We start from the raw sequence: 93,845 nt of genomic DNA, 5'->3' as shown, positions 1-93,845 counted from the left end.
GCCCAATATGATGAAATATTTCGGCACCGAACTGAACAAGCGCCGCAACGAGCTGGTGATGGCGGCGGGCGGATCGGATGCGCTCGAATGGGAAAGCGAGGCCTCGGGCGGCGGCGGCAAGGCGCGGGCCTGGCTGCGTACCAAGGCCAATTCGATCGAGGGCGGCACCAGCGAAGTGATGCTCAACGTCGTCGCCAAGCGCATCCTCGACCTGCCCGGCGCCTGACCATTCCAATCCTACGCGCTGCGCGGACCGAAGGACGAAGACATGCCACTTTACCACACCGAAGATCAGGCGATGCTCAAGGACGCCGCCGCCGGCTTCATGAAGACCGAGGCGCCGACCACGCATTTCCGCAAGTTCCGCGACATGGACTGCAAGGACGGCTTTTCGCACGATCTGTGGAAACAATTCGCCGAGATGGGTTTCACCGGCATCCTCGTGCCCGAGGATCAGGGCGGGCTGGGCCTTGGCCATGTCGAGGCGGGAATCGTGCTCGAGGAGATTGGCCGCAACCTGTCGCCCTCGCCCTTCCTCACGACGTCGGTCGCCGGCGTCGAAGCATTGAAGGCCGCCGATGCGGCGCTGCGCGAGCGCTGGTTTCCGGGCATCCTCTCCGGTGAGACGGTGCTGGGCCTGGCGATCGACGAAGGCGCCAAGCACAATCCCGCCGCGATCGCGATGAAGGCCGAGCGCTCGGGCAACGGCTTCAGGATGACCGGCCGCAAGCAGTTCGTGATCCAGGGCGCCTCTGCCGACATGCTGATCGTCGCCGCGCGCACGGCGGGCAGCGCGGGCGAACAGGATGGCCTGACGCTGTTCGCGGTCGGCAAGGATGCGGCGGGCCTGTCTATGGAAGCGGCGCGGCTGGTCGACAGTGCGATGGCCGCGCATGTCGCCTTCGATGGCGTCGCGGTCGATGCCGATGCGGTGATCGGCGAAGTCGATCAGGGCTGGGCGGTGCTCGCGCGGCTGCTGCGCGCGGGCCGGACCGGTGCGGCGTCGGAGATGGTCGGCGTCGGCGCGGCGGCGATGGACATGACCGTCGATTATCTCAAGCAGCGCAAGCAGTTCGGCCGGCTGATCGGCGAGTTCCAGGCGCTGCAGCATCGCGCGGCGCATCTCTATTCGGAGATGGAGGTGGCGCGCGCCGCCGTGCTCAAGGCGCAGCAGATGCTCGACGAAGGCAGCAAGCACGCCGAACTGATGGTGTCGGTCGCCAAGGCCAAGGCTGGCCAGGCCGCCGGCCTTGCCGTGCGCGAGGGTGTCCAGATGCATGGCGGCATCGGCATGACCGACGAATATGACATCGGCCTCTATATGAAGCGCGACCGCGCGCTTCAGGAATTCATGGGCGACGTCAACTTCCACACCGATCAGGTCGCGCGCGCGCACGGATATTGAGCCGGCGCCCCGTCAAAGGGGGAGGATAGGAGCGAAGCGAATGGCGCTGGATCCCGAAATCTTCGACGCGCTTTGCGACGGCGTCCGCCGCTTCGTCGCCGAACGGCTCCGCCCGCGTGAGGCGGAGGTTGCGGATGTCGACGAGATTCCCGAGGATCTCGTCGCGGAGATGAAGGCGCTCGGCCTGTTCGGCATGTCGATCCCGGAGGACTATGGCGGTCTCGGCCTGTCGATGACCGAGGAATTGAAGCTCGCCTTCGAATTCGGCCGCACCAGCCCGGCGATGCGCTCCGCCTTCGGCACCAATGTCGGCATCGGCAGCCAGGGGCTGGTGATGGCGGGCACGCCCGAGCAAAAGGCCAAATGGCTGCCGCGCATCGCGACGGGCGAGATCGTGACCAGCTTCGCGCTGACCGAGCCCGACGTCGGATCCGACGGCGCGGCGGTGAAGACGCGTGCCGTGCGCGATGGCAGCGTCTATCGACTGACCGGCACCAAGCGCTTCATCACCAATGCCGACAAGGCGTCGCTCTTCACGGTGATGGCGCGAACGGGCGGGGAGGGTGCGCACGGCGTGTCGGCTTTCCTGGTGCCCGCCGACCTGCCCGGCCTGTCGATCGGAAGTCCCGAGAAGAAGATGGGGCAGCATGGCGCGCATGTCTGCGACGTGATCCTCGACGACGTCCCCGTGCCCGCCGAGAACATGCTCGGCGCCGAGGGCGACGGGTTCAAGGTCGCGATGCGCGTGCTCGATCGCGGGCGCCTGCATATCGCCGGGGTCTGTGTGGGCGTGGCCGAGCGGCTGATCGCCGACAGTGTCGCCTATGCCACGACACGCAAGCAGTTCGGCAAGCCGATCGCGGAGCATCAGCTGGTCCAGGCGATGATCGCCGATTCGAAGACCGAGGCGCTTGCCGCGCGCGCCTTCGTGCTCGACGTCGCGACGAAGAAGGATGCGGGCGAGAACACGACGATGGAGGCGGCGGCGGTCAAGCTGTTCGCATCCGAAATGGTCGGCCGCGTCGCCGATCGCGCCGTCCAGATCTTCGGCGGCGCCGGCTATATCTCGGATTATGGGATCGAGCGGCTCTACCGCGACGTCCGCCTGTTCCGCATCTACGAAGGCACCAGCCAGATTCAGCAGATCGTCATTGCCCGCGAAACCATCAAGCGCGGCGGATAAGGGGAAATCTCATGAACATCGCCAACCTGTTCAGCCTCGAGGGCAAGGTCGCGCTCGTCACCGGCGGATCGCGCAATATCGGCAAATGGATCGCCGAGGGCTTCATTGCCCAGGGTGCGAAGGTCTATATCTCGTCGCGCAAGGCCGATGCCTGTGCGGAGGCGGCCGCGGAACTCGGCCCCAATTGCATCGCGCTGCCGCACGATGTCTCGACCGTTGCCGGTTGCAAGGCGCTGGCGGCCGAATTCAACGAATGCGAGCCGCGGCTCGACATCCTCGTCAACAATGCCGGCGCGGCCTGGGGCGAGCCCTTCGAGGATTTTCCCGAGGTCGGCTGGGACAAGGTGATGGACCTCAACCTCAAATCGCCCTTCTTCCTGACCCAGGCGCTGCATGGTGCGCTCAAGGCCGCTGCGTCGCCCGACCGGCCCGCCAAGGTGATCAACATCACCTCGATCGACGGGCTGCGGCTCAATCCCTGGGAAACCTACAGCTATCACGCATCCAAGGCGGGGCTGATCTACCTTACCAAGCGCATCGCGGCGCGGCTGGTGAAGGATCATATCAACGTCACTTCGATCGCGCCCGGCGCTTTCGCGTCGGACATGAACCGCGCGGCGCGTGATCATGGCGATTCGGTCGCACAGCGGATTCCAGCGGGCCGTATCGGTGTTCCGGATGATCTTGCCGCGACCGCGGTGTTCCTGGCCAGCCGGGCCGGCGACTATGTGATCGGTGAGACGATCGCGGTCGATGGCGGCATCGTCAATGCGCAGGTGGGCGGCAGCATCGATCCTTGAGCGGGTGTCCGGTCCTGCCGGACCAACCCCCTAATCGCGCGAGATCAGGATATTCATCCGCGCGGCCGCGATCACCTTGTCGCGGTCGTCCTGCCAGGCAAAGGCTTCGACATTGGCGATGCGCGTGCCGACGCGGGTGAGCACGCCGACGGCGCGCGTCTCCTTCTCCCGGCCGCCGCGCATGAAATCGACGGTGATGTTGATCGGCTTGAAGCGCGGCTTCGCTTCGCCCTTGAGTTCGGCGTGCAATGCGCTGATCGCCGCCATTTCGAGCATGCCGGCGATCGCGCCGCCGTGCAGGAAGCCGGGCCGACCGGTGACGCTCACGCCGAACGGCATCATCAGGATCGGCGCGCCATTTTCATGCCCGTCGAGCGAAAGGCCGAGCATCTCGGCATAGGGCGGCAGCCACGTCATTTCAAAGGACCGGTGAACATATAGGTGCCGGCGACATGCGCCAGGGGATCGTCGGGATCGCCGTCATGCGCCTGCCCGCGGATGAAGGCGATGTTGCGGGTGATGCGATAGCATTGGCCGCGTCCGATCACGGCCTTGCCCGGCGTCGCGGGCCGCAGATAATCGACGCGCAGGTCGAGCGTCGCCTGTTGCTGGAAAGTGCCGCTCTTCACCCAGATCGAGATGCTCGTCGCCATGTCCATCAGCGCCACTATCGGCCCCGATGCGAGGATCCCTGTCTCGGGATCGCCGACCAGCTGCGGTGCATAGGGCAGGACCAGTTCTATCCAGTCGTCGCCATGCGCCTGATATTCGATGCCGAGCACCGCATTGTGGCCGTGCTGCCGGGCCAGCTTGAGAAACCGTGGCGGATCGAACTCCATGGCTCTCGCGTAGCGCCGACCGTCGGGCTCTGCAACGCGGACGGCCGATCGAATTTTCGCCGATGGCAGGTGACATCACGCGCGGTGGCGCTAGGATGACGTTTACGGAAGGGACAGGCGATGCGACCTGTCGCAGCGGAGAGCCGATTGACCCATCCGAGCCATCATGCCCGCACCACGCCGCTGAAGCCCGCGGTCATCTTCGGCGATACCGGCGAGGCGATCGACTATCGCACGCTGGACGCGCGTTCCAATCAGGGCGCGCATCTGTTCCGGCGGATGGGCATGAAGCAGGGGGACACCATCGCCTTCCTGTTCGACAATCATATCCGCTTCTTCGAACTCGCCTGGGCCGCACAACGCTCGGGCCTCTATTATGCCTGCATCTCGGCACGTCTGACATCGCCGGAAATCGCCTATATCGTGCGCGACAGCGGCGCGAAGCTGCTGGTCGCGTCGGAGGGCGTTGGGGATGCGCTTGTGGCGCTGCCCGATCTTTTCCCCGATCTTCCCCGCTTCCTGATCGGCACGCGCGCCCCGGGATGGCGCGACTGGATCGCCGAGGCCGGGGCCGAACCGGAAACGCCGATCGCCGACGAGGGCGCAGGCACCGACATGCTCTATTCCTCGGGCACGACCGGCCGTCCCAAGGGCATCCGCCAGGGGCCGCCGCCCGGCAGCGCGATCGACACGCCAAATGCGCTGACGATGATCGCGCAGGGGGTTTTCGGCTTCGATGCGGAGAGCATCTACCTCTCGCCGGCGCCGCTTTATCATGCCGCGCCGCTGCGCTGGAGCATGGCGGTCCACCGGCTGGGCGGGACGGTGGTGATGATGGCGCATTTCGATCCGGAGCAGGCGCTGGCCATGATCGCGCGGTATCGCATCAATATCAGCCAGTGGGTGCCCACCCATTTCATCCGCATGCTCAAACTGCCCGGGGAGGTGCGCGCCAGCCATGACGTGTCGTCGCTCCGCTCGGCGATCCATGCCGCGGCGCCATGCCCGGTCCCGGTCAAGCAGGCGATGATCGACTGGTGGGGGCCGGTGATCGACGAATATTATGCGGCGTCGGAAGCGATCGGCATGACCGCGATCCGCTCTCCGGAATGGCTGACTCACCGGGGCTCGGTCGGCAAATCGGCCTATGGCGTCGCGCATATCTGCGATGAGGACGGCAATGAGCTGCCGGTGCGCAGCGAAGGGATGGTCTATTTCGAAGGCGGGACCGAATTCACCTATCACAACGATCCGGGCAAGACCGCGGACGCGGCGAACCGGCATGGCTGGCGCACGGTGGGCGATATCGGCTGGCTGGATGAGGAGGGCTATCTCTACCTCACCGACCGCAAGAGCTTCATGATCATCTCGGGCGGCGTGAACATCTATCCGCAGGAAATCGAGAATCATCTCGTCACCCATCCCCGCGTCGCCGACGTCGCGGTGATCGGCGCGCCGTGCCCCGATATGGGCGAGCGCGTCGTGGCGATCGTCCAGCCCGTCGACCTGGCGGAGGCCGGCGAGGAACTGGCCGCCGAACTCACCACCTGGTGCCGGGACAGCCTGTCGGGGCTCAAGGTGCCGCGTCAGATCGATTTCGTCGCGGAACTGCCGCGCCATCCGACCGGCAAGCTCTACAAGCGGCTGTTGCGCGACCAATATTGGGGCAAGGCGGACAGCCGCATTGTCTGATCGATTCGTCCGGAGTCCAAACATGAACGACCGTGTCACCATCGCCATCGACCAGGGCGTCGCCGACGTCCGCCTCAGCCGTGCCGACAAGATGAATGCGCTCGATCCCGCGATGCTGGCGGGAATCGCCGCGGCGATCGAGACGCTCGGCGCGACCCCGGGGCTGCGCGCGGTGGTGCTTTCGGGCGAAGGGCGCGGCTTTTGTGCGGGGCTCGATATGGCGAGCATGGCATCGGGCGGTGCATCGAACGGCCTCGATCTCACGGCGCGCACCCATGGGCTCGCCAATCTCTTTCAGCAGGTCGCCTGGGGCTGGCGGACTTTGCCCGTGCCCGTCATCGCCGCGGTGCACGGCGTCGCCTTTGGCGGCGGATTCCAGATCATGTCGGGCGCCGATATCCGCATCGCGCATCCGGAGACGCGCCTGTCGATCATGGAGATGAAATGGGGGCTGGTGCCCGACATGGCCGGGGTGGCGCTGTGGCGGACATTGGTGCGCGACGATGTGCTGCGCGAACTGACCTACACCAATCGCGAATTTTCCGGCGAGGAAGCGGTGGGGCTGGGCTTCGTCACGCGGACCGCGGAGAATCCGCATGCCATCGCCACGGTGCTGGCGCGCGAGATCGCGGCACGCAACCCCGATGCGATCCGCGGCGCCAAGCGGCTCTACAATGCAGCGGCCGAGGGCGATGCGGCAGCGGTCCTGCTGGCGGAGAGCGAGGAGCAGGCCCGCGTGATCCGCACGCCCAATCAGGTGGAAGCGGTCAGGGCCAATTTCGAAAAGCGCGCGCCACGGTTCAACGACTGAATATGCGCCTTGCGGCCCATTCCCGGAATCAAGGCTGCGCGGGCTGAGCTCAGCCCGGTTGCCGCACCATCTGCGCCGTCAATGCCGCCAGCATGTCGTCGGGCAGCGGTTCCGATCCGTCCGGGCCGGTCAGTACGATGCTGGTGTCGCAGGTCGCGACGCAGGCGCCGTTCTGGAAAGCGGCCGAGTCGATCCGCCAGCTCCGCGTGCCGATCATGCCGACCCCGCACAGGATCTCGATATCGTCGGGGAAATGCGCTTCGGCGAGATAGTTGATCGAAATCGCTGCGATCAGCCAGCGCTCGCCCTTGCGGCGGCGGTCGAACAGGCCGAGCGAGCGATTGAAACGGACCCGGCCATTTTCGAACAGGGCCGCCATGGCGACATTGTTGACATGGCCGAGTATGTCGAGGTCCTGAAACCGCGTCTCGGTCGTACAGCTGAAGGGGTAGGCGGCCCGTTCGAGCCGCCAGCCTTCGGGCCGTGCCATCAGCGCGGCGCCATCCGGATCGCGCCGTCCAGCCTGACGTCCTCGCCGTTGAAATAGCCGCACTCGATCATGGTGAGCGCGAGCTGCGCATATTCCGCCGGACGGCCGAGCCGCTTGGGGAAGGGCACCGATGCGGCAAGCGCCTGCTGGACGTTTTCGGGCAGGCTCATCAGCAGCGGCGTTTCGAAGATGCCGGGCAGGATGGTGTTGATGCGGATGCCCTCACCCATCAGGTCGCGGGCGATCGGCAGCGTCATGCCGAGCACGCCGGCCTTGGACGCCGAATAGGCCGCCTGGCCGATCTGCCCGTCTTCGGCGGCGACGCTCGCGGTGTTCACGATCGCACCGCGTTCGCCCAGATCGTCGAGGGGATCGAGCGTCATCATGCCGGCCGCCGACTTGGCGATGCAGCGGAACGTGCCGATCAGGTTGATCTGGACGATCTTCTCGAACGCATCGAGCGGGAAATGCTTGATGCTGCCGTCTTCCTTGGAACGGCTCGCGGTCTTGATGCCGTTGGCGATGCCGGCGCAATTGACCAGGATGCGTTCCTGCCCGTGCGCCGCACGCGCCTTGACGAAGCCGGCATCGACGCTCTCTTCCAAGGTCACGTCGACCGCGCAGAACAACCCGCCAATCTCGGCCGCTACGGCCTCGCCCTTTTCGGCGTTGAGATCGAACAGTGCGACTTTCGCGCCCTTGGCGGCCAGCGCCCGTGCGGTCGCGGCGCCCAGGCCGGACGCACCGCCGGTCACCACGGCGGCAATGCCGTTTTCGATGATCATGGTCTTGTTTCCCTTGTTTTCGTTCAGAAGCGTTCGACGATGGTGACGTTGGCGAGCCCGCCGCCTTCGCACATCGTCTGCAAGCCATATTTGCCGCCATGGCGTTTCAGTGCGTTGATCAGCGTCGCCATCAGCTTGGTGCCGCTCGCGCCGAGCGGGTGGCCGAGCGCGATCGCGCCGCCATGGACGTTGATCTTCGCCGGATCGCCGCCGACATGCTGCAGCCAGGCGAGCGGGACGGGCGCGAACGCCTCGTTGACTTCGTAAAGGTCGATATCGTTGATCGACATGCCCGCGCGCTTCAGCGCCTTTTCGGTCGCGAACAGCGGTTCTTCGAGCATGATGACGGGATCGCCGCCGGTGACGGTCAGGTGATGGATCCGGCCGATCGGCGTCAAGCCGTGATCCTTCAGCGCCTGTTCGGAAACGATCAGCACCGCCGAGGATCCGTCGCAGATCTGGCTGGCATTGGCAGCCGAGATCACGCCGCCTTCCTGGAGCAGCTTGACCGATCCGATGCTTTCGAGCGTCGCGTCGTAACGAATGCCTTCGTCGCGATCATGGCGGATCGTGCCTTCGGGCGTCTCGACGTCGAGCGCGACGATCTCGCTGGCGAAGGCGCCGGCCTCGGTCGCCGCGATGGCGCGCTTGTGGCTCTCGAGCGCATAGGCATCGAGCTGATCGCGGCCGAAGCCGTATTTCTTCGCGATCATCTCCGCGCCCATGAACTGGCTGAACTGGACGCCGGGATAGCGGGTTTCCTGGCCCGGGCTCTTCGACGTGCCGAGTCCGGCCTGCGCGAAGAGTGCTGCGGTGGAACCCATCGGCACGCGCGTCATGCTTTCGACGCCGGCGGCGATCACCACGTCCTGCGTACCGCTCATCACCGCCTGGGCGGCGAATTGCATCGCCTGTTGCGACGAGCCGCACTGGCGGTCGATCGTGACGGCCGGCACGCTTTCGGGCAGTTTCGATGCGAGCACGGCGCCGCGGCCGACCTGGAATCCCTGTTCTCCGGCCTGGCTGACGCAGCCCATGATCACGTCGTCGATCGCGCGCGGGTCGATCCCCGTCCGATCGACGATGGCATTGAGCACCTGACCGGCCATGTCGGCGGGGTGCCATCCGGCGAGCTTGCCGCCACGGCGGCCTCCGGCGGTGCGAACGGCTTCGACGATATAGGCTGTGGACATCGGGGCTCTCCTGTCGGACTCGAAGGGGGTCTCGAAATCCTCTTGCCGTTTACGTCAACGTTGGCAAGGGGGCTATCGTCGACATTTATATGGAGTGATTGCGGTGACTGTTGGTGAAGCAATTGCCGCACGGCGCTCCGTCCGCGGATTTCTCGACACGCCGGTCGATCCGGCGGTCATCCGCGGGATCCTGGAAAAAGCGGCGCGCGCGCCGAGCGGCGGCAATCTCCAGCCCTGGCATATCGATGTGGTGACCGGCGGATCGATGGATCGGCTGAAAGCGCTGATGCGCGAGCGATTGGCATCGGGCGAGGGCGAGGCGCATGCCTATGACATTTATCCGCCCAAGCTGACCGCGCCCTATCGCGACCGCCGCTTCGCGGTGGGGGAGGCGATGTACGCGCATATCGGCATACCGCGTGAGGACAAGCCCGCGCGCCGGCAATGGTTTGCGCGCAATTTCCAGTTCTTCGGCGCGCCCGCCGCGATCTTCTGCACCGTCGACCGGCAGATGGGGCCGCCGCAATGGTCGGATCTGGGCATGTTCCTGCAGAGCGTGATGCTGCTCGCCGTCGAGGCCGGGCTCGCCACCTGCCCGCAGGAATGCTGGGCGGTCTATCCGGAGACGGTGACCGGGTTCCTCGGCACGCCGGTGGAACGGATGCTGTTCTGCGGGATGGCGATCGGCCATGAGGATCCGGACCAGCCGGCGAACCGGCTGGTGACCGAGCGTGCGCCGATCGGGGACTGGGCGCGCTTTCTCGACTAGGACGATTTGCGCGCCGCCGCGGTGAGCGCCGCGATCGTCCAGGCGCGCACCGCGCGGGCTTCATCGTCGTCGAGCTGCAGCACGTCCTTGAGCACCACGACCGCCTCGATGCCGATAACCAGCGCGATCGCGTGGGTCAGCATGGCTGCCGCGTCGCGATCGAGGCGATCGCGCACGGGATCGAGCGCGGCTTCGATCGACGGAGTGCGCCGATTCTGTCGCGCCGGCACTTCGCCCTCGGCCATGCTCCGCTGCAGCGAATGGACCAGCATCGCGCGCAGCGCCGGTTCGTTCGCCGCGATCATGTCGTGCAGCGCCGAGTCGACCCGCATCAGTCGCGCCACGACGTCGCCGCTCGTGTCGCCGCCGAATATCTCGTCCGGACCGGGCACGGCGACGTCGAGCGACGCTTCGAGCAGCAGTGCGTCGAGCCCCGGAAAATACCGATAGGCGGTCGCGCGCGAGACGAGCGCTTCCTCCGCAATCTCCTCGAGCGTCGGGGTCTTGCCGGTCTTCATCAGCCGGGCCGCCGCCTGCAGCAGGTCCTTGCGCGTCCGGCGCCGCTGGTTGCCGCGACTCACGCGGCGGAGGCGGGCGAAAGCTGCTGAAGGATCGCGGCGAGATCGATCCAGACATTCTCGCGCTTGATGTCGCCGCTCTCGGCGAATTCCAGCACATGGAGCAGCCGGAATGCGAGCGGCCGATCCTGCCCTTCGATCCCGAATGGGCGGCCCGGCGCACGGCCGCGCCACATCGAATCGTCGACCATGAAATTGTCGCCATAAAGCCGCCGCCGCGTCTCGACCGTGCCGTCGGACAGGTCGGCGAAAAGCGACTCGTAGAAGCCGCGGGCAGCCTCGGGCCCATGGGTCGGCCCGGTCGGCGCGCCGACAATGTCATGCTCGACATCCATGGTGAGCGTCCGAAGCACGCCCTCGACATCGTCCTGCGCTTCATAGCGGAAATGCTCGTCGAGCTTCCTGTCCATCTGTTCGTGCGTCAGTGCCATGCCACTCTCCAATCAGCGTCGATGGCGCTCATTAATGAGACTTAAATCTCATTTCAATACTATTTTCTCAATGTGTGTAGGCCAGTCTCGCGGAAAGGCGACGTTCCGCCGCGATAACCGCCCGCTCGGACGCACTCTGCGATTGACGGCGCACGCTGCGCCTCACAAGCCTGACCAACGGCAAGGGGATATTGTCCCAAGCCGCCCAGTCGCTTGCCGACCGTTCAGGGTAGCGTTTCCATCCATGTTCTTTTCGCGTTTCTTCAAGCTGGCCTCGCACGATATGGCCATCGATCTCGGGACCGTGAACACGGTGGTCTATGTTCGCGATCATGGCATCGTGCTCAACGAACCGTCGGTCGTCGCGCTCGAGACTCGCGACGGCGTCCGCAAGGTTCGCGCGGTCGGCGCCGATGCCAAGCTGATGATGGGCAAGACCCCCGCCAATATCGAGGCGATCCGCCCGTTGCGCGATGGTGTGATCGCCGACATCGACGTCGCCGAACAGATGATCAAGCATTTCATCGACAAGGCGCATGGCGGCGCGTCCCGCCTGCCGCGCCGGCCCGAAATCGCGATCTGCGTGCCATCGGGCTCGACGACGGTCGAGCGTCGCGCGATCCGCGATGCCGCGACCAATGCGGGCGCGAGCAAGATCTTCCTGATCGAGGAACCGATGGCTGCCGCGATCGGCGCCGGCCTGCCGGTGATCGAGCCGGTGGGCGTGATGGTCGTCGATATCGGCGGCGGCACGACCGAAGTCGCCGTGCTGTCGCTGCGCGGGCTCGCCTATAGCAATTCGGTGCGCGTCGGCGGCGACAAGATGGACGAGGCGATTTCGGCCTCGATCCGCCGCAAGCATAATCTGATGGTGGGCGAGGCGACCTCGGAGCGGATCAAGCTCGAGATCGGCAGCGCCGTGATGCCCGAGGGCGAAGGTCTGACGATCAGCGTCAAGGGACGCGATCTCGTCGCCGGCATTCCCAAGGAGATTCGCGTGACCGAGGCCGAGATCGCCGAGGCGATCGCGGAACCGGTCAGCCAGATCATCGGCGCGGTTCGTGCCGCGCTGGAGAACACGCCCCCCGAACTCGCCGCCGACATCGTCGATCGCGGCATCGTGATGACCGGTGGCGGCGCGCTGCTCCGTCGCATCGACGAGGCGATGGCGGTGGCGACGGGCCTGCCCGTCGCGGTTGCCGAGGAAGCGCTGATCTGCGTCGCCAAGGGCGCCGGCCGCGCGCTCGAGGATCCGGCCTATCGCGGCGTGCTGACGCCCGCCTGATCGCAAATCCTCAGAGCTTGCGCCCGATCAGTTCCTTCATGATCTCGTTGGTGCCGCCGAAAATCCGCGTCACGCGCGCGCTGCGCCAGGCGCGGGCGATCGGATATTCGTTCATATAGCCGGCACCGCCGTGGAGCTGGAGGCATTTGTCCATGATCTCCCATTGCAGCTCGGTGTGCCACAGCTTGGCGGCGGCCCCTTCCTCGGCGGTCAGTTCGCGCCGATTGTGGCGGGTGAGCGCCCAGTCGAGATGCGCCCAGCCGACCTGCAGCTTGGATTTGAGATCGGCCAGGGTGAAGCGGGTGTTCTGGAAATCGAAGACCGGCTTGCCGAACGCCTTGCGATCCTTGGTGAAGGCGACGGTCTCGTCGAAGGCCCGCTGCGCCGAAGCCTGGGCGGAAACCGCGATCGACAGCCTCTCCTGCGGTAGTTCGCTCATCAGATAGATGAAACCCTTGCCTTCCTCGCCCAGGCAATTGGTCATGGGCACGCGGACATCCTCGAAGAACAGCTCCGACGTGTCGGCGGCGTCCATGCCGATCTTGTCGAGATTGCGGCCACGCTTGAAGCCTTCGCGATCCGCCTCGACCAGGATGATCGAGACGCCCTTCCATGCCGGCTGCACCTCGGTGTCGGTCTTTGCGCAGACCAGGATCAGATCGGCATTCTGGCCGTTGGTGATATAGGTCTTCGATCCGTTGACGACATAATGATTGCCGTCCTTGCGCGCGGTGGTGCGGATGCTCTGAAGATCGGATCCGGTGCCCGGCTCGGTCATGGCGATCGCGGTGACGGCTTCGCCCGAGACCAGCTTGGGCAGCCACTGCTTCTTCTGCTCCTCGGACCCATAAGCGGTGAGATAGCCGGCAACGATGTCCGAATGCAGCGAAAAACCCAGCGTGACGCCGCCATGATAGGCGGCTTCCTCGTCGACGATGGCATTATAGCCGAAATCGAGGCCGAGCCCGCCATATTCCTCTGGCACGGTGGGGCAGAGCAGGCCGAGTTCGCCGGCCTTGGTCCAGATCGCCTTGTCGACGATGCCGGCTTCGTCCCATTTTGCCGCGTTGGGCGCCACTTCTTCCTGCATGAAACGGCGGACTGTGTCGCGGAAAGCCTCGTGATCTTCGGAATATGCGGTGCGCGCGAGGGCGTCGAGGGACATGGGCTCTTTCCTCTCAGGGGATTTGTCTGGATATTGATCGCAGCGAAGCCCAAGCTGACGTTAAGGTCAAGTGACTTTCCGTTTTCGTCAATTGCCGGCCCGTGGACAGATTTGGTTTCAATTGATACTAGATGCCGCCTGAACCCCATGCGGTGCATTTGGAGAGGATCCCTATGAAGCTTGCCAGCCTGAAATCCGGACGTGATGGCCGGCTCGTCGTCGTATCCAACGATCTCGCCTGGTACGCCGATGCGGCCCATATTGCGCCGACGCTTCAGGCGGCGCTCGACGATTGGGATCAATTGTCGGGCGATCTGGAGAATTTGGCGACCGATCTGGAACATGGCGCGATTCCGCGCGAACGCTTCCATGAACGCGAGGCCGCGTCGCCATTGCCGCGTGCCTATCAATGGGCCGACGGCTCGGCCTATGTGAACCATGTCGCGCTCGTCCGGCAGGCGCGCAACGCCGAGATGCCAGAGAGCTTCTGGCACGATCCGTTGATGTATCAGGGCGGATCGGACGGTTTCCTGGGCGCGCGCGACCCGATCCCGCTCGCCGATGAGAGCTGGGGCTGCGATATGGAGGCCGAAGTGGTGGTCGTCACCGGCGACGTACCGCTGGGCGCCAGCCGCGAGCAGGCGCTTGCCGCGATCCGGCTGATCGGGTTGACCAACGACGTCTCGCTGCGCAACCTGATTCCCGGCGAGCTCGCCAAGGGCTTCGGCTTTTTCCAGTCGAAACCCGCCAGCGCCATGTCCCCGGTGTTCGTGACGCCCGAAAGCCTCGGCGCGCGCTGGAATGACGGCAAGCTTCACGGCCCGCTGATGGTCGATCTGAACGGCAAGCCTTTCGGTCGCGCCGATGCGGGTGTCGATATGACCTTCGATTTCGGCACGCTCGTCGCGCATGCCGCGAAGACGCGCGCGCTGGGCGCCGGCACGATCATCGGTTCGGGCACGGTTTCCAACCGCGATGCGGCCGGCGGCCCCGGCAAGCCGGTGGCGCAGGGCGGGCTCGGTTATAGCTGCATCGCCGAAGTGCGCACCGTCGAGACGATCCAGTCGGGCAAGGCCGAAACGCCGTTCCTGAAGGCGGGCGATAGCGTGCGCATCTGGATGGAGGATGAGCGCCACCACCCGATCTTCGGCGTGATCGAGCAGACGGTCGGCTAGTATATTTTCTACCGTTTGTTTCGAGCGCAGGTTCGAGCTTGCCGAGAACCGCAGTCGAGAAGGCTCGTCACGGTGCTTCTCGACGGGCGCGTATCGGCAGGCTCGACGCTGCTCGAAGCGAGCGAGTGGGTTTGTGATACTTGGCGATCCCGTCCGGCTCCGGCATAGCCAGAGCAGTATTTGACCGACGGGAGCCACCAATGGCCGCTTTCACGCCCTTTCGCTGGGACGACCCCCTGCTGCTCGACGCGCAACTGACCGACGACGAGCGGATGATCCGCGACACTGCGGAACAATATGCGCAGGAAAAGCTGCTGCCACGCGTGCTCTCGGCGACGCGCGAGGAGCGGTTCGACCGCGAGATCATGAGCGAACTCGGCGAACTCGGGCTGCTCGGCGCGACGATCGACGGCTATGGCTGCGCCGGCGTCAGCCATGTCGCCTATGGGCTGATCGCCCGCGCCGTCGAGCGTGTCGATTCGGGTTATCGTTCGGCAATGAGCGTCCAGTCGTCGCTCGTCATGCATCCGATCCATGCCTATGGGTCGGAGGCGCAGCGCGAAACCTATCTGCCGCGGCTGGGCAGCGGCGAGATCGTCGGCTGCTTCGGCCTGACCGAGCCCGATGCCGGATCGGATCCGGGCAGCATGAAGACGCGCGCGGTCGCGGTCGATGGCGGCTATCGCCTGACCGGCACCAAGATGTGGATCACCAATTCGCCGATCGCGGATGTCGCGGTGGTTTGGGCGAAGCTCGACGGTGTGATCCGCGGCTTCATCCTCGAACGCGGCATGGACGGTTTTTCGACGCCGAAGATCGAAGGCAAGATGAGCCTGCGTGCCTCGATCACCGGCGAGATCGTGATGGACGACGTGTTCGTTCCCGAGGAGAATCTGCTGCCCAATGCGCGCGGTCTCGGCGGTCCGTTCGGCTGCCTCAACAAGGCGCGCTACGGCATCGCCTGGGGATCGATGGGGGCGGCGGAAGACTGTTTCCATCGCGCGCGGCAATATATGCTCGATCGCAAGCAGTTCGGCCGGCCGCTCGCCGCCAACCAGATCCCGCAATTGAAGCTGGCCAATATGGAGACCGAGATCGCGCTCGGCCTTGGTGCTGCGCTGGCGGTCGGGCGTAATATCGACGCGGGCACATGGTCGCCGGAGATGGTGAGTCTCATCAAGCGCAACAATTGCGGCAAGGCGCTCGATATCGCGCGGGTGGCGCGCGACATGCACGGCGGCAACGGCATCGCCGACGAATTCCACGTCATCCGTCATGTCGTGAACCTGGAAACGGTGAACACCTATGAAGGCACCCACGATATCCACGCGCTGATCCTCGGCCGCGCGATCACGGGGATTCAGGCGTTTAGCTGAGTGGGACGGAGATAACTCCGTTCGTGTCGAGCGAAGTCGAGACACGCCTGCGCGTACGTCCCTCGACTTCGCTCGGGACGAACGGGGTCTTTTGAACGGAGACCAATGTGACCTCACCCCTCAACGGCGTCCGCGTCCTCGATCTTTCCCGCGTGCTCGCGGGGCCCTGGGCGACGATGCAGCTTGCCGATCTCGGTGCCGAGGTGATCAAGGTCGAACGGCCGGGCGCCGGGGACGACACGCGTGGCTGGGGTCCGCCCTGGTTCGAGGACGAGGCCGGGGATCGGATCACCAGCAGCTATTATCTCGCGCCCAACCGCAACAAGAAATCGGTCACGATCGACATGGCCAATCCGGAGGGCCAGGCGCTGGTCCGCGCGCTCGCCGCCAGATCCCATATCGTCGTCGAGAATTTCAAGCTGGGCGGCCTTGCCGCTTATGGTCTCGACTGGGAATCGCTGAAGGCCGTCAATCCGGCTCTGGTCTATTGCTCGATCACCGGCTTCGGGCAGGATGGGCCGCGCGCACACGAAGCCGGCTACGACTTCATGATCCAGGGCATGAGCGGGTTGATGAGCGTCACCGGGCCGATCGGCGGCGAGCCCTATCGCGTCGGCGTTGCGCTCGTCGACGTGCTGACCGGGCTCAACGCCACGATCGCGATCCTCGCCGCGCTCCGCCATGCCGAGGCGACGGGGGAGGGGCAGCAGATCGACATGGCGTTGTTCGACGTCGCGGTCGCGTCGATGGCGAATCAGGCGACGGGCTATCTTGTGTCGGGCGAGGCGCCGGGCCGGATCGGCAACGAACATCCGTCGATCACGCCCTATCAGACCTTTCCGACGCGGGACGGCTACATCATTCTCGCGATCGGCAATGACGGGCAATTTGCGCGCTTCGTACGCGAAGCCGGCATGGCGGCGCTTGCCGACGATGTGCGATTCGTCACCAATGCGCTGCGCACGATCAACCGCCGCGCGCTCGAGCCGATCCTGGAAAATATCCTTGCCGGCCGCACCACCGCGGAATGGATGGCGGCGCTGTCGCGCTGTGCGGTACCCTGCGGCCCGATCAATTCGCTCGATGCCACTTTCGCCGATTCCCAGGCCGAGCATCGCGGGCTGAAGCTGTCGATGCCGAGTCCGCGCGGACCGATTCCCGGCGTGCGCAGTCCGCACCGTTTGTCCGCGACGCCCGGTCCGGCGCCGGAGGCGCCGCCGATGCTGGGTGAGCATAGTCGAGAAATATTGTCTGATCTGTTGGGGTTAGGTGAATCCGATCTCGATCGCCTGGCCGAATCCGGGGTGATCTGAAGCCAAATCGCAACTTCCCTCTCGCAATGTGCGTTGAAATATAATAACAAGAATTGGCAAGCATTGCTGACCCATTTTTTGGGTCTTGAGAGGAACGTCTGCGATGGCTCAAACCGAGGGGCGCCGCAATTTGCGGTCGCTTGAATTGCACGTGCCCGAGCCGAAATTTCGGCCTGGCGATTCGGTCGATTACAGCGACCTTGTGATCCCGCCCGCGGGATCGGCGCCGCGCCCGGATATCGATGCGCGGGCGGACAGTTTTCACGAACTCGCCTATTCGCTCGTCCGCGTGCTCGACGAGAAGGGCAATGCCGTCGGCCCCTGGGCGCCGAGGCTGTCGCCGGACACGATGCGCGAGATGCTGCGCAACATGGCGCTGACCCGTGCGTTCGACGAACGCATGTTCCGCGCACAGCGCCAGGGCAAAACCAGCTTCTACATGAAGTGCACGGGCGAGGAGGCTGTGGCGGTCGCCGCCGCCTATGCGCTCGATCGCGAAGACATGTGCTTCCCCGCCTATCGTCAGCAGGGCCTGCTGATCTCGCGCGGCTGGAGCCTGGTCGACATGATGAACCAGATCTATTCGAACAAGGGCGACCGGCTGAAGGGCAAGCAGCTGCCGATCATGTATTCGGTCAAGGATGCCGGCTTCTTCTCGATCTCGGGCAATCTGACGACGCAATATCCCCAGGCCGTGGGCTGGGCGATGGCGAGCGCCGCCAAGGGCGATACGCGCATCGCCGCCACCTGGTGCGGCGAGGGCTCGACCGCCGAGGGCGATTTCCATTCCGCCTGCACCTTCGCCAGCGTCTATCGCGCGCCGGTGATCCTGAACGTCGTCAACAACCAGTGGGCGATCTCGTCCTTCTCCGGTTTTGCCGGTGCCGAAGCGACGACCTTCGCGGCGCGTGCCGTGGGCTACGGCATTGCCGGATTGCGCGTCGACGGTAACGATGTGCTGGCCGTCTATGCCGCGACCGAATGGGCCGCCGAACGCGCGCGCACCAATCAGGGTCCGACGCTGATCGAGCATTTCACCTATCGTGCCGAGGGGCATTCGACCTCCGACGACCCCAGCCAATATCGTTCGGCCGACGAAAGCAGCGAATGGCCGCTGGGCGATCCGATCGCGCGGCTGAAGCAGCATCTGATCGCGTTGGGCGAATGGGACGACGAGCGTCACGCCGCGATGGATCTGGAGCTTGCCGAGACCGTCAAGGCGGCGGCGAAGGAAGCCGAGAAGAACGGCATTCTCGGGCACGGCCTCAACCACCCGTTCGAATCGATGTTCGAGGATGTGTTCGAGGAAATGCCATGGCACCTGCGCGAGCAATGCGCGCAGATGCTCGAAGAGCAGAAGGCGGCCGGACTGTGAGCGACGAGAAAGATCTTGCCGTTGCCGAAGAGGCGACGGGCACCCGCATGAACATGATCCAGGCGATCAATTCCGCCATGGACGTGATGATGGAGCGCGATCCCAATGTGATCGTGATGGGCGAGGATGTCGGCTTTTTCGGCGGCGTGTTTCGTGCAACCGCAGGGTTGCAGAAGAAATACGGCAAGACCCGCGTGTTCGATACGCCGATCACCGAATGCGGCATCATCGGCGTCGCGGTGGGCATGGGCGCCTACGGCCTTCGCCCGGTGCCGGAGATCCAGTTCGCCGACTATATCTATCCCGCGCTCGATCAGCTCGTCTCCGAAGCCGCGCGCTTGCGCTACCGTTCGGGTGGCGAGTTCACCGCGCCGATGACGGTCCGTTCGCCATTCGGCGGCGGCATCTTCGGCGGCCAGACGCACAGCCAGTCGCCCGAGGGCATCTTCACCCATGTCTCCGGCGTGAAGACGGTGATCCCGTCGACGCCCTATGACGCGAAGGGCCTGTTGATCGCGGCGATCGAGGACAATGATCCGACGATCTTCTTCGAGCCGAAGCGGATCTATAACGGCCCGTTCGACGGCCGTTATGACAAGCCGGCGCGCAACTGGTCGGCGCATCCGGCGGGCGAAGTGCCCGAGGGCTATTATCGCATCCCGCTGGGCAAGGCGAACATCGTCCGCGAGGGCGAGGCACTGACCGTCCTGTGCTACGGCACGATGGTCCATGTCGTCGAAGCGACGATCGAGAGCCTCGGCATCGATGCCGAGATCGTCGACCTGCGCACCCTGGTGCCGCTCGATATCGAGGCGATCGAGGCGTCGGTGAAGAAGACCGGCCGCTGTCTGATCGTGCACGAGGCGACGCGCACCTCCGGTTTCGGCGCCGAGCTTTCCGCGCTGGTGCAGGAACGCTGCTTCTATCATCTCGAAGCGCCGATCGAACGCGTGACCGGCTTCGACACCCCCTATCCACACAGCCTCGAATGGGCCTATTTCCCTGGTCCCGTCCGTATCACCGAGGCACTCAAGAAGATCCTGAAGGACTGATCGGCATGGCACGTTTCACGTTCAAGCTTCCCGACATCGGCGAGGGTATTTCCGAGGCCGAGATCGTCGCCTGGCACGTCAAGGTCGGCGACGTCGTCGCCGAGGACCAGCAGATTGCGGACATGATGACCGACAAGGCGACTGTGGAGATGGAATCTCCGGTCGCCGGAACCGTCGTCGAGATCGGCGGCGAGGTCGGCGACGTGATCGCGATCGGCTCCGCGCTGGTCGTGATCGAAACCGAAGGCGAAGTCGCCGAGGAAGAGGCGGTCGAGGAACGCATCGACGCCGAGACCCCCGACGCGGCGACGGTCGCCGTCGTCGAGGCCGCTGCGCCTGAGCCGGAACCGACTCCCGAACCCGCGCCTGCGCCCAAGGCCGTCGAGGTGCCTGCTGCACCTGTATCCGCTCCGGTCGCATCCGGCCGCCATGTCCTGGCGTCGCCCGCCGTTCGCGAGCGTGCGCGTGCGCTCGGCATCGATCTGGCCGAAGTGAAGGTGTCGGGCGATCGTGTCCGCCATGCCGATCTCGACGCCTATCTCACCTATAATGCCGGCCAGGGCTTCCGCCCGGCGGGCGCGGCGCGCGCCGACGAGGCGATCAAGGTCATCGGCATGCGTCGCCGCATCGCCGAGAACATGGCCGCGTCGAAGCGCAACATCCCGCACTTCACTTATGTGGAGGAGATCGACGTCACCGACCTCGAGGCGATGCGTGCGGACCTCAACGCCAATCGCGGCAATCGTCCCAAGCTGACGATGTTGCCGCTGATGATCGTCGCGATCTGCAGGGCGCTGCCCGAATTCCCGATGATCAACGCCCGCTATGATGACGAAGCGGGCGTGGTGACGCGCCATGGCGCGGTCCATCTCGGCATGGCGACGCAGACCGATGCCGGGCTGATGGTGCCGGTGATCCGCGATGCGCAGGCCAAGAATGTCTGGCAGCTGGCGAGCGAGATCATCCGCCTGGCCGATGCCGCGCGCAGCGGCAAGGCCAAGTCGGAAGAGCTTTCGGGGTCGACCCTGACGATCACGTCGCTGGGGCCGCTCGGCGGCATTGCGACGACGCCGGTGATCAATCGTCCGGAAGTCGCGATCATCGGCCCGAACCGCGTGATCGAGCGTCCCGTGATCCGGAATGGCGAGATCGCGGTGGCGAAGCTGATGAATCTTTCCATCTCGTGCGACCACCGCGTCGTCGACGGCTGGGACGCCGCAAGCTACGTGCAGGCGATCCGCAAGCTGCTCGAGACGCCGGTCCTGCTGTTCGCGGACTGATGAAGCATTTCTTGCTGAGCTACGAGCTGGCGCCCGATTATATCGAGCGCAGGCCGCTCTTTCGCGCGCCGCATCTTGCACTGGCATGGCAGGCGGTGGAGCGGGGCGAACTGCTCCTCGCCGGTGCGCTCGGCGATCCGGTCGAAGGTGCGCTGTTGCTGTTCCAGGGCGAAAGTGCCGCCGTGGCCGAGGCCTTTGCGCGTGCTGATCCCTATGTGACGAACGGCTTGGTGACCGGCTGGCGTGTCCTGCCCTGGGCGACCGTTGTCGGAGATGCGGCGGTGGATCCGGTGCGTCCCACCGAATAGGCTGGGTTGCTGTCCGGCACACGTCGTTTTGAGGCATGTGGGCGGTTTGCTCCAAACGTCCAAACAAGTGGCGTCATTCCGGCGAAGGCCGGAATCTTCTTCGACATAGAACCCTAGATTCCGGCTTGCGCCGGAATGACGCGGTGCGGTTCGCTTCGAATATTAAACCAATTGGTTGACCTTTTGGCCGCATCGTCGTAATTCAACCAAATGGTTGAACGACTCGACATGACATTCCACGCCCTGGCCGATCCCACCCGGCGCGGCATGCTCGCCAGCCTCGCGCTCGGTGAGAAATCGATCGGCGAACTGGCCGAACCCTATGCGATGAGCTTCGCAGGTGCTGCCAAGCATGTGAAGGTGCTCGAAAGCGCCGGCCTCGTCGCGCGCCGCAAGGTCGGCCGCGCGCAACTCTGCACCTTGCGCGCCGCGCCATTGGCAGAAGCCGACAAATGGCTGCGGCAATGGGAACAGTTCTGGACGTTCCGGCTTGATCGCCTGGAGGATCTGCTGCGCGACGCGCCGAAAGGAGAGGCGAAATGAGCTATGTCGACGGTTTCGTGCTCGCCGTGCCGACCGCCAATCGCGAGGCATTCCGCGCAATGGCGGCGCGGGTGGCGAAGATCTTCACCGATCATGGTGCGCTGCGCGTGGTCGAGAATTGGGGTGACGACGTCTCTGACGGGAAAGTGACCGATTTCAGGCGCGCGGTGCAGGCCCGGGAGGATGAGACCGTGGTCTTCTCATGGGTCGAATGGTCATCCAAAGAGGCGCGTGACGCGGGCAATGAGGCCATCGCTGCGGATCCCCGGCTCGTGCCGACCCCGGAAGAACAGGCGATCATGGATTCCCAGCGGATGATCTTCGGCGGCTTCGTTCCCGTCGTCGATGAGAAGGGGGACGGCAAATGAGCGGTGCCGAGCCCGTCATCCTGACCGTCCGCCATGATTATGCGGAATCGCCCGAGCGCGTGTTCGATGCCTGGCTCGATCCGGAGATCGCACCGCGCTTCCTGTTCGCGACGCCCGATGGCGAGATGATCCGGTGCGAGATCGACGCCAGGGTTGGCGGGCGCGGGTTGATCGTCGAGCGCAGGGCGGGCGGCGATGCCCATCATCGCATGAAATATGAGGTGATCGAGCGTCCGGAACGCCTCGTCTTCCTGTTTTCCGCCGATCCCGCCGAAGATGGCGGATGGACCCGCGTCACGATCGCGATCGCGCCGACCGCGTCGGGCTGCACATTGGTCCTGACTCACGAGATGGACCCGCAATGGGCCGCATATGAAGAACAGACCCGCAGCGGCTGGACGATGATCCTCGACAGCCTGGGTCGCATGATGGAGACCGAAGATGATTGATGTCGAACGGATCGCCCCGGATACGCTTCGTTTCGAACGGATGCTCGATGCGCCGGTGGAGACGGTCTGGCGCTATCTGACCGAATCCGAGCTGCGCAAGCAATGGTTCGCCGCAGGCGAACTGGAGCCGCGCGAGGGTGGAGCGGTCGAACTGATCTTCGATCACGACAATCTCTCGACCGAGGAGGTCCCCTATCCCGAGGATTATGCCAAATGGAAATGCGCGGTCGGGCACGAACGGGTGGTGAAGATCGATCCGCCACGTCTGCTGTCCTTCACCTGGGACGAAGGCAAGGAAGGTGTGGCGACGTTCGAGCTGTTCGGCGAAGGCGCGCGCACCCGGCTGGTGCTCACCCATAACGGCATCACCGGACCCGGGCCGATGGCCAGCTTCGGCGGCGGCTGGTACTCGCATCTTGCGGTGCTCGTCGGGCGCCTCAGCGGGGATCCCGTGCGCAGTTTCTGGGCGATTCACGACGAGAGCGAAGCGGCCGTCGCGCGGATGCTGGCGGTGTCCTGATCCGATGCGCACATGGCACGGTCGATGCGGCGCCGGCGTATCGACCGTTCCGGGTGCTGCGTTTGACACGATCAGGCCGTCGGCGGATGACCCTGTGACCTGAAACCGTTCAGACAGGAGAGTCGCCGGTGCGAATCGCCCTTGCCGCGCTTGCCGCCGTGGCTATGCAAACCATCATGCCCGTATCCGCCCAGACGCCCGCCGACGATCCCTATATCTGGCTGGAGGATTGGACGGGGCCGAAGGCGATGGCCTGGGTCGAGTCGGAGAATGCCCGCACGCTCAAACGGCTGCAGGCGGACCCGCGCTACAAGGCCTTTTACGGAGAGGCGCTGACGATCGCCGCCGCCAAGGATCGCATTCCTTATCCCAGCCTGCTCAACGGCCGCATATTCAATCTGTGGCGCGATGCCGAGCATCCCCAGGGCATCTGGCGGCATACCAGCGCGGCCGGCTATGCCGCCGCCGAACCGGAATGGACGACGATCCTCGATCTCGACGCCTTGTCGAAGGCCGAGGGCAGGAAATGGGTGTGGAAAGGGGCCGCCTGTCTCGACCCAGACGAGCGGCTGTGCCTGCTCAACCTGTCCGACGGCGGCGAGGATGCCGTCACCTTGCGCGAGTTCGATCTTCAGGCGGGCAAGTTCGTCGAGGGCGGCTTTGCGCTGCCGACCTCGAAGCAGAATGTGGCCTGGCTCGACAAGGACACGCTGCTGATCGCGCGCGACTGGGGCGCGGGGACGATGACGACCTCGGGCTATCCCTTCGTGCTCAAGACCTTGAAGCGCGGCCAGCCAGTGTCGGCCGCGCAGGAGATTTACCGTGGCGAGGCAGGCGACCAGGTCGGCGTCTGGCCCTTCATCCTGAGCGACGGGCAGGGCAATCGCGCGGCATTCATCCGGCGCGGTACGACATTCTTCACCAACGAGACATTTCTGCTGACGCCCCAGGGGCCGAAGAAGCTGCCGCTGCCGGGCAAGTCGAACATTCAGGGCATGGTCGACGGTCACATTCTCATCCAGACCAGCGAGGAATGGAAAACGGATGGAGTCACCGTGCCGACCGGCGCGGTGGCAATGGTGGCGCTGAAGGATATCGAAGATGGCGGTGCGCTGGCGCCCACCATCCTCTTCGCGCCCAATGCCCGCCAATCGGTTGACGGCGTGACCGCGACGAAGACGCGCGTGATCGTGGCGATCAACGACAATGTCCGCGGCCGTGCGCTGGTGTTCGCGCCCGGACCGAAGGGGTGGACCTCGACCCCGCTCACGCTTCCCGACAATGCATCGATCGGCGTGGTCGCAGCGACCGACAAGAGCGACCTCGCTTATGTGAACGTCACCGGTTTCCTCGATCCCACCACGCTCTGGTCGGTCGATGCCGCCAATCCTGCGCCGAAGCAGGTGAAGGCGCTGCCCGCCAAGTTCAACGCCGCCAATCACGTCGTCGAGCAATTCGAGGCGGTCTCGACCGACGGGACGAAGATCCCCTATTTCATCGTCCATCGGAAGGACATCCCGCTCGACGGCTCCACGCCGACGCTCATGACTGCCTATGGCGGGTTCGAGGTTGCGAACACGCCCAGCTATGGCGCGATCACCGGCAAGCTCTGGCTGGAGCGGGGCGGCAGCTATGTGCTCGCCAATATCCGAGGTGGCGGCGAGTTCGGCCCGGCCTGGCATCAGGCTGGGCTCAAGACCAGGCGCCAGATCATCTATGACGATTTCGCTGCGGTCGCGAAGGACATCTTCGCGCGCAAACTCTCGTCGCCCAGGAAATTCGGCATCTATGGCGGCTCGAACGGGGGGCTGCTGATGGGGGTGGAATTCAACCAGCATCCCGATCTGTGGAATGCGGTCGCGATCCAGGTGCCGCTGCTCGACATGATCCGCTACGAGAAGATCGCGGCCGGGGCGTCATGGGTCGACGAATATGGCAGCGTTTCGGTGCCCGCGGAAAAGGCGTTCCTCGAAAAGATCTCGCCCTATGCGAATATCAGGAAAGGTGTTGCCTATCCCGAACCCTATATCTGGACGACGACCAAGGATGACCGCGTCGGCCCGCAGCATGCCCGAAAATTCGCGGCGCGCCTCAAGGAATATGGCCTGCCCTATCTTTTCTACGAGGACACGGCGGGCGGGCATTCGGGCGATGCCGACATCGAACAGGGTGCCCGGCTGCAGGCGCTGCAGATGACCTATTTTGCCGAGAAGCTGTTCGGGCCGGCGCAGTAGACCGGCACATAATTCCACCTGTCGCTCCAGCGAAAGCTGGAGCCCATGCGGTCCGTCCAATCTCTTGGAGGTCGAAAGATCGCATAGGCTCCAGCTTTCGCTGGAGCGACAGATGGGGTGATCAGCCGCCGTTGGTGATCGGCACCAATTTGATCTCGACGCGGCGATTGGCCTGACGGCCCTCCGGCGTATCGTTGCTCGCGATCGGGCGGGTGGCGGCGAAACCCTGAGTGCCGACTCGGGCGGACTGGACGCCGCGCATCGTCAGATAGTCGGCGACGGCGCGCGCGCGATTTTGCGAGAGCGGCACGTTGATCGTGTCGTTGCCTGTCGAATCGGTGTGCCCGTACACATCGACGAAGGTCTTGCTATACTCGCGCAGCGTCGAGGCGACCTGGTCGAGCGTCCCGCGGAATTCGGGCTTCACGGTGTAGCTGTTGGTGTCGAAGGTGACGCCCGACGGCATGTTGAGGATGAGTTCGTCGCCCTGGCGGATCACCTGGACATCGGTGCCGGCGGTCTGCTGGCGCAGCTTGCGTTCCTGCTCGTCCATATAATAGCCGACGCCCGCGCCGGCGAGCGCGCCGATGCCGGCGCCCATGATCTTCTCGGTGCGGTCGCGGCGCCCGCCGACCAGGTCGCCGAGCAGATAGCCGCCCAGCGCACCGCCGATGCCGCCGATCGCGGCCTTGGAGATACGGCGTTCACCGGTCTGCGGATCGGTGGTGCAGGCGGCGGTCACCGTCACGGCGGCGAGTGCCGCAACGGTTGCGATCTTGGCAGGTAATTTCATGGGGATCCCTTTCCCTTGCTTGGCCCCCGGAGCGCGGTTCCTGCTCCAGGCCGTGCGGTCATCTGTCGGATAAACCACTCCGAGCCGCCCTTGTTCCGGATGCGCACTGAATGATGTATGACGGCGATGTTGTCGGAATGACAGAATCCCGACTATAGGGGTGTCGCACGCCATGCAGCCGCTTCCCCCCTTTCCCTGGTCCGACGTCCTGATCATCCTTGCGCTGGTCGCGCTCAACGGCGTCTTCGCGATGTCGGAGCTGGCGATCGTCTCGGCGCGCAAGCCCAGGCTGCAGGCGATGGAGAAGAAAGGAAAGACGGGCGCGCGCGCCGCGATCACCCTTGCGTCCGATCCGGGCAAGTTCCTCTCCACAGTCCAGATCGGCATCACGCTGATCGGCATCATCGCGGGCGCCTATTCGGGTGCGAGCCTGGGCGCACCGACGGCGGCGCGGCTCGAACGGCTGGGGCTGGAACAGCAAACCGCCGAAACCCTCGGCTATGCGATCGTCATTGCGATGACCACCTATGCCTCGCTGATCATCGGTGAGCTCGTTCCCAAGCAGTTCGCGCTGCGAAAGCCCGAGCCGATTGCGGCGATCATGGCGGCGCCGATGCTGTTGCTAGCGCGGGTCACGGCGCCATTGGTCTGGTTGCTCGATACGACCAGCGCGCTGATCTTCCGCCTGCTCGGCATGAATCGCGAATCGGACGATCATGTCACCGCCGAGGAACTCCACCTGATCGTCGCCGAGGCGAGCAAATCGGGCGTGATCGAGGAAAGCGAACGCGCGATCATCTCGGGCGTGGTGCGGCTGGCCGATCGGCCGGTGCGAGAGGTGATGACGCCGCGCACCGATGTCGATTGGATCGATGCCGACAGCGATGGCGATGCCATCCGCGCCCGGCTGCTGGAAACCCCGCATACGCGATTGCCGGTTGCGGAGGGTTCGGTCGACCAGATCGTCGGCATCGTCCAGTCGCGTGATATCGTCGCAGCGATGATCCGCCGCGAACCCCTCGACCTGCGCCAGCTCATGCGCAAGCCGCCATTCCTGCCCGATCAGATCGATGCGATGAATGCATTGGAAGCATTGCGTCAGGCCGAAGTGCCGATGGCGCTCGTCCATGACGAATATGGCCATTTCGAAGGGCTGGTGACGCCTGCCGATCTGTTGATCGCGATTGCCGGCGAATTCCGCTCGGACAGCGACATCGGCACCGATCCCGCGCTCGTCGAGCGTGAGGATGGGTCCTATCTCGTCTCGGGCTCGATGCCCGCCGACCAGCTTGCCGAGAAACTGTGCATCGACCTGCCCGAGGACCGCGACTATGCGACCGTCGCCGGGCTCGTTCTCGCGGTCCTCAGGCATCTGCCCAGGGTCGGCGAACATTTCGTCGAACAGGGGTGGCGCTTCGAGATCGTCGACATGGACGGGCGCAAGATCGACAAGCTGCTGGTCAGCGAGGTCGACGAGAGGGACTGAGCCTGATCCGACCGGACCAGGCTCTCGTGCCGATCAGTTCTCGCTGTCGAGCTTGCCGAACTTCGCTTCGAAGCTCTTCACGTCACCCTTGGCGAGATAGCCCGCCTGCTCGATCCACTTGTCGCGGCCGATCCGGCCCTTGAAGGTACCGAGCTGCGGATCGATCCGTGCGATATCGGCGTCGCTCCAGCCGGCGATCTGGTCGAAACGGGTGACGCCTAGTCCGGTCAACAAGGTGACGAGCTTGGGGCCGACGCCCTTGAGCTGGAGCAGATTGTCCGGTCCCGTCGACGCGGCCGGCGCCGGTTTCGGCTTGGCGGCTGCCGGCTTCTTCTCGGCAGGCGCCTTCGCAACGGCTGCGGGCGCCTTTTTGGGCGCGGCCTTCGGCGCGGGTGCTGCGACCTGCGTCTTGGCGGGTGCCTTTGCGGCTGTCTTGGGCGCAGCCGCGGGTTTTGGCGCTGGAGCCGGTTTCGGGGCAGGGGCGGCCTTTGCCGGTGCCTTGGCCGCAGCCTTCGCTGCGGGCGCGGCTGCCTTCTTGGCGGCGGCCGATTTCTTTTCCGCCGGTGCCTTCGCGACCGTGGCGGGCGGCGCGGCCTGTTTCGGTGCGGCCTTGGGTGGCGCAGATGGCTTTGGCGCCGGAGCCTTTGCGGCAAGTGCCGGAGCCGGTTCCGCCGCCTTCACCTCGGGGGCGGGTGCAGGTGCCGGCGCTGTCTCGACGGGCGGAACGTCCTTCACCAGGGCCACGGGTGCGACGGGCGCAGCCAATGGCGATGCGGGCGCGGCCTCGGGCAGCGCGGTCTTTTCGGCTGGCGCAGGTGCGGCGGGCCGTGCCGGCTCGCTGCCTGTCCGCCGGCCGAGCAGCCAGATCAACAATCCGACCGCCACGACGGCGAGAACGATCAGCAAGACGATGTTGAGGTCCATTGCGGCGACTCCCCTGTCGGCGAGCCATACCCGCCATCTGCGTTGAACCTATCAACTCGTTCCCGACTGTCCAACCCCGCGCGGACGTTCTGCGCAGGTCGAGCGTCCGGACGGTGCTCGATCCGGTCGGGATGGCCGGTCGGGGCGGCCGGTCAGAACGACATCAGATCTCGCGTTCGACCTCGCGCCAGCCAATGTCGCGCCGACAGAAGCCGGAGGGGAAATCGATCGTATCGACGGCGGCATAGGCGAGGCGCCGGGCATCGGTGACGCGCTCGCCGGACGCCGTGACATTGAGCACGCGGCCGCCATTGGCGACGATCGTGCCGTCGACTTGGGCGGTGCCGGCATGGAAGATCTTGGCGCCGTCCGCTTCGGCCGCCGCGATCCCGCCGATCGTGCCGCCCTTTTCGGGTGTGCCGGGATAGCCCTTGGCGGCCATCACCACCGTCAGCGCGTAGCCGTCGGTCATGGCGGGTTCGGCGCGGCCGGCGAGTTCGCCCGTTGCCGTCGCATGCAGCAGGTCGAGCAGATCATCCTCCAGCCGCATCATCAGTACCTGGCATTCGGGATCGCCGAAGCGCGCATTATATTCGATCAGCTTCGGCCCCTCGGCCGTCAGCATCAGGCCGGCATAGAGGACGCCGACATAGGGCATGCCCTCCGCCGCCAGCGTATCGGCGGTCGGCCGGACGATTTCGTCCATCGCCCGCGCCTCGAGCGTCGCGGTCAGGACGGCGGCGGGGCTATAGGCACCCATCCCGCCGGTATTGGGGCCGATATCGCCGTCGCCGACGCGCTTGTGATCCTGTGCGGATCCGAAGGGGAGGACGGTCTTGCCGTCGCACAGCGCGAAGAAGCTGGCTTCCTCGCCGGTCATGAACTCCTCGATCACCACTTCCGCGCCCGCCGCGCCGAAGCCGCCATCGAACATGTCGGCGATCGCCGCCTCCGCGTCGGCGCGGGTCTCGGCGATGATGACGCCCTTGCCGGCTGCCAACCCGTCGGCCTTGATCACCACGGGCAGGCCGAAGCCGTCGAGCGCGGCGATCGCCTCACCCGCGCTTGCTGTCCGTGCATAGCCCGCCGTCGGGATGCCGGCGCGCATGCAGAGATCCTTGGTGAAACCCTTGGAGCCTTCGAGTTGTGCCGCGGCCTTGCCGGGGCCGAATACGGCGATGCCGGCGGCGCGCAGGCTGTCGGCCAGCCCGTCGACCAGCGGCGCTTCGGGGCCGACCACGACCAGCCCGATCACGTTTTCGCGGCAGAAATCCGCCACCGCATTGTGATCGGCGGCATTGAGGGTTACCAGCTCGGCATGCTCGGCGATTCCCGGATTGCCGGGCGTGGCGAACAAGTGCGTGAGCGTGGGCGATTGCGCCAGCTTCCAGGCGAGCGCATGTTCGCGGCCACCCGAGCCAAGCAGCAGGACATTCATGAGCGACTTTCCCCTAGACGATTCCAACCGGCTGTTAGCCGAGGCGGTGCCGGGGGACAACGCGCCTGCATTATCGGTTTCGGAGCTGTCGGGCGCGCTCAAGCGGATGGTGGAGGACAGCTTCAGCCATGTCCGGCTGCGTGGCGAGATTTCGGGCTATAAGCGCGCGGCGTCGGGCCATGTCTATCTGACGCTCAAGGATGACCGGGCCGTCATCGACGCGGTGATCTGGAAGGGGCCGGCGGCGCAGATCCCGTTCAGGCCCGAGGACGGCATCGAAGTGATCGCGACCGGGCGGCTCACCACCTATCCGGGGCGCTCCAAATATCAGATCGTGATCGAGCGGCTCGAGCTGGCGGGCGAGGGTGCGCTGATGCTCCTCCTCGAAAAGCTCAAGGCCAAGCTTGGCGCCGAAGGGCTGTTCGATGCGGGGCGCAAGGTGCCGCTGCCCTATCTGCCGCGCGTGATCGGCGTGGTGACGTCGCCGACGGGGGCGGTGATCCGCGATATCCTCCATCGGCTGGAGGACCGGTGCCCGACACGGGTCATTGTCTGGCCGGTGATGGTACAGGGCCAGGGCGCCGCCGAACAGGTCGCCACGGCGATCCGGGGCTTTGACGGGATCGCGCCGGGCGGACCGGTGCCGCGCCCCGACCTGGTGATCGTCGCGCGCGGTGGCGGCTCGATCGAGGACCTCTGGGCTTTCAACGAGGAGGTCGTGATCCGCGCCGTCGCGGACTGTTCGATCCCGATCATCTCGGCGGTCGGCCATGAGACCGACACGACATTGTGCGATTATGCGGCGGACCTGCGGGCGCCGACGCCGACCGCCGCCGCCGAGATCGCGGTGCCGGTGCGCGCCGATCTGCTCGCCCATCTGCGCGAACAGGGCTTGCGCATGCAGCGCTGCGCCAATCGCTATCGCGAACGCGCGGGGGAACGGCTTCAGGCGCTTGTCCGGATGCTGCCCAAGCCGGCGCAATTGCTCGATCCGCAACGCCAGCGCGTCGACGACAATGCCGAGCGGCTGCGGCGCGGGCTGGGCCGTCGGCTTTCGGATGCGCGCGGCGAGCTTGCCCGTGCCGGCGGTGCGCTTCGCCCTGCCGTGCTCATGCAGCGGCTGGCCCGCGACCGCGATCGGCTGGAGCGGACCTGGCGGCTGGCGACCTCGCTCAACCCCAGCAACCTGCTCCAGCGCGGCTATGCGATGGTCGAGCAGCGCGGCGGCGACGTGGTGACCAGCGCGGCCGGTGCGCGTGCCGCGGGCGCGCTCACGCTGCGCTTTGCCGACGGCGCGGTCGACGCCCGGGTTGAGCGACCGGGCGGCAAGCCCTATGTTAAGCCTGAAACGCAACAGCCGGAGCTGTTCTAGTTTATTGTTTTGACGCGATTTCCGAGTCGTCGGATTGAGTCCATCGGACCGGAAACCGCTCCAGGAGCCAGATTATCCCAATGCTGATGTCGCATTCCGGACGCGCCGCGAAACTCCACTATATGGCCAACGCCTTTCGCGTGTTGGTGCCCGGCGATCATGTCGTGTGCGCCGTAAGCGGCGAGCGGATTCCGCTCGACTCGCTGCGCTACTGGAATGTCGCGCGGCAGGAGCCCTATGCGACGGCCGAGATTGCGGTGCGCGCCGAGCTGAACGGATGAAGCGTGCCGCGCTGGCGGCGGTCTCGCTTGCCGGCTCTGCCCTCAACAGCTGTCTGCCCATTCCCGAATCCGCCGCGGCGGCCGCACCTGCACCTGTCGTTGCGCCATCCGCCGCCGAACGCCGCACCGCGCCGCCACTTGGGCGCCGCGACTTCCTGCTCGACGGGACTCCGATCCAGGGCGGCGTCCTGCTCGGCACGGTGCCCGACGACGCTATTTCGCTCATGCTCGATGGACGCCCGGTCGATATCGCGCCCGATGGCCGCTTCCTCATTGCCTTTGGCCGCGATGCCGGCGCGTCGGCGTCGCTGGTCGCGCGGCTGGCCAATGGCGGCGAGGTGCGTCAGACGCTGACGATCGCGCCGCGTGCCTGGCGCATCGAAAATCTCAACACGCTGGCGCGTTTCTCGCGGCCGACCGCGGAGTTCGAGCGGCTGCGCGCGCCCGAACTCGCCGCGATCGAGGCCGCGCGCGCGATCGCGTCGGACAGCCAGGGCTGGCGCCAGCGCTTCCAATGGCCCGTCACCGGGCGGGTCACCGGCCTGTTCGGGGCGCAGCGAATCTATCGCGGTGAGCCGGGCGCCTATCATTCGGGCGTCGACGTCGCCAAGCCGACGGGGACGATCTTGGTCGCGCCTGCCGATGGCGTCGTCGTCCTGGCGGCGGATCACCCCTTCACGCTGGAGGGCAATCTGCTGATGATCGATCACGGCATGGGGCTCAACAGCGCCTTTCTCCATCTCTCGCGCATCGATGTGAAGCTCGGCGACCATGTCCGCAGCGGCCAGCCGCTGGGCGCGATCGGCGCAACCGGACGCGCGACCGGACCCCATATGCATTGGGGCATGAAGTGGCGCGACCAGCGCATCGATCCGTTGCTGCTCGCCGGGCCCATGCAGGACGGCGGGCGATAGCCGCTTCAAACCGACGAGCGGGCGAAGATGTCCCCCGTCGCGCAGAAAAATCCGGGTGGCGCCAAACCGCTATTTGAAATGGCTTGATTTCAATCGGATAATGCCCCGCACTGTCATAAACTGTTGCAAAATTGTGACTATCGCTACGCAACCATCGCGGTGAGGCCATCCGCCGCTTTACGTCGACGACCTGATCGGGCAATTCGCACTCAGCCGGATTGGGGGGTCTGGGACGCTGTCGCTTTCCTCCGCTGAAGCTGGCTGCGTCCCCCCAACGGTGTTGTAACCGCCTCGATATCGGGGCCTGTAGCATCCAGTGAAGGGACTGAAACCGTGAAAATTGACAGTAAACGCCGCGGGCTTCGCGCCAGCGCGGCGCCGCTCGTGCTGAGCATTGCGTTGTTCTCGGCACCGAGCTTCGCGCAGGACACTGCGCCGCAGGCCGCCGAAGAAGCTGGCGCCGAAGAAGCCGCAATCATCGTCACCGGATCGCGCATCGTGCGCCCCGACCTCGCTGCGTCGGTTCCCCTCGCGACCGTTTCGCAGGAACTGATCCAGGAATCGGGCACCGGCAACATCCAGGACGCGCTCGCCGACCTGCCGTCGGTCGGCCAGAATATCAGCCGTACCTCGTCGAACTTCTCGACCACGGGTAACGGCGTCGCCACCGTCAACCTGCGCAACCTCGGTTCGTCGCGCACGCTGGTGCTGGTCAATGGCCGCCGTTTCGTCGCCGGTCTTCCCGGCACGTCGACCGTCGACCTTAACACCATCCCGACCGACCTGATCAAGCGCGTCGACGTCGTGACCGGCGGCGCATCCGCGGTCTACGGTTCCGAAGCCATCGCCGGCGTGGTCAACTTCATCCTCGACGATCGTTTCGAGGGTTTCCGCTTCCGCGGTCAGGGTTCGATCACCGACAAGGGCGATGCGGGCCGGCAATATGTTTCGGGCACGTTCGGCCATTCGTTCGGCGACGGTCGCGGCCATGTCACCCTGTACGGTCAGTATGACCGCGACGAGGGCCTGCGCTCGCGCAACCGCAAATTCTCGGCGACCGACATTCCGAACCGCAGCTCCTTCGCAGCGCAGGGTCTGTTCAGCCTCGACGAACTGAACGTCAATCGTCCGGAGTTTGCGCCCGGCGCCAACTCGTTCACCTATGATGGCCTCAACAATCTGAAGCAGTATCAGAGCGCGAACATCGACGGCTACAACCGCAACGCCGACCGCTATCTCAGCGTCCCGGTCGAGCGTTACATGGGCAACCTGCTCGCCGACTACGAGATCACCGACGGCGTCACCGCCTATTTCGAGGGTTCGTACGTCAAGAGCAAGTCGCGTTCGAGCCTCGAGCCGCAGGCCGTTGCCGACACCGATCTGGTCTATGCCGATGGCACGCCCTTCGCGGGCATTCAGCTCAACAACCCGTTCATTCCTACGGCCATTCTCAATCGTATCAATGCGCTGAACTCGGATGGCGATGCGACGAACAATGTCGGGAACACGCTGTTCTTCCGTCGTCGTTCGAACGACATCTTCAATCGCAGCAATCGCAACGATCGTGAGACGTGGCGTGTGGTCGCCGGCCTGCGCGGTGACATCGGTTCGAAGCTGAACTGGGATGTCTACTACACCCATGGCGAGACCAAGGACTATACGCGTTCGGAAACGATCCTCGGCCCGAACTACATCAATGCGCTCAACGCGGTGCAGGGGCCGAACGGCCCGGTCTGCTCGATCAACGTCGATGCGAATCCGAACAACAACGATGCGGCCTGCGTGCCGATCAACATCTTCGGCTTCAATTCGGTCGATCCGCGCGCTGCAGCCTATGTGACCAACAACGGCCAGCTTTCGACCTATAATGCGAAGATCAAGCAGGACGTGTTCTCCGCGTCGATCTCGGGCGAGCTCTTCGACCTTCCCGGTGGCGCGCTCGGTGTCGCGGGTGGCTTCGAATATCGCCGTGAGTCGAGCACCGAGGATTTTGACGAGGCGACCAATCTCGGTCTGACCCTCGGCAACTTCCTGTCCGACACGCGCGGCAAGTACAACGTCAAGGAAGGCTTCATCGAAATCAACGCCCCGATCATCTCGGAGCGTCCCGGTTTCCACTATCTCGGCCTCGAAGGCGCGGCGCGTTATGCCGACTATTCGACGGTCGGCGGCGTGTGGAGCTGGAAGGTCGGTGGTACCTATGCACCGGTGCCGGACATCAAGTTCCGTGCAGCCTATGCGGAAGCGACCCGCGCGCCGAACATCTCGGAGCTGTTCTCGGCTCAGAGCGAGACGTTCCCCGCGGTCATCGATCCCTGCGATCAGCGTGCCGGAGAGGGCGATACCGGGGCGATCACGATCCCGCGTTCGAGCCTGCCTGCGGCTTGCCTTGCCAACCCGGCAATTGCGGCGGCATCGAACACGGCGAATGGTTTCGTCTATTCGACGGCGCAGATCCAGAACATCAACGGCTTCCTGGGCGGTAACCCCAATTTGAAGGAAGAGACTGCCAAGACGCTGACGATCGGTGGCGTGTTCACGCCGACCTTCCTGCGTAACTTCAGCCTGACCGTCGATTATTACCGGATCAAGGTGCAGAACGCGATCGGCATCATCGGTCAGCAGACCTCGCTCGACGAGTGCGTCACCGGCAGCGGTGAGGCGATCTTCTGCGACAACATCGTTCGCGATGCCAGCGGCCGGGTCACGACCGTCAATGCGATCAACCTGAACACGGGTTCGTTCACCGTGGAAGGTATCGATACGCAGGTCCGTTACCGCACCAACCTGGGCGGCAATGCCAGCCTCGACCTGAACGTCTATTGGAACCACCTGCTCGCGCAGAGCCAAGTTTCGTATCCGGGCGGTCCGAAGCAGGACGAGCTGGGTCAGCTGGACTGCTATTCGTGCGGTCGTCTGGGCACCGGTTTCAAGGACAAGGTGAGCGCTTCGGCCACGCTGAAGTATGACACCTTCTCGCTGAACTGGCGGACCAACTTCTACACGTCGGTGGTTGACGACCTGACCAAGACGACCCCGATCCGCACGGGTTCGTTCTGGTACCATGACGCGCAGCTGCGCACGTCGCTGGGCGAGAAGAGCGCGTTCGACTTCTACATCGGCGTGAACAACGTCTTCGACAAGAAGCCGCCGGTGTTCGGTGACACCAATGTTGTTACCTTCCCGGGCGCGCAGACCTCGGCGAACACCTACGACCTGTATGGCCGTATGTTCTACGCGGGCGTGGACGTGAAGTTCTAGAAACTGCAGTCAGAGGCGGAGGCGCCAAGCGCTTCCGCCAATGGCGGAAATGACGGGGCGGAGCCGAAAGGTTCCGCCCCTTCTTTTTGAACTTCAGCCGAGCGCGTCGGTCAGCACGCGGGCCCAGTTGCCGCCCATGATCCGGTCGACCTCGTCGCCGGTGAATCGTCCGCGCTCCAGCGCACGACGAATGCGCGTCATCCGGTCGATGCTGTTGAGCTCCGGGATCACGACATGTTTGGGGAGCGTCGCGAAGCCGGGAATGCCGGAATCGCGCATCGCGATCCACCAGGGCAGATATTCCTTTACCCCCTCGCCATTGTCGTTGTTCAGTTTGAGCAGGTTGGTCTGGCCGGCCATCGGGAAATCGTTGGAGATGCCGACGGCATCGATGCCGCCGACGCGGATCACGTGGCGGAGATTGGCGATCAGGTGGTCGACGGTCGGCACCGGATCGCGCGTCAGCCAGAAACTCATCATGAAGATGCCCATCATGCCGCCGCGATCCGCCACCGCACGGATCGCCGCGTCGGATGCACAGCGGGGATGGTCGACGATCGCCCTGCAGGCGCCGTGCGAGATCACGATCGGCGTCCGGCTGGACTTCGCCGCTTCCAGCATCGTCGGTTCGGAGCCGTGCGACACATCCGGAAGGATGCGGAGCCGGTTCATCTCGCTCAGCCCTTCGCGACCCAGGGCGGTCAGCCCGGTCTGCACGCGTTCGAGCGCGCCGCCGGCAAAGAGGTTGTTGTTGTGATGGGTGAATTGGAGGATGCGCAGCCCCTTGCCGTGGAAACGCGCGATGCGCGACAGATCGGTGCCGACGGGTTCGCATGACTGGAACTGTAGAAAGGCCGCGCATCCGGGCCGACGTCCGATGTCGCTGCCTTTGAGCGCGACGAAGCCGTATTCGCTCGACCGCAGCCGCTCAGTCGCCTTGTCGAGCGCGGCGTCGTTGACTTCGAATGTCCGCAGATAGCGCGGAATGCCCTGCGCATCCTTCACTTCCTGGACTTCGGATACGTCGCAGATCATTGCCGTCAGCCCTGCCGCGCGGATATCGGCAAGATCCTCGGGCAGGAAGCTGAGGCCGTCGATCATGGGCGGCGTGCCGCTGCGGCTGGACAGGGTAGTGGTGCAGGCGCTGAGCGTGGCGGCGGTGCCGGCCATGAAGGCTCGGCGTGTCATTGAATGCGAAGTCATCTTGTCTCTCTGGGCAGGAGCTATCGCGGCGGACCATATATCGTCCCGTCGAAGACCGCTTCACTCGTTTTCCTGCGCAGGCAATATTCTGGTCTGCCGGAGGGGGCTATTCGACGCGCTTGACGCGGATGGAGCGCCCTTTGTTGACCGAGGCCTTATAGCTGCCGAGCAGGCCGGCCTCAATGCGGATCGGTTCGCCGGCCTTCACCATGAAACCCAACTGGGATTCCGTCGTCTGCCAGGTCGTTCCGCCTTTCAGTCGAAGCAGCCATTTGTCATGGCCGATGTCCCTTGCACTCGTAATGTGATCGGTGATCTCGGTGACCTCGGGCTCATCATCGCCGCCGCCGAACAATTTGATGCGCGGCATCGAAAAACCGAAGACCGAGCGCTTGGCCTGACGGACTCCTTCGCGATCGAGGACGACGATCTGACGCCGTTCGCGTGCGCCGGCGATCACCGCTGTGGCGCGATCGAGACAGGCGAGGCGCGCGCCGGAATCCGCAATGCCGCGGCATGCGATCAAATCGTCGATCACCCTGCCTGGATTTTCGGCGCGCTCCTGCGTTTGCGCCGTCGCCGGCAGCGCCAGAGAAGTCACGCACAATAGGACGCACATTGAAAAGCAACGCATGCAGGCGGCCCCTCCCATGCTCAACCTATTCGAGGTTTCCGATCGATGGCAAGCGGTCGGTTCGATGGTCGGCGATAGTATATGGTGGTGTGATGATTTTATCACAACGATGCCGGAATCTCACAAAATGGTAGATTGCGTTTGCGACGGGCATGGGGAGCTAGATAAGTATGATCGCATTCTACGTGCTTTCTTGAGGGAAAAGAGAAAGCGCGGGATGTGCACGACGCCGGATGAAATCGGCGTCATCAAGGGGTGCTTCAATATGAAAACAGTCTTCCGTTCGCGGTTGCTGGCGACGACTCTCATCGCCGGCATTACTGCCATTTCTACATCTGCCTTCGCTCAAGCCCAGCCACAGGACCAGCCGGCTGCTGAAACGCCGAGCGACGAGATCGTCGTCACCGGTACGCTGATCAAGAATCCGAATCTCGTCGCTTCGAGCCCGGTCTCGGTGATCGGTTCGGAAGAAATCGGCCTCCGCCAATCCAATAACGCCGAAGAAATCCTTCGCGACCTGCCGGGCGCGGTGCCGAGCATTGGCTCGGCGGTCAACAACGGCAATAATGGTTCGTCGTACGCGGATCTTCGCGGTCTCGGCAACTTCCGCAACATCATCCTGCTGGACGGTGTCCGCATCGCGCCGTCGAGCACGGTCGGCCGTGTCGACCTCAATAATATCCCGCTCGCCTTGGTCGAGCGCGTCGATACGCTGACCGGCGGTGCCGCGACGACCTATGGCGCAGACGCGGTTTCGGGCGTGATCAACTTCATCACCCGGACGGACTTCTCGGGCATCGAGGCCGCTGCCTCGCACCAGATCACCGAAAAGGGCGATGGCGCCTATTTCCGCGCCGACCTTACCATCGGCGCCAATTTCGACGATGGCCGCGGCAATGCCGTGCTGTCGGTCGGTTATCAGCAGTCCGATCCGGTTTATCAGGGCGCGCGCAAGATCTCGCTTAACAACTACACGTCGACGACGGGTAATCGGGGCGGATCGGGTACTACGGTGCCTGGACGCTTCACCCTGGGCAGCAATTTTAATTCGATCGTGCCAGAAACTGGCACGTTGCGACCCTATGTCGGCTCGCGCGACGGGTTCAACTTCAACCCCTATAACGTGTTCCAGACGCCGTTCGAGCGCTTCAACATCTACGGTGCTGGCCGTTACGAAGTCTCCGACAGCATTGAGGTCTATGCTCGCGGCATGTTCTCCAAGAACAGCGTGAACACGATCATCGCGCCGTCCGGCATCTTCGGCCAGGTACTGACCGTTCCGGTCAGCAATCCCTATCTGCCAGTTGCGGCGCGCAACCAATTCTGCGCCAATAACGACTTCGATTTCAATACGCCGGGTATCCAGTCACTCACCCAGGCGCAGTGCGACGCAGCTGCGCTGGCGACCAACCCGAACGACCCGAACTTCCGTGCGTTCACCACCACGGTGGGTCGGCGTACGACTGAAGTCGGGCCTCGCCTTTCCGAATTCGTGACGCATCATTTTGATTATCGTGCCGGCGCGAAGATCGGCATCACTGACTCGCTGTCGCTCGATCTTTCGGGTTCGTACGGCGAATCGGAGAACCGCCAGACCCAGTCCAACTATGTGCTGATCTCGCGGCTTCGCACCGCCGTCTACACAACCAGCACGACGAGCTGCAACCTCGGCGCGTCACCGACGATTTCCAACCCAAATCCAGCTCTTCCGCCACTCGCCGCTGGCGGTGCTGGAACCAATGCGGGCCCGGGCTGCGTTCCCGTCAACATCTTCGGTGCCGATGGATCAATTCTGCCGAACCAGGTGCCGTATCTGACCGCAGCGGCTGGTACGTCGCAGGAAACGTCACTGGCGCAGGCCCGTGCGTTGCTGACCGGCGATCTCGGCTTCACGATTCCTTCGGCAAGCGATCCGATCGGCTTCGCGCTCGGTGCCGAATATCGCAAATACAAGGCCCGCCAGACCGCCGACAGCCTGTCGCAGACCGCGGGTGAACTCGGCGGCGCGGGCGGCGCCGTGCCGAACTTCTCCGGCGGCTATGACGTCAAGGAGATTTACGGCGAAATCATTGCGCCGATCGTTGCTGACAAGCCCTTCTTCCGCAGTCTGACGTTGGAAGCGGGCTTCCGTTATTCGGATTACAAAATCGATGCACCGGGCAATCCGGGCTACAGCACAACCACTTATAAAGCAGGTGGTAGCTGGGAGCCGGCCGATGGCTTCAAGATTCGTGGCAACTATCAGCGTGCGGTGCGCGCACCCAATATCGCGGAGTTGTTCTCGCCCGTTAACACTGGCCTGACCAACTTGGCGATTGATCCTTGTCGCGGCACAAATCCGGCAACCATTCTCGGCAACGCGGCCTATAATGCGAATCTGGTGGCGGTTTGTCGTGCGCAGGGCGCTCCGGCGGCCTCTATCGGGTCCATCATTAACCCGACTGCGGCGCAGGCCAACGCAACTACGGCTGGCGGCACCTATCTGCGGCCGGAGACCTCGGATAGCTTCACGATTGGCGTGGTGCTTCAGCCCGACTTCGTGCCGGGGCTGTCGATCACGGTCGATTATTATAATATCAAGATCAAGAACGCGATCTCGCAGCCGACGCCGGGCGATCTCATCACGGGCTGTTTTGGCAACAATAACGGCACTGCCGCAAATGTGAGCAATCCGATCTGTGCGCTGTTCCGGCGTAATCCCGTCACGGGCGGTCTCGATGGCGATCCGGCAACCACGCCGGGCCTCATCTTCCCGTCGTCCAACTCGGGCCGGATCCTGACCGACGGTATCGATCTTGGCATCAATTATCGCCGGGATCTTGGTTTCGCGAAGCTGAGCCTGAGCTTCAATGGCAACTGGACACATCGTTCGGTCTTCCAGTCGCTGGTACCGGGTTCGGTCATTCCGCCAGGCTATCCTGGCGCCGGCGGTCCGCTGCCGGTGACCGACCCACGCGAGTGCGTCGGTCTGTTCAGCCAGAATTGCGGTTCGCCCGGTTCGGCAGGGCCGTCGTCAGCGGCAGGTTCGCTCCAGCCGGAGTTCACTTGGAACCAGCGCACCACGCTCAGCTTCGGCGATATCGATGTGTCGCTGCTGTGGCGTCACCTCAGCAGCATGAACGTCGAAGACGGTGTCACGACCTACAAGGGTGTCATCAAATCGGGTGTGCTGGCCGGCCGTACGGTCGATTTCGGTCATATCAAGGCATATGATTATTTCGATCTGGCGACGCGCTTCAGCGTCAACGAAAACCTGGACATCACGCTGACCGTCACGAACCTGCTCAACAAGGCGCCCCCGCTCGTCGGCGGTACCGTTGGGTCGACGTCGTTCAACAGCGGCAACACCTATCCGTCGACTTACGACGCGCTGGGTCGTCGCTACGCGGTTGGTGCCCGCGTCAAATTCTAAAGACGGGCAATCACGAAATTTGGGGGGCAAGTCGAAAGGCTTGCCCCTTTTTTGTCTGCAGCGTCGAAAGAGAAGGTCAGGCTTCTGGTGTCGATACGGGGGCCGCTTCGGGCAGAAGCGGATTGGCGCGAGATTTCCCTTGCCGCCGTGATTTCGGAGTCGTCAGGTCAATTCGACCGGCTTGAAATCACCTCAGGGTCTGATCCAGCACTTCCGTTAAGCTTCCGAAAGAAGAAGCTGGATTCCCGCTTTCGCGGGAATGACAATGTGGGGTTTGGGGCAATCCAAAGGGATCAAACCCTAAGTTTCGGAGCCGAACCGCTCGATCCAGGGAGCAAGGATCGGGTGTACGGACGAGAACTCCTCTGCATAGCGCCGCCATTGCCCGCCGCCATTATACAATCCCTTGCGCACCTGCGTTTCGCTGGCGGTCCGAACACCGCGCGTTTTTGCTGTCCGGTCGAAGCGTAGAAACGCATCCGTCCATTCCAATCCGATAAAGTCGGCGAGTGCGCGCACTGTCGGCTCGAATTCGGCGACAAGCCGATCGTAGCGGACTTCGCGATAGGCGAGCGGCAGATTTTCCTGGCAGCGGTCGATCAGGCGCATCAGTGCGTCATAATGGCGCGCGGTTTCAGTTCGGTCGCTGAATGCCCATGCTGCTGCGCCAGGCGTGAAGTTGATCCGAAAACAGCTCAGGATCACGTCGCGCGGATCGCGGCGCATGATGACGATGCGCGCATCGGGGAACAGGCGTGCGATGATCGGCAGCTTGATGCCGTTAAACGGATTCATGTCGACGAGCACCTTGCCGACGACATCGCCGCCAAGCTGGCGCACCCGTTCCCAATAGGCGGCCCGGAGCCGCTCCACCAAGGCCGGGTCGAGAGCATCGAGGTCGGGCATGGTTCCGTCATTGGCGAGCAGGGCCGCATCGACATCGGCCAGCGTATCGCGCTCTTCGAGCGCGATCACGTCGGGCGCGCTCGCCATGACATTTTCGATCAATGTGTTGCCCGATCGCGGATATCCGAGAAGGAAGACATGGATCGCGGCGGCGTCCGGAACAGGCGAAACCTGAGGCAGGGTGTGCAACACCCCGGTGCTTTCGACCTGCGCCGTGATCTTTTCGATGAAGGATCGGTGCGATGGCCGGCCCGGACCGGGTTCGAGCAGCCGACGATAGGTGTCCCGAAAACTGCTCTGCGCGCGCGTATAGGCTGCAAAGGCCTCGACCGTACGACCTTGGCGATCCAGCGCGTCGCCCAACAGGGTCAGCGTCCGCGTCCGATCTTCCGGCTGCAAATTGGTTGCCAGCAGTGGCTCGAGCAGCGCCACAGCGGCTGCGCCGTCTTTTGCCTCTACAGCTATAACGGACAACGCGAACACGGCTGCCGGCTCATTGGGATGCAGCGCGAGCGCGCGTTTCGCATGCTGCTCGGCGACTGCGGTATCGCCGCGCCGTGCTGCGGAATCGGCCAGTTTTCCCAGCGCAGGCGCAAGATTGGGATCGATCGCGAGCGCGCGTTCGTAACTTGTGGTCGCTTCCTCTTCCAATCGCAGAGCGTCGAGGACATAGCCGCGCTCGAGCCATGCGGCCGAATGCCGCGGTTCAGCCGCCACGACGCGATCGAGCAGGGTAAGCGCTTCTTCCAGACAGCCTTGCTTGCGCAGCACGGCGCCGATCGAGCCGAGTATCAGCACATCGCCCGGAGAGAGCGCCAGCCCGCGCTGCAGGAGCTTGTGCGCGCCGGCATAATCGCCAGCCTCTTCCTTTTGCCAGGCCGCAAGATTCAACACCAATGGATCGGCATGTCCGGCCGCAAGTATCGATGTCGCGATCTTCGCCGCACCCTCAATGTCCCCGCCGGCAAGCAGTTGCTCGAGGCGCGTTCGCTGTAGATGGGGTGCGCCCATGGACTGGCGCCGTTTGCCGACTTTGTTTGACATGGCTGACCCTTGATCCCTATCATCACTTTCTTACAGCGGCATAGTCATTTTCTGGAGGCTTTGTTGTGCTTGGATTGATGATATCGACTTTTCTTCTCGTCGCGGGCACGGCCGGCAATGCCGGCTTGCAGGCCGCGCCGGGGGAGCGGGCGGCCGACCCGCAAGACAAGGTGATCTGCAAGCGTTTTGTGGAAACCGGCTCGCTCGTGAAGGGGCAACGCACGTGCAAGACAAAGCGCGAGTGGGAGCGCGACCGTGACAATATCCGCTCAGGTGGACCAGGCATCAATTCGTGCCGCGATGCCACCAATGGCGGAGCGGGCTGCAACTAGATTAATCTGTGTGATTTTGGAATCGCACAGCTTGATCTAACTATTTGTTTTACCGCAGTTTTCGAGTTGTTCGATGGTTCCATCGAACTGCAAATCGTTCTAGCCGAGAAGTGCAGCCGGTGGCGTGAGGGCCACGCCTGCACCCGCGGCGACGACTTCCGTCCATCGGGCGACTTTGTCGATCTCATCCGCATGGATTGCCGCGGCGTCGCGGTGCTCGGCGGCGCGGTCGTTTGAATCGAACGCATTGCCGGACTTTGAATGGGTTCTGAAGGCCGGTCCCGCGGCAATTTCATCGATGGCGGCTTGTGTGAGTGGGCGGCCGAACAACGCCGCGATCGCTGAAATCGCGTTATGCGGATCCTGCATCAATGTTGCGCTGTCCAGCGTCCGGATGCGCGCCGCCCCAAATTGATGGACAAGCGCTGCGAACAGCTTCTGGTGCGCCAGCCAAGTGACCGCCGCCACCTGAAGATCGGTATGACCGAGATGATCGCGCGGGGTGAAGCCCAGATCGATCAGTTTGTCGTCGAGCATCCCGGTCAGCAGCGTTCTGATCCAGAGGCGGCCGTCGATTCCCTTCTTTGCGATCGAACCGAGAAAGGTGCGCAACGGCGCATAGAGCAGGATCGCGCGCGCTTCGGGGCGCAGCGCCAGCATCGCCGGCGCCAGGCCGTTGACGGCCGTCGACGGCTTGACGATCACGGCTTCGTCCGGCGCGAACGGCCTTGCCAGCAAGGCGAGGCTATCGTCGAGCACGCTCGCCATGTCGGGGCCCTTGCCGCCGCGGCGGCGCCAGCCGACAATGTCGTTGAGGATGACGGGTTCCTTCAGCCCCATGCCCCAGCCGGGACGGTCGACGGCGCGTGCCAGCAATGTCGAGCAGCAAAAGGCGGAGTGGAAAAGGAAATGCACCGGCGCGCGGGGCGGCGCTGCGGCAATGGCATCCTGGCGCCGTACCGCCAATGGTTCGAGGCCCATTGGCAGATATTCGTCGGTGATGAAGGTCGCCTTGCGATGGTCTTCGCGAGAAACGGGCAGCAGATGGACGGCGTCATGGTCGGGATCGTAGCGATGGGCGAGCCAGTTTGCGTCGCGTATCGCATCGGCGATCGATCGCGGTGGCGGCATGCTGGTCGATGATGGAGGCGGCGACATCTTGGCTATGTGTGTGCTGAACCGGCGCGACGTTGTCTAGTCGCCACGGCGGCGCTATGCCGAGCGGGTGGATCAGTCGCAAATCCAACACATGCTCACGACCGCCGTTCAGGCGCGACGTGCGGGGCGAATCGACGAGGCAGTTCGCCTTTTCCAGACGGTGGTCACGCGCGGCGGGGAACAGCCACAGGCGCTGAACGCGCTTGGGTTGCACGCGATTAATCAGGGCAATTTTGCCGAGGCTGTGCCGCTGCTGCGGCGGGCCATTGCCGCGGATCCGGGGGCGCCCGATCTGTGGATGAATCTCGCAAGGGCATTTCGCGAACAGCGCGACGATGACGGCGAAGAGGAAGCGCTTCGCGGGGCATTGTCGATCGATCAGCGTCACTTCATGGCGCTGGTGCGGATGGCGGAACTGCTCGAACGTCGCGGCGATGATTCACGAGCCGCGGAACGGTGGCGTGGCGTACTCGCGATGGCGCCGATGATCGAGGAACGTTCGCCGGCGCTCGAAGCCATGGTGGAGCATGCCCGCGACTATGTCGCGCGGCAGCGGGATGGTTTCGCTGGCGCGATCGATCGCAGTCTTGCGGCAGCGCGCGCCGCGGTGGCGCCCGCCGAACTTCGCCGTTTCGATGCGTGCATCGATCACGCGCTCGGCCGCCGGGAAATCTACGCCAATCAATGCGCGGGCATGCATTTTCCCTTCCTGCCTGCCGATGAATTCTTCGCACGGGAACATTTTCCGTGGCTTGCCGCCATCGAGGCTGAAACCGATGCGATCCGGGCCGAACTCGAAGCCGTGCTTGCCGAGGATGCTGCCGCGATCCGGCCCTATGTGGCGATGGAGCCCGGTACGCCGACGAACAAATGGTCGCCGCTCGACCATTCGCTCGACTGGGGCGCGATGCATCTGTGGAAGGATGGCCGGCGCGACGATGCGGTCTGCGCGCGGGTTCCCCGCACTGCGGCGGCTGTCGAAAAACTGCCTTTGTCGGATCTGCCGGGGCGCACGCCGACCGTTTTCTTCTCGCTGCTCAGGCCGGGCGCGCATCTGCCGGCGCATACGGGTGTGAGCAATGTGCGGACGATCATCCATCTTCCCTTGATCGTCCCACCGAACTGCGATTTCCGCGTCGGTGGAGAGACGCGGAGCTGGAAGGTCGGCGAGGCCTGGGCCTTTGACGATACGATCGAGCACGAAGCCTGGAATCGATCGGATCAGTTGCGGGCGATCCTGATCTTCGACGTCTGGAATCCCCATATCGCGCCGGTGGAGCGCGATTTGCTCCGACGCTTCTATGCGGTCGCGGCGGATGCGGACGGCGCACCGTCCGAGGCTATCAGCGTCAGCGAATGAGCGCCGACGCGATCAGCGTGTCGCAGGAGGGCGTCTTGCCGGCATGTCGCGCGAGCCAGGCCTCCGCCTGATCGAACTCCGGCGCGATGGTCCGCTCCACGTCGGCGAGCCGGGCGAGCCGGGCGGCATTGTCGAACGCCAATGTCGGATTCTTGGAATAGGTGGCGAATAATGGGCCGGCGACGGTCTTTTCCAGCACGGTATCCGAAATCGGCACGCCCAGGTGCCGCGCTGCCGCCTTGAGCACATCGATGGGGTCGGCGAAAAAGCTTTCGGCGTCGAGCGTGCGGGCATTCGGCATGCGTGCCAGGGTGTCGCCAAAGGCATCGACCTGCGCCAGCCACAGCGCTGCGGCGCGTTCGGCATCGGTCAATGCGGACAGATCGCCGAGATGGCCGGCGAGCTGTGCGGTGACGTTCCGCAGCCAGGTGCGGTGATTGTCGCTGCGCAGGATTGCGAGCAGATATTCGCGGAGCGGCAGATAGAGCAGGATGGCGCGGGCTTCGGTGTCGGCAGCGCTCAACTGCGGCAGCAGGAAATTGACCGGCACGTTCGCCTTGACCAGCGTTGGGGCATCGGCGCGATAGCGTTTGCCGAGCATCGCCGCGACGAGCCCCAATCGCCCGGCCGCGGGCTGGATCGCCGTCTGCCGCAGCGCCAGGGGCTCGCGCAGTACCAGGCTGGCGCCCGGATCGTCGAGCGCACGGGCAAGCAGCGTCGAACCGCAATGCGCCATGTGGAAGATCCAGCCGGTCTGCGAGGGGCGGCGGGGAGCAGCCGTCAGCATCGTGACGGGCAATTTCATCGATTGATCGGCGGCGGGAGAAATCCGACCGTCGAGAAAGATCGATCGATGATAGGCGGCGCGATCCATCGGCATGAAGAGCGCGGCGTCGCCCTCGAACGAATGCAGGAAATGATCCGGCGAGGCGAAGAGGTCGTCGAGCGTCAAGGACATCAAGCGGGCTATAGCCTATGCCGTTTTGGGCGGCTATCCCTGCATCACTATGCCGCATGTTCATCTGCCGGAAGCCGGCCAACCCCATGTCGTGATCGAGCCGGATGGCGAAGGCGGCATTGTCGATCTCGATCCGGCGACGATCATCGATCTCTACAAAAGCCATGGGGCGTTGCTCTTCCGCGGCTTTGGCGCGGATGTCGCCCAGTTCCGCAGTTTCGCGCGGCAATTCTGCTCGACCGCGGTGGTGAATGAGAGCCCGGGCAGACAGCCGATCGATCCGGAGGCCAATATCCATACGGTCGATGGCGGCGTCGGCGCCTTCTCGCTCCATCCGGAATTGTCGCGCGAACCCTGGAAACCCGATGCGGTTTTCTTCGCATGTCTGTCGGCGCCAAGCCGGGGTGGGCAGACGACGATCTGCGACGGCGTGGCGCTGGTCCGGGAGATGCCCGAAGCCGTGCGCCGAGGGCTGGAGCGCCGAAGGTTGCTGTACATCAAGCCGACCTGGCCGGAATTGCTCGACTATTGGCTCGGCACGCCCAATCCGAGCGATGCGCAACTCGCATCACCGCCGGCTCAATGTCCCTATGCCTTTCGGCGGTTTCCGGATGGCACGATCGTGCGTTTTTTTTCGCGACCCGCCTTGCACAAACCGATGTTCACCGATGATCCGGCATTCGGCAATTTCCTGCTTTTCGCACGTTTCAATCATGGACGGCCCGATCACCCGGTTCTCGACGACGGGCATCCGGTGCCCGAAGCGTGGCTGCAGGCGATCAAGGAAACCGGCGATCGCTTGAGTGTCCCGATCAACTGGCGTGCCGGTGACGTCGTGATGCTGGACAATAGCCGGTTCATGCATGGGCGGACGGCGATCATCGATCCGGCGGAAAGGCTGATCGCAAGCTATTTCGGATATCTGCGCTTCGCCATTCCCGATGCCGAGGAGCCCGCGGATCCGATCTGGCGGCGCGAGGATTTCGAGCCGCCGCTACGGCCCGATCATCCCCGCTTCCGTCCAACTGCAACCGCCGGGTGATCCACCTGATTGAATGCCACCATCATTCCCAAGTTCGCGGGAATGACGGTGAGGGGAGGTGAGATCCTGAAAATTCTGGAACGCCGGGCGTTTTGACTCAATTGCTCGGCGTTCCAGTTCAATATCTCGTCAGCCGGCCGTCAGCACCAGCGCGCCATCGCCCTCGTCGACCTTTACCGTCGACCCGTCGGGCACCTGACCGCGCAGGATCATGTCGGCGAGCGGATCCTGCAGATATTTCTGCACCGCGCGCTTGAGCGGGCGGGCGCCATAGACCGGGTCGTAACCGACCCGCCCCAGCCAGTTCCGCGCACCGTCGGTGAGTTCCAGGGTCACCTTGCGATCCTTGAGCAGTTTCTGCACGCGGCCGACCTGGATTTCGACGATCGGGCCCATATGCGCCTGGCCCAGCCGGTGGAACAGGATGATCTCGTCCAGCCGGTTGAGGAATTCCGGGCGGAAATGCGCGCGGACGATCTCCATCACCTGCGGCTCGACATCGGACACCTTCTGGTCGTCGGCCATGCCCGCGAGATACTGGCTGCCCAGATTCGAGGTCAGGATGATCAGCGTGTTCGAGAAATCGACCGTGCGGCCCTGGCCATCGGTCAGGCGGCCGTCGTCGAGCACCTGAAGCAGGATGTTGAAGACGTCCGAATGCGCCTTTTCCACCTCGTCGAACAGGATGACCTGATAGGGGCGGCGGCGAACCGATTCGGTTAGAACACCGCCTTCTTCATAACCGACATAGCCCGGCGGGGCGCCGATCAGCCGTGCGACGCTGTGCTTCTCCATGAACTCGCTCATGTCGATGCGCACCATCGCATTGTCGTCGTCGAACAGGAATCCGGCCAGTGCCTTGGTCAACTCGGTCTTGCCGACGCCCGTCGGCCCCAGGAACAGGAAGGAGCCGAGCGGACGGTTGGGGTCCTGGAGCCCGGCGCGGCTGCGGCGTACCGCGGTCGAAACCGCTTTCACCGCGGCTTCCTGACCGATCACGCGCTTGCCGATCGCGTCTTCCATCTGGAGCAGTTTCTCGCGCTCGCCCTCGAGCATCTTGTCGACGGGAATGCCGGTCCAGCGGCTGACGACCGAGGCGATGTCCTCGCTCGTCACTTCCTCGCGCAGCATCGCGCCGGCGGCGACGCTCTCGGCTTCGGCAAGCTGCTTCTCGAGCTGCGGGATCATGCCGTAGCTGAGCTCGCCCGCCTTGGCGAGATCGCCGGAGCGTTGCGCCTGCTCGAGCTGGAGGCGCGCGGCGTCGAGCTGTTCCTTGATCTTGGCCTCACCCGCGATCTTTTCCTTCTCCGCTTGCCAGCGGCCGGTCAGTTCGGCGGATTGCTGTTCCAGATTGGCCAGTTCGCTTTCCAGCGCCGCGAGCCGATCCTTGGATGCGGTATCGCTTTCCTTCTTCAGCGCTTCGCGCTCGATCTTGAGCTGGATGATGCGGCGATCGAGATTCTCGATTTCCTCCGGCTTGGACTCGACCTCCATGCGCAGCCGCGACGCGGCCTCATCCATCAGGTCGATCGCCTTGTCGGGCAGGAAACGGTCGGTGATGTAGCGGTTGGACAGGGTCGCGGCGGAAACGATCGCGCTATCGGTGATCCGCACACCGTGGTGCAGCTCGTATTTCTCCTTGAGGCCGCGCAGGATCGAGATCGTGTCCTCGACGGTCGGTTCGCCGACGAACACCGGCTGGAAGCGCCGCTGGAGCGCGGGGTCCTTCTCGACATATTTCCGATATTCGTCGAGCGTGGTCGCGCCGATGCAATGCAGCTCGCCGCGCGCGAGCGCAGGTTTGAGCAGGTTGGACGCATCCATCGCGCCTTCGCCCTTGCCGGCGCCGATCAGCGTATGCATCTCGTCGATGAACAGGATGATGTCGCCCTCCGCACCGCGTACTTCGTCGAGCACGCCCTTCAGCCGCTCCTCGAATTCGCCGCGATATTTGGCGCCCGCGATCAGGCTGCCCATGTCGAGCGCCATCAACCGGCGATCCTTCAGGCTGTCGGGCACGTCGCCATTGGCGATGCGCAGCGCCAGCCCTTCGGCGATCGCGGTCTTGCCGACGCCGGGCTCGCCGATCAGCACGGGATTGTTCTTGGTGCGCCGCGCCAGGATCTGGATCGTCCGGCGGATCTCCTCGTCGCGGCCGATCACGGGGTCGAGCTTGCCGTCGCGCGCGGCATCGGTCAGGTCGCGCGCGAATTTCTTGAGCGCGTCGTAGCGATCCTCGGCGCCGGCCGTATCGGCGCTGCGCCCGCCGCGAAGCTGGTTGATGGCAGTGTTGAGGCCGTCGGCGGTCACGCCTGCCGCGGCCAGCGCCTTGCCCGCCTCAGTGGTGGTAGCCAGCACGAGCGCGAGCAGCATCCGTTCGACCGTCACATAGGAATCGCCTGCCTTGGTCGCGATCTGCTCGGCCTGGTCGAGCGTGCGGACCAGGTCATTGTCCAACCCCGGCGACTGCTGTGCGCCGCCGCCCGAGACCGCCGGAATCTTGGCGAGTGCCTTGTCGGTTTCGGCAAGCGCGACCGGCGCATTGCCCCCGGCCGCCTTGATCAGACCGGAGGCCATGCCCTGCTCGTCTTCGAGCAGGGCCTTGAGCAGATGTTCCGGGCTGATCCGCTGATGGCTCATCCGGATCGCGACGGTCTGCGCCGATTGCAGGAAACCCTTGGCGCGGTCGGTAAATTTCTCGAGGTTCATGTCGTCCCCTTTGTCAGGTCGGCGCCGATATGGTGTTGCTTTAATGCAACACAAGCCCCGGGCGATGCATAATCGTCACATGCCGACATGCATCGCTGGGGCCGATCCGCCCATTCGCAAAAACCCTTATGCGTGCGCGGGTTCCGGCGAGACTAGAGCAGGCTGCACGAAATCGCACAGCCTGCTCTAGATATTTCTGATCGCATCGCCTTTGCGGAAAACCGGTTCCCACTTTTCCGCGCGATGCTTTGTTCGGGGCGGTCGGTGCCGTCGAGGGGAGGTTCCTCTATTTGGCGGCCTTCGGCGCGCGCGGTTTGCCGGCGGCAAAGGTGTCGCCGAAGAAATCGCCTTCGATCCAGAGCGGTGGCGTGTCCGCGTCGGCCATGGCACGGGTGATGCGGTAATTGGCTTCCGCGAAACGGGCGCCGGCCTGCCAGTCGATCTTCTGCATCATGTCGTCACCGGGGTGATGATAATTGCCCGAGAGGAATTCGCCCCAGGCCTTTTCGCCGCCATTGGCAAAGCCGGTGGCGAGGAACACGGCGGGCACGCCCTGCCGCACGAACATATAATGGTCGGAGCGGGTGAAGATTCCTTCCTGCGGCATCGGATCGGGCGACAGTTTGACGCCCATCGGCGCGACCGCCTTCGCCACCAGCGTGCCGAGCGAGCTGTGATCGGCGCCGAAAGCGATGACGTCGGTGAAGGGATAGAGCAGCAGCGGCATGTCGAGATCGACATTGCCGACGATCTTGCCCGCGGGCACCGTCGGGTGGCGCGCGAAATAATCGGCGCCGATCAGGCCCTTTTCCTCGCCGGTGGAGGCGAGGAAGATGATCGAACGACGCGGCTTGTCCGGCGATTCCGCCGCGGCGCGCGCGACTTCGAGCATGGTTGCTATGCCCGCGGCATTGTCGAGCGCGCCATTGTTGATCCGGTCGGTCTCAGGCGTGTCGCCGGGCTTGGCGCTGGCGAGGCCGATATGGTCGAGATGCGCGGACAGCACGACATATTCGCCGGCGAGTGCGGGGTCGGAGCCGGGCAGGATCGCCGCGACATTGGGACTGCTGACGCGTTTGGTCGTGCTTTCGCCCTGGATGCGGATGCTCGTCCTGAGTGCGAAACCCTTCGGTCTGCCGCCGGCCTTGTCCGCTTCCGCCCGCACCTGGGCCAATGTCCGCGGTGCACCGGCAAAGACCGCGTCCGCGGCCGGTAGATTGAGCATGGCGCTGGCGCGGATGCTGGGGGCCGAGCTGTTGGGCTTGCCGTCGGGTGAGACCCAGGCGAAGCCGGGTTCGTCGGCGAAATGGACGATTTTCTCCCAGGGGCGCGCCTTTTCGGATTGCAGCGTCGCGATGCTGACCATGCCGATCGCGCCGTGGCGCTCGGCGGCTTCGGCCTTGGTGGCGCTGACATGCGCGCCTTCCTCGCTCGGCAGGCCTTTGGGATAGCCTTGCAGCGTGACGACGATCTTCCCCTTCACGTCCAGCCCGCGATAGTCGTTCAGGCCGAGCCGGGCATTCTCAATGCCATAGCCAACGAAAACCAGCGGTGCGGCCACGTCCAATTTTGGCTCGCGTGCGTTGAGGCCGACCAGCACCTCGGTGGCATGTGCCCAGCTCTTCTCGCCGGCAGGGCCGCTGACCGTCACCGTGCCGGGATTGGCGCCGGGGTCGGTCTGCTGCAGGCCGACCTGCTGATACCAGTCGCCATTCTCGCCGGCGGGCTTGAGCCCCAGCGCTTCGAACCGCGTCGCGACATAGCGTGCGGCGATCTCATATCCCCGGCTGCCGGTGTCGCGGCCCTCGAGCAGATCGTCGGAGAGGAACTCGACATGCGCGCGCACGCCTTCCGGCGTGAACACGGGCGCGGCATCCTGCGCGATCGCCGAAACCGATATGGAAAGCAGGCCGATGCCGGCCAAGAGAGATGCGACGCGCATAGTGGAGGATCCCAGTCCCGTTAAGAAGAAGCGCGGGGCGATATCGCAAATCTTATCATCGTCAATGTCGTTCGCCGAACTGTGTCGTACGTTGGTGGCTTGCGGCGGTACTTGGCTTGCGACTTGTCTGCCGGCTGCTATTGTCCGACTACGTTTTGAACAAGGATGTTTTCTTGATGCGCCGCCTGCTGACCGGCTTCACTGCCGCACCCTTTCTTGCGTTCGCCATACTTCCTGCTTCGGCCCAATCCGAGTCGAAGCCTGTGCCGGTCTCGGTGCTCGTGAAGAAGGTGAACATTCCCTACGAGGCATTCACGCTCGCCAACGGCCTGCGCGTGCTTGTCCATACCGACCGCAAGGCGCCGATCGTCGCGGTCTCGGTCTGGTATGATGTGGGGTCGAAGCATGAGCCCAAGGGCAAGACCGGCTTCGCGCATCTGTTCGAACATCTGATGTTCAACGGATCGGAGAATGCGCCGGGCGATTTCTTCGAGCCGCTGCAACAGGTCGGCGCGACCGACTTCAACGGCACCACCTGGTTCGACCGCACCAATTATTTCGAGACGGTGCCGACGCCGGCGCTGGAACGCGCGCTGTTCCTCGAATCCGATCGGATGGGCCATCTGCTCGGCGCGGTGACGCAGGAGAAACTCGATAACCAGCGCGGCGTTGTCCAGAACGAGAAGCGCCAGGGCGACAACCAGCCCTATGGCCTGGTCGAATATGCCCAGATCGCGGCGCTGTTCTCGCCCGAACATCCCTATGGCCATTCGACGATCGGTTCGATGGCCGATCTCGACGCCGCCAGCCTCGAGGATGTGAAGGGCTGGTTCCGCAGCCATTACGGCCCGAACAATGCGATCGTCGTACTGGCCGGCGATATCGACGCGAAGACCGCGCGGCCGCTGATGGAGAAATATTTCGGCGATATCGCGCGCGGGCCGCAGACCGCGCCGGTCAGCGCACCGGTGCCGACGCTTGCCGCCCGCAAGGATGAAGTGATGAAGGATCGCGTCGCGCAGACGCGCATCTATCGGACCTGGATCGTGCCCGGGCTCAACGACAAGGATACGGTGCCGCTCGGCGTGGGCGCGACGGTGCTCGGCGGGCTGTCGAGCTCGCGGCTCGACAATATCCTGGTCCGCGAAGAGAAAAGCGCGGTGCGGGTCTCAGCCGCGCTCCAGGAATTCGCGAATATCAGCCAGTTCGAGGTCCAGGTCGATGTGAAACCCGGCGTCGATGCCGAGGCGGTGTCGAAGCGGCTGGACACGATCATCGCCGACTTCGTGAAGTCGGGCCCGACCGCCGACGAGGTTGAGCGCGTCGCCACCCGCACGGTGGCCGGGCGGATCGCCGGGCTGGAATCGGTCGGCGGTTTCAGCGGCAAGGCCGTGGCACTTGCCGAAGGCGCGCTCTATTCGAACGATCCGCAATTCTACAAGAAGCAGCTTGCCGCCTATGCCAAGGTGACGCCGGCCGAAGTGCGTGCCGCGATGGGCAAATGGCTGAGCCGCCCGGTCTATGCGCTGACCGTGGTGCCGGGTGAGCGCGCCGCCTATGACGAAGCCAAGGGTACGCCGACCGGTGGCGCGACTTTCTCGCCATCCTATTATCGTGCGCCCCAGTCCGGTGAGAAGCCGCTGGCCGCGCCGTCGAAGATCGCCCCGCAGGACGCTTCGGGCAGCGCCGCTGCGCCGCTGACCGCGGTCGACCGGTCGAAGCTGCCAGAGGTCGGTCCGATCGCCGATCTCGATTTCCCGCAGGTCACGCGTTCGAAGCTCTCCAACGGCATCGAGCTGATCTATGCGAACCGCACCGCCGTCCCGATCACGCAGATCGCGCTGTCGATCGACGCGGGCAATGCGGCCGATCCCAAGGCGAAGCTGGGTACGCAATCGCTGATGCTCGCCTTGCTCGAAGAGGGTACGACCAGCCTCAATTCGGTGCAGATCGCCGAGCGTCAGGAACGGCTTGGCGCCAATATCGGCGCGGGCTCGTCGATGGATCGCACCACCGTGTCGTTGTTCGCGCTGTCCGACAATCTCGCGCCGTCGCTCGATCTGTTCACCGACATCGCATTGCATCCGGCCTTCGCACCTGCAGAGGTGGAGCGGCTGCGCGGGCAGCAACTCGCCCGCATCGCGCAGGAAATGACGCAGCCGCAAAGCATCGCGATGCGCCAATTGCCGCCGCTGCTGTATGGTAAGGCGCATCCCTATGGCGTGCCGGCGACGGGCACCGGCGATCCCGCCGCGGTGGCGCAGGTGTCGCGTGACGACCTGCTTGCGTTCCACCGCGCCTGGTTCCGTCCCGAAAAGACGAAGATCTTCGTCGTCAGCGACCAGCCGCTCGCGAAGATTCAGCCACTGCTCGACGCGCGCTTCGGCAAATGGGTGGGCGAGGGACCGGCCGGCGCGAAGAATTTCGATGCCGCCATTCCGGCCGCGAAACCGCGCATCGTCCTGATCGATCGCAAGGATTCGCCGCAGTCGCTGATCCTGGCCGGCGAAATCCTGCCGCTCAAGGGCAATGCCGAGATCACCGATCTGCTTGCCGCCAACGACGTGCTCGGCGGCAGCTTCCTGTCGCGCATCAACATGGACCTGCGCGAGACCAAGGGCTGGTCCTATGGCGTCGGCGCGCAGATCAGCCGCTTTGCCAACGACATGCCCTATATGATCTTCGCACCCGTTCAGGCGGACAAGACCGGTCTCGCCATTGCCGCGTTGCGTGAACAATATCAGGCATTTCTGGGCCCCAAGGGCGTCACGCCCGAAGAACTGGAGCGGACCAAGAACGGCAGCATCCGCGAGCTTCCGGGAAGCTACGAGACCGCGTCGGACGTGCTTGGCGGCATGCAGCGCAACGACCTGTTCCAGCGTTCGGACGATTATTACGATACGCTGGCCGATCGCTACCGTGCGCTGAGCGCGGCGGATCTCGACAAGGCGGCACGCGCCGTGATCAAGCCCGACCAACTGACCTGGATCGTGGTTGGCGACGCCGCGAAGGTGAAGCCGCAGCTCGATCCGCTCGGCCTGCCCGTCGAAGTGGTGTCGGCGCAATAGCCGCGGTCGGTTCGACGCTGTAAGGAACATGCTGGCTCCGGCCGTTGCCGGAGCGCTTTTGGGGAGACGACCGAATGGCCAATGTCGATGGTGCCTGGGACTGCACGATCAAGTCGCCGCTGGGCGATCAGAATGCGGTGCTGACCGTGCAGAGCAGCGGGAGCAGCTTCACCGGCAACATGTCCGGTGCGCTCGGCTCGCTCGACGTCGAGGACGGTGTCGTCGATGGCGACACGCTCAAATGGAAGATGAACATCAAGGTGCCGATGCCGATGACGCTCGATTGCGAGGCCACGGTCGACGGCGATACCTTGACCGGCAGCGCCGGTGCCGGCGCATTCGGCAGCTTTCCGCTGACCGGCACGCGCCAGGGCTGATCCCTCAGGATTGAACACCCCCTGTCATTCCCGCGCACGCGGGAATCCAGCTTTTCTGTGGAATTTCCGAAAGAAGAAGAGGCTGGATTCCCGCGTTCGCGGGAATGACAAAGGATAAAAGAACCGCAGCGAGCCAAGCTGCGCGATCGCCTTGCAGCTCAAAAAATAACCTGTAGTGCAAAATGTATTGCCTCCACCGGCAATCTCTTCATAACGGCGGCGACGCTGGAGAGGAGTAAGGAACAGTGGACGGCCAAGTTGCGTGTGCGCTCGATGGCGTGAAGGTGCTCGATCTTTCGCGCGTGCTCGCCGGGCCGTGGAGCACGCAGATCCTCGCCGATTTCGGCGCCGATGTGATCAAGATCGAACTGCCCGGCAAGGGTGACGATACCCGCGCCTGGGGCCCACCCAATCTGCGCGATGCCGATGGCCATGAAGCGCTCGGCGAAAGCGCCTATTATCTGTCGTGCAACCGCAACAAGCGCTCGGCCGCGATCAATCTCGCCGATCCCGCCGGGGCTGCGCTGATCCGTGCGCTCGCCGCAAAGGCCGATATCGTCGTCGAGAATTTCAAGGTCGGCGGTCTGGCCAAATACGGCCTCGACTATGCCAGCCTGTCCGCCGCCAATCCGCGCCTCGTCTATTGCTCGATCACCGGTTTCGGCCAGACCGGTCCCTATACCGATCGCGGCGGCTATGATTTCGTCGCCCAGGGCATGGGCGGCTTCATGAGTATCACCGGGGAGGAGGGCGGGCAGCCGCTGCGCGCGGGCGTCGCGACCGCCGATCTCGCCACCGGCATGTATGCCACGGTCAGCATCCTGATGGCGTTGCGCCATGCCGAGCGCACGGGCCAGGGCCAGCAGATCGACATCTCGCTGCTCGACACCCAGATCGCCATGCTCGCCAACCAGTCGATGAACTGGCTGGTCGGCGGCGTGGTGCCCGGCCGGCTGGGCAATCGTCACCCGACGGTGGTGCCGTACAAGACCTTCGAAGTGGCGGATGGATCGATCATCATCGCGGTGGGCAATGACGGGCAGTTCGCTCAGCTCTGCCGCGAACTGGATGTGCCCGAACTGATCACCGATCCCCGTTTCGCGACCGGTCGCGCCCGCCTGATCAATCGCGACGAGATCGAGGATATCGTCCAGCGCCTCGTCCGCGATTTCGACGGCGCGACGCTGATCGATCGCCTGGTCGCGTGCAGCGTGCCCGCAGGGCCGGTGAACACGATCAAGGATATCTTCGAGGACCCGTTCGTCGAGGCACGCGGCACCGTGCACCGGTTCGAGCGCGAGGGCGTGGAGGTGCCATCGGTCGCCTTTCCGGGCAAGCTGGGCGAAACGCCGGCGCGATTCGATCGGCCGCCGCCGCGGCTGGGCGAACACAGCGCGGAGATTCTGCGCGACTGGCTGGCGCTGGATGAGGATGAACTGGAACGGCTCGGCAATGCCCGCGTCGTCGAGCAGCGTTTGGGATTGAACGAGGAGAGCGGAAATGAAGCTTGAGAACGGCATCGCGGCGATCGTGACGGGTGGCGCTTCGGGCCTGGGCGAAGCAACCGCGCGGTCCTTGGCGGCAAAGGGCGTGAAGGTCGCGCTGTTCGACATGAACGCCGAACGCGGCGAGCAGGTCGCAGCCGAAATCGGCGGCGTCTTCTGTGAGGTGAACGTGACCGACGAGGCGGCGGTCGCGGCGGGGTTCGACACAGCGCGCGCGGCGCATGGCCAGGAACGGATCCTGGTCAATTGCGCGGGACGCGGCAATGCGATGAAGACCGCGAGCCGCGACAAGGTGACGGGCGAAGCCAAATATTTCCCCAGCGACGCGTTCGACATGATCCTCCAGATCAATCTGGTCGGCACGTTCCGCTGCATTTCGCGCTCGGCCGCCGGCATGCTCGATCTGGAGCCGATGGAGGATGGCGAGCGAGGGGTGATCATCAACACCGCCAGCGTCGCGGCGCAGGATGGGCAAATGGGCCAGGCCGCCTATGCCGCGTCGAAGGGCGGCATCACCTCGCTCACGCTCACCGTGGCGCGCGACCTGATGGGTGACGGCATACGCTGCAACTGCATCCTGCCTGGCATTTTCGATACGCCGCTGCTGGCACGCGCGCCCGAAGCGGTGCGCGCCGGGCTGGCCGCCAGTGTGCCCTTTCCCAAGCGACTCGGCCGGCCGCAGGAATATGCGCAGCTCGCGCTCGGCATGATCGAAAATGGCTATTTCAACGGGGAGAATGTGCGGCTGGACGGCGCCATCCGCATGCAGCCAAGATAGGGTTGGCGGCGCCTGAATTTTGCACTATGGTGCAAATTCATTTAGGCGCCGTCGCGCCGTGCAGGAAGAGGATCGATCCATGGCCACCGCCATCTCCAGCCCGGAAGGTGAAGAGGTCTTCGTTCATTACGAGGTGCGGGGCAGTGTCGCCTGGGTGTCGCTGGCGCGGCCCGAAGTGAACAATGCGCAGAATTACCGGCTGCTCAATCAGCTCGACGCCTGTTTCCGCCGCGCGGTCGACGACGATGCGGTGCGCGTCGTCGTGCTTGGTGGACAGGGCAAGCATTTCTCGGCCGGCCATGATCTCGGCACGCCCGCCAAGGACACGCATCTGCCGCGCGAACGCGTGCTGCTGTGGGACGATCACACCACCAAGGACGGCGCCGAGCGGCAATATACGCTCGAACAGGATGCCTATCTCGGCCTGTGCCGCCGCTGGCAGGACATGCCCAAGCCGACGATCGCGATGGTTCAGGGGGCATGTATCGCCGGCGGGCTGATGCTGGCGATGGTCTGCGACATGATCGTCGCGTCCGAAGACGCCTTCTTCCAGGATCCGGTGGTGCGCATGGGGGTGCCAGGGGTCGAATATAGCGCGCATCTATGGGAATTGCCGCCGCGGATCGCGCGCGAATTCCTCTATCTCGGCGCACGGATGCCCGCACAGCGTGCCTATGATCTGGGCATGATCAATCGCGTCGTGCCGCGTGAGCGGCTGGAGGCGGAAGTGACCGCGATCGCCGACGAGATCGCGACGCGGCCGCGTTTCGGACTGACACTCAGCAAGCAATCGATGAATTTCATCGAGGATCTGCGCGGCAAGCGCACGTCGATGGATGCGCTGTTCCACATGCATCACCTGGCGCATGCGCATAATCAGCTCACCACCGGCACCCTGACCGGGGGCATGGGCGCCAAGGAAATGTCGAGCGCGAACAAGGCCGGCGCCGGCGAGCAGGGCGAAGGCTGACCGTGCCGGCGACGCAACGGGTCGAGGCGATCGGACTGGGTGGCGCCGAGCTTGCCGGTCTGCTGCGCGATGCGGCGGGTGCGGTTCAGGCGTTCGTGGCGGCGGTGCGCCCCGCAATTGCCGAACGCGTCTCGGTCGGGGGCAGGGTCGACCGGGCGCGTGCCGATGACGAGCAGCATATCGTCCATGGCTTCGGCTGGTACGCATCCTATGCCGAGCTGATGAACCAGGTCGCCGGCTGGGCCGAGCGGCTGTCTGCCGAAGGCCGTTTCGGCGAGACCGAGGCCTTGCTTTCCCAATTGCTGTTCGGCGAATATGCGCAGCAACTTGCCGGCGGCATCGCGATGAACCAGGGCGAGGTCGCGCGGCCCGGCGATTTTACCGACGATGCGGCGATACTCGCGCATCTCGACGATCCTGCGCTGCGGCGGCTCGCGCGCGACGGCACACGGCAATCGGTCAAGAGCGCGGTCGCCGATCGTATCGCGACGGCAAGCGGCCATGCGACGGTCGAGATCACCGGGCTCGACGATACGCTCGAAATGGTCCGCGACCAGTTCTTCGCCTTCGCACAGGAGAAGGTGACCCCCTTTGCGCAGCAATGGCATCTCGATGACGCGCTGATCCCGCTGCCGCTGGTCGAGGAACTCGGCGCGATGGGGGTGTTCGGCCTGACCATTGACGAGGACTATGGTGGTCATGGCATGGGGAAGACCGCCATGTGCGTCGTGTCCGAGGAATTGTCGCGCGGCTGGATCGGCGTGGGATCGCTTGCCACCCGCTCCGAGATTGCGGGCGAACTCATTCTTTCGGGTGGCACCGAGGCGCAGAAGCGCCATTGGCTGCCGCTGATCGCGAGTGCGGAGATCCTGCCGACGGCGGTGTTCACCGAACCCGATACCGGATCGGACCTCGGCGCGCTGCGCACACGCGCGACGATCGACGGCGATTTTTATTCGATCGCGGGCGCCAAGACCTGGATCACCCATGCCGCGCGCGCCGACATGATGACCTTGCTGGTGCGCACCGATCCGGAGACGAAGGATCATCGCGGCCTGTCGATGCTGCTCGCGCCCAAGCCGCGCGGCACGGTGGAGGATCCGTTCCCGGCCGAGGGCATGAGCGGCGGCGAGATCGGCGTGATCGGCTATCGCGGCATGAAGGAATATGAGATCGGTTTCGACGGCTTCCGCGTCGACCGCGCCAATCTGCTCGGCGGGATCGAGGGGCAGGGCTTCAAGCAGCTGATGGCCACGTTCGAAAGCGCGCGCATCCAGACCGCCGCCCGCGCGGTCGGCGTGGCGCAGGCAGCGCTCGATACCGGTCTGGCCTATGCCTTGGCGCGCCGGCAATTCGCGCGGCCGATCTTCGAATTTCCGCGCGTCGCCAACAAGCTGGCGATGATGGCGGCGGAGATCATGGGCGTGCGCCAGCTCACCTATTTCGCGGCGCGCCAGAAGGACGCCGGCAAGCGCTGCGATCTGGAAGCTGGCATGGCCAAGTTGATCGCCGCGCGCGTCGCCTGGGCCGCGGCGGACAATGCGCTGCAGATCCATGGCGGCAACGGTTTCGCCGAGGAATATGTCGCGAGCCGCCTGCTCGCCGATGCGCGCATCCTCAACATCTTCGAGGGTGCGGGCGAAATCCAGGCACAGGTGATTGCGCGCCGTTTGCTGGAGGACAAGAACTGATGGGGCAGGGGCCGCTTTCGGGCGTACGGATCGTCGAATTCGCCGGGATCGGGCCGGGGCCCTTTTGCGGCATGCTGCTCTCCGATCTGGGCGCCGACGTGATCCGGATCGACCGGCTGGGCGCCGATGGCGGCGGGATCGGCAACGTCACCGCGCGCGGCCGTCGGTCGCTGGCGTTCGACCTCAAGGATCCGGCGTCGATCGCGACCTGCCTCGACCTGATCGAGAAAGCCGATGCGCTGTTCGAGGGATTTCGCCCGGGGGTGATGGAGCGGCTGGGGCTGGGCCCTGAGGTTGCGCTCGCCCGCAATCCGCGCCTTGTCTATGGCCGCATGACCGGCTGGGGACAGACCGGGCCGCTTGCCCAGGCCGCGGGCCATGACATCAATTATATCGCGATCTCGGGCGCGCTCCATGCGATCGGAACCGCCGACAAGCCGGTGCCGCCGCTCAACGTCGTCGGCGATTTCGGCGGCGGATCGCTCTATCTCGCCATGGGGCTGCTGGCCGGCGTGATCAGCGCGCGAGAGACCGGCAAAGGGCAGGTGGTCGATTGCGCCATCGCGGAAGGCGCGGCGTCGCTGATGTCGATGTTCTACGGCTTCAATGGGGTCGGCCGCTGGAAGGACCGGCGTGAGGCCAATCTGCTCGATGGCGGCGCGCATTTCTACAACAGCTATCGCTGCGCCGATGGCGGCTGGATCGCGCTGGGCTCGATCGAGCCGCAATTCTACGCTTTGCTTGTCGAGAAGGCCGGGCTCGACGACGCCTTTGCCGCGCAGATGGATCGTGCCCGCTGGCCGGAGCTCAAGGCGAAGCTGGCGGAAGTGATCGCACGCAAGACGCGCGACGAATGGTGTTCGCTGTTCGAAGGGACGGATGCCTGCTTCGCGCCGGTACTCGGTATCGAGGAAGCGCCCGCCTATCCGCACAATGTTGAACGCGGCCTGTTCGTCGAAGTGGAGGGCATCGTCCAGCCCGGTCCGGTGCCGCGCTTTTCGGGCACGCCAGGCGCGGTCCAGGGGCCGCCACCGGTCGTTGGCGCGCATACCGACGAGGTGCTGCGCGATTGGGGCGTCGGCGCCGCACACTGAGTTGGGAGAGTGATGATGGATAGCACGGAACGACGCGGCGCATTGAAGGCGATGCTCGCGGCGCCACTTGCGGCCGGCCTGCTGGCCGAGCCGGCGGCTGCGAAGGAGAAGGGCGCGAAGATGCACGGAAACCCGGGAGACATGCTCGCCGATCTGGTGGCTCGCCAGCAGATCACCGACGTGCTGTTCGATTATGCCCGCGGCAACGACCGGCTCGACGAGGCGCTGCTGCGATCCTGCTTCTGGCCGGATGCACAGCATCAGCATGGCCGCTTCAAGGGATTGTCGCAGGATTTCATCGGTTTCGCGGTGAAGATCGTCGGCGGTGTGATCATGACGACGCACGCGATCAGCAATGTCTCGATCCGGCTGAAGGGCGATCGCGCCTTCACCGAATGCTATTTCGCGGCACATCATCGCAGGCTGAATGCGGCCAAGACCGACGAGGAGGATTTCTTCGTCAGCGGCCGTTATCTCGACCGGTTCGAACGGCGCGGCGGCGAATGGAAGATCGCGCAGCGGCGCGGCCTTACCGACTGGGAACGCGTCGAGGCCCGAGCGGACGTCTCGATGGCGAATGCGCCGAAGGAACATCTCAGCCAGCGCAAGCCCGACGATCCTTATTATACGATGCTCGCGGAGTTCGAGGCGGGGCGCTAAATCGGTCTATCGCCTTTCTTGTCATTCCCGCGCATGCGGGAATCCAGCTTTTCCGTGAAGCATCGGAAAGAAGAAGCGGGATTCCCGCTTTCGCGGGAATGACATAAGATGGGTATCGGCGCGCCGGAGGGACACAACGGCGACTCGGAAACTGCGTCGGGTTTGGAACGAGGGCGAGACACGTGGCGAAACTCAATATCAACGGCAAGGATCGCGAGATCGCGGCGGCGGCGGATACGCCTTTGCTCTGGGTGCTGCGCGACGAGATCGGGCTGACCGGTACCAAGTTCGGTTGCGGTATCGCGCAATGCGGCGCCTGCACCGTCCATGCCGATGGCGAAGCGATACGGTCCTGCGTCACCACGGTCGAGATGGCGCAGGGCATGCGCATCACCACGATCGAGGGGCTGGAGGCGAAGCATCCGCTCCAGGCCGCCTGGGAACGTCATAATGTGCCACAATGCGGCTATTGCCAGTCGGGCCAGATCATGAGCGCCGCGGCTTTGCTCGCGGTGAAGCCCAAACCTTCGGACGCCGAGATCGTCGAGGCGATGAACGGCAATATCTGCCGTTGCGGCTGCTACAATCGCATCAAGGCGGCGATCAAGGATGCCGCGGGAGTGGCGGCATGAGCGGTCGCGAACGCATCGGCGCTTCGCGCCGCGAGCTGCTGATCGGCGCGCTGCTTGTCGGTGGCGCGCTGGTCGTCGGCGGCACGCCCGGCCTCGCGGCTGCGGCTGAAGAGGCCGATTTTGTCGCATTCGGGCCCTTTGTCCGTATCGCGCCCGATGACAGCGTCACCGTCATCGCCAAATTCTCCGAGCTCGGCCAGGGCGCGCAGAGCGGTCTGGCTGCGCTGGTCGCCGAGGAACTCGATGCCGACTGGTCCAAGGTTTCGGTCGAAAATGCAGCTGCGGACGTCAAGCTCTATGCGCGCGGTGGTTTCGGTATCCAGTTGACCGGCGGATCGGGCAGCATCACCGACAGCTGGGACCAGCTCCGCAAGGCGGGTGCCGCGGCGCGTGCGATGTTCGTTTCCGCTGCCGCCGCCGAATGGGGCGTGCCTGCGGCCGAGATCACGGTCGAGAACGGCATCGTCAGCCATGCGGGAAGTGGCAAGCGCAGCGGCTTCGGTCGGCTGGTCGCGGCGGCCGCCAAGGTCACGCCGCCCGTCGAGCCAAAGCTCAAGCCGGCAAGCGCTTACAAGCTGATCGGCACCGATCGCGTCACCCGGCTCGATGCGCGTGCCAAGTCGACGGGCACGGCACGCTTCACCCAGGATGTGCAGTCGCCCGACATGTTGATCGCGGCTGTCGCGCATTCACCGCGCTTCGGCGGAACGGTCGCGTCGTTCGACGACAAGGCGGCGCGCAAGGTCGCGGGGGTCGTCGATGTCGTGCAGATCCCCAGCGGCGTCGCGGTGGTCGCGAGCAACACCCATGCCGCGATCGCCGGGCGTGACGCGCTGGTGGTGCAGTGGAACGACGACAAGGCGGAGAAGCGTTCGTCGGGCGCGATCGCCGAACAGTATCGCGCGATGGCGCATGGCAAGGAAGCCGTGCAATGGGCACCGTTCGATCAGCGCGGTGACGCCGCCAAGGCGTTCGACGATCCCGCGCGCACCCTCGATATCGACATGACGCAGCCCTTCCTCGCCCATGCCTCGATGGAGCCGATGAACTGCGTCGCGCTGGTGAAGGAGAAAGGCGCGAAGCTGACCTTCGGTTGCCAGAGCCAGACGATGGACCAGACTGTCATCGCCACGCTGCTCGGCTGCGATCCGTCGGACATCGAGATCGAAACCTTGCCGGCGGGCGGCAGCTTCGGGCGGCGGTCGGTGGCGACCGCCGATTATCAGAAGGAAACCGTCGAGGTTGCGCGGCGGATGAAAGGGCGTCCGGTCAAATTGGTCTGGACGCGCGAGGACGATACGGGCGGCGGCTATTACCGTCCGCTCACCCATCATCGCGCACGCATTGCGGTCGATGCGGACGGCTATCCCGCAGCATGGGAGCATCGTGTCGTCACCGCATCGCTGATGCGCGGCACGCCGTTCGAGATGGTGATCAAGGACGGTGTCGACAGCACCGGGGTGGAGGGTGTGCAGGGCTCGCCCTATCTCAAGGCGACGCCGGTGGTCGACGCCAGGGCATTCCATCCGGAGACCAAGGTTCCGGTGATGTGGCTGCGCTCGGTCGGCGCGACGCATACCGCGATGATGATGGAACATGCGATCGATCAGCTCGCGCACCGCGCCGGCGTCGATCCCGTCGCCTATCGCCGCGCGATCTATGCCAAGGCCAAGGCGGAATCGCATCTCGCGGTGCTCGATTTCGCCGCCGAGAAGGCGGGCTGGGGCAAGCCGATCGAGAAGGGCTGGGCGCGCGGCGTCGCGGTGCACGAATGTTTCGGCTCGACCGTCGCCAATATCGTCGAGGTCGGACTGGTGAATGGCGAGCCGCGCGTGCGCCGCGTGGTGGTCGCGATCGATTGCGGGATCGCGGTCGCGCCCGATCAGGTGCGTGCGCAGATGGAGGGTGGCATCATGTACGGCCTGTCCTACACGCTCTTCGGCGACGTGAAGATCGAGGACGGCATCGTCCAGAACCGGAATTTCGACGGTTATCGCGTGCTCCGCATGGAGGAAGCGCCGGCGGTCGAGGTCCATATCCTGCCCTCGACGCGCAATCCCGCGGGTGCCGGCGAACCGGGGACTCCCGTGGTGGGCCCCGCCGTCGCCAACGCGCTGCTTGCACTCACCGGCAAGCCGACGACCGCCTTGCCGCTGGTAAAGGCCTGATCGCGACGCCGGGCATATCGGATTTGGGAGGCGCCGGCCTCGTCGGCAGGGTTTCGGGGGACTTGCCCCTCCCGACCGTCTGGGCTGTCATCGTCGCGACGCAAACCATGTTCGTGGACTGAACCGCATGATTCGAAGCGAAGACATCATCAGTGACGAACTGCCCGTCGTCGGGCTTGGAAATGATTATATTTCCGGCTTTGTCGATCCGATGCACAGCCATTCCAAGGCGCAATTGCTCTACGCCATCTCCGGGATCATGGAAGTGACGACGGAACGGCGCAGCTTCATCATTCCCACCAATCGCGCGATATGGATTCCGGCCGATTGCCGGCACGAGGTTCGCTATCGCGGTCCGGCCTCGCTGCGCACATTGTATATCGACAATGTCTATGACCTCGAGCCGTCGAAATGCCGTGTGATCGAAGTCTCGAATCTGCTGCGCGCGCTGATCGTCGAAGCGGTCGGATTTTCCTGCGACTATGATGTCGACAGCAGGGAGGGGCGTCTCGTCGGGGTGCTGCTCGAGGAGATCAGGCGGATGTCCAGCATCTCCTATCATGTCACCATCCCGACGGATCCCCGCCTGGCGCGCGTATGTCGGGCCATCCTCGACAATCCGGCGGACACGCGGGTCATCGATGATTGGGCGCTGCAGGTCGGGATGAGCCGGCGCAGCTTCACGCGCCTGTTCCGGCAAGAGCTTGGAATGGGCTTCGCTCTCTGGCGCCAACAGGTGCGCATGCTGGAAGCGATCTCGCTTCTGGAGGCCGGCCATACGGTGGCGTCGGTTGCTTTCGACGTCGGCTATGAGAGCCCCAGCGCCTTCACCGCGATGTTCACGCGCACATTCGGGCGATCGCCCAGCCTTTACGCGGGACGATCGTGAAGGCCTGATCCACGCATCCCTGGGGAACGGAGCGATCACTAGAGTTTGATCCAGCTAGATTAACTCATCTTGTCATTCCCGCGAACGCGGGAATCCCGCTATTCCGTGAAGCATCAGAAAGAAGAAGAAGCGGGATTCCCGCTTTCGCGGGAATGACAATCTGGGGGTGTTTCGACGCAGATGGATCAAACTCTAGCGGGTGCGGACGAGCAGGAGCCCCTGTGCGCGTCCGGCCTTGAGCGTATAGCCGGTGACTTTCCGGCCCCTGTCGCGGGTGAAGCTCAGCGTGACGCCGTCGCCGGAGAATATGTCCTTGCCCTGGGCGACGAAGTGCGTCGCCGGAAGAAAGCCGACGCGGAGATCGAGGCCGTTTCCTGCCGCGGACACTATGTGATCGGCGTCGAGTTCGTCGCTCGAATAGCGGCCGGCATAGTCCTGCAGCGAATAGGGCTTCTCCAGCGCATAGGGCGGGGATTTCGCGGCCTGGTCGTAAGCCCGGCGATATTGCGGCTTGGGCAATTCCGTCGGCGGGCCCTTCAGCAGATCCTGGGGCAGATACAGGTCGGCTACGGCGCGGCTCAGATTGGTCGCGGGCGCGCCTCCCAGATTGCAGAGGACGGTGACGGCGAGCTTTTGCTTGGGGAAAAGCAGCATGTTCGTCGCATAACCCGGAATGCCGCCGGAATGGCTGACGACGGGCAGGTCACGATAGTCTCCGACGGTGAGGCCCAGCGCGTAGACGGCCGAGTTCTCGTCCGCCCGGGCCGGCTTGCCGTCGTTGAAGGTGCCGGGCGTCCGCAGCGCGTCCACCAGCGCCTGGGGATTCGGGCCGAGGGAAGGGTGGAGGAAATTGTTCGACCAGATCGCCATGTCCTGGACGGACGTCAGTACCGCGCCGTCGCCCAGTATCTGGTCATAGGTGGGGCGCCAGATGGCGAAGCCCTTTCCATCGTCGCGCATATAATGGCCCGGCGCGCGGTTCTTCATGATCATCTGGCGGTCGTCGTAGACGCGGCTATGCAGCATGCCCATCGGTTCGAAGACGTTGCGGCCGAGGAATTCGCCGAGCGGCTGGCCGGCGACGCGTTTGACCACGATCCCCAGCAGGACATAGCCAGAATTGCTGTAGGTATAGGCTGTTCCGGTCGGGAAGTTCAGCTGCTTCTGGCGGGCGATGAGGCCGAGGATCCTCTCCTCCGTGACGGCATCGAGCCAGTTCCAGCCCGAGAATTCCAGCAATGTCAGGAAATCGCGAATGCCGCTGGTGTGGTTGGCCAGATGGCGCAAGGTGATCGGGCGGCCATATTGGGGAATTTCCGGCACATATTTGCGGATATCGTCATCCCAGGACAATTTTCCCTGTTGGGCGAGCAGCTCGACGGCGGTGGTGGTGAAATGCTTCGACAGCGATGCGATGTTGAACACCGTGTCGGGCCGGTTCGCCACGCCCTGTTCGAGGTCGGCCATGCCGTAACCCGCCTGAAGGACGGATTTGCCGTCGCGCGTCACCCCGACGGAGCAGCCCGGGCTGGCGCTGCTCGCCCAGGGCGCGAAGATCGCGTCGACGGCTTCTTTCCGGGACTCGGCATGCGCGGTTCCCGTCAGGCAAAGGCTCAGGGCGACACAGAAGCCAAGTCTCGTCATCGGATGATCCATTCTCGCTGTGAAGGCCAAGCGCCTTGCGGGTTTGAAACGGCGAGCGAGGCTGTTTTCAGCCCCAGAAATCGGGCCAGGGCGGTGTCATGACGCCGTCCTCATAGACGATGCCATTGTCCCAATCGCTGCTTTGCAGCAGCGGTCCGTCGAGATCGCGGATCTCGCAAATCTGCCCCAGGATCATCGCTGGCGCCATCGCGACCGAGCCGCCGACCATGCACCCGACCATCAGCCTGAAACCCTCGCCCTGCGCGGCCCTTGCGAGTTCGAGCGCCGCTGTCAGTCCGCCCGTCTTGTCGAGCTTGATGTTGACGAAGTCGTACCGGCCTTTCAGGTGCGGCAGATCGGCGACGGTGTCGATCGCTTCGTCGGCGCAGATGGGCACGGGGCTAGCGAAGTCGATCAGTTCGTCGTCTCCGTCGACGGGCACGGGCTGTTCCAGCAGCGCGACGCCCAAGCCCGCCAGATGCGGAGCGAACGCCTTCAATTGCTCGACGCTCCATGCCTGGTTCGGATCGACGACCAGCCGCGACGCAGGCGCGCCGCGATGCACGGCTTCGATGCAGGCGATCGGGTCGTCGGCCGCGACCTTGATCTTGATCCAGGGATAGCGGTGCAATGCCCGCGCACGTGCCTCGTAGCCGGCGATATCCCGAATGCCGATGGTGATGGCGGTGGTGATCGGGCCGCCGCTGCCCATGCCGGCCTTTTCCCAGGCACGCACGCCGCCAAGCTTGGCTTCGAGATCCCACAAGGCGCCGTCCAGCGCATTGCGCGCGCCGCCCGGGGGCAGCAATGCCAGCAGGTCCTCGCGGCCGGCGCCGGCCTCGATCTCGCCGCGAACGGCTTCGATCTGGGCTTGCATGCTTTCCGGCGTTTCGCCGTGATAGTCCACGCCGGCCGCCTCGCCCAAGGCGACCACACCCCGTTCGTGAAGGCGGACCACCACGACCTCGGACGTGGTCTGGACACCGCGAGAAATGGCGAAGGGCTCCTGCAGGGGCCAGGAGATCGGATGGACGTCCAGTTTTCGTGTCATGGGGCCTGCAATTTGCTGATGATCGCATCCGGGGCGGTGCGCAGGGGATCGAAGCTCGGAACCTGAAGCAGATCCTCCGCTTCGTCCAGCGCGCGCTCGCTGGCACTCTCGTCGAGCCGCGCTGTGTTCAGGCTGGCGCCGACCAGTCGCACACCCGGATTGGTCAATCGCGCGGCCTGCAGATACACCTCCGCCAGCTCGTCGAGCGGCGGAATCCGGATGGCCGGCTGATCGTTGATGTGGAGGCGGCCGGCCTCGTGGCAGAGGACCAGCGCATCGGGCTGCGACCCGTGGATCAGGGCGAGCGTGACGCCCGCATAAGCGGGATGGATCAGCGAGCCCTGGCCTTCGATGACATCCCAGTGATCGGGAGCGGCATCGGGCGAAAGCGCCTCCGCCGCGCCGGCGGCGAAGTCGACGACCACCGCGTCCATGGGAAGGCCTTCGCCGGCGATGAGTATGCCCGTTTGTCCGGTTGCGCGGAAATCGGCATCGATGCCGGCCAGGTGCATCGCCTTTGCCAGCGAGAGCGCCGTGTATTTCTTGCCGAGCGCGCAGTCGCTGCCGATGGTCAGCAGGCGCTTGCCCGAGCGCTTGTTCCCCGTGGCGACGGCGATGCCTTTCGGCGGTTCCCGCACGTCGATCAACCGAATCCCATTGCGCCGTGCCGCTGCGACGAGTTCGGGAATATCGTTCAGCCGACTGTGCAGCCCGGCGACGATATCCAGGCCCGCATCGGCGGCGGCGACCAGGCAATCGATCCAGTGCGCCGGAATCCGGCCGCCGGCCGGCGCGATGCCGATCACCAGCGATGCGGCGCCGTTGGCGGCGGCCGTCGCGGCGTCCATTTCGGGCAGCTTCAGGTCCGTACGGCATCCCGGGAGGCGCCACTGCGCCAACACGTCGTCGGGCGCCCAGTCGCGAACGCCGAAGGCAGTCTTGGCATGGCCCGCCGAAGCGGCGTCGCCGATGAAGAGGAGATAGGGTTTACGAAGCTTGTACGAAACGCCGGTGGTGACCGGAGTGGAAGATGTCGCGATTGTCTGTACGCTCATGGATGATCGAGCCTGGCTTGCGGAAGGTCGCCGCCGTCTTAGCCGCCACGAAGGATATGCCGCATCCGTATAAATGCCTGATTTTCGATCTTTCTCTATTTTAGTGCGGTCGTATATCGATGGTCGGCACTGATCGGTTCAAATGGACAAGGTGCTTTATCGATGAATATGCAGTGTGATAGCGTTGATAAAGTTCGTGAGCGTATCGAGAAATCAATTTTAGGTAAAAACACTTAATGGTGGATACTTAATATGATGAATTGCCGTATTGTAAATAGCCTGGGAATTGGTGGATTTGTACGAATGTTGAGATTTGCGTGCATTGCGGCGTTCCTGGCGTCCGTGGCGCCGTTGCAGCCGGCGATGGCGGCAAAGGGAGGCGGGGTGGCGGCGAAGCCTGGGCCGATTCCGCTCGGCCAGCGCTTCGTGATCCGATCGAAACTGCTGAAGGAGGATCGCGAGATCCTGGTGCGGTTACCGGCATATTATGATCGGGCGAAGCAGCATTATCCGGTGCTGATCGTGCTCGATGGCGGCACTCATTTTCTGCACGCGTCTGGCGTCGTCGATTTCCTGAGCGCCGGCGGCCGCATTCCCGAGATGATCGTGATCGCGGTGCCGACGATGCAGCGCCGTGCGCGCGACCTGACCGCGCCGCTGGTCAACGATGAGAAGGCGCGCGAGGATTATAAGGATATCCCTGTAGGCGGCGGCGCCGCGTTCGCGAATTTCCTGGCGGACGAGGTGATGCCATGGGTGGATTCGCACTATCGCACCGCGCCCTACCGTGTGCTGATGGGCCATTCGCTGGGCGGGCTGTTCAATTTCATCGCGCTGCTCGACCGTCCCGATGCCTTTCAGGCGCATATCGCGGTCAGCCCGTCGCTGTGGTGGGACAAGCAGGCCTATGTGACACAGGCCGAACAGAAACTCGGCACGCTGAAGCAGCCGCATTTCCTGTTCATGAGCTGGGGCGACAAGGAGAAGACGATCAGCGAGTCCAGCCAAAAGCTGGTCGACTGGATGGCCGCGCATCCGCCCGCCGGCCTGACCTGGAAAGCCCGCTATTATCCTGGCGACGATCACGGCACGACGCCGCACCGTACGCTCTATGACGGGCTGTCGGCGCTGTATGAGGGGTGGTTGCCTGATAGCAACATGCACGATGCCGAGCGGCCCGACTATGTCGCGGACAAGGACTTCCCGGCGCTGCTCGCTGCGCATCAGGCGGCGCGATCGCGGCGTTTCGGCTATGACGTACCGCTCCAGCCGGCGGAGGCGGACACGCTGGTCAATTGGCTGATCAAGCGCAAGCGGCTCGACGAGGCGCTGGTCGCCGCTCGGCGCCATGCGGTGCTGTTCCCCGAATATTCGGACTTTCAGGAAGGGTTGGGCAAGGTGCTGACCGAAATGGGCCGCCATGCCGAGGCGCTGCCCCATTACGAAGCCGCCATCAACGATCCGGGCGAATATAGCGATATCTGGAGCGACGCCGTCCGCGTCCGTAAATTGCGCGATCAGGCGAAAGCCCCATCCGTCCCTGCTTCCAATTGATCGTCCGCCCACCGCTAGGACCAATCGCCATTTGCAGGCCGATATGGGCTGAATGGCGATTGGTCCTAGGTCCGGACCCCGGTCATGTTCGGCATAGGTATAAATTGCTGGCTCGGCGGCGGGCGTTGCATAGCCATGGGCTCGATCGGCGTGCCGCCATCGGCGGCGCATGCCCGAATTTACGTGGGAATGGGCGGGTTGGCGCGTGCCGTTCACCCCAATCACGGGGGCTGGCCCACTCGCAAAGACATCAGACCTGCGGCGGCTAGGTGGTGCCGCGATTCCTGCGTAACCTTTGTGCATCGGAATCGTAACGCGAGTTTCACGAACGGCCAGCGATCCACGCCTGAAAGCCGGGAGAGGAAATCCCATGATGCAGATGTCCAAGATCGAACGATTTCAGAAGCGATCCCATTCGCCGTCGAAGCTGAAATCCGCGTTCGACCTGAACTCGTTCTGGGATTCCTTCGTCGAGATCATCGATACCGCGATTCCATATGAAGCTTGCGAACTCTTCTTCGATTTCGATGGTTTCCAGCCGCGCCGCGCATTGTACCATTCCCCCAATGTCGGGCATCCCGGATATCGGCCGCCCGTCAGCCTGAGCATCGCCGGGCCCTATCTGCAAAGGCATCCGCGCGAGAAGCTGTACAGCTATTCGCAGATCGCGCGGATCGACCCGGAGGCGTCGCAGCGCCGGGACGAGCAGAAGCAGAAATCCCATGAGTGGAAGGATTTCGTGCAATCCGCCTTCTGGCACGACGGTGAACTGGAAGCCGTCATCAGCATCGGGTGGGACAGCCTCGACAAGACGTTGCCCGAACGCGCGATGGATCTGTTGAGGGGGCTGTATTTCGACGTCGAAAATGCGCTTCGTCGCTTGCGCATGTTGGATCACGAGCGGCTGAAATATGGCGCTCTCGAGCGGGTGATGCTCGATATGCCCATTCCGGTCATGCTGATCGACGGCGACGGCGAATTGCTTTTCTGCAACGCTCGGGCTCGCGCGGCCAACGCCCGTTGGAACGCCGCACTGCCCAAGGCTGCGGAGCCCTTGCCGGACTCGCTGGACGACATGATCGAGGATCTGCGATCCAGCATGGATCCTGCCCGGGTCGGCCAGATCAGGCATCCCTGCCTCGAAAATCTCTGGATCCGGGTTGGCGTCAGTTGGGGAACGTCCAGTATCCGCTCGAGCCCATGCTATGTCGTAACGTTCATCGAAAATGACGAGATATGCGTCGAGGATAAAAACCATCTGCCGGACAAGGTCGATCGATCGATCGCTGCCTTGCAGTCATTGTCGCCAAGGGAAAGGCATGTGGCGATGCTTATCAGCCAAGGGCTGAGAAATGCCGAGATCGCGCAAAAGCTGGTGCGTTCTCGTCGGACGATAGAGTTTCAGATCGCGTCAATATTCAGGAAGCTCAATATTTCCAATCGCGTTCAATTGGTGCGCCTGATGTCCGTTTAGCGACATCCGCATCGAGAAACAGAAAACCAATTGAAGAAAATTCGATCGATGGCCGCGCCTTTGCGCGTCGGTTCCGCTCGCCGTGTGATCATCGCGCCTTGGGAGGGCGTGGGAACAACCAAACTCAAAAAACGGGGAGAAGTCATGTCCATCCATCCATCAAGCCGCAGTGCCTGTCGAGGCGCGTTCAGGCGGACATATCTGTCGATGGCCGCCCAGGTGCCGCTAGCGCTCGCGCTGCTCCACGTCGCGCCGGCCGCAGCCCAGGCCGCCGCCGATGAAGACAAGGATTCCAAGGAAATCCAGGACGCGATCGTGGTCATCGGCAATGCCGCGGCGCGCGACCTGACGATCGGCCGGGCGCCGCTTTCGATCCGCGAAACGCCGATGTCGGTGGTCGTCATGGATGCCGGGCGCATCGAGGACCAGAATCTGCGCAGCCTGGACGACGTGCTGCTGCAGACGCCGGGCGTGGTCCTGGGCGCGGACAGCAGCATCGAGAACACCTATTATGCGCGCGGCCATGTGATCCAGTCGACGCAATATGACGGCATGACGACCGAAACCGCTGCCGAACAGATCGCCAGCCCGAACATGGCCATGTACGAAGCGGTCGAGGTCCTGCTCGGCTCGAACGGCTTGCTCAACGGCGTCAACGGTTTCGGTTCGATCAACCTGCGCCGCAAGCGTGCGCTCGACTCGTTCCAGTTCAACGGCGGCGTGGCTGCCGGCAACTGGGATCGCTATCATATCGACGCCGACGTCACCGGGCCGATCGACAAGGATGGCCGGGTGCGCGGCCGTGTCGTCGCGTCCTACGACACCAAGCAGTATTTCTATCCCTATGCCGATTTCAAGGAAGTGCTGCTGTTCGGCACTCTGGAAGCCGATCTGACCGACACGACGACGCTGCGTGTCGCGTCGCATTGGCAGAATACGGATGCGCATCCGAACACGCCCGGCGTGCCTTTCTACACCGATGGCGGTTCGATCGGCTTGCCCCGCTCGACCATGTTGAGCCCGGCATGGAGCCGGTTTCGCTACAATACGAAGAACGCCTTTGTCGAATTGACCCAGGAGCTCGGTTCCGACTGGAGCGTCAAGGGGATGTTCAACTATCTGGATACGAAGAGTTCGAACAATTACGCTTACTATTGGGGCGGCATCGATCGGGCGACCCAGACCGGTGCGGAAGACTGGATGGGATTGTTCTTCGAACAGGCCCGGTTCCGCCTGAAGCAGCAGGCCTATGATCTGGCGATCAGCGGGCCGCTGCGCTTCTGGGGACGCGAGCATCGGGTGTTGCTGGGCGTCAATCACCAGGCGACGCGATCCTTCTCGACCTGGGCCTATCCGGTGCCGGACGATAATCGGATCAACATCTTCGACTTCGATCCCACCAGCGTGCCCCGGCCCGATTGGGGGACGCCCGAATATTACTCGCCAGCCTCCACGACCCAGACCGGTATATTCGGGCAGGTCGCCCTCAAGCCGCTCGACACCCTGACCGTCATGCTGGGCGGCCGTGTCAGCTGGTGGGAAACCGATTCCCGCGGATATATCTGGGGAACCAACGCATATGATTGGGGCGACAAGCTCAAGCTGGACTCGCTGTTCACGCCGCTGGTCGGGCTGGTCTGGGACTTCTCCAAATCATGGTCGGCCTATGCCAGCTTCACCGATTACCAGACGCCACAGACCGCCAGGGACCGCGCGGGCGATTTGCTCGGCCCGATGAAGGCAACCAATTACGAAATCGGGATCAAGGGTGCATTTTATGGTGGCAGGCTGACGACCTCGCTTGCCTTCTTCCGCTTGCAGGAGGTCAATCGCGCGATTGCGGACACCTCCGGCCCACCGAACCAGGGTGGTGTCACGCCGTCCCTGGCCGGCGGCGAAACGCGCAGCGACGGTATCGAACTTCAGCTCAACGGCCAGATCACGCACGATTGGAGCATGAACTTCGGCTATACATATAATACAACGAAATATGTGAAAGCGGATGTCGATCAGGGCAAGCCCTTCGCAACCTTTACGCCGAAACATCTCGCCAAGCTCTGGACCTTGTACCGCCTGCCGTTCGATGACGGGCGCATGTCGGTTGGGCTTGGCGTTATTGCACAAAGCAAACTTCGCCGGCCTCTTGACGATCAATGGTCGGTATTCCTCAAAAAGAAAGGATATATCGTTGCGGACGTAAGGGTTACGTATCGCGTAACCGACAATTGGACGGCAGGCGTCAATCTGAATAACATATTCGACAAGAAATATTATGTCGGATCTGTCGGAAGCGGTACGGAATGCAATCATTTTTACGGAGATCCGCGGAACTTCATGTTCACTCTGCGCGGAAAATACTAAAGTTTAGATCTGTGTTTGGAGGCGCGCGGCGATCGTCCGTTCTGGCGGGTGTTTCGGCTATCGCCTCCATTTCTTCTGGAGTTTTCAATGAGCATCTCTCTCTTGCCGGCCAGTGTTTCGGCCGAAGCGAACCTGGACGACGGTCTCGATCCGGAAATCCGCGAGTTTGTTCGCAGAATGTCGGAGCGCTGGCGGCAGCATCCCTCGTTGTCCGCGGTCGGAATTCCGGAGGCGCGCCAGATTGCGGAGCAGGTCCGCAGCGTCTGGACCGAGGGCGGGCCGCGCATGGCGCGCACCACCGAAATTCAGGTGCCGGTGGACGAAGCCAGCGTGCGGATAAGGATATTGCAGCCCGAAGGGGCGACCGCCCAGCCCGCGCTCGTCTATCTCCATGGCGGCGGCTGGACGATTTTCAGCATCGATACGCATGATCGGCTGATGCGCGAATATGCCGGCCGCGCCGGCATCACCGTGGTGGCGGTCGATTATTCGCTGTCCCCCGAAGTGCGTTTCCCGCGCGCCATCGATGAAACGCTCGCGGTGGTGCACTGGCTGCGCGCGAATGGCGCCGCCTATGGCATCGATGCCGACCGCATCGCGATCGGCGGGGATTCCGCTGGCGCGGCGATGACGCTTGCCGTCTGCATGATGCTCCGCGACGCCGGTCTCGGCGATGCCGTTTCGGCGATGCTGCTCAATTACGGCGCTTATGATGCCGCATGCGATACGCCGTCATACGACCGCTATGGCAATGGCGGTTATATGTGGGATTCCGGGGAGATGGAGGCGTTCTGGTCGAACTATCTCGCCGATCCCGGCGATGCGCTCAATCCGCTCGCCTGCCCGATCCGCGGTGACGTCCAGGGCCTGCCGCCGTCATTCCACGCGATACCGGAATGCGACGTGATGTACGACGAATCGCTTGTCATGGTCGACCGGCTGCGCAGCGCCGGCAACCGGGCGCAATCGGTCGTCTATCCCGGCGCGACGCACAGCTTCCTCGAAGCCGTCTCCGTCGCCCGCATCGCCGATCGTGCCTTTGACGAGGCGTCGCGCTGGCTGAAGGACATGCTGGAGGCATGATCGCTTGCCCATGATGGGTTCGACGTCTCCTCGACGACAATGAAATCTGGAGCACTGAACGATCCGATCCAATCGTCCGGTGCTCCAGAAAAGGAGTGACAGGAGCGGGTCTGGCCGCGCTGACGGCCTGACGCTGCGGCTTGGCGCTCGTTACGATCCTGATCATGTCCATTTGGGATGATATGGCGAAAAACATCCATAAATGGCGAGGTGATTTGCTGATTGGAGAATTCGTCGTAAGCTGACGCGTCGCCATCCCCGGGGGAATCAACCATGATCGTTCGCCGCTTCGTCACGGCTCTGCTCACGTCCGCATTCGCATTGGCGGTCTCCGCGCCCGCCATGGCCCAGACGCAATTCACCAGCGATATCCCGCCCGGCTTCAAGCCGTCGGACGATCTCAAGGATTTCACGATCCGCGAGGTCGAGATCCCGATGCGCGACGGCATCAAGCTGCATACCAATATCGTCATTCCCAAGGGCGTGAAGAACGCGCCGATCATCTTCTCGCGCACCCCCTATTCGGCGGACAAGGCGATCACCGGCGCCGCGTCCAACCGCTATGCGATGGCGCTGCCGACGGCTTATGCCGAGCTTGCCGCGGCGGGTTACATCATCGTCGTCCAGGACGTGCGCGGCCGTTACAGGTCGGAAGGCGACTATATCATCGCCAAGCCGCTGATCGGCCCGCTCAACGACACCAAGAACGATCATTCCACCGACACCTGGGACAGCATCGACTGGCTGGTGAAGAATGTGTCGGAAAGCAACGGCAAGGTCGGCACGGTCGGCGTCAGCTATGGCGGTTTCACCACCTTGATGAGCCTGGTCAATCCGCACCCGGCATTGAAGGCGGCTGTGCCGATCAACCCGCTGGTCGATGGCTGGAAGGGCGACGACTGGTTCCACAATGGCGCCTATCGCCAGAGCTTCCTCGACTGGGTCTACCGGATGAGTGCCGACAAATCGTCGCGCTACGGGCTCCAGATCGACGGGCAGGACACCTATGAAACCTGGCTCAAGGCGGGTTCGGTCAGCGACATGGCGAAGCTGATCGGCGTCGACAAACTGCCCGTTTTCCAAAAGGCCGTCGCCCATCCCGCCTATGACGATTATTGGAAGGGGCAGGCGCTCGACCTGATCCTGGCGAAGGAGCCGCTCAAGGTGCCGACGCTCCACGTCCACAGTCTGTGGGATCAGGAGGATATCTACGGCGCGCCCGCCGTCTACGAAGCGATGGAGCCCAAGGACAAGGGCAATGACGAGAATTTCATGATCATCGGCCCATGGCGCCACGGTCAGAACATGAACCTCGACGGATCGAAGCTGGGTGCGATCGATTTCAACGGCAACAGTTCGGCCTGGTATCGCGCGAATGTGCTCATCCCCTTCTTCGACGAACATCTGAAGGACGGCGGAAAGAATGCGAAGCTCGCGCCGGTGACGGCGTTCGAAACCGGCGCCAATGTCTGGCACCGCTATGATCGCTGGCCATTGTCGTGCGCCAGCGGCTGTCCGTCGCAATCCAGGTCGATCTATCTCTCGGCGGATGGCGGGCTGGGCTGGAACGCGCCGACGGGGACGGGGGCGGGGACGGGCGGTTTCGCCGAATATGTGTCCGATCCCGCGCGGCCGGTCACCTATCGCCAGCGGCCGATCCTTTCGACCTACAATCCGCAGACGAGCTGGGGGCAATGGCTGGTCGACGATCAGCGTTTCGCCGAGGCGCGGCCCGACGTCGTCACTTTCGTCACCGATGTGCTGGGCGACGATGTCCGTCTGGCCGGTCAGCCGATCGCCAAATTCTTCGCCTCGACCAGCGGCACCGACAGCGACTGGGTGGTCAAGCTGATCGACGTCTATCCGGCGGAGTATCCCGCAGCACCCGAAATGGGCGGTTACGAGCTGGCGATCTCGATGGACATCCTGCGTGGTCGCTATCGCGACGATCCGTCGAAGCCGACCGCGATCCCCGCCAACAAGGTGGTCGAATATGAGATCAAGCTGCCCCAGGTGAGCCATAAATTCCTGAAGGGCCATCGTATCATGGTGCAGATCCAGTCGAGCTGGTTCCCGCTCTATGACCGCAATCCGCAGACCTTCGTGCCCAACATCTTCACCGCGAAGAAGTCGGACTATGTGAAGGCGACGCAGCGCATCTACAGCTCGGCTAAATATCCGAGCCGCGTCGAATTGCCTGTGATCCCGTGAGGGTCGCAGGCCCCGCGCCGGTGCCATGTGCCGGCGCGGGGCAATATCGTGGCAAGAACAATGAGGCCGGAAGGCCGGATCGAGGGGAGTTATGGTGAGGACATTGCGGCTGCTGGGGACGGCTCTCGCGCTGGCGGTATCGCTGCCGGCCATGGCACAGGCACAGTCGGCGCCCCCGGTTCCCGATGCCGCGAAGATCGAGATGCAATGGGGCGTCAAGATCCCCTTGCGCGACGGCGTCGAACTCAACGCGACAATCTACCTGCCCAAGGGGCAGGCGGCGCCCGCGCCCTGCATCGTGACGCTCACTCCCTATATCGGCCAGAGCTATCATGATCGCGGCGTCTATTTTGCGGCGCACGGCCTGCCGTTCCTGACCGTCGACGTGCGCGGGCGCGGCAATTCCGGCGGCGAATTCCGTCCGCTCATCCAGGAGGCGAAGGACGGCCATGACGTCGTCGAATGGATGGCGAAACAAAGCTGGTGCAACGGCAAGGTCTCGATGTGGGGCGGTTCCTATGCCGGCTACAATCAATGGGCGACCGCCAAGGAAGCGCCGCCGCATCTGGCGACGATCGTTCCCGTGGCCTCGCCCTATCCCGGTTATGACTTCCCGACGCGCAACAACATGGCCGCGCCCTATCTGATGCAGTGGCTCACCTTCACCTCGGGCAAGACCTCGCAGGCCAATATCTTCGGCGATCCGTTCTTTTGGTCGTCATTGTGGCGCGAGCGCTTCGAAAAGGGCGAAGCGTTCAGCACGCTGCCGCAGATTTTCGGTGGCGAGCAGAAGATCCTTCGCGAATGGATCGCGCATCCCGAAGTCGATGCCTGGTATGACAGCTATGCACCGACGCCCGAACAATTCCGCGCGCTCGACATGCCGATCCTGACGATCACCGGCAGCTATGACGGCGACCAGCCCGGTGCGCTCGCTTTCTACAAGACGCATATGCGCCTCGCCGCGGCCGCGCAGCGCGCGAAGCATTTTCTCATCATCGGTCCCTGGGATCATGCCGGCACACGCACGCCCCAGGCCGAGGTGGGCGGCTTGAAGTTCGGTCCGGACAGCCTGCTCGACCTGCCGAAGCTCCATCTCGACTGGTATGGCTGGACGATGGCGGGCGGCGCCAGGCCCACTTTCCTCAAGAAACCCGTCGCTTACTATGTGATGGGTGCCGAGAAATGGCGCTACGCGGATTCGCTCGAAGCGGTCACCGCCGAGCAGCGCGCTTATTATCTCGATTCGACCGCCAATGCGACGCGGGTCATGGCCTCGGGCGCGCTTTCGCCGGTTGCGGCGGGCAAGGGCGCACCCGACAGCTATGTCTATGATCCGCGCGATGTGTCGACCGCGGCGCTCGAGGCGAGCGTCGATCCATCGCTGCTGACCGATCAGCAACTCGTGCTGGCGGGCGATGGCAAACAGCTCGTCTATCATACGCCGGTGTTCGACAAACCCACCGAATTGTCGGGTTTCTTCCGGCTCGCCGCCTGGATCGCGATCGACCAGCCCGACACCGATTTCCAGGCCTCGGTCTATGAGATCAACGGCAAGGGCGAGAGCATCCTTTTGACCAACGACGTGATCCGCGCCCGGTATCGCGAAGGGCTGCGCGCATCGAAGCTGATCGCGACCAAGGATGCGCTCCGCTACGATTTCAACAGCTTCACTTTCGTCTCGCGGCAGATCGCCAGGGGCAGCCGGTTGCGGCTCGTCATCGGCCCGATGAATTCGATCTACACGCAGAAGAATTATAATTCGGGCGGCGTGGTTTCCGACGAGACGATGAAGGATGCGCGCACGGTCACGGTGAAGCTGCTGCACGACAAGGCGCATCCGAGCGCGCTCTACCTGCCGATCGCGCAGCCCGAATAATATCGGGCCGCGTGGGGGCCGTTTGCGGTCAGAACGCCTCGACGACGCCGATCATATCGATCTGCTCGAACCCGAGCGCGCATGTCCGTTCGAGCAGCGTTTCGCAGACCTGCATGAGCGGCGCCGCGATCTCCGCTTCGCGCGCCGCCGCCGTGATGAGGCGGCTGTTCATGAGCACGTCCGCGATCGAGGCCTGGGGCGAGAAATCGCCCGCAACAAACTTGTCCAGCTTTACGCGCGAGACCGCGCTCGCCATCGGGCCTGCGTCGAGGATCGTCCGGAACAGGTTCGGATCGACCCCCTGTTTCCGCGCGAAGCTGGCGGCCTCGGCAAGCCCGGTCACCATCGTGATCAGGAAGACGTTGACGGCGAGCTTGGTGACAAGCGCATTGGGGACGGCGCCGCACTGGAAGGTCGCGGCGCACATCGGCTTGACCAGCGCTTCCACCTGCACGGCCGCATCGGCATCCCCCGCGATCATCGCCACCAGCGCGGCCTGCTCGGCGGGGCGGCGCGATCCCGACACCGGGCATTCGACATAGCGTCCGCCCGCGGCCTTGATGTCGGCTTCCAATGCTTGCGAATATTCGGGCGCGGTCGTGCCCATATGGACGATGATGCGGCCCGCGACATTGGCGGCGAAGGCACCGCCTCCCCGCTCCAGCACCGCATCGATGGCCTGCGCATTGGCGAGCATCAGGATCGCGACGGGTTCCGCCCGCAGCGCATCGCGCGCACTCGCCGCGACCCGCGCACCCTCCGCTTCCAGGCGTAGCGCCGCCTCCGGAGAGCGGTTCCACACCGTCAGTCCGATCCCGGCGCGTGCGAGATTGGTCGCCATCGGCTCGCCCATGCGCCCCAGCCCGAGAAATGCCGTCCTCATTTCGATGCTCCTTCATATCGCGCGGGGCGCGCCACTTTCTGCATGCGGCCTTCGCGCCGCATCAGCCGCCGCAGCGTCGAGGGCTCGGCATAGCCGACGCGCCGCGCGATCTCGTCGAACGACAGTCGCGTCGACGCCGCCAGCTCGGTCGCGCGCTCGATCCGCAGGCGCTGCAGGAAACGAACCGGGGACAAGCCGGTGACGCGCTCGACACGCCGGGCGAATGTGCGGGAAGTAAGGCCGGCGGCGGCGGCGAGCTGTTCGACATCGACGCCGTCCTCCAGCCGGTCGCGCGCCCAGCCCTCGGCGCGGGCAACGCGTTCGTCGGCTGCCGCCAGCAGCGAGATCGTCGAATAGGGAAGCTGCGATCGGCGGCCGTCGAGCAGCAGATATCGCGCGCAGAGATCGGCGAGCGCCGATCCGGCGAAGCGCGCCACGATCGAGAGCATCAGATCGAGCTGCGCCATCGCCGCCCCGGCGGTGGTGTACGGGCCGTCGCTGACCAGCACCGCGTCCTGATCGATCCGGACGTTTGGGAACATGCGGCGGAAAAGCGGTGCGAGCCACCAGGTCGTGGTCGCCCGCCGACCATCGAGCAGGCCCGTCGATGCGACGAGGAAGGTCGCCGAACAGGCCGCGGCGATTTCCGCCCCCGCCGCCGCATGTTCGACCAGACGTCGCTGGGCCTGAAGCGCGCCTTTTGTGCACAGCCCATCGTCGATGGCGGCTTCGCTGGTCAGGCCGAGCCCCGGAACGACGACGATATCGGGGTGTCCGTCCGATACCGATTGCGCAGCCGGCGCGAGCCGGCGCCAGTCCGTCGCGCCGGAACCCGCCAGCACAATGCGAAATGCCGGCGACCGCCCTTGCGCCGCCAGCAGGCGGTTCGCTGTCTCCAGCACGTCGAAGCTGATCGAAACGCACGATGCCATCGCCCCCCTGAGCACCAGAAGCTCGACGATGAACATGGCGAAATATCCGTGAATAATGTCGAATCGGACACTATCGGAAAACCCGTCCGCAACGCAAGTTGGGTCGCGGAAAGGAATGGTTCGACGATGGAGCAATCATTGAACAGCGACGATGCGCTGGCGGATTTCACGCGATGTATGACGACGATCGAGGGGGTGATGCGGCCGGTATTCGTCGCCGGAAACGGACCCGCCGTGATCGTCATGGCGGAAATGCCGGGGATCAGCCCGCATATTGCCCGTTTCGCGCGCTGGGTGCGCGATGCCGGGTTTACCGTCCATCTCCCGTCGCTGTTCGGTTGCGATGGTGCCGTCGCCGATGCGGAGGCGGGGGCGGAGGTGTTCCGGCGCGCCTGTATCAGCGCCGAGTTCCGTGCGCTGGGCGGCGGTGCATCGAGCCCGGTCACGCGCTGGCTGATGGGGCTGGCCGAACTTGCCCATGGCGAATGCGGAGGCCCCGGCGTCGGTGCGATCGGCATGTGCTTCACCGGCAATTTCGCGCTGACGATGATGTTGGATTCATCGGTGCGCGCGCCGATCCTCTGCCAGCCGTCATTGCCGCTCGACAATCCCGCCGGTCTCGAGATCTCGCCCGACGAGATCGGGGCGATACGGGTGCGGCTCGAACGCGAGGATCTGAGCGTGTTGGCGTATCGTTTCGCCGGGGACGCGTTCTGCCGTGCCGAGCGCTTCGCCGCCTATGCCGAGGCATTGGGCGATCGCTTCGTCGCCCATGTGCTGCCCGACGATGCGGCGAACCCCGACGTTCCATCCTTCTTCGCCCGGCACGTCCCGACGCCGCACAGCGTGGTGACGGCGCACTTGATCGATGAGGCTGATCAGCCGACGGTCGCGGCGCGGGACGAGATCATCCGTTTCCTGCGCATGCGATTGAAGGCTGACTGATCTGCGCAGCCAGCAATGAATAGGGTTCGATATGGCCAGTTACGACTATCTCACCGTCGACGTGTTCACGACCAGCCGGTTCGGCGGCAATCCGCTGGCGGTCTTTCCCGATGCATCGGGGCTCGACACCGCGACCATGCAGGCGCTGGCCGCCGAGCTGAACTATAGCGAGACGACCTTCGTCCTGCCGCCCCGGGATCCTTCCAACACCGCCCAGGTCCGGATCTTCAACCGGACCGCGGAGATGCCGTTTGCCGGACACCCCAATGTCGGCACGGCTTTCGCGCTGGCCAGTCTTGGGCGAACGCAAGGAACCATGCTGCGCTTCGAGGAAGTCGCGGGGCTTGTCGAGGTCCGGCTGAAGGAGGCGGCGGGCCTTGTCGTCGGCGCGGAGATCGACGCCCCGCAACCGCTCAGCCGTCTCGGCGAATTGCCCATCCAGGGTATCGCAGATTGCCTGTCGCTCGATATCGGGCAGCTTGTCCTGACCGAGCATCCGCCGATACGCGCGAGCGTCGGCGTGGATTTCGTGCTGGTTGCGGTCGAGAGCGGCGCGCTTGCGGTCGCCACGCCCGATCTGCACGCCTATCGCCGGCTTGCCGCCGCGCGGCCGGATCTGGGCGGCCGCCTGTCGATCTTCCTCTATACGCAGGACGGGCCGGGCATTCGCGCGCGGATGTTCGCGCCGCTCGCCGGAACCTGGGAAGATCCGGCAACCGGCAGTGCGAACGCGGCGCTGGCGGCGCTCCGCCTGTCGCTCTCCGGCGCGGACAGCCTGGCCTATGAAGCGGTGCAAGGGGTGGAGATGGGGCGCGAAAGCCGCTTGTCGCTTCGCGCCTGGCGGGCCGGCGACGGCGCGCGCGCCAGCGTCGGTGGCCATTGTGTCGGCATGTTCAGTGGCACTATTGCACTCTGATCGTCCCGCGCGTTCGTGTGTGCGGGGATATCGGTGAGGAACGGCGCAAGGCGATGACCAGCGAGACGACAGAGCCCGCGCTTCTCAAGGATATTCTCGGGCCACAGGCGCTGGAGACCATCGCCGATGCCGGTTCGCGCGCATCGTCGCGCTTCGACCATCGCGCATTCCTCGCCGCGGCGTCGAACGGGCTCGAGGCGCTCTCGATCATGGAGCGGGTCCGCCATATCGCCGATGCGCTGAAGGGTGCGCTGCCCGACGATTATGCGGACGCACTTGCGATCCTTCGCGCCATGGCGCCCGATCTGACCCATGGGTTCCAGGCGGTCGCGATCACCGAGTTCGTCGCACGCCATGGCCTTCATGATTTCGACCGGTCGCTGGAGGCGCTTGCCGATCTCACGCGCTTCGGCACCGCCGAATTCGCGATCCGGCCGTTCCTGGCGCAGCATGCCGAACGCACGCTGTCGGTCATGATGCGGTGGAGCGGCGACGAGAATGAGCATGTCCGCCGCCTCGCGAGCGAGGGCAGCCGTCCGCGGCTGCCCTGGGCGGCGCGTGTGCCCGCGATCAAGGCCGATCCCACGCTGGCGGCGCCGATCCTCGAAGCGCTGAAGGCCGATCCCAGCATCTATGTCCGCAAATCGGTTGCCAATCACCTCAACGACATCGCCAAGGACCGGCCCGACTGGCTGCTCGACCGGCTCGAAAACTGGTCGAAAGACGATGCGCGCACCGTCTGGATCATCCGGCATGCGCTGCGCACGCTGATCAAGCAGGGCGAGCCGCGCGCGCTGGCACTGATCGGGGTCGGGCATGGCGCCGCGATCGATGTGCGAAGCTTCATGGTCACACCGCACACCGTCCGCCTCGGCGACACGATCGCGATCGCCGCCGATCTGCGCTCGGCGAGCGACGAGGATCAGCGGCTGGTGGTCGATTACCGCATTCATTACGCCCGGGCGGGCGGCAAGAGCGCGGCCAAGGTGTTCAAGCTCAGGACCTTCGAACTCGCCGCGCGTGACGCCATCACGCTCGGCATCCGCCAGCAGATCAAGGATTTCAGCACCCGCCGTCATCATCCGGGCAGCCATGAGGTGGAACTGATCGTCAATGGCCAGACGGTCGCGCGGGCGGCCTTCGCCCTGCTGGGCGATATCGCGGGCTGAGGCGCGAATGGCGAAGAAGAAATATTATCTGACGGCCACCTTGCCCGACGGCTATGTCAAGACGATCGGCCCCACCGCCACCGAATTCACCCATTATTGGCGGATCGTCGCCTATCTGGAGAACGGAAAGACCGAAGTCTTCTGGGGTCACACCAAATCGTTGGCCGACGCGAAGAAGAAGCGCCGCGCGGCCGAAGAAGCGGTCGGCGATCGCGGCTGGAAACGCCATGATTTCGACATCGTCGAACTGGTCAGGACGGCGGGGTGATCGCGCGTGAACGGCATGCCCTTGAATTGACAAATCACGAACATCCAAATATTGGCCCTCGGCCCGCAAATGCGGTGGCAATAGAGGTGGACGATGACAGACGATAGCCAGCACCGGGAGTCTCGCTGACGCGTCCGTAGAGGCGCGTGGGTGCGCCTCCCTCTTGATCATCCGGTGACGATCACCGGAATTTTCATTCCATGAGCTTTACGAAAACGACGCAAGGCCCGCGCTGATCCTGCGCATGCCTGCTCTTGTCCTGCATTCGACTATCGAATGCGGGCCGAAGGCGCGTGCCTATTCGACAGCCATGGTCGTACCCACGCTAATTCGAGAACAAGATCATGACCAACAGACTTCGCAATATCGGCATCATGGCGCATGTCGATGCCGGCAAAACCACATTGACCGAACGCATATTGTTCGACACCGGCCGCATCCACAAGGTCGGCGACGTGCATAGCGGCACGGCGACCACCGACAGCCATATGCTGGAGAAGCGGCACGGGATAACCATCTCCGCCGCCGCGACATCCTGCGTCTGGCGCGATGGGGCGATCACGATCATCGATACGCCCGGCCATGTCGACTTCACCATCGAGGTCGAACGGTCGTTGCGTGTGCTTGATGGTGCGGTGGCGGTGTTCTCAGCGGTCACCGGCGTCGAAGCGCAGTCGGAGACTGTCTGGCGCCAGGCCGACCGGTTTGGCGTGCCGCGACTCTGCTTCATCAACAAGATGGATCAGGTCGGTGCAGATTTCGACCGTGCCGTCGCGATGATTGCCGACCGGCTGGGTGCAGTGCCGCTGCCGTTGCAGCTACCGATCGGCGGAGAGGGTGGTTTCACCGGTGTTGTCGACCTCGTTGCCATGGAAGCGTTTTGCTGGCCTGGGCAGGATGGTGTCCCTCACCGAATGGCCATCGCGCAGGCGATGCGCGATGCGGTGGAGGCGGCACGTCTGCGGCTGATCGAGACGCTTGCCGATCACGACGAGGTCGTGTTGACGACGTGGCTCGACGATCCGCTTGCGCTGACGCCTCAGGCGATACGCGCAGGCATCCGTCGCACATGCGTTGCGGGCAAGTGTGCCCCCGTGCTGTGCGGTTCAGCCTATCGCAACATCGGCGTTCAGCCGCTTCTGGATGCGATCGTCGACTATGCGCCGGGTCCGGGAGATCGACCGCCTGTCACGGGCATCGACCCCCGCGATGGCATGGCGCAAAGCCGTGCCATATGTGCGGATGCGCCGGCGGTCGCTCTGATCTCGAAGGTGCAGCCGAGCCGGTTCGGGGCGCTCGCCTTTCTGCGCGTCTATTCGGGACGGTTGGCTCCGGGCATGACGATGCTCAATGCATCGACCGGCCGGGTCGAACGGATCGGCCGGCTGTTGCGGATGCATGTCGATGCGCAGGAGGAGATCGCCGAGGCGGGACCTGGCGAGGTCATCGCAGCGGTCGGCCTCAAGGCGGTGCGTGCGGGCGATACCTTGTCTGATCCTGCGCATCCCATCGTTCTCGACGGCTTCGTCATCCCCGATCCGGTGATCGAGGCGGTGATCGAACCGCAAACGACGGAAGACCGCAACCGGCTCGGCCCGGCACTGGCGATGATGGAACGCGGCGATCCTTCGCTTCGTATCTCGGTCGATCGTGACACCGGGCAGACGCTGCTGCGCGGCATGGGCGAATTGCATCTCAACATCGTGGTCGAGACGCTGAAGGAGGATTTCGGCGTGGAGGCCATGATCGGAGCGCCGCAAGTCGCCTATCGCGCCGCACCGACGCGTCGGGCGGAGGTCGATCATCTGCTGCGCAAGCAGAATGGTGGCCAGGGTCAGATGGCAAGGGTGCGATTGGCCTTCGAGCCGCTTGCGGCGGACGAGGCCGGCCTCGTGTTCGAGAACCGGACCGTCGGAGGAACAGTTCCGAAGGACTATGTTCCGGCGATCCAAAAGGCGCTCGAACACGCGCTCGCGGACGGTGGGCCGGGTGGATATCCGGTGCTCGGCATGAAGGCGATCCTGCTCGATGGGGCCTTTCACGAGAAGGACTCGTCGGCGCTCGCCTTCGAGACTGCGGCACGCGATGCGTTCCGGATCGGTTTTCCGCAGACCGATCCGGTATTGCTGGAGCCGGTGATGCGTGTCGTGGTGGCGACGCCCGGAGACTATCTGGGCAGCGTCATCGGCGATCTGCAAAGCCGGCGTGGTCAGCTCAGGTCGACGGACCTGGCCGGCCGGATGCACGACGTGATCGCCGATGTGCCGCTCGGCGAGATGTTCAACTATGTGGGGACGCTCCGGTCGCTGTCGCAGGGCCGGGCGAGCTTCACGATGACTTTCGAGCGTTATGCGCCGATGCCGGAACGGCTCGCGCTCGAAGTCGTCGATTGAACAGGTGGGACGCGTGGCGAAAGCTGCGCGTCCCACTCGCGGATTTCCTGCACCCGCCTATCTCAGCTGGCGTTTCTCCAGCTTCCGCGCCAGCGTCCGGCGATGCATCCCCAGCCGCCGCGCGGCTTCGGAGATGTTGAAGTCGGTTTCGACCAGGGTCTGGTGGATATGCTCCCATTCCACCGTCTTGATCGACGATTGCCGGCCGTCGACCGGCGCGTCGGGGTCGCCGTCGTCGCGGGCGAAGGCGGCTTCGATGTCGTCGGTGTTGGAGGGTTTGGCGAGATAGTGGGATGCGCCCAGCTTGATCGCCTCGACCGCCGTCGCGATGCTGGCGAAGCCGGTGAGGACGACGATCTTCATGTCGGGATCGCCCGCGCGCAGCGTCTGCACGCAGGCAAGGCCCGATGCGCCGCCAAGCTTGAGGTCGACCACCGCGAAGCCGGGGCGATGGTCTGCCAGCAGCGCGACCAGGCCGTCATGGTTCGCGGCGGAGAACACCGTATAGCCGCGCCGTTCGAAGGAGCGTCGCAATGTGCGCGCAAAGGGCTCGTCGTCCTCAACGATGACGAGCAGGCGTTCTTCGCTCATGATCCGGCCTCACTCATGACAGGGCCTTTCGTTCATAGGCGAGTGCTGCGAGCGGCAGGAGAATCCTGACGCAGGCGCCGCCGCCGGGCGGATTCTCGACCGATGCCGTGCCGCCCATCTTGCGCAACACGTTGACCAGCAGGAACAGGCCGAGCCCGCCACCGGTGCGGCCCTTGGTCGAGCGATAGGGCTGGCCGAAGCGTTCGATCATCTCGGCGGGAAAGCCGGGGCCACGATCGGCGATCTCGAGGATCAGCGAATCCTGTTCGCGCCGGGCGGTCACGCCGATCCAGGTGGGCGAGGCTTCCGCCGCATTGTCGATGACGTTGCCGATCACCTGACGCAGCGCCGGATCGGAAACGATGGTGACGTCCTCGCCGAAACGGTCGTCATAATCGAGAATGCCGGGCAGGCGGCTGGCGCGCCATTCGGTGACGATATCGTCGAGGAATCCGCGCATCGATGTGACTTTGGGCGCGACGCCGCGCGCCTCGCCGGCCGACATCAGGATGCCGCTGACGATCGCCTTGCAGCGCTGGATGGCGGCATCCATGTCCTCGATATCGTCCTGAAGCTCCTGGTCGCCGGCCAGGCGCGGCAGCCGGCGCCAATCGCCGATCAGCACCGACAGCGACGACAGGGGCGTGCCCAGTTCGTGCGCCGCGCCGGAGGCGAGCAGGCCCATGCGCACGATATGATCCTCCTCGGCGGCGCGTTGCCGGATCGCGGCCAGCGCGGCGTCGCGATCGCGCAGGTTGCGGCCGATCCGCGTCACGAACGCGACCAGCAGCACCGCGATCAGCACGAAGCAGACCAGGCTGCCCTTGAGATAAAGCGCGAGCGGATCGTCGCCATAGGGCGGATGCAGGGCAAGCGGGGTCGGATGCAGCGAAATCGCGACCAGCGCGACCATGCTGGCGGCGACGATCGCCCAGGCGGCGCGGGGCGTCAGCAGGATCGCGCCGAGCACGACATGGAGCAGGAACAGCGAGGCGAAGGGATTGGCGAGGCCACCCGAGAAATGCAGCTGCCAGGCAAGCACCGCGACATCGAACAGCAAGGCCGAGGTCAGTTCGGCATTGGTCACGGCCTTGCGCCGGCGGAGCAAGGGCATGCTTGCGAGATTGATCGCGACGAGCATGGCGATGGCCAGGAACAGCGGCGCCAGCGGCAGCCTGATGCCCATCAGCGCGTGCACGACCGCGATGGTGACGAGCTGTCCGCCGACCGCGAGCCAGCGCAGCTGGACCAGCAATCGCATGTTGCGGCGACCGGCATCGGCCTCTGGTGGGGCGTTTATCGTCGTCTCTGTCACGCGGGCAATGGCCTGTGCGGGGCGGGTGAACGCAGCACATAGCATGCGGCGGCGAGCGAGAGGAGCGCGAGCGCGAACCAGGTCAGCGCATATTGCAGATGATTGTCGGGAAAGCGCAGCACGGTCATCCCGCCGACCGGATAGCCGCCTTTATTGGCCGCGCTATCGGCATCGACGAAATAGGGCGCCGTTTGTCCAAGCCCCTGAGCGGAGGCGATGGCGGTGACGTCGCGCGAATACCAGCGACGATTGTCGGGATCGTTGGTCCGCAGGAAACCGCCGCCCGGCTCGGAGATGCGCAGCAGGCCCGAGACGGTGACCAGGCCCGCCGGATTGCCTGCCGCGCGCGTGGCGGGATCGCGGCGGTCGGGCGGCACGAAGCCGCGATTGACGAGCAGGGTGAAGCCGGGCGTTTCCAGCGGCGTCAGCACCCAGTAACCGCCGCCCAGATCGGTGACCGCCTGCACCAGAGTTTCGCGATCGTGGCGGAAACGGCCGGTCACGCGCACCCGGCGATAAATGTCGCTATCCGCCGATATGCCGGGCCAGGCGGCCGGGCCGGGCGCTGCGACGGGCGCGGCATGGGCGCGGCTTTCGACCGCGGCCACCAGCGCATGTTTCCAGGCGCGCCGCTCGACCTGCCAGATGCCCAGCGCGACGAAGATGGCGGCGCATAGCAGCGCCGCGCCCGCGAATATGGCACGGGCGCGTGTCGAGCGCCTGCGTGCCCGGCCGGTCACGGTATCTGTCTTACGTCGTGCGGCATCGGCATCATGTTGGTGTTCAGATGGTGCATCACCCACAGCGACCCGGCCAGCATGATCAGGACGACGATGATGGTGAAGACCAGCGCGGTCATCGACCAGCCGCCCTCTGCCTTGGGCGTCATGTGCAGGAAATAGACCATGTGCACGACGATCTGCGTGACCGCGAAAGCCATGATGATCGCCACGGTGATGCCGGCGGCGAAGGGCTTCGCCATCACCAGCCAGAAGGGGATGGCGGTGAGGATCACCGACAGGACGAAGCCGATCGCATAGTCGCGCATCGATGCGTGCGGGATCTCCGCGGCGGGATGATCGTGGCTCATCGCAGCATTCCCATCAGATAGACCAGGGTGAAGACGCCGATCCAGACGACGTCGAGAAAGTGCCAGAACATGCTGAGGCACGCGACGCGGCGGCGATTGGCCGCGATCAGGCCGTGCCGGTTGAGCTGGACGATCAAGGTCGTCAGCCAGACGATGCCGAAGGTGACGTGCAGGCCGTGCGTGCCGACCAGCGTGAAGAATGCCGAGAGGAAGGCGCTGCGCTGCGGCGTCGCGCCGATATGGATCAGGTGCTGGAATTCGTAGAGTTCGATCGAGAGGAAGGCGAAGCCGAACAGCCCGGTCACGCCCAGCCAGATCTGGGTCTGGCGCAGCCTGTTCCGCTGCATCGACAGCATCGCGAAGCCATAGGTCATCGACGAGAAGAGCAGCATCGCGGTGTTGAGCGCGATCAGATCGAGGTCGAACAAATCCCTTGGGCCCGGACCCGCGGCGAAATTGCCGCCGAGCACGGCGTAGCAGGCGAAGAGGATCGCGAAGATGAGGCAATCGCTCATCAGATAGATCCAGAAGCCCAGCATGGTGCTGTGGCCTTCGGGATGCGGATGCTCGTCCAGGTCGTAGAAGCGGACCGGCGCGTCGTCGCGGGCGAGGGTGGCTGTGTTCATCGGATCAGGCTCCGGCCGCTGCAAGCTGGCGGGTGCGCGCGTCCTCCGCCGTCGCCACGGTCGCGGCGGGGATGTGGAAGTCGCGCTTGTAGTTGAAGCTGTGGAAAATCGCGCCGCCGATCAGCGAGATCAGGCTCAGCCCGACCAGCCACCAGATATGCCAGATCAGCGCGAAGCCGAGCACGGTGCTGATGCCCGCCAGGATGATACCGGCGCCGGTGTTGCTGGGCATATGGATATCGCGGAATCCGGCGAGCGGACGTTCGGCGCCCCGGCGCTTCATGTCGTGCCACGCATCGAGATCGTGGATCACCGGCGTGAAGGCGAAGTTGTAATCGGGCGGCGGCGAACTGGTCGCCCATTCGAGCGTGCGGCCGCTCCACGGATCGCCGGTGGTGTCGCGAAGCTGATCGCGCCGCCAGATGCTCACGGCGAACTGGATCAGCATGGCGAGGATGCCGACCGCGATGATCGCGGCGCCGATCCCGGCGATGACGAACCAGATCTGCAGACTGGGATCGTCGAACACACGCATCCGCCGGGTGACGCCCATCAGCCCCAGGATGTAGAGCGGCATGAAGGCGAGCCAGAAGCCGACGACCCAGCACCAGAAGCTGATTTTGCCCCAGAAGACGTCGAGCTTGAAACCGAAGGCCTTGGGCCACCAATAGTTGATCGCCGCGAACAGGCCGAACAGCACGCCGCCGATGATCACATTGTGGAAATGCGCGATCAGGAACAGCGAGTTGTGCAGCACGAAGTCCGCTGGCGGCACCGCGAGCAGCACGCCGGTCATCCCGCCCACCACGAAGGTGAGCATGAAGGCGACCGTCCACATCATCGGCAGGTCGAAGCGGATCCGCCCGCGATACATGGTGAAGAGCCAGTTGAAGAGCTTGGCCCCGGTCGGGATCGAGATCACCATGGTGGTGATGCCGAAGAAGCTGTTGACGCTGGCGCCCGATCCCATGGTGAAGAAGTGGTGCAGCCAGACGAGATAGCTCAGGATGGTGATGCACACCGTCGCATAGACCATCGATGTGTAGCCGAAGAGACGCTTGCCCGAGAAGGTCGAGGTGACTTCGGAAAAGACGCCGAACAGCGGCAGGATCAGGATGTAGACCTCCGGATGGCCCCAGATCCAGATCAGGTTCACATACATCATCGGCGAGCCGCCGAAGTCGTTGGTGAAGAAATTGGTGCCGGCATAACGATCGAGCCCGAGCAGCGCGAGCACGGCGGTCAGCACCGGGAAGGACGCGACGATCAGGATGTTGGCGCACAGGCTCGTCCAGGTGAAGACGGGCATCTTCATCAGCCCCATGCCCGGCGCGCGCAGCTTCAGGATCGTCACGATCAGGTTGATGCCCGATAATGTCGTACCCACGCCCGCGATCTGCAGCGCCCAGATATAATAATCGACGCCGACATTGGGGCTGTAGGCGATGCCGGACAGCGGCGGATAGGCGAGCCAGCCGGTCTGCGCGAATTCGCCGACGAACAGCGAGACCATGGTGAGCACCGCGCCCGCCGTCGTCATCCAGAAGCTGAAATTGTTGAGGAACGGGAATGAGACGTCGCGCGCACCGATCTGCAGTGGGACGATATAGTTCATCAGCCCGGTGATGAAGGGCATCGCCACGAAGAAGATCATGATCACGCCGTGCGCGGTGAAGATCTGGTCGTAATGATGCGCGTTCAGATAACCCTCGGATCCGCCGAACGCCATCGCCTGCTGCAGCCGCATCATGATCGCGTCGGCAAAGCCGCGCAGGAACATGATCAGGCCCAGGATCATGTACATGATCCCGATCTTCTTGTGATCGACCGTGGTGAACCATTCGCGCCACAGCCAGCCCCAGAGGCGGTATTTCGTGATCAGCGCGAGCACCACGAGGCCGCCGAGCACGACCGCGCCGAAGGTGGCGATCAGGATCGGTTCGTGCAGCGGTATCGCGTCGAGCGACAGGCGGCCCCAGATGGGG

The 93,845-nt window shown here is 64.2% G+C and carries 80 protein-coding genes; 51 read left to right on the top strand and 29 right to left on the bottom strand.

The annotated features are described in order from the left end of the window. The 4 genes from AC3WN8_RS21330 to AC3WN8_RS21315 form a co-directional block, all read left to right on the top strand. On the top strand, window positions 1-226 hold a 226-nt coding region (locus AC3WN8_RS21330), incomplete at its 5' end, for an acyl-CoA dehydrogenase family protein (protein WP_492671496.1). A 42-nt stretch (window positions 227-268) separates the two neighbouring features. Next, a complete protein-coding gene (locus AC3WN8_RS21325) occupies window positions 269-1,405 on the top strand; it encodes an acyl-CoA dehydrogenase family protein (protein ID WP_492671495.1) in 1,137 nt (378 codons plus the stop codon). Window positions 1,406-1,445: 40 nt separating this feature from the next. Next, entirely contained in the window at window positions 1,446-2,588 is a 1,143-nt protein-coding gene (locus AC3WN8_RS21320) for an acyl-CoA dehydrogenase family protein (protein ID WP_492671494.1), read from the top strand. A gap of 11 nt (window positions 2,589-2,599) precedes the next feature. Beyond that, window positions 2,600-3,388: an SDR family oxidoreductase gene (locus AC3WN8_RS21315; protein WP_492671493.1), complete on the top strand. Its 789-nt coding sequence runs from the start codon at window positions 2,600-2,602 to the stop codon at window positions 3,386-3,388. Window positions 3,389-3,418: 30 nt separating this feature from the next. Here AC3WN8_RS21315 and AC3WN8_RS21310 read toward each other — a convergent pair whose 3' ends face one another. Further along, window positions 3,419-3,805 carry a PaaI family thioesterase gene (locus tag AC3WN8_RS21310; RefSeq protein WP_492671492.1) on the bottom strand — a complete coding sequence of 129 codons (387 nt, stop codon included), beginning with the start codon at window positions 3,803-3,805 and terminating at the stop codon, window positions 3,419-3,421. Further along, window positions 3,802-4,227, bottom strand: a complete 426-nt coding sequence (locus AC3WN8_RS21305; protein ID WP_492671491.1) for a PaaI family thioesterase — start codon at window positions 4,225-4,227, stop codon at window positions 3,802-3,804. Before AC3WN8_RS21305 ends, AC3WN8_RS21310 begins: the two co-directional genes overlap by 4 nt. 147 nt (window positions 4,228-4,374) lie before the next feature. Here AC3WN8_RS21305 and AC3WN8_RS21300 point away from each other — a divergent pair, with 147 nt between their 5' ends. Both AC3WN8_RS21300 and AC3WN8_RS21295 read left to right on the top strand, forming a co-directional pair. Then, window positions 4,375-5,919 (top strand): acyl-CoA synthetase, encoded by a 1,545-nt coding sequence (locus AC3WN8_RS21300; protein ID WP_492671490.1) that lies wholly within the window; start codon window positions 4,375-4,377, stop codon window positions 5,917-5,919. A 22-nt stretch (window positions 5,920-5,941) separates the two neighbouring features. Then, on the top strand, window positions 5,942-6,730 hold the full coding sequence (locus AC3WN8_RS21295; protein ID WP_492671489.1) for a crotonase/enoyl-CoA hydratase family protein: 789 nt from the start codon (window positions 5,942-5,944) through the stop codon (window positions 6,728-6,730). 49 nt (window positions 6,731-6,779) lie between these two features. Here the strand turns inward: AC3WN8_RS21295 and AC3WN8_RS21290 are convergent, their stop codons facing one another. The 3 genes from AC3WN8_RS21290 to AC3WN8_RS21280 are packed head-to-tail and all read right to left on the bottom strand — an operon-like array spanning window position 6,780 to window position 9,198. Further along, window positions 6,780-7,220 (bottom strand): acyl-CoA thioesterase, encoded by a 441-nt coding sequence (locus AC3WN8_RS21290; RefSeq protein WP_492671488.1) that lies wholly within the window; start codon window positions 7,218-7,220, stop codon window positions 6,780-6,782. Beyond that, entirely contained in the window at window positions 7,220-8,005 is a 786-nt protein-coding gene (locus tag AC3WN8_RS21285; RefSeq protein WP_492671487.1) for an SDR family NAD(P)-dependent oxidoreductase, read from the bottom strand. Before AC3WN8_RS21285 ends, AC3WN8_RS21290 begins: the two co-directional genes overlap by 1 nt. A gap of 23 nt (window positions 8,006-8,028) precedes the next feature. After that, window positions 8,029-9,198, bottom strand: a complete 1,170-nt coding sequence (locus tag AC3WN8_RS21280) for an acetyl-CoA C-acetyltransferase (RefSeq protein WP_492671486.1) — start codon at window positions 9,196-9,198, stop codon at window positions 8,029-8,031. A 103-nt stretch (window positions 9,199-9,301) separates the two neighbouring features. On the opposite strand from AC3WN8_RS21280, the gene AC3WN8_RS21275 reads away from it, so the two are divergent. After that, the gene (locus tag AC3WN8_RS21275) at window positions 9,302-9,967 is read left to right on the top strand and encodes a nitroreductase (protein ID WP_492671485.1); all 666 of its coding nucleotides are present in this window, start codon (window positions 9,302-9,304) and stop codon (window positions 9,965-9,967) included. Here AC3WN8_RS21275 and AC3WN8_RS21270 read toward each other — a convergent pair. Both AC3WN8_RS21270 and AC3WN8_RS21265 read right to left on the bottom strand, forming a co-directional pair. Then, window positions 9,964-10,548: a TetR/AcrR family transcriptional regulator gene (locus AC3WN8_RS21270; RefSeq protein ID WP_492671484.1), complete on the bottom strand. Its 585-nt coding sequence runs from the start codon at window positions 10,546-10,548 to the stop codon at window positions 9,964-9,966. The two genes, AC3WN8_RS21275 and AC3WN8_RS21270, sit on opposite strands and share 4 nt — an antisense overlap. Further along, complete coding sequence (locus AC3WN8_RS21265) at window positions 10,545-10,976, bottom strand: ester cyclase (protein WP_492671483.1); 432 nt, start codon at window positions 10,974-10,976, stop codon at window positions 10,545-10,547. The genes AC3WN8_RS21270 and AC3WN8_RS21265 overlap by 4 nt, the downstream gene beginning before the upstream one ends. A 244-nt stretch (window positions 10,977-11,220) precedes the next feature. Here AC3WN8_RS21265 and AC3WN8_RS21260 point away from each other — a divergent pair, with 244 nt between their 5' ends. After that, entirely contained in the window at window positions 11,221-12,261 is a 1,041-nt protein-coding gene (locus AC3WN8_RS21260) for a rod shape-determining protein (protein ID WP_492671482.1), read from the top strand. 10 nt (window positions 12,262-12,271) lie between these two features. Here the strand turns inward: AC3WN8_RS21260 and AC3WN8_RS21255 are convergent, their stop codons facing one another. Further along, window positions 12,272-13,426 carry an acyl-CoA dehydrogenase family protein gene (locus AC3WN8_RS21255; protein WP_492671481.1) on the bottom strand — a complete coding sequence of 385 codons (1,155 nt, stop codon included), beginning with the start codon at window positions 13,424-13,426 and terminating at the stop codon, window positions 12,272-12,274. 173 nt (window positions 13,427-13,599) lie between these two features. Here AC3WN8_RS21255 and AC3WN8_RS21250 point away from each other — a divergent pair, with 173 nt between their 5' ends. From AC3WN8_RS21250 to AC3WN8_RS21195, 12 genes are all read left to right on the top strand, one after another. Further along, the gene (locus AC3WN8_RS21250; RefSeq protein ID WP_492671480.1) at window positions 13,600-14,601 is read left to right on the top strand and encodes a fumarylacetoacetate hydrolase family protein; all 1,002 of its coding nucleotides are present in this window, start codon (window positions 13,600-13,602) and stop codon (window positions 14,599-14,601) included. 200 nt (window positions 14,602-14,801) lie between these two features. Then, entirely contained in the window at window positions 14,802-15,977 is a 1,176-nt protein-coding gene (locus tag AC3WN8_RS21245; protein ID WP_492671479.1) for an acyl-CoA dehydrogenase, read from the top strand. Between the two features lie 107 nt (window positions 15,978-16,084). Then, a complete protein-coding gene (locus AC3WN8_RS21240) occupies window positions 16,085-17,290 on the top strand; it encodes a CaiB/BaiF CoA transferase family protein (RefSeq protein WP_492671478.1) in 1,206 nt (401 codons plus the stop codon). Window positions 17,291-17,393: 103 nt separating this feature from the next. Then, window positions 17,394-18,665, top strand: a complete 1,272-nt coding sequence (locus AC3WN8_RS21235) for a 3-methyl-2-oxobutanoate dehydrogenase (2-methylpropanoyl-transferring) subunit alpha (protein WP_492671477.1) — start codon at window positions 17,394-17,396, stop codon at window positions 18,663-18,665. Window positions 18,666-18,712: 47 nt separating this feature from the next. Continuing rightward, complete coding sequence (locus tag AC3WN8_RS21230; protein WP_492671499.1) at window positions 18,713-19,717, top strand: alpha-ketoacid dehydrogenase subunit beta; 1,005 nt, start codon at window positions 18,713-18,715, stop codon at window positions 19,715-19,717. Between the two features lie 5 nt (window positions 19,718-19,722). After that, on the top strand, window positions 19,723-20,997 hold the full coding sequence (locus tag AC3WN8_RS21225; protein ID WP_492671476.1) for a dihydrolipoamide acetyltransferase family protein: 1,275 nt from the start codon (window positions 19,723-19,725) through the stop codon (window positions 20,995-20,997). Further along, window positions 20,997-21,305 carry a YciI-like protein gene (locus AC3WN8_RS21220; protein WP_492671475.1) on the top strand — a complete coding sequence of 103 codons (309 nt, stop codon included), beginning with the start codon at window positions 20,997-20,999 and terminating at the stop codon, window positions 21,303-21,305. The genes AC3WN8_RS21225 and AC3WN8_RS21220 overlap by 1 nt, the downstream gene beginning before the upstream one ends. 228 nt (window positions 21,306-21,533) lie before the next feature. Further along, window positions 21,534-21,848: an ArsR/SmtB family transcription factor gene (locus tag AC3WN8_RS21215; protein WP_492671474.1), complete on the top strand. Its 315-nt coding sequence runs from the start codon at window positions 21,534-21,536 to the stop codon at window positions 21,846-21,848. Continuing rightward, the gene (locus AC3WN8_RS21210; RefSeq protein WP_492671473.1) at window positions 21,845-22,216 is read left to right on the top strand and encodes a DUF1428 domain-containing protein; all 372 of its coding nucleotides are present in this window, start codon (window positions 21,845-21,847) and stop codon (window positions 22,214-22,216) included. Before AC3WN8_RS21215 ends, AC3WN8_RS21210 begins: the two co-directional genes overlap by 4 nt. Beyond that, window positions 22,213-22,665, top strand: a complete 453-nt coding sequence (locus tag AC3WN8_RS21205) for an SRPBCC family protein (RefSeq protein ID WP_492671472.1) — start codon at window positions 22,213-22,215, stop codon at window positions 22,663-22,665. Before AC3WN8_RS21210 ends, AC3WN8_RS21205 begins: the two co-directional genes overlap by 4 nt. Beyond that, on the top strand, window positions 22,658-23,185 hold the full coding sequence (locus AC3WN8_RS21200; protein ID WP_492671471.1) for an SRPBCC family protein: 528 nt from the start codon (window positions 22,658-22,660) through the stop codon (window positions 23,183-23,185). Before AC3WN8_RS21205 ends, AC3WN8_RS21200 begins: the two co-directional genes overlap by 8 nt. 164 nt (window positions 23,186-23,349) lie before the next feature. Beyond that, a complete protein-coding gene (locus AC3WN8_RS21195; RefSeq protein WP_492671498.1) occupies window positions 23,350-25,419 on the top strand; it encodes a prolyl oligopeptidase family serine peptidase in 2,070 nt (689 codons plus the stop codon). A gap of 121 nt (window positions 25,420-25,540) precedes the next feature. Here the strand turns inward: AC3WN8_RS21195 and AC3WN8_RS21190 are convergent, their stop codons facing one another. Next, entirely contained in the window at window positions 25,541-26,212 is a 672-nt protein-coding gene (locus AC3WN8_RS21190) for a YiaD family glycine zipper/OmpA-like lipoprotein (RefSeq protein ID WP_492671470.1), read from the bottom strand. A gap of 172 nt (window positions 26,213-26,384) precedes the next feature. On the opposite strand from AC3WN8_RS21190, the gene AC3WN8_RS21185 reads away from it, so the two are divergent. Next, window positions 26,385-27,698: a hemolysin family protein gene (locus AC3WN8_RS21185; protein WP_492671469.1), complete on the top strand. Its 1,314-nt coding sequence runs from the start codon at window positions 26,385-26,387 to the stop codon at window positions 27,696-27,698. A 33-nt stretch (window positions 27,699-27,731) separates the two neighbouring features. On the opposite strand, the gene AC3WN8_RS21180 is transcribed toward AC3WN8_RS21185, so the two are convergent. Together AC3WN8_RS21180 and purD are read right to left on the bottom strand one after the other, a co-directional pair. Further along, window positions 27,732-28,622, bottom strand: a complete 891-nt coding sequence (locus tag AC3WN8_RS21180; RefSeq protein WP_492671468.1) for a helix-hairpin-helix domain-containing protein — start codon at window positions 28,620-28,622, stop codon at window positions 27,732-27,734. A gap of 163 nt (window positions 28,623-28,785) precedes the next feature. Next, window positions 28,786-30,060, bottom strand: a complete 1,275-nt coding sequence (gene purD, locus AC3WN8_RS21175) for a phosphoribosylamine--glycine ligase (RefSeq protein WP_492671467.1) — start codon at window positions 30,058-30,060, stop codon at window positions 28,786-28,788. Here purD and xseA point away from each other — a divergent pair. The 4 genes from xseA (at window position 30,059) to AC3WN8_RS21155 (ending at window position 35,888) form a co-directional block, all read left to right on the top strand. Beyond that, a complete protein-coding gene (xseA, locus tag AC3WN8_RS21170) occupies window positions 30,059-31,432 on the top strand; it encodes an exodeoxyribonuclease VII large subunit (RefSeq protein WP_492671466.1) in 1,374 nt (457 codons plus the stop codon). The genes purD and xseA overlap by 2 nt on opposite strands. Window positions 31,433-31,512: 80 nt before the next feature. After that, window positions 31,513-31,713, top strand: coding sequence for a DUF2093 domain-containing protein (locus AC3WN8_RS21165; RefSeq protein ID WP_492671465.1), 201 nt, complete (start codon window positions 31,513-31,515; stop codon window positions 31,711-31,713). Beyond that, window positions 31,710-32,627 (top strand): M23 family metallopeptidase, encoded by a 918-nt coding sequence (locus AC3WN8_RS21160; protein ID WP_492671464.1) that lies wholly within the window; start codon window positions 31,710-31,712, stop codon window positions 32,625-32,627. The genes AC3WN8_RS21165 and AC3WN8_RS21160 overlap by 4 nt, the downstream gene beginning before the upstream one ends. 333 nt (window positions 32,628-32,960) lie before the next feature. Next, a complete protein-coding gene (locus AC3WN8_RS21155; RefSeq protein WP_492671463.1) occupies window positions 32,961-35,888 on the top strand; it encodes a TonB-dependent receptor domain-containing protein in 2,928 nt (975 codons plus the stop codon). A gap of 93 nt (window positions 35,889-35,981) precedes the next feature. On the opposite strand, the gene AC3WN8_RS21150 is transcribed toward AC3WN8_RS21155, so the two are convergent. After that, window positions 35,982-37,076: a membrane dipeptidase gene (locus AC3WN8_RS21150; RefSeq protein WP_492671462.1), complete on the bottom strand. Its 1,095-nt coding sequence runs from the start codon at window positions 37,074-37,076 to the stop codon at window positions 35,982-35,984. Window positions 37,077-37,197: 121 nt separating this feature from the next. Then, on the bottom strand, window positions 37,198-37,743 hold the full coding sequence (locus AC3WN8_RS21145) for a hypothetical protein (RefSeq protein ID WP_492671461.1): 546 nt from the start codon (window positions 37,741-37,743) through the stop codon (window positions 37,198-37,200). 199 nt (window positions 37,744-37,942) lie between these two features. On the opposite strand from AC3WN8_RS21145, the gene AC3WN8_RS21140 reads away from it, so the two are divergent. Next, entirely contained in the window at window positions 37,943-41,137 is a 3,195-nt protein-coding gene (locus AC3WN8_RS21140; protein ID WP_492671460.1) for a TonB-dependent receptor domain-containing protein, read from the top strand. Between the two features lie 300 nt (window positions 41,138-41,437). Here AC3WN8_RS21140 and AC3WN8_RS21135 read toward each other — a convergent pair whose 3' ends face one another. Beyond that, complete coding sequence (locus tag AC3WN8_RS21135) at window positions 41,438-43,087, bottom strand: tetratricopeptide repeat-containing sulfotransferase family protein (RefSeq protein ID WP_492671459.1); 1,650 nt, start codon at window positions 43,085-43,087, stop codon at window positions 41,438-41,440. A 65-nt stretch (window positions 43,088-43,152) separates the two neighbouring features. On the opposite strand from AC3WN8_RS21135, the gene AC3WN8_RS21130 reads away from it, so the two are divergent. After that, on the top strand, window positions 43,153-43,419 hold the full coding sequence (locus AC3WN8_RS21130) for a hypothetical protein (protein WP_492671458.1): 267 nt from the start codon (window positions 43,153-43,155) through the stop codon (window positions 43,417-43,419). A gap of 99 nt (window positions 43,420-43,518) precedes the next feature. Here the strand turns inward: AC3WN8_RS21130 and AC3WN8_RS21125 are convergent, their stop codons facing one another. Next, complete coding sequence (locus AC3WN8_RS21125; protein ID WP_492671457.1) at window positions 43,519-44,550, bottom strand: hypothetical protein; 1,032 nt, start codon at window positions 44,548-44,550, stop codon at window positions 43,519-43,521. Window positions 44,551-44,668: 118 nt separating this feature from the next. Between AC3WN8_RS21125 and AC3WN8_RS21120 the strand changes: the two genes are divergently transcribed. After that, on the top strand, window positions 44,669-45,937 hold the full coding sequence (locus tag AC3WN8_RS21120; protein ID WP_492671456.1) for an aspartyl/asparaginyl beta-hydroxylase domain-containing protein: 1,269 nt from the start codon (window positions 44,669-44,671) through the stop codon (window positions 45,935-45,937). On the opposite strand, the gene AC3WN8_RS21115 is transcribed toward AC3WN8_RS21120, so the two are convergent. Next, window positions 45,927-46,895, bottom strand: coding sequence for a hypothetical protein (locus tag AC3WN8_RS21115; RefSeq protein ID WP_492671455.1), 969 nt, complete (start codon window positions 46,893-46,895; stop codon window positions 45,927-45,929). The two genes, AC3WN8_RS21120 and AC3WN8_RS21115, sit on opposite strands and share 11 nt — an antisense overlap. Window positions 46,896-46,944: 49 nt before the next feature. Here AC3WN8_RS21115 and AC3WN8_RS21110 point away from each other — a divergent pair, with 49 nt between their 5' ends. Next, window positions 46,945-47,937 (top strand): TauD/TfdA family dioxygenase, encoded by a 993-nt coding sequence (locus AC3WN8_RS21110; RefSeq protein ID WP_492671454.1) that lies wholly within the window; start codon window positions 46,945-46,947, stop codon window positions 47,935-47,937. 129 nt (window positions 47,938-48,066) lie between these two features. Here the strand turns inward: AC3WN8_RS21110 and clpB are convergent, their stop codons facing one another. Next, the gene (gene clpB / locus AC3WN8_RS21105; RefSeq protein ID WP_492671453.1) at window positions 48,067-50,646 is read right to left on the bottom strand and encodes an ATP-dependent chaperone ClpB; all 2,580 of its coding nucleotides are present in this window, start codon (window positions 50,644-50,646) and stop codon (window positions 48,067-48,069) included. A gap of 286 nt (window positions 50,647-50,932) precedes the next feature. Further along, window positions 50,933-52,588 carry a M28 family metallopeptidase gene (locus AC3WN8_RS21100; protein WP_492671452.1) on the bottom strand — a complete coding sequence of 552 codons (1,656 nt, stop codon included), beginning with the start codon at window positions 52,586-52,588 and terminating at the stop codon, window positions 50,933-50,935. A 176-nt stretch (window positions 52,589-52,764) separates the two neighbouring features. Between AC3WN8_RS21100 and AC3WN8_RS21095 the strand changes: the two genes are divergently transcribed. The 11 genes from AC3WN8_RS21095 (at window position 52,765) to AC3WN8_RS21045 (ending at window position 66,420) form a co-directional block, all read left to right on the top strand. Further along, a complete protein-coding gene (locus AC3WN8_RS21095; RefSeq protein ID WP_492671451.1) occupies window positions 52,765-55,656 on the top strand; it encodes a M16 family metallopeptidase in 2,892 nt (963 codons plus the stop codon). Between the two features lie 74 nt (window positions 55,657-55,730). Continuing rightward, the gene (locus AC3WN8_RS21090; protein WP_492671450.1) at window positions 55,731-56,033 is read left to right on the top strand and encodes a hypothetical protein; all 303 of its coding nucleotides are present in this window, start codon (window positions 55,731-55,733) and stop codon (window positions 56,031-56,033) included. A gap of 245 nt (window positions 56,034-56,278) precedes the next feature. Then, the gene (locus tag AC3WN8_RS21085) at window positions 56,279-57,544 is read left to right on the top strand and encodes a CaiB/BaiF CoA transferase family protein (RefSeq protein ID WP_492671449.1); all 1,266 of its coding nucleotides are present in this window, start codon (window positions 56,279-56,281) and stop codon (window positions 57,542-57,544) included. Then, entirely contained in the window at window positions 57,534-58,316 is a 783-nt protein-coding gene (locus AC3WN8_RS21080) for an SDR family NAD(P)-dependent oxidoreductase (protein WP_492671448.1), read from the top strand. Before AC3WN8_RS21085 ends, AC3WN8_RS21080 begins: the two co-directional genes overlap by 11 nt. 79 nt (window positions 58,317-58,395) lie before the next feature. After that, on the top strand, window positions 58,396-59,286 hold the full coding sequence (locus tag AC3WN8_RS21075; RefSeq protein WP_492671447.1) for an enoyl-CoA hydratase: 891 nt from the start codon (window positions 58,396-58,398) through the stop codon (window positions 59,284-59,286). A 2-nt stretch (window positions 59,287-59,288) separates the two neighbouring features. Continuing rightward, window positions 59,289-60,977 carry an acyl-CoA dehydrogenase family protein gene (locus AC3WN8_RS21070; RefSeq protein ID WP_492671446.1) on the top strand — a complete coding sequence of 563 codons (1,689 nt, stop codon included), beginning with the start codon at window positions 59,289-59,291 and terminating at the stop codon, window positions 60,975-60,977. Continuing rightward, on the top strand, window positions 60,977-62,071 hold the full coding sequence (locus AC3WN8_RS21065) for a CaiB/BaiF CoA transferase family protein (protein WP_492671445.1): 1,095 nt from the start codon (window positions 60,977-60,979) through the stop codon (window positions 62,069-62,071). Before AC3WN8_RS21070 ends, AC3WN8_RS21065 begins: the two co-directional genes overlap by 1 nt. A 15-nt stretch (window positions 62,072-62,086) precedes the next feature. After that, entirely contained in the window at window positions 62,087-62,731 is a 645-nt protein-coding gene (locus tag AC3WN8_RS21060; protein ID WP_492671444.1) for a nuclear transport factor 2 family protein, read from the top strand. A 182-nt stretch (window positions 62,732-62,913) separates the two neighbouring features. Next, window positions 62,914-63,363, top strand: coding sequence for a (2Fe-2S)-binding protein (locus AC3WN8_RS21055; protein ID WP_492671443.1), 450 nt, complete (start codon window positions 62,914-62,916; stop codon window positions 63,361-63,363). Beyond that, window positions 63,360-65,531, top strand: a complete 2,172-nt coding sequence (locus AC3WN8_RS21050) for a xanthine dehydrogenase family protein molybdopterin-binding subunit (RefSeq protein ID WP_492671442.1) — start codon at window positions 63,360-63,362, stop codon at window positions 65,529-65,531. Before AC3WN8_RS21055 ends, AC3WN8_RS21050 begins: the two co-directional genes overlap by 4 nt. A gap of 127 nt (window positions 65,532-65,658) precedes the next feature. Further along, the gene (locus AC3WN8_RS21045; RefSeq protein ID WP_492671441.1) at window positions 65,659-66,420 is read left to right on the top strand and encodes an AraC family transcriptional regulator; all 762 of its coding nucleotides are present in this window, start codon (window positions 65,659-65,661) and stop codon (window positions 66,418-66,420) included. Between the two features lie 192 nt (window positions 66,421-66,612). On the opposite strand, the gene AC3WN8_RS21040 is transcribed toward AC3WN8_RS21045, so the two are convergent. From AC3WN8_RS21040 to AC3WN8_RS21030, 3 genes are all read right to left on the bottom strand, one after another. Continuing rightward, window positions 66,613-68,064, bottom strand: a complete 1,452-nt coding sequence (locus AC3WN8_RS21040; RefSeq protein ID WP_492671440.1) for a serine hydrolase domain-containing protein — start codon at window positions 68,062-68,064, stop codon at window positions 66,613-66,615. 67 nt (window positions 68,065-68,131) lie between these two features. Next, window positions 68,132-69,115, bottom strand: coding sequence for an N-acetyl-D-Glu racemase DgcA (gene dgcA, locus AC3WN8_RS21035; RefSeq protein WP_492671439.1), 984 nt, complete (start codon window positions 69,113-69,115; stop codon window positions 68,132-68,134). Continuing rightward, window positions 69,112-70,170, bottom strand: a complete 1,059-nt coding sequence (locus AC3WN8_RS21030; protein ID WP_492671438.1) for an N-acetyltransferase DgcN family protein — start codon at window positions 70,168-70,170, stop codon at window positions 69,112-69,114. The genes dgcA and AC3WN8_RS21030 overlap by 4 nt, the downstream gene beginning before the upstream one ends. A 303-nt stretch (window positions 70,171-70,473) precedes the next feature. On the opposite strand from AC3WN8_RS21030, the gene AC3WN8_RS21025 reads away from it, so the two are divergent. The 6 genes from AC3WN8_RS21025 (at window position 70,474) to AC3WN8_RS21000 (ending at window position 80,732) form a co-directional block, all read left to right on the top strand. Continuing rightward, window positions 70,474-71,724 carry an alpha/beta hydrolase gene (locus tag AC3WN8_RS21025; protein ID WP_492671437.1) on the top strand — a complete coding sequence of 417 codons (1,251 nt, stop codon included), beginning with the start codon at window positions 70,474-70,476 and terminating at the stop codon, window positions 71,722-71,724. 370 nt (window positions 71,725-72,094) lie between these two features. Beyond that, the gene (locus tag AC3WN8_RS21020; protein ID WP_492671436.1) at window positions 72,095-73,198 is read left to right on the top strand and encodes a helix-turn-helix domain-containing protein; all 1,104 of its coding nucleotides are present in this window, start codon (window positions 72,095-72,097) and stop codon (window positions 73,196-73,198) included. A 144-nt stretch (window positions 73,199-73,342) separates the two neighbouring features. Next, the gene (locus AC3WN8_RS21015; protein ID WP_492671435.1) at window positions 73,343-75,559 is read left to right on the top strand and encodes a TonB-dependent siderophore receptor; all 2,217 of its coding nucleotides are present in this window, start codon (window positions 73,343-73,345) and stop codon (window positions 75,557-75,559) included. An 87-nt stretch (window positions 75,560-75,646) separates the two neighbouring features. Further along, window positions 75,647-76,642: an alpha/beta hydrolase gene (locus AC3WN8_RS21010; protein WP_492671434.1), complete on the top strand. Its 996-nt coding sequence runs from the start codon at window positions 75,647-75,649 to the stop codon at window positions 76,640-76,642. A 273-nt stretch (window positions 76,643-76,915) separates the two neighbouring features. Further along, entirely contained in the window at window positions 76,916-78,853 is a 1,938-nt protein-coding gene (locus AC3WN8_RS21005; protein ID WP_492671433.1) for a CocE/NonD family hydrolase, read from the top strand. A 94-nt stretch (window positions 78,854-78,947) separates the two neighbouring features. Next, complete coding sequence (locus tag AC3WN8_RS21000) at window positions 78,948-80,732, top strand: CocE/NonD family hydrolase (protein WP_492671432.1); 1,785 nt, start codon at window positions 78,948-78,950, stop codon at window positions 80,730-80,732. Between the two features lie 28 nt (window positions 80,733-80,760). Here the strand turns inward: AC3WN8_RS21000 and AC3WN8_RS20995 are convergent, their stop codons facing one another. Both AC3WN8_RS20995 and AC3WN8_RS20990 read right to left on the bottom strand, forming a co-directional pair. Beyond that, window positions 80,761-81,615, bottom strand: a complete 855-nt coding sequence (locus tag AC3WN8_RS20995) for an NAD(P)-dependent oxidoreductase (protein WP_492671431.1) — start codon at window positions 81,613-81,615, stop codon at window positions 80,761-80,763. Further along, on the bottom strand, window positions 81,612-82,583 hold the full coding sequence (locus tag AC3WN8_RS20990; RefSeq protein ID WP_492671430.1) for a GlxA family transcriptional regulator: 972 nt from the start codon (window positions 82,581-82,583) through the stop codon (window positions 81,612-81,614). Before AC3WN8_RS20990 ends, AC3WN8_RS20995 begins: the two co-directional genes overlap by 4 nt. Window positions 82,584-82,673: 90 nt before the next feature. On the opposite strand from AC3WN8_RS20990, the gene AC3WN8_RS20985 reads away from it, so the two are divergent. The 5 genes from AC3WN8_RS20985 to fusA all read left to right on the top strand — a co-directional run bounded on the left by AC3WN8_RS20985 (window position 82,674) and on the right by fusA (window position 88,238). Further along, the gene (locus AC3WN8_RS20985) at window positions 82,674-83,492 is read left to right on the top strand and encodes a dienelactone hydrolase family protein (protein ID WP_492671429.1); all 819 of its coding nucleotides are present in this window, start codon (window positions 82,674-82,676) and stop codon (window positions 83,490-83,492) included. Window positions 83,493-83,523: 31 nt separating this feature from the next. Continuing rightward, window positions 83,524-84,408, top strand: coding sequence for a PhzF family phenazine biosynthesis protein (locus AC3WN8_RS20980; protein WP_492671428.1), 885 nt, complete (start codon window positions 83,524-83,526; stop codon window positions 84,406-84,408). 53 nt (window positions 84,409-84,461) lie between these two features. Then, window positions 84,462-85,577, top strand: a complete 1,116-nt coding sequence (locus AC3WN8_RS20975; protein ID WP_492671427.1) for a DNA alkylation repair protein — start codon at window positions 84,462-84,464, stop codon at window positions 85,575-85,577. A 7-nt stretch (window positions 85,578-85,584) separates the two neighbouring features. Then, window positions 85,585-85,845, top strand: a complete 261-nt coding sequence (locus AC3WN8_RS20970) for a hypothetical protein (RefSeq protein WP_492671426.1) — start codon at window positions 85,585-85,587, stop codon at window positions 85,843-85,845. Between the two features lie 344 nt (window positions 85,846-86,189). Then, window positions 86,190-88,238 carry an elongation factor G gene (gene fusA, locus AC3WN8_RS20965; protein WP_492671425.1) on the top strand — a complete coding sequence of 683 codons (2,049 nt, stop codon included), beginning with the start codon at window positions 86,190-86,192 and terminating at the stop codon, window positions 88,236-88,238. A 57-nt stretch (window positions 88,239-88,295) separates the two neighbouring features. Here fusA and AC3WN8_RS20960 read toward each other — a convergent pair whose 3' ends face one another. From AC3WN8_RS20960 to cyoB, 6 genes are read right to left on the bottom strand one after another with little or no spacing between them, the layout of a single operon-like run. Further along, window positions 88,296-88,829 carry a response regulator transcription factor gene (locus tag AC3WN8_RS20960; RefSeq protein ID WP_492671424.1) on the bottom strand — a complete coding sequence of 178 codons (534 nt, stop codon included), beginning with the start codon at window positions 88,827-88,829 and terminating at the stop codon, window positions 88,296-88,298. A 13-nt stretch (window positions 88,830-88,842) separates the two neighbouring features. Next, the gene (locus AC3WN8_RS20955) at window positions 88,843-90,144 is read right to left on the bottom strand and encodes an ATP-binding protein (RefSeq protein WP_492671423.1); all 1,302 of its coding nucleotides are present in this window, start codon (window positions 90,142-90,144) and stop codon (window positions 88,843-88,845) included. After that, window positions 90,141-90,884 (bottom strand): SURF1 family protein, encoded by a 744-nt coding sequence (locus AC3WN8_RS20950; protein ID WP_492671422.1) that lies wholly within the window; start codon window positions 90,882-90,884, stop codon window positions 90,141-90,143. Before AC3WN8_RS20950 ends, AC3WN8_RS20955 begins: the two co-directional genes overlap by 4 nt. Further along, window positions 90,881-91,234 (bottom strand): cytochrome o ubiquinol oxidase subunit IV, encoded by a 354-nt coding sequence (gene cyoD, locus AC3WN8_RS20945; protein WP_492671421.1) that lies wholly within the window; start codon window positions 91,232-91,234, stop codon window positions 90,881-90,883. The genes AC3WN8_RS20950 and cyoD overlap by 4 nt, the downstream gene beginning before the upstream one ends. Beyond that, a complete protein-coding gene (cyoC, locus tag AC3WN8_RS20940) occupies window positions 91,231-91,860 on the bottom strand; it encodes a cytochrome o ubiquinol oxidase subunit III (protein ID WP_492671420.1) in 630 nt (209 codons plus the stop codon). Before cyoC ends, cyoD begins: the two co-directional genes overlap by 4 nt. Window positions 91,861-91,864: 4 nt before the next feature. Further along, complete coding sequence (cyoB, locus tag AC3WN8_RS20935; RefSeq protein ID WP_492671497.1) at window positions 91,865-93,841, bottom strand: cytochrome o ubiquinol oxidase subunit I; 1,977 nt, start codon at window positions 93,839-93,841, stop codon at window positions 91,865-91,867. Window positions 93,842-93,845: the final 4 nt, after the last annotated feature.

The sequence above is a fragment of the Sphingobium sp. FW305-3-2-15-F-TSA7 genome, assembly GCF_058787155.1.
Note: the sequence above shows the minus strand (reverse complement) of the source record. Positions and strands in the feature narration are given on the sequence as shown.

Excerpts from the sequence above, each read along its gene's own strand:
- AC3WN8_RS21325 (WP_492671495.1), top strand. The coding sequence starts at position 269 with ATGCCACTTTACCACACCGAAGATCAGGCGATGCTCAAGGACGCCGCC.
- AC3WN8_RS21320 (WP_492671494.1), top strand. The coding sequence starts at position 1,446 with ATGGCGCTGGATCCCGAAATCTTCGACGCGCTTTGCGACGGCGTCCGC.
- AC3WN8_RS21315 (WP_492671493.1), top strand. The coding sequence starts at position 2,600 with ATGAACATCGCCAACCTGTTCAGCCTCGAGGGCAAGGTCGCGCTCGTC.
- AC3WN8_RS21310 (WP_492671492.1), bottom strand. The coding sequence starts at position 3,805 with ATGACGTGGCTGCCGCCCTATGCCGAGATGCTCGGCCTTTCGCTCGAC.
- AC3WN8_RS21305 (WP_492671491.1), bottom strand. The coding sequence starts at position 4,227 with ATGGAGTTCGATCCGCCACGGTTTCTCAAGCTGGCCCGGCAGCACGGC.
- AC3WN8_RS21295 (WP_492671489.1), top strand. The coding sequence starts at position 5,942 with ATGAACGACCGTGTCACCATCGCCATCGACCAGGGCGTCGCCGACGTC.
- AC3WN8_RS21290 (WP_492671488.1), bottom strand. The coding sequence starts at position 7,220 with ATGGCACGGCCCGAAGGCTGGCGGCTCGAACGGGCCGCCTACCCCTTC.
- AC3WN8_RS21285 (WP_492671487.1), bottom strand. The coding sequence starts at position 8,005 with ATGATCATCGAAAACGGCATTGCCGCCGTGGTGACCGGCGGTGCGTCC.
- AC3WN8_RS21280 (WP_492671486.1), bottom strand. The coding sequence starts at position 9,198 with ATGTCCACAGCCTATATCGTCGAAGCCGTTCGCACCGCCGGAGGCCGC.
- AC3WN8_RS21265 (WP_492671483.1), bottom strand. The coding sequence starts at position 10,976 with ATGGCACTGACGCACGAACAGATGGACAGGAAGCTCGACGAGCATTTC.
- AC3WN8_RS21260 (WP_492671482.1), top strand. The coding sequence starts at position 11,221 with ATGTTCTTTTCGCGTTTCTTCAAGCTGGCCTCGCACGATATGGCCATC.
- AC3WN8_RS21255 (WP_492671481.1), bottom strand. The coding sequence starts at position 13,426 with ATGTCCCTCGACGCCCTCGCGCGCACCGCATATTCCGAAGATCACGAG.
- AC3WN8_RS21250 (WP_492671480.1), top strand. The coding sequence starts at position 13,600 with ATGAAGCTTGCCAGCCTGAAATCCGGACGTGATGGCCGGCTCGTCGTC.
- AC3WN8_RS21245 (WP_492671479.1), top strand. The coding sequence starts at position 14,802 with ATGGCCGCTTTCACGCCCTTTCGCTGGGACGACCCCCTGCTGCTCGAC.
- AC3WN8_RS21235 (WP_492671477.1), top strand. The coding sequence starts at position 17,394 with ATGGCTCAAACCGAGGGGCGCCGCAATTTGCGGTCGCTTGAATTGCAC.
- AC3WN8_RS21230 (WP_492671499.1), top strand. The coding sequence starts at position 18,713 with ATGAACATGATCCAGGCGATCAATTCCGCCATGGACGTGATGATGGAG.
- AC3WN8_RS21225 (WP_492671476.1), top strand. The coding sequence starts at position 19,723 with ATGGCACGTTTCACGTTCAAGCTTCCCGACATCGGCGAGGGTATTTCC.
- AC3WN8_RS21220 (WP_492671475.1), top strand. The coding sequence starts at position 20,997 with ATGAAGCATTTCTTGCTGAGCTACGAGCTGGCGCCCGATTATATCGAG.
- AC3WN8_RS21215 (WP_492671474.1), top strand. The coding sequence starts at position 21,534 with ATGACATTCCACGCCCTGGCCGATCCCACCCGGCGCGGCATGCTCGCC.
- AC3WN8_RS21210 (WP_492671473.1), top strand. The coding sequence starts at position 21,845 with ATGAGCTATGTCGACGGTTTCGTGCTCGCCGTGCCGACCGCCAATCGC.
- AC3WN8_RS21205 (WP_492671472.1), top strand. The coding sequence starts at position 22,213 with ATGAGCGGTGCCGAGCCCGTCATCCTGACCGTCCGCCATGATTATGCG.
- AC3WN8_RS21200 (WP_492671471.1), top strand. The coding sequence starts at position 22,658 with ATGATTGATGTCGAACGGATCGCCCCGGATACGCTTCGTTTCGAACGG.
- AC3WN8_RS21195 (WP_492671498.1), top strand. The coding sequence starts at position 23,350 with ATGCAAACCATCATGCCCGTATCCGCCCAGACGCCCGCCGACGATCCC.
- AC3WN8_RS21190 (WP_492671470.1), bottom strand. The coding sequence starts at position 26,212 with ATGAAATTACCTGCCAAGATCGCAACCGTTGCGGCACTCGCCGCCGTG.
- AC3WN8_RS21185 (WP_492671469.1), top strand. The coding sequence starts at position 26,385 with ATGCAGCCGCTTCCCCCCTTTCCCTGGTCCGACGTCCTGATCATCCTT.
- AC3WN8_RS21180 (WP_492671468.1), bottom strand. The coding sequence starts at position 28,622 with ATGGACCTCAACATCGTCTTGCTGATCGTTCTCGCCGTCGTGGCGGTC.
- xseA (WP_492671466.1), top strand. The coding sequence starts at position 30,059 with ATGAGCGACTTTCCCCTAGACGATTCCAACCGGCTGTTAGCCGAGGCG.
- purD (WP_492671467.1), bottom strand. The coding sequence starts at position 30,060 with ATGAATGTCCTGCTGCTTGGCTCGGGTGGCCGCGAACATGCGCTCGCC.
- AC3WN8_RS21165 (WP_492671465.1), top strand. The coding sequence starts at position 31,513 with ATGCTGATGTCGCATTCCGGACGCGCCGCGAAACTCCACTATATGGCC.
- AC3WN8_RS21160 (WP_492671464.1), top strand. The coding sequence starts at position 31,710 with ATGAAGCGTGCCGCGCTGGCGGCGGTCTCGCTTGCCGGCTCTGCCCTC.
- AC3WN8_RS21150 (WP_492671462.1), bottom strand. The coding sequence starts at position 37,076 with ATGACACGCCGAGCCTTCATGGCCGGCACCGCCGCCACGCTCAGCGCC.
- AC3WN8_RS21145 (WP_492671461.1), bottom strand. The coding sequence starts at position 37,743 with ATGGGAGGGGCCGCCTGCATGCGTTGCTTTTCAATGTGCGTCCTATTG.
- AC3WN8_RS21140 (WP_492671460.1), top strand. The coding sequence starts at position 37,943 with ATGTGCACGACGCCGGATGAAATCGGCGTCATCAAGGGGTGCTTCAAT.
- AC3WN8_RS21135 (WP_492671459.1), bottom strand. The coding sequence starts at position 43,087 with ATGTCAAACAAAGTCGGCAAACGGCGCCAGTCCATGGGCGCACCCCAT.
- AC3WN8_RS21125 (WP_492671457.1), bottom strand. The coding sequence starts at position 44,550 with ATGCCGCCACCGCGATCGATCGCCGATGCGATACGCGACGCAAACTGG.
- AC3WN8_RS21120 (WP_492671456.1), top strand. The coding sequence starts at position 44,669 with ATGCTCACGACCGCCGTTCAGGCGCGACGTGCGGGGCGAATCGACGAG.
- AC3WN8_RS21115 (WP_492671455.1), bottom strand. The coding sequence starts at position 46,895 with ATGTCCTTGACGCTCGACGACCTCTTCGCCTCGCCGGATCATTTCCTG.
- AC3WN8_RS21110 (WP_492671454.1), top strand. The coding sequence starts at position 46,945 with ATGCCGCATGTTCATCTGCCGGAAGCCGGCCAACCCCATGTCGTGATC.
- clpB (WP_492671453.1), bottom strand. The coding sequence starts at position 50,646 with ATGAACCTCGAGAAATTTACCGACCGCGCCAAGGGTTTCCTGCAATCG.
- AC3WN8_RS21100 (WP_492671452.1), bottom strand. The coding sequence starts at position 52,588 with ATGCGCGTCGCATCTCTCTTGGCCGGCATCGGCCTGCTTTCCATATCG.
- AC3WN8_RS21095 (WP_492671451.1), top strand. The coding sequence starts at position 52,765 with ATGCGCCGCCTGCTGACCGGCTTCACTGCCGCACCCTTTCTTGCGTTC.
- AC3WN8_RS21090 (WP_492671450.1), top strand. The coding sequence starts at position 55,731 with ATGGCCAATGTCGATGGTGCCTGGGACTGCACGATCAAGTCGCCGCTG.
- AC3WN8_RS21080 (WP_492671448.1), top strand. The coding sequence starts at position 57,534 with ATGAAGCTTGAGAACGGCATCGCGGCGATCGTGACGGGTGGCGCTTCG.
- AC3WN8_RS21075 (WP_492671447.1), top strand. The coding sequence starts at position 58,396 with ATGGCCACCGCCATCTCCAGCCCGGAAGGTGAAGAGGTCTTCGTTCAT.
- AC3WN8_RS21065 (WP_492671445.1), top strand. The coding sequence starts at position 60,977 with ATGGGGCAGGGGCCGCTTTCGGGCGTACGGATCGTCGAATTCGCCGGG.
- AC3WN8_RS21060 (WP_492671444.1), top strand. The coding sequence starts at position 62,087 with ATGGATAGCACGGAACGACGCGGCGCATTGAAGGCGATGCTCGCGGCG.
- AC3WN8_RS21050 (WP_492671442.1), top strand. The coding sequence starts at position 63,360 with ATGAGCGGTCGCGAACGCATCGGCGCTTCGCGCCGCGAGCTGCTGATC.
- AC3WN8_RS21045 (WP_492671441.1), top strand. The coding sequence starts at position 65,659 with ATGATTCGAAGCGAAGACATCATCAGTGACGAACTGCCCGTCGTCGGG.
- AC3WN8_RS21040 (WP_492671440.1), bottom strand. The coding sequence starts at position 68,064 with ATGACGAGACTTGGCTTCTGTGTCGCCCTGAGCCTTTGCCTGACGGGA.
- dgcA (WP_492671439.1), bottom strand. The coding sequence starts at position 69,115 with ATGACACGAAAACTGGACGTCCATCCGATCTCCTGGCCCCTGCAGGAG.
- AC3WN8_RS21030 (WP_492671438.1), bottom strand. The coding sequence starts at position 70,170 with ATGAGCGTACAGACAATCGCGACATCTTCCACTCCGGTCACCACCGGC.
- AC3WN8_RS21025 (WP_492671437.1), top strand. The coding sequence starts at position 70,474 with ATGTTGAGATTTGCGTGCATTGCGGCGTTCCTGGCGTCCGTGGCGCCG.
- AC3WN8_RS21020 (WP_492671436.1), top strand. The coding sequence starts at position 72,095 with ATGATGCAGATGTCCAAGATCGAACGATTTCAGAAGCGATCCCATTCG.
- AC3WN8_RS21015 (WP_492671435.1), top strand. The coding sequence starts at position 73,343 with ATGTCCATCCATCCATCAAGCCGCAGTGCCTGTCGAGGCGCGTTCAGG.
- AC3WN8_RS21010 (WP_492671434.1), top strand. The coding sequence starts at position 75,647 with ATGAGCATCTCTCTCTTGCCGGCCAGTGTTTCGGCCGAAGCGAACCTG.
- AC3WN8_RS21005 (WP_492671433.1), top strand. The coding sequence starts at position 76,916 with ATGATCGTTCGCCGCTTCGTCACGGCTCTGCTCACGTCCGCATTCGCA.
- AC3WN8_RS20995 (WP_492671431.1), bottom strand. The coding sequence starts at position 81,615 with ATGAGGACGGCATTTCTCGGGCTGGGGCGCATGGGCGAGCCGATGGCG.
- AC3WN8_RS20990 (WP_492671430.1), bottom strand. The coding sequence starts at position 82,583 with ATGTTCATCGTCGAGCTTCTGGTGCTCAGGGGGGCGATGGCATCGTGC.
- AC3WN8_RS20985 (WP_492671429.1), top strand. The coding sequence starts at position 82,674 with ATGGAGCAATCATTGAACAGCGACGATGCGCTGGCGGATTTCACGCGA.
- AC3WN8_RS20980 (WP_492671428.1), top strand. The coding sequence starts at position 83,524 with ATGGCCAGTTACGACTATCTCACCGTCGACGTGTTCACGACCAGCCGG.
- AC3WN8_RS20975 (WP_492671427.1), top strand. The coding sequence starts at position 84,462 with ATGACCAGCGAGACGACAGAGCCCGCGCTTCTCAAGGATATTCTCGGG.
- AC3WN8_RS20970 (WP_492671426.1), top strand. The coding sequence starts at position 85,585 with ATGGCGAAGAAGAAATATTATCTGACGGCCACCTTGCCCGACGGCTAT.
- fusA (WP_492671425.1), top strand. The coding sequence starts at position 86,190 with ATGACCAACAGACTTCGCAATATCGGCATCATGGCGCATGTCGATGCC.
- AC3WN8_RS20960 (WP_492671424.1), bottom strand. The coding sequence starts at position 88,829 with ATGAGCGAAGAACGCCTGCTCGTCATCGTTGAGGACGACGAGCCCTTT.
- cyoD (WP_492671421.1), bottom strand. The coding sequence starts at position 91,234 with ATGAGCCACGATCATCCCGCCGCGGAGATCCCGCACGCATCGATGCGC.
- cyoC (WP_492671420.1), bottom strand. The coding sequence starts at position 91,860 with ATGAACACAGCCACCCTCGCCCGCGACGACGCGCCGGTCCGCTTCTAC.